We start from the raw sequence: 115,343 nt of genomic DNA on the forward strand, positions 1-115,343 counted from the left end.
GCGGCTTGCTCCTCGTCCGCGGTGGAAGCACAGCCGGCCAGCAACACACCCAGGCTGAGAACAGCTGCGGCAAGTGCGCCAGGATAAGCCATGCTTCCCCGCATCAGGAGCGGATCTCCACGATCTTGCCGAAATTGGCGCCGAATTTTTCCTGATACTCGGTCATTTTCTCCATGCGTTCCTGCACCCGCGTGCGATCTTTGACTTCGCCGGCCAGCTGGCCGCAGGCCGCATCGATATCGTCGCCGCGCGTCTTGCGCACGGTGGTGATGATGCCGCCATCCATCAGCACCTGGGCAAAGGCCTTGATGCGCGGGTTTTTCGAGCGGAACAGGCCCGACTCGGGGAAAGGATTGAACGGGATCAGGTTGAACTTGCAATTCACGCCGAACTCGCGGTCTTGCACCAGCGCCAGCAGTTCGTGCGCGTGCTCGTCGCTGTCGTTGACGCCATCGAGCATGCAGTATTCAAACGTGATGAAGTCGCGCGGGGCGAATTCCAGGTAGCGCTTGCAGGCCGCCATCAATTCCTTCAGCGGGTATTTCTTGTTCAGTGGAATCAAACCATCGCGCAAAGCGTCGTTCGAGGCGTGCAGCGAGACGGCCAGGGCCACCGGCACTTCCTGCGACAGCTTGTCCATCATCGGTACGACGCCCGAGGTCGACAGGGTCACGCGGCGGCGCGACAGGCCGTAGGCGTTGTCGTCGAGCATCAATTTCAGGGCCGTGACGGTCGGTTCAAAGTTCAGCAGGGGCTCGCCCATGCCCATCATCACCACGTTGGTGATCTGGCGCTCGCCTTTCGGGCCCGGTTCGATGCCCTTGGTGCGGCGCAATTCAAATTCCGCCATCCACAGCTGGCCGATGATTTCGCCAACGCTGAGGTTGCGGTTGAAGCCCTGCTTGCCCGTCGAGCAGAAGCGGCAGTTCACGGCGCAGCCGGCCTGGGTCGAGATACACAGGGTGCCGCGGTTTTCTTCCGGAATGAACACGGCTTCCACGGCATTGCCATTGCCCACGTCGACCAGCCACTTGCGCGTGCCGTCCGTCGACGTGTGGTCGCTGATGATGGCCGGGGCGCGCACTTCGGCGCGCGTGGCCAGCTTGTCGCGCAGCGACTTGGCCAGGTCCGTCATGGCGTCGAAATCGGAAGCGCCGAACTGGTGTATCCAACGTTGCAATTGTTTCGCACGAAACGGTTTCTCTCCCAACTCGGCGCAGTAGGCGATGAGTTGCGCGGGATCGAGGTCCAGCAAGTTGGTGAGGGTCGTCGTATTCATGATCTTGTCTATTCTAAAAATCCGTCCCCGCGCGCATCCGGAGCAAAAACTCCACAGCGCAGCGGGAACAGGGGGTGATAAGTTATTTCACAGATAACGCCAGGAAATAACGTTATCTAAGGCAATTAAGCCTTCAGTTCTGGGAAGAAGTAAGCGATTTCCACTTTAGCAGCTTCGACAGCGTCGGAACCGTGTACGGCGTTGGCGTCGATCGAATCGGCGAAATCGGCGCGGATCGTGCCTTTTTCTGCTTTCTTCGGATCGGTCGCGCCCATCAGGTCACGGTGGGCCAGAACGGCGTTTTCGCCTTCCAGGGCCTGGATCATGACGGGACCGGAAACCATGAAGTCGACCAGATCTTTGAAGAAGCCGCGTTCTTTGTGCGCTGCGTAGAAACCTTCAGCTTGTTCGCGCGACAGTTGGGTCATGCGTGCCGCAACGATTTTCAGGCCAGCGTTTTCAAAACGGGTGTAAATTTGACCGATGACGTTTTTTGCAACTGCGTCTGGTTTGATGATCGACAGGGTGCGTTCGATTGCCATGTGTGAAAACTCCAATAAAAAGTAAGGTTTAAAACGGTAAATTGATAACTCAATCAACCTTTGATTTTACCATACTCCACCCCATATCACCCAGACAGGCAGGTGGGCATCTTCCGCCCCCGCCTGAGTTTAATTAAATCTTAAGCTGGTTTTTTTGTAAAAACCGGGGTCCATGCTATCCTTGGGCAAAGTAGTAATTTGAATTGACAACACGGAGGCACTATGAATCAGAACATGCAACGCACCTTTGACCTGTCGGGGGGCATGCAGCAAGTCCGCCATCAGGTCTTGCGCAACACTTACTGGCTGCTGGCACTGTCCATGATACCGACCGTGCTGGGCGCCTTCATCGGCGTGCAAATGCACTTGCCGATGCTGACCGGCGGCATGGGTTTCATCATCTTCATGGCCGTCGCATTCGGCTTCATGTACGCGATTGAGAAAACCAAGAACTCGGGCCTCGGCGTTGCCGTCCTGCTGGGCTTCACCTTCTTCATGGGCCTGATGCTCACGCCTATCCTGACGCGCACGCTCGGCTACTCGAACGGCGGCATGCTGATCATGACGGCATTCGGCGGCACGGCCACCATCCTGGCCGTGATGGCGACGATCGCCACGGTATCGAAGCGCGACTTCTCGGCCATGGGCAAATGGCTGTTCGCCGGCGTGATCGTGCTGATCCTGGCATCGGTGGCGAACATCTTCCTGGGCCTGTCGGCACTGTCGATCGTGATCTCCATGGTCGCCATCGCCATCTTCTCGGCCTACATCCTGTATGACGTGCAGCAAATCATCAACGGCGGCGAGACCAACTACATCTCGGCCACCCTGCGCATCTACCTGGACGTGTACAACATCTTCACCAGCCTGCTCTCTTTGTTGGGCTTCGCTGGCGGCAGCCGCGACTAAGCGCTAGCGCAAAAACGCCCAAGGCGGCGTTGCAGTGCCTCGCCCTGAACGTTTTATGCACTGCGATGAAAAAGAGAAAAGCCGACCCTCGGGTCGGCTTTTTTACGTCTGCAGCATCTACTTGCTCTTCTCCGCCACCTCGCGCAGGCAGGCGCGGGCGCGGTCCAGGGTCGGGTTGTCGCGCTGGGCAGCATACACGGCGTAGGCGGAATGCGAGAATTCGGGCGCGTTGCGCACGCGGTACAAGAGGCCCGCATCGAGGTATGGTTGCGCGCTGCCGATGCGAAAGTAACTGGCGCCGCCCACTTCCAGCAGGTACACGAGGGCCAGCGGCCCCAGCGAAATCGACACGGGCGGGCTGCTCAACTCCGGGTACGTCGCCTGGTGGTTGGCCGCGAAGCTGGGTCCCCAGTCCACATACACATACGTATCGGCATGCATCTGCCCATCGGCGCGCGTGGTGACCATCACCAGTTTTTCCTCGGCCAGCAATTCGCTGGCCAGGCCCGGGCGCTGCGGCGGGTTGTACAGCACGGCCAGGTCGAGCGAGCCGTCGTGCACGGCGTCGAGCAGGCGCGCCGGGCTGTCGACTTCCGCGCGCAAGGCGATCTCGGGGCAGTCGCGGCTCATGCGTATCAGCCAGTCACCGAGCAGCGGCTGCCACAGGCTCAATTCGCAGCCGATGCTGACGGCGTCGTCGCGCCCCGGCGGCAAGGCCACCTGGTGGCGCGCCCGCTCCCACACCTGCACCATGGTGGCCGCATGGCGCATGAAGCGCTCGCCGGCCGACGTCAGACGCGCGCCCGCCTTGTTGCGCACGAATAGCTGGCGCCCCAGCTGCTGCTCCAGCGTGCGGATGCGGGCGCTGACGGCCGTTTGCGTCACATGCATGCGCTCGGCCGCCATGATGAAACTGCCGCAGGAAGCCACTTCGAGGAAGGTACGCGCTTGATTGATATCCATCAAGCCATGATATCAGCTGCCGCGCATCTCAACTGACACGCTCGTAGCCGCCCAGCACGCCCTGCTTCGACAAGACCCATTGCCACAGCTGCAAGTCGCGCGCGCGGAAGGCTCCGGCGCAAGACAGCAAGTAATACGACCACATGCGGTGGAAGCGCTCGCCCAGCTGGGCGGAAAAGCGCGGCCACGCCTGCTCGAAATTGGCGTGCCAGGCCATCAGGGTCTGGTCATAGTCGGCGCCGAAGTTGTGCAGGTCTTCGGCCACAAAAAGATCATCGATGGCGTCGCCGATTTGCCCGAGCGACGGCAAGTCGCCGTTCGGGAAGATGTATTTGTCGATCCACGGGTCGCACGCGGATTGGCGCTTGTTCTTGCCGATCGTGTGCAGCAGGAACAGGCCGTCGTCTTCCAGGCAGCGGTGCGCCACCTCCATGAAGGTGCGGTGGTTCTTGTGTCCCACGTGTTCGAACATGCCGATGCTGACGATGCGATCGAATTTTTCATCGGTATCGCGGTAATCCTGCAGGCGGAAATCCAGCTTGTCCCCGCCCGGCATGCCGCGCGCATACGCGACCTGCTCTTGCGAGATGGTCACGCCCACGCACTGCACCTGATATTTTTCCGCCGCATAACGCATGAAACTGCCCCAGCCGCAGCCGATGTCGAGCACGCGCATGCCCGGTTCCAGCCTGAGCTTGCGGCAGATCAGATCGAGCTTGGCTTCCTGCGCCTCGGCCAGATTGGCCGCATCCTTCCAGTAGCCGCAGGTATAGGTCATGCGCGCATCGAGCATGGCCGCATAGAAGGCATTGCCCAGGTCATAGTGTTCCTTGCCCACCATCCACGCGCGGCGCTCCGTCTGCAGGTTGAACAGGCGCGCAGTCAGCGCGTGGAAGACCAGGCGCATCGGGCGCACGTCGTCGGCCACCCTGGCGCGCAACAGATGACAAAAGAATTCGTCGAGCTGGCTCGCATCCCAGTCGCCATCCATGTACGCTTCGCCCAGGCCCAGGTTGCCGCTGGCGAAAGCCCGTTCCGGCACGCCCGGTTTGCGCAGCTGCATGTCCCAGGCGGCGCGCCCATTCAGGTGGATGCCGGCCCTGGCCAGCAATTCGGCCGCTTCGCGCGTCAGCCGCGTGTCGAGCTGGAGTCCGGCACTACCGGCCTGTGCTTGTTGCAACTGCATTGCTGCTTGTGTCGTTTGCTGCGTGTTCATGCCCTGCCGCCTCCAGATGGTTGTGGGTGCTGGTGCGCCGGCACGTCTACTCAGAGGTCCGGCGGCGCAGCAGCGATAAAATTATCTACCCCTCATCCGCATCTGGATAATGAAACATCATGATCATTCATATCAAAATAATTGCCGCAAAATGATTTGAATAAATTATTTTGTGGAAATATCTTATACAAGATACCTACCGTAGCATGAAAAAAGCTGCCTGTACGGCGGCTGTTCGCGGCAAGTTCGCACCATCCGCATCACGATCAAAAGTCGTGATTCGACGGATACTTGCTGTAAAAATCGTTATCCCATTTGAAGTTGGTAAACGCCACGGTGAGGGAAATATCGAGCGCTTCGACAAAATGCCAGCAGCCGACGGGCAAAAACAGGATTTCGCCCGGCGCCAGCACGCATTCGCGCACCTGCACGTCGGCCATCAGCGGGTAGCGCTGCAGGTCGATGACGCGCCCGTCGACGGGGGTAAAACAGTGGCGCTGGTTGTACACGCGCGCCACCTCGCAGGCGGCCATGATGCGCAGCCGCTTGCGCCCTTTTACCTGTGCCATGAAGTTGTTCGTCAGGTCGTGGTGGAACGGCGTCACGGTGCCAGCCGGGCCGAACCATAAAAAGCCCGTGGGACCGCCCTCCTGCTTCAGGTATTCGGGCAGCTGGCCGATATCGTCCCACAGCTCGCGCAGTGCCTGCCGGTTTTGCGAATTGTTGTTCGCCGTCATATAGAAATCGTTGGTCGTGCCGCTGCTCTCGACCAGGCTGGCGTATTCGCCAAAGGCCATCTTGCGCTTGTGCGCCACGCTGTTCATTTCGTACTGGGCGTCCGCTTCGCGGCCGAACTGCACTTCCACTTCGCGCCGTGCATAGTGTTCGCGAAAATAGGCCGGACTCCATTTTCGGAGCGCCGGCCAGTCATCGAGCATGCCGGTGATGATCACGGGCTGGTTGGCGGCGTAATACTCGTCGAGGAATTGCTGCGCGGACAGCTTGTCGCGGCGGGGTATCTCGGGCGAACGCAGCTGATTCAGCTTGCGCTGGATGTCGATCACCCAGTCGCGCTTGGCCAGCCGGTTCGACAGGCGCACGGCGCCGGCAAGATACGGGCTGTGCAACGCCAGTTCGATTTCGCGGCGCGCCTGGGGCTCCGCGATGCCGGCCTGTTGCAGCACCGGCATCAGCGCCGACGGATGACTGCCCAGCATGAGGTTTTCCGCGATCCAGCTGCGCCACTCGCGGCTCAGCTCCTGTTCCTGCTGCTTTGCTCCCAATGTCGATACGGCTGCCATTATCTGTCTCCTTTTTATATGCATCAGCGGCCGGACAGCATGCACCGTCCGGCCGCGCCCTACCCTAACGACGCATTACCGTACTTTCCACACCTCCGTCGCCAGCACGCCGTTGGCATCGCCATCAAGCTCCCACGAGAACGCGCCGCGCAAGCCCTGGTCCTTCACGTACTTGACCTTGGTGCCGATGACGGTCGGATCGTCATAGCTCCACCACTGGCCACCCGCGCCCGTGTACAGGTACAGCTGCTTGGTCACGGGATGGTAGTAGCGCGTGCCGGTCTTGGCGACGAGGATTTTATAGTCCTCAATGCCCGACTCGTAGGTGCCCGGCGCCGTGCCCGTGGCCGCCTGATACAGGCCATCGCCGTTCGGTCCCGGCGCCACGCCCGTCCAGCCGCGGCCATAGAACGGTATGCCCAGCAGCAGCTTGTCGCGCGGCACGCCGGCGGCAATCATGTATTGCACCGCCTTGTCGCCCACGTATTCGCGCGCCATGCCTGTCGACGGATCGGCAGGGTCGGCAAACAGCTGGGCATTGAAGTTGGTGCTCGTTTCCCAGCCGCCGTGGAAGTCGTAGGTCATCAGGTTGATCCAATCCATGTACTGCGAGTACAGGGCCGGTTCCGTGTTGTCGATCTTGTCCTTGCCGGCACCGACGGCCGCCGTCAACAGGTAGCGCTTGCCGTTGGCGGCACCGAGCGCATCGAGCTGGCTGCGAAATTCCGCCATCAGCAAGGTGAAGTTGCGCTTGTCGTTGGGGCTGACCGTGTTGTATGGCTGGCCGCCGCCGACCGGGTATTCCCAGTCGATGTCGATGCCGTCAAAAATATTCGCCGCCGCCCCCGCGCCACCGCGACCGCCCTGCACCGGCAAGTTGCCCTTGATGTAGATATCGATGCAGGAACGCACCATCTGCTTGCGCAGCGCATCGGTGGCCGAACCGACAGAGAAGTTCTTCGACCAGCTCCAGCCGCCCAGCGAGATGAACAATTTGAGGTTCGGGTGCGCCGCCTTGAGCTTTCTCAACTGCAGGAAGTTGCCCGACAGGGGAGCGTCCCACGGGATGGCCTGGCCATCGACGGTGCGCTTCGGCGTGCGGATGTAGTCGGCCTCGGCATCGCCGCCCGTGCCCGCGTCCGGCGAATTCGGGTTCGTCGCGCCCGGCTCCGTCTTGGTGATCATGGCGCATTCATAGCCGCCGTTTTTCGGATAAATGTTGCCGAAAGCGTAGTTGATGAAGGTCAGCTTGTCGGCCACGCCGCTGGAATGCACATTCGCCACTTCATAGTCGCGGCCATACACGCCCCACTGCGCGAAATAGGAGCCGACTTCGCGGCCGGTTGGCGTTGGCGTTGGCGTTGGCGTTGGTGTCGGGGTAGGAGTTGGCGTCGGAGTGGGCGTCGGAGTGGGCGTTGGCGTCGGAGTGGGCGTTGGCGTCGGTGTCGGCGTGGTGCTACAGATCTCCTGGCTGGTCCATGGCTTGCCCGTGCCGGCGGCGCCGCTGCTGGTCGACGGGTTGTCGCCCTGCGTCCAGTAGTTGGCGCGGTAATTCGTGCCCGCATGGCTGACGGTGGCGCCCGCGCTGTAGGCCGTCCCCGCCACCCATGCCAGCGCGCACGTGCCGCCAGTTGGCGTCGGGGTCGGGGTGGGTGTCGGGTTCGGCGTTGGCACCGGTGTCGGGGTGGGAGTAGGCGTTGGGGTGGGAGTCGGGGTGGGCGTTGGCGTGGTGCCGCCATCGCAGGTGCCGCCGGCGCTCCACAGGCTAGGCGTGGAAACGGGATTCCAACCGGAACCCACGTGATCGGTCTGCGTCACCAGGGCCGTGTAATTGGCGCCCAGGTAAGTGACCACCGTGCCGGCGTTATACGTGCCACCCTCTTGCCACGGCACGCAGGCGACTACCGTGCTGGCGGCCAGCAATTGCGAGCCGCCCGGTGCGCTGGCATCGCCGCCACCGCCGCATGCCGCCAGCACGCCACCGCTGGCCAGACATACCATCATGTTCCTGATTGTTTTTTTGAGGATTAAATTTTCCACGCTGTCTCCTGTTCAGGTTTGCGGAAATACCACTCTGCTTCGATGTAAAGCTACCCTGTGATCTTGTTTTTCTGCAGTTGCAAGAACAGCATGCTGCTGAAAAAATAGGCGGTCAAGTGGTTTTGAAGTGGCATCGAAGTGAGCAATACCACTCCGTGCAGAAAGCGCAGCGGCTTATGCGAACGGCGTGTTGTCCTACTGGACAATCAAAAAACGGCATAGGGAGGATGAAAAAAGACGCTGGACCGGGAAAAGACAGACCAGTTTTATAATACGCTGTAACTGGTATTGGGGGAGCTTGCTGTGCCATTGCATACAGCGGCGGCGGGTGCCTGCCTGGCCACCCGCCGTGTCAGGCAGACTTATTGAGGCAAATCAAATACCGCCATCGATTCGACATGCGAAGTGTGCGGGAACATGTTCACCACGCCCGCCTTGCTCAGCACATAGCCCGCTTCCAGCGCCAGGATGCCGGCGTCGCGCGCCAGGGTCGACGGGCTGCACGAGACGTACACGATGCGCTTCGGCAGCAGGTCGGGACGCACTTGCGACAGACCGACCAGCGCCTGACACAGGGCCATGGCGCCATCGCGCGGCGGGTCGACCAGGATGCGGTCAAACTTGCCCAGCGCGATCAGGTCGTCCGTCGTCACTTCGAACAGGTTGCGCGTCGAGAACGAGGTTTTTTCCGCCAGGCCATTGGCCAGCGCGTTTTCCAGCGCCCGCTCCGTCAGCGTGGTACTGCCTTCGATGCCCACCACTGCGCTGCCTTGCGTGGCCAGCGGCAAGGTGAAATTGCCCAGGCCGCAGAACAGGTCAGCCACGCGGTCGGTCGGCTGCACTTCCAGCAAACGCAGGGCTTTCGACACCAGCACGCGGTTGATGTGGTGGTTCACCTGCGTGAAATCGACTGGCTTGAACGGCATCTTGACGCCGAATTCCGGCAGCAGGTAGTGCAACTGCTTGTCCAGCGGATAGAACGGCACGGCTGTTTCCGGCCCTTTCACCTGCAGCCACCATTGCACGCCGTATTCGTCGGCAAAGGCCTTCAATTTCGTTTCGTCGTCCGCCGTCAATGGCGCCATGATGCGCAAGACCATGGCCGTGACGTCTTCGCCCACGGCCAGCTCGATCTGCGGCATCTGGTCGAAGATCGACAGCGAAGCAATCAGTCCACGCAGCGGCAGCAGCATGGCGGAGATGTGCGGTGGCAAGATTTCGCAGCTATCCATGTCGGCAACGAAAGCCGATTTCTTTTCATGGAAGCCCACCAGCACGGCATCCTTTTTCTTGACGTGGCGCACGGACAGGCGCGCGCGGTAACGGTAGCCCCACGTCGGGCCATACATGGGGCGCATGATACTTTGCGGACGCACCTTGCCGATATGCCACAAGTTATCTTCCAGCACGCGCTGCTTGATCGCCACCTGCGCCGACGGTTCCAGGTGCTGCATCGAGCAGCCGCCGCAGTTATCGAAATGCTTGCACTTGGGCGTCACGCGCATCGACGATTCGCGGTGCAGCACCGTCATGCGGGCCATTTCCCAATTTTTCTTCTTCTTGTACGTCACAAAGCTGACGCGCTCGCCCGGCAACGCGCCTTCGACAAACACGACCTTGCCCGGCGAGCCGTCTTCGTTCTCAATATGGCCAACGCCACGGGCGTCCATGTCGAGCGATTTGATTTCGATGATATTTTCTTGCATAGCGATCAATAGGTAAGAGTGGGCCAGGACGCAGGGCCGCGCTGGAACTTGAAAGAATGGGGGAAAGGTCTGGCGCCGCGAGCGGGGCGTATGATAGCAGATGCGGCCCCGGAAATACCGGGACCGGGTGTCCTAGAGCAGAGAGTCGCGCACCACGCCGCGTGCCGCCATGGCGCGTTTGAGTTTAATCAGCGCTTCCTGCTGGATCTGGCGCACGCGCTCGCGCGTCACGCCCATTTCATCGGCCAGGGTTTCCAGCGTGGCCGGATCGTCGTTGTCCAGACCGAAACGGCGCATGATGACCACGCGCTGCTTGTCGGGCAACTTGGTCAGCCAGTCGCGCACCAGCACCGTCATTTCATGCTGTTCCGCGCGCGCATCGGGACTGTCTTCGCTGGCGCCCGGCAGCATGTCCATCAGCGACGATTGCGGATCGTTGTCGAGCGGCGCATCGAGCGAGGTCGCGTGCTCGGACAAGGCCAGGATATCTTGCACCTCTTCCACGGGACGGCCCACCAGGTGGGCGATGTCTTCCGCAGTGGCATCCTTGCCATCGTGGTGCTGGGCTTCCAGGTGGTACTTGCCGCGCAAAATCTGGTTCAGTTCGCGCACCATGTGCACGGGCAGGCGCACCGTGCGCGCCTGGTTCATGATGGCGCGCTCGATGCTCTGGCGTATCCACCAGGTGGCATACGTGGAAAAACGGAACCCGCGTTCGGGTTCGAACTTGTCGATGGCGCGCATCAGGCCGATGTTGCCCTCCTCGATCATGTCGAGCAAGACCACGCCGCGATTGATGTAATGCTTGGCGATCGACACGACCAGGCGCAGGTTGTGCTCGATCATGGTTTGCCGGGCTTCGAAATTGCCCTGCTTGGCCAGCGTGGCGTAATGCACCTCTTGCGCCGCCGTCAGCAATGGCCGCGTGCCGATCTGGTTCAGGTAGTGCTGCGTGGTATCGGTCGACAGTTCGGCCGCCAGCACTTTTTTCAGTTCATCGACACTTTCGACCAGCACGCTGACGCTGGCCACCTCGCCGCCCTCGCCCGCGTCGACGACGTCAATGGCGTCGAGTTCGCCGGCATCGTCCGTCACGACTTCGTCTGCCCCGTCTTCCGGCAGTTCCGGCTCATCGTCCAGCTGATCGTGCGGCGCGTGTGTCATTGCTTTACCTAACGGTTAGGCAGGAATTTCGAAGGGTCGACAGGCTTGCCCTGCTGGCGAATTTCAAAGTGCAGCTTCACGCGGTCGGCATCGGAATCGCCCATTTCGGCGATGGCCTGGCCTTTGTTGACGTTCTGCCCTTCCTTCACCAGGATGCTGCGGTTATGCGCATATGCCGACAACAGACTATTACTGTGCTTCACGATGACAAGATTACCATAACCACGGATTCCGCTCCCGGCATACATGACTTTTCCCGCACCGGCCGCCACCACCTGCTGGCCCGCCTTGCCGGCGATATCGACGCCCTTGTTCTTGCCTTCGTCGAAAGTGCCGATGACCTTGCCTTCGGAAGGCCACATCCAGCTGATCTTCTCATCGCCAGGCGCCGCTGCTGCAGGCGCTGCCGCAGCGGCCGCCGGTGCGGCGGCGACAACTGCTGCCGGTGCTGGCGCAGGCTTGACGTCGGCACTGCCGCCATCGGCACGCAACTCGGCCAGGGTGGCGTCGGAATACGCGCGCTTTTCGCCGCGCGGCCCGGTTTTCTTCGGCACGACGGGCGCGGCCGGCTTGATTTCCGTCACCGGCGGCATGACGATGGCCGATGTTTGCGCGCCGCCCGTGTCGCCATTCGGCGGCAGCACGCGCAATACCTGGTCGACCTTGATGTCGTTCGGGTTGCTCAAGTCATTCCAGGCCACCAGGTCGCGGTAATTCTGGCCGTGCTCCAGGGCGATGCGCAACAGGGTGTCACCGCGCTTGACCGTGTAATAGGCCGGGTCGCGGTCGCGCGGATCGCTGGCGGCGGCGCTGCTGCTCGATGGATGGCGCTCCACGACGGGTGCCTGGACACCCGTGGTGCCGCAACCGCTCAACAGCGCGGCCAAGGTGATGCTACATAGAAGTATGTTACTTTTCTTAATCATTCGCATGTAATTGTATGTCCTGCTTGCTAGCTGATCCGGGGATCATATGGTGCCCGGGCGCAAAGGTACGAAATGGCAGTCTTCCAGGGTCTGGCTGGTCCATTCCATTTTCCCCACCCGGGTAATGAGTTGTAAGTGTTGCAATTTAGCCCCCACCGGCGCAACCAGACGCCCGCCGGGCGCCAGCTGCTCCAGCAGGGCTTGCGGGACTTCCAGGCCGGCTGCGGCAAGGATAATCCCGTCGAAGGGCGCCGCCTGCGGCAAGCCAAGCATACCATCTCCGTACTGCAAGCGCAGATTTGACACGCGCAGCGGACGCAGATTGGCCTTCGCCAGCTCGTGCAGGGGCCGGATGCGCTCGATCGAATACACCTCCTTCGCCACCAGCGACAGCACCGTCGCCTGGTAACCGCAGCCCGTGCCGATCTCCAGCACGCGCTGCAAGTTGCCGCCCTGGCGCATCACTTCGATCATGCGTGCCACGATATACGGCTGCGAAATGGTCTGATGATGGCCGATGGGCAAGGAAGCGTCGATATACGCCTGCGATGCCAGCGCCTCGTCCATGAACAGATGGCGCGGCACGGCTTGCATAGCGTCGAGCACCACCTGGTCCTTGACGCCCTGTTTCGCGATGCGCGCCACCATGGCCCGGCGTACTGCCTCCGACACCAGCGGATTTTGCCGTGGCGGCGACAGCACCGCCGGCTGCGCCCGCTCATTGGCGATGGCCTGGGCCCGCGACGGCGCGATGGGCAGCGTGGCAGCGTGGTACGGCGCGCCTCCCCTGGCCGCATTTTGCGCCGCATTTTGCGTCGCCGTCTGCGGCGTGGCAATGCGCGACTGCGCCAGCGACTGCCCCCCGCCCGGCCTGACGGGCTTGCCGGCCAGCGAATCGAGGGTAAGGGGGAAGGTACGCGGCTTGTCAGTCATAGTGAGCGGTCATGCCAGGCCTTGTGCCAGTGCATCGAGTTGGGTGGTATGGGTCAGGTCGATCTGCAGCGGCGTGATCGAGACTTGTCCATGTTCAACGGCGTAAAAATCCGTGCCCGGCCCGCCTTCCTTGGCGGCGCCAGCGGGGCCGATCCAGAAGATTTCACGGCCACGGGGATCGAGGGCGCGGATCACGGGCTCGGCCGAATGGCGCTTGCCCAGCCGCGTGGCCGCCAGGCCTTGCAGTTGTTCGTATGGAATGGCGGGGATGTTCACATTCAGCAAATACGGTTTCTGCAGGGCGTCAAACTGGCGCTCGACGATTTCCCGCGCCACGCGGGCGGCCGCGTCCAGGTTGGCCCAGCCAAACTGCGACTGGGAAAAGGCGATGGCGGGAATGCCGAACAGATAGCCTTCCGTGGCGGCTGCCACGGTGCCCGAATACAGGGTGTCGTCGCCCATGTTGGGACCGTTGTTGATGCCGGAGACCACCAGGTCGGGGCGCTCGATGAGCATGCCCGTCAGCGCCACGTGCACGCAGTCGGTGGGCGTGCCGTTGACAAAATAAAAGCCGTTGGCCGCCTTGTGCACGGACAGGGGCCGGTCCAGGGACAGCGAATTGGACGCGCCCGAACGATTGCTGTCGGGCGCCACCACGACGATTTCCGCAATGGGCGCGAGCGCGTCGGCCAGGGCCGCCAGGCCTGGCGCCAGGTAACCGTCGTCGTTACTGATAAGAATTCTCATAACGAGATTTTACCTGAAGCAATGCCAACACTGCGCGTGCCACGCACCGAATGGCAGCATTATTTATGCTGCCGCGCTGACTTGGCGCAAGGCGTCAGCGCGGCTCGATGCCCGCTTCCGATAACGCCCCTTCCAGCGCCTGCACTTCATCCTCCTGCAGGGCCAGCAAGGCATTCAGATCACCTTGCAATTTATACATTCTTTTCAGCTGCGCCATGCCGCGCCTGCGCAGCTTGCCCGGTACACCAGGGCGCAGCAGACAGGACTTCAAATGGTCGGCCAGTTCGCCCGCCTGCGCATACTGTTCGCGCTCTATCATGCCTTGCAACATCGAGATCATGCTGGCCAGGGTGTCCGGCTCGGCCACGTCCTGCCCGCTGGCGCGGCCGGCCAGGATGGTTTGCTGCAAATGCCGGGCGCCGTCCAGCACGCTGTCCGCATGCCCCGTGACGGGCGCATTCAGCAACCGGTCGCTGCCGCTGAGCACCGCGTCCTCCAGCAGGCGCGCCGCCTCGCTGTCGCCCTGCTGCTGCAGGGTCCCGGCCAATTGCTTCTTGCTTTGCAAGGTATCAAGGTGGTCTTCGCCCAGCAGGCGCGCATGCACTTCCAGCACCTGCTCCTGCACGCTGCGCGCCGCATCGAGCTCGCCACGCCGCAACAGCGCCTCGGCCAGCTTGCGCTGGCTCATCAGGGTTTCAGGATGGTCGAGCCCGTGCGTGCGCTCGCGCGCCGCCACCTGGTCTTCGTGCAGCTGGCGCGCGCCCGCCCAGTCGCCCTGCCCGGCCACGATATCGGCCAGCAAGTCGCGCGTGGCCAGGGTGGCCGCATGGTCGCTGCCCAGGCGCCGCTCCTGCACCTGCAGCACGGCGGCGAGCAGGCGCCGCGCGCCTTCCAGGTCGCCTGCGCGCCCCAGGGCCTGCGCCAGGGCCAGCTTGCTGCGCAAGGTGTCGCCATGCTCGGCGCCAAACAGGCGTTCGCGCGCCGCTACCACCGTGCCCAGCACTTGCTGCGCCTGCGCCAGCCGGCCCATGCGCAGCAAGGTGGCGGCGCGGCCATCCATCGCTTCCAGGGTCAGCGGATGCTCGCCGCCCAGCTGGCGCACATAGCTTGCGAGCACGGTATCCTGCAGCAGCAGCGCCGCCGCCAGTTCGCCCTGCAGCAACAGGGTTTGCGCCAGGCAGGCCCGGGCGGCCAGGGTGTCGGGATGCTCGCTGCCCAGCACGCGCTCGCGCACGTCGAGCACGTCCTCTTCCAGAAAGCGGGCTTCATCGAGCTTGCCCAACTGGCGCAGCAGGCGCGCCATGCCGCTCTTGCACGCCAGGCTGTCGGGATGTTCCTCACCCAGCAGGCGTACGCGGATCTCGACACTCTGGCGAAAGGCATCGAGCGCCTGCGCGCTGCGCTCCTCCTTGCGGTACAGCTCGCCCAAGCGGGCCAGGTCGCGCGCCAGCGGCAGGGCCACGGCGCGGCCCGGTTCGAGCAACAGGGCCTGGCGCGCTTCACTGATGGCGCCCAGCAAGGCGATTTCACGGCTCGATTGCCAGGGGAAGTAGCCGCCCGTCAGCCAGTGCAAAAAAGCTTCAAAGGTGCGCGTGAGGGAAAAGCGGTCGCCGCCCTGGTCGATGCGCACGGCCAGCTGCTCGCCATAGGCAAAGGTTTTCGTCTGCTGCAGCTGGACTTCGTCGAAATAGCTGTCGAGGGCAATCTGCGACAAGCCGTAGGAAGTGCGCAGCAGGCGCTCGAACAGGGGCTGGAAGCCGGCGATGCCCTTGTGCGCGTCGCCGCGGCGCCACTCGGCGCGCTGCGCCCCATCGCCCATTTCTATACGCGAGGGCAAGGGGTAGACCAGCAGCGGACGCTGTTCATCTTCATGGCTGCGGCGGTACTCGATGGCCCGCGTGACGAGCGCATCGACGCCTTCCAGGCTTTGCCGGTTCGGCGTGAAGACCACCACCAGCTTTTTCGGCAGCAAGGTGGTGCAGATGCCGGCGCTGTCCGTGCGGCCCGTGCGCGAATCGACCAGCACGTAGCGGAAATGCTGGGCCAGGGTATCGGCGAAGCAGCGGAACAGGGCCGGGCAGGTGTCGAACAGCTGATCCCAGCGCATCTGCGCCAGGCGTTCGCTGTAGCTGGCATCGAAACGGCCCGCGCGCATCAGGTACAGCGGGCTGCCCTGATCGACGCGCACCACGTATTGCTGCCAGTCGATGGCGTCGAGTACGCGTTGCGCCAGTGCCGCATCGTCGCGGCCGACATCTTCGCGCCCCCTGGCCTGCCCGCCGCCGCGCGCCCCCGCCGTTTCCAGGCTGATGCGCTCGAGCTGCTGGCGGCACGCCTCGAAGAACTCGAGCACGCCCGGCCGTTCCTCGTGCTGCTCGAAATAATGGTGCAGGCCCGGCGCTTCCATGTCCCAGTCCAGCATCAGCACGGGCACGCTGGCGTTTTCACGGCGCGCCAGCAGGACGGCGATGTTCGACAGGGCCATGGTGCGGCCGGTACCGCCCTTGTAGGAATAGAAGGTGACGACTTCGCCAGGGGCGCTCAAAGGCGGCAGGGAGAGGCGTTGGCATTCCATGACAGGACCTTTTACGTGATTAACGCGGAAAGTGGGGAGTCGGAATGGCGCGCCATTCCGGTGGAATAGCGGGCAACACGAAACGGCTGCAATCGTGGCCGGGCGGTGTCGACCGCTTGAGCAAGTGGTAATGCGTGGCGATGCGCTGCACGATGCGGTCGATGTCGGGCAGGTATTGCGGATTCGACTTCAGGTCGCCGCTGGCCAGCGTATAGCCGGAGAAATCGACGTACAGCCCCGACTCCGTGATTTGCGGCGGCAAGCCGTCCGGATGGCGCGTCATGATGATAGGGATGATCAGGTGGCTGGGCAGCGCATACCAGGCGCGCCGCTCCTGTTCGATTAGTTGCATGGCAGCAAATTCACGCCGGGTATAGCCGTGTGCTTCATATTTGGGCGTGTACAGCACGATCATGCAGACGCTCTGGCACATGGCGCGCGCCACGCGCAGGTCGATATCGTCGCCACCGCCCAGCTGCTCGCTGTCGATGAACAGCACTTCTTCACGGTCGAGGTGAGGTTCCAGATAGCAAGCCAGCGCCTCGATGAGATCATTCTTGAACTTGTTCATGAACGCATATTGGCCGTGTGCATAGCTCAAGAAACAGCCGTAGCGGATCTCCATGGCATCCCCCTGTTCCCCGTGCGGCCCTGCCAACGCCGCGCCTTCATCCTGCAAGGCATGAGCTCACTGTAGCCCCCCCGGCAACAGCTCAGTTTGCGCTGGCGCAAAGATGTGTCTGGCGTCCTGGACACAGCAGAAAAAGCCAGAAACTGGCATGATCACGCCCATTTCTGGCATGGCAGGCGCACAGGCAAGCGCCGCACAGGAAGCGCAAGGGCTTGATAACAAAAGGAAATATGCCGGCGCGCAACTGGCGCCGGCAATGAAGACTTAAGCGCCCTTGGCGGGCAGGTTGCGGAAGAACTCCACCACTTCGTTGGTGTCGCGCGTGCGCTTGAACGGTGGCAGGCTTTGCCAGATGCGCTTGCCGTACGGTTTGGAAATGAGGCGCGGATCGCAGATCATCAGCACGCCGCGGTCGCCCTCGTCACGGATCAGCCGGCCTGCACCCTGCTTCAGGTTGATGATGGCTTCCGGCAGCGAATGGTGCATGAAGCCGTTCTTGCCCTGTTTTTCCATCACTTCGATGCGCGCGGCCAGCACGGGATCGTCGGGCGGCGCGAACGGCAGCTTGTCGATGATCACCAGAGAGAGCGCATCGCCGCGCACGTCGACGCCTTCCCAGAAGCTCTGGCTGCCGATCAGCACGCCATTCCCGGCGGCGCGGAACTGGTCCAGCAATTCCGTGCGGCCCTTGTCGCCCTGCACGAACAGGGGGTAGTTCAGGCCCCGCTGCTTGAATTCGTCGGCCAGGCGCTCGGCCGCGCGCTTGACGGCGCGCAAGGTGGTGCACAGGAAGAAGGTGCGCCCGCCCGCCGCCTCGATGATGGGCAAGGCGCAGTCGATGACGGCATCCGTGTAGCCCAGCGAGTTCGGTTGCGGCAGGTTTTGCGGCACGAACAGCAAGCCCTGCTGGCCATAGTCGAAGGGGCTCGGCCAGGTGTGCGACGGTTCGCCCGTCAAGCCCATCTGTTCCGAAAAATGCTTAAAATCGTTCTTCACGGCCAGGGTGGCGGACGTGAAAATCCAGCTGCGCGGCGTGCCTTCGCGCTGGTTGTTGAAGATCGGGGCGATCGACAATGGTGTTTTATGCAACTGCAGGGAGCTGGAAAACGCCTCCACCCAGAACACGGCTTCTTCGCCGGCCGCGACCTTGGCCTTCGGATCGAACTTCCAGCCGCTCAGCTGCTGCGCCAGCTCGACGCCGCGCACTCTGCACTGCTCCAGCGTTTCCGCCCGTTCCGCCTGGGTTTCCAGCACGGCCACCATGCCGTCAAGCTCATCCTTGAGCGTGTCCAGCGCGGGGAAAAAGTCGCTCGACGGGGCGATTTGCGGCAGCGACAGGCGCACGATATCCTGCGGGAAGGTCAATCGCAGGTCGCGCGCCGCCTTTTCCACCACCGTCACCGTCTTGGCCCAGTCGATGCCGCGCGCGTGCGCCAGGCCCTCGGCCAGCACGTCGCGGCACAGTTCCAGGATTTGCGAGGTCGACACCGTGTTACCGAAGAACAAAGTGGCCGTATCGGGCAACTGGTGCGCCTCATCGAAGATGATGGTGTTGGCCGACGGCAGCAATTCCGCCACGCCCGTGTCCTTCAGGGCCACGTCGGCGAAGAACAAGTGATGGTTGACCACCACCACGTCGGCCTGCTGGGCTTCCTTGCGGGCCTTCATGACGAAGCAATCCTGGTAATACTGGCACTCGGCGCCCATGCAGGTGTCGCGCGTGGACGTCACCAGGTTCCAGATCATGGCGTTTTCCGGCACCTTGGCCAGTTCCGCCTTGTCGCCGGAACTGGTCATCTTGATGAAGCGCGAGATTTCGCGCAAATGCCCCACGTCGTCGCGCGAGGTCATGCGCCCGTTTTGCAGCGTGCGTTCCAGGTGATAGTGGCAGACGTAGTTCGAGCGGCCCTTCAGCAGTGCCACGGAGACAGGTGCCTGCAGCGCGGCGCGCACGGTGGGGATATCGCGCAGGAACAATTGGTCCTGCAAGTTCTTCGTGCCGGTAGACACGATGGTCTTGCCGCCCCACATCAGGGCCGGCACCAGGTAGGCGAAGGTTTTACCCGTGCCCGTGCCCGCCTCGGCGATCAGGGTGGTCTGGCTGTCGATGGCATGCGCGATGGCCTTGGCCATTTCCGTTTGCGAACGGCGCGGCTTGTAGCTGCCCACGGCGGGACCGAGCGGGCCGCCCGCGCCGAACAGGCGCTCGATGTCGGCATCGTGCTTGCCAGGGGCCGCCTGGGGTTCGGCTGGCAGACTGGCGTGCAAATCGGCAGGCTGGCCATCTGGGTTTACAGGCAATAAATTGTGGTCGGTCAAAATATACTTAAGTGAAGGCTGGACTGGACGCTACTGGCGCCCATCAGGCGGGAACGTCGGGCACCAACTGCATTTTCAGCAAGGTGATGTGATCCTTCAATTGCAATTTGCGCTTTTTCAGGCGGCGCAGCTGCAGCTCGTCATGGTGACCATCGAGTATCAGCAACTCGATGACGGCATCAAGGTCGCGGTGCTCCACGTTGAGTTCAATCAGGCGCCGCTCTATTTGCTGTGCATCGCTCATGTGTTGCGTTCCAGGCAGTGTTGGTAACAGGCGCGCGCAACGTACGCAGGCAGCCATTGACGCCGGCATCACCGGCAAGTGCGTAGTTTAACCTGCCGCGCGCCTTAGGGCACGCCATTTCCGGCATGCCCCGCGCACGGCAGTCTTAATTGACTGGCGGCACAGGCACAGCAGCCGCTGGCGTGCTGGCAGCAGATGCGGCCGCCTTGGCAGCCTTGGCCTGCGCCTCGGCCTGGCGCTCGGCCAGGCGTTGCGCCACGCGTTTCTGGCGCGCCACGGCGTCAGCCTGCTTGCGCGCATAGTCTGCCTCGCGGGCCGCACGGCGCGGCGCTTCGGCGGCTGCGGCAGCGGCTTGCTTCGCCAGCTTCGCCGCTTGCGCAGCCTCGCGCTCGGCAAGGCTCTTGCCTTCCGGCTTGGGCGGCGCCGGCTCGGGCGTGACCACTTTCACGGGTTTGGGCATGGCCGCAGTGCGCTGCTCGGCGTCCAGGCGCGCATCTTCCTGCGTCCTGGCCAGATCGATATCGCGCAGGCGCACGGATTCGGCCCGCTTGAAGTAATTGGCTTCCGCGTCGACGGCGCGCAGGCGCACGAGGATCAGGCGGCGCTTTTCCTTGGCCTGGTCCAGGCAGTTATTCACGAAAAACTTGTCGTAGCACTCCAGTTCGCGCGCGGCAAACTCATTTTCGGCCGCCTCGCGCTCGCTGGCTGACTGCTTCAGCTTGGCGTCCGCTTCTTCCACCGACAAGGTCGCGGGCACCTGCGGTGCCCCAACCTCATCCAATGCTGCGGCACCCTGGTGTGCGCAGGCGGACAATGCCAGAGCCAGGCCCAGCGCCGCACCCAGCTTGTATAGTGTATTTGCCATGATGTTCATTATCCCTGCCTCAAACGATCGCGTCGGCCGCGCCGCGCTGTTCTTTTTCCATGTATTCGCGCGATTGCATCTCGATGATACGCGAAACGGTACGGTGAAACTCGTTGGCCAGCATGCCGTTCGTGTACAGCTGCTCTGGCGCCACTTCGGCCGACATGATCAGCTTGACCTTTTGATCATAAAACACGTCGATCAGCCAGGTAAAGCGGCGCGCTTCGGACGACTGCGCCGCCGACATGGCCGGGATGCCGGACAATATCACCGTATGAAAGCGGCTGGCGATTTCCAGGTAATCATTTTGCGAGCGGGGTCCGCCGCACAGGGTGGCGAAATCGAACCAGATGATGCCGCCGGCGCGGCGCAGGCAATGGATTTCGCGGCTCTCGATGCGGATGTGCGCATCTTCATCGGCCGTCTCGGCGATGCGCGTGTAGGCATCGCGCAGGGCCTTGTCGGTGGCGGCGCCCAGCGGCGTGTAGTAACTTTCCACCTGTTCCAGCGCGCGGCCGCGGTAATCGACGCCCGCGTCGACGTTCATCACGTCGAGCTTGTCCTTCAGCAGCGCGATGGTCGGCAGCATGCGGTCGCGGTGCAGGCCGTCCGGATACAGCAGGTCGGGATCGTAATTCGAGGTCATGATGAAGGACACGCCATTGGCGAACAGGGCCGACAGCAAGTTGTACAGGATCATCGCGTCGGCGATGTCCGAGACGTGGAATTCATCGAAGCAGATCAGGCGGTATTTTTTGGCGATACGCTTGGCCACTTCGTCGAGCGGGTCGGCCACGCCTTTCAATTCGTCGAGCTGCTGGTGCACACCGCGCATGAATTCATGAAAGTGCAAGCGCGTCTTGCGCACCACGGGCACGACCGAGTAAAAACTGTCCATCAGGAACGATTTGCCGCGCCCCACGCCACCCCACATGTACACGCCTTTCGGCACGGCAGGACGGTTCAGCAGGCGCTTGAAGGTACTCGAGCGCTGGCCCTTGTAGGCCACCCACTCGTCATAGCACAGTTGCAGGCGGTCGACCGCGCGCCGCTGGGCGGCATCGGCCTTGAAATCGCGCTTCTGCAACGCGTGCTGGTAAAACTCTTCAACGTTCATGGGATTCGATTCAACAGGGATTCTTGACATAGCGCAAACGGGCCGGCAAGGCAGAAACTGCTTTGCCGGCCCGCTGCGAAGTACCGTAGCGCTTAGAAGTTCAGCGTACGCTTATCGACGGCCAGTGCCGCTTCCTTGGTCGCTTCCGACAAGGATGGATGCGCGTGGCAGATGCGCGCGATGTCTTCGGCCGAGGCCTTGAATTCCATCGCCACGACGGCTTCGGAAATCAGTTCGGAGGCCATCGGGCCGACGATGTGCACGCCGAGGATTTCATCGGTGGTCGCATCGGCCAGGAATTTCACCATGCCCGAGGTATCGCCCAGCGCGCGCGCACGGCCATTGGCCATGAACGGGAAGGTGCCGGCCTTGTAGGCGATGCCTTCGGCCTTCAGGGTTTGCTCGGTCTTGCCGACCCACGCGATTTCCGGCGAGGTGTAGATCACCCAGGGAATCGTGTTGAAGTTGGTGTGACCATGCTGGCCGGCGATACGCTCGGCCACGGCAACGCCTTCTTCTTCCGCCTTGTGCGCCAGCATCGGGCCGCGCACGACGTCGCCCACTGCCCAGACGTTCGGCAGGTTGGTCTTGCAGTCGCCGTCGACGGCGATGAAGCCGCGTTCGTCGAGCTGCAGGCCGACCTTGTCGGCACCCAGGCCATTCGTGTTCGGCGTACGGCCGATCGAGATGATCAGTTTGTCGAACACGGCTTTTTGCGCTTCGCCCTTGGCGTCCACGAATTCCACGGTGACGTCTTTCTTGCCTGGCGTGATCGCGCCGATCTTGCAACCGAGGTTGATCTTCAAGCCTTGCTTGATGAACAGCTTCGACGCTTCCTTGGCGATCTGCTCGTCGACAGCGCCCAGGAAGACCGGCAGGCCTTCGAGCACGGTGACGTCGGAACCCAGGCGGCGCCAGACGCTGCCCATTTCCAGACCGATCACGCCGGCACCGATGACGCCCAGCTTGGCTGGAACGGCGTCGATGGTCAGTGCGCCCGTGTTCGACAGGATCAGTTTCTCGTCGAATGGTGCGCCCGGCAATTCGCGTGCGTTCGAACCCGTGGCGATGACCACATGCTTGGCCGTCAGGGTTTCGTTGGCTGCGCCCGTCACGCTGATGTCATACGTGCCAGCGGCGGCGGCAGCGAAAGCGGCGCGGCCGTGGAAGAAGGCGATCTTGTTCTTCTTGAACAGGTACAGGATGCCGTCGTTGTTTTGCTTGACGACGGTGTCTTTGCGCTTGAGCATCTGGCCCAGGTTCAGCTTCAGGCCGGCAACGTCGATGCCGTGCTCGGCGAAGCTGTGGCCCGCGTGTTCAAAATGCTCGGACGATTGCAGCAGCGCTTTCGACGGGATGCAGCCGACGTTGGTGCAGGTACCGCCAGGTGCGGCGCCGCCCTTGGCGTTCGACCACTCGTCGACGCAAGCGACGGAAAAGCCCAGCTGCGCTGCGCGGATGGCGGCGATGTAGCCGCCAGGGCCCGCGCCGATGACCACTACGTCAAATTGTTTAGTACTCATGTTTTGTTATTCCAATCTCTTCGTCTGGTACGAAAATCCACAATAGAAGGTAAATCACCACGCCGAAGCCGAAGGTCAATGTAAACAGGACGAAAACCAGGCGCCAGATCCACGCTTCCATGCCGGAAGCGCGACCCAGGCCGCCACAGACGCCACCGAGCCAGCGGTCGTTGCGCGAACGGCGCAGGCGGTTGAATTCCTGCACCAGATCGTTCGACGGACCGGATTCGGAGGGACTGTCCGATTTGTCCAGGTTGATATTGCTCAGGAGCTTGGCTTTCGCTTGCGCGAATTCCGCGTCGCTCAGGGCACCTGCCAGGTGCAACTCGTGCAGACGCTTGATTTCTTCAGAGACGTTCATGGGAATCCTCTTTCATTGAGATCAGCCAGCTGCGTCTTCTGGCAAGGGGTATCAGCTACATTGCCCCGGCGGCGACGCCGGGGGACTACGGTGCTTACAGGTCCAGCAACAGGCGTGCAGGATCTTCCAGCGCTTCTTTCATCGCCACCAGGCCCAGGACGGCTTCGCGGCCGTCGATGATGCGGTGGTCGTAGGACATGGCCAGGTAGTTCATCGGACGCACCACGATCTGGCCGTTTTCGACCACGGCGCGGTCCTTGGTCGCATGCACGCCCAGGATGGCCGATTGTGGCGGGTTGATGATCGGGGTCGACAGCATGGAGCCGAAGGTGCCGCCGTTCGAGATCGAGAACGTGCCGCCCGTCAGGTCGTCCAGGGTCAGCTTGCCTTCCTTGGCTTTCGCACCGAATTCACCGATTTTTTTCTCGATGTCGGCGATCGACAGCTGGTCCGCATTGCGGATGATAGGCACGACCAGGCCGCGTGGCGAACCGACAGCGATGCCGATGTCGAAGTAGCCGTGGTACAGGATGTCGTTGCCGTCAACGGAAGCGTTGATGATCGGGTATTTTTTCAGCGCGGCGACGGCGGCCTTGACGAAGAAGGACATGAAGCCCAGCTTGACGCCGTGCTCTTTCTCGAACTTGTCCTTGTACTTGTTGCGCAGGTCGATGACCGGCTGCATGTTCACTTCATTGAACGTCGTCAGGATGGCGTTCGTCGATTGCGATTGCAGCAGGCGCTCGGCGATACGTGCGCGCAGGCGGCTCATCGGCACGCGCTCTTCCGGACGGTCGCCCAGGCTGGCGATGGTCGGCGTGGCGACTTGCTGCAGCGCTGGCTTGGCAGCGGCTGGCGCCAGTGGCGCGACAGCTGGCTTGGCGGAAGCGGCCAGGGCGTCGCCCTTGGTCACGCGGCCGTCTTTGCCGGAACCGGCGACGTCGCCAGCGGACAGGCCTTTTTCGGACAGGATCTTGGCAGCGGCAGGCATGGCGACATCGCCTTTGGTCGCAGCGGCTGGTGCCGACGCGTTAGCGGTGTCTTGCGCGGCGGCAGCCAGGGCTGGCGCAGGAACAGCGGATACTTCCATCGGGCTGACCTTGGCCGAGCCGTCGGTATCGATGATGGCGATGACTTCGCCGGCGACGACGGTGGCGCCGTCAGCCTTGATGATCTGCACGATCACGCCAGCGGCAGGCGCCGGCAGTTCCAGCACCACTTTATCGGTTTCGATATCGATCATGTTTTCGTCGCGCGCGACTGGCTCGCCGACTTTCTTGTGCCATGCCAGCAGGGTCGCTTCTGCAACCGACTCCGACAACTGGGGAACTTTGACTTCGATTTGTGCCATGTAAAACTCCGTTTATTTTGTTATTGCGGCGCTGCCCCTGCGTAGCAAGGGCGGCGCTCCGTCATGATGTATGCGAGCAGGCGCCATGCATACACATGGCGCCCCTTACCCTGCCACTTACTTGGTCAGGATAAAACCCTTCAGCTTCGAGAATGCCGTTTCCAGCAGATCTTTTTGCTGGGCGTAGTGCTTGTCATAGTAACCGACAGCAGGCGACGCCGAAGCAGGACGGCCGGCGTAAGCCAGACGCTGACCCGATTCCAGGCCTTCGAAGATGTTGTGCTGGATCTGGAACCAGGCGCCCTGGTTTTGCGGCTCGTCCTGGGCCCATACGACTTCGACCAGGTTCGGGAACTTCTTCAGTTCAGCAGCGAACGACTTGTGCGGGAACGGATACAGCTGTTCCAGGCGCACGATGGCCGTGTCGGTCTGGCCGCGTGTCTTGCGTGCGTTGACCAGGTCGTAGTAGACCTTGCCCGAGCAGGCGACGACGCGCTTGACTTTCTTGGCATCGATTTTGTCGTCGACTTCGCCGATGACGGTCTGGAAACCACCCTTGGACAGGTCGGTCAGCGGCGAACCGGCATCCTTGTTGCGCAACAGCGACTTCGGCGTCAGGATGACCAGCGGCTTGCGGAACTGGCGCACCATCTGGCGGCGCAGCAAATGGAAGATCTGCGCAGCCGTCGTCGGCTGCACCACTTGCATGTTGTTGTCTGCGCACAGCTGCAGGAAACGCTCCGGACGCGCGGACGAGTGCTCAGGACCCTGGCCTTCGTAACCATGCGGCAGCATCATGACCAGGCCCGAAGCGCGGCCCCACTTCACTTCGCCGGAGCTGATGAATTGGTCGATCACCACTTGCGCGCCGTTGGCGAAGTCGCCGAACTGGGCTTCCCAGATCGTCAGGGTGTTCGGTTCAGCGGTCGAGTAGCCGTATTCGAAGGCCAGTACGGCTTCTTCGGACAGCACCGAGTCGATGACGGTGAACGGCGCCTGGTTGTCCGACACGTTTTGCAGCGGAATGTAAGTACCTGCATCCCAACGCTCGCGGTTTTGATCATGCAAGACGGCGTGGCGGTGCACGAAGGTGCCGCGGCCGGCGTCCTGGCCCGTCAGGCGGATGGCGTAGCCGGACGATACCAGCGAAGCGTAGGCCAGGTGTTCGCCCATGCCCCAGTCCAGGTTCATTTCGCCACGGCCCATGGTGCCACGGTCGCCCAGTACTTTTTCAACCAGCGAGTGGACCTTGAAGTCTTCCGGCACGCTGGTGATGCGGCTGGCCAGGCGTTTCAGTTCCGTCATCGGCACGGCGGTGTCGGCCGAATCGGTCCATTTCTTGTTCAGGAACGGCAGCCAGTCGACGGCGTACTTGTTCTTGAAGTTCGAGATGACAGGATCGACGGTATGCTTGCCGGCGTCCATGGCGTCGCGGAAAGCGGCCACCATCTTGTCGCCGCCATCGGCAGGGATCACGCCTTGTGCTACCAGCTTGTCCGCGTACAGCTTGCGGGTGCCTGGATGCTGGCCGATCTTCTTGTACATCAGTGGCTGCGTCAGTGCCGGCGTATCTTGCTCGTTGTGGCCAAGCTTACGGTAGCAGATGATGTCGAGGACGATGTCCTTCTTGAATTCCATGCGGTAGTCGAGCGCGATTTGCGTCGCCAGCACCACGGCTTCAGGATCATCGGCATTGATGTGCAGGACCGGTGCTTCGATCATCTTGACGACGTCCGAGCAGTACAGGGTCGAGCGTGCATCGCGCGGGTCCGAGGTGGTGAAACCGATCTGGTTGTTGATCACGATATGCACCGTGCCGCCCGTATGGTAGCCACGGGTTTGCGCCAGATTCAGCGTTTCCATGACCACGCCCTGGCCGGCGAAAGCGGCATCGCCGTGCACCAGGATAGGCAGCACTTGCGCGCCCTGCGCATCGCCGCGGCGATCCATGCGGGCCTTGACGGAACCTTCGACCACAGGGTTGACGATTTCCAGGTGCGACGGGTTGAACGCCAGCGACAGGTGGACCGGGCCGCCTGCGGTGGAGATGTCCGACGAGAAGCCTTGATGGTACTTCACGTCGCCGGCAGGCAGGTCGTCGCCATGCTTGCCTTCGAATTCTTCGAACAGTTCCTGTGGCGCCTTGCCCAGAGTGTTCACCAGTACGTTCAGGCGGCCGCGGTGGGCCATGCCGATAACGATTTCCTGCACGCCTTTTTCGCCGGCGCGCTGGATGGTTTCATCCATCGAGGCGATGAAGGTTTCGCCGCCTTCCAGGGAGAAGCGCTTCTGGCCCACGTAACGGGTGTGCAGATAGCGTTCCAGGCCTTCAGCCGCGGTCAGGCGGTCGAGGATGTGGATTTTTTTCTCTGGGGTGAAATTCGGGGTGGAGCGGATCGATTCCAGCTTCTCTTGCAACCAGCGCTTTTCGGCCGGATCGGAGATGTACATGAATTCGGCACCGATCGAACGCGTGTAGGTGTCGCGCAGATAGTTGAGCAGATCGCGCAGGGTGGCGGTCTCGGGGCCAAAATAGGTATTGCTGATGTTGAACACGGTGTCCATGTCCGCGTCGGTGAAACCGTAGAAGCTCGGCTCGAGCTCAGGGATCATCGGGCGTTCCTGGCGTTGCAGTGGATCCAGATTGGCCCAGTGCGAACCGAGGTAGCGGTAAGCGGCGATCAGTTGCGTTGCAGCAACACGCTTGCGGCCCATTTCAGCATCGAAGGAAGCGGTCACTGTACGGATCGGACCTGCTTTTGCGCGCTCGGCGAACGAGGCGACGACGGAGGCATGCGCCACGTCAGGCTTGTTGCTGCCATCGACTGCAGGCACATGCTGCATGGCGTCGAAATAGGCGCGCCAGTTGTCCGGTACCGAACCTGGGTTATTGAGATACGCTTCGTACAGATCTTCCACGTACGGAGCATTCCCACCGAACAGGTAGGAGTTGGACGTAAATTGTTGCATCATATTGCTCACCTTTCTTCGCGCTTCGCGAGATTAGCGGGTTAATCTAACCTTCCGCGACACGGCCTGACCGGTTAGCGGATTGCACATCAAGTTGTGGGGAAGGGCTTTTTTCTTGCGCCAGCATTCTGCATACCGTCATTTAGAATAGCACGCGGTATTGTAACGCAACAACTGCAAGTTGAATTTATTTGGCAAGCAAATGTAAGCTTGGTGCTTGATTTTCCCGGGCTTGCCAGCCTGTTACTGTTGTGCTTCCGGCACTTTCACGCCCGCGCTGGCGTGCCGCTTGCGCCCGACTGGTCTGCCAGATGACGGCGCCGCCGCGATGGCCGCCAGCCAATCGGCATCGCCGGCAAACCAGTCCACCAGGAAGTCGAGCATGGTGCGCAGCAGCGGCGACATGTGCTGGCGCGAGGTATAGATGCCGTAGATGCCCATGTCCTGCGGCTGATAGGCGGGCAACAGTTCCACCAGTTGCCCGCTGGCGATCAGCGGCGCGGCCGAATAGCGCGGCTGCATGGCGATGCCGGCCCCCGCCACCGTCGCCACCAGCAGCACCAGCGATTCATTTGCCGACAGGCGGCCGCTGACGGGGACAGTGAGCGCTTCCCCGTCGTGCGTGAACTGCCATAAGCTCTTGCCGAAATACGTATAGGTCAGGCAGTTATGCAGGGCCAGATCCTCCGCCCGGCGCGGCGTGCCGTGCGCCGCCAGGTACGATGGTGCAGCGCACACCACCGAGGCGCAACTGGCCAGCTGGCGCGCGATCAGGTTCGGTTCGAGCGCGTTCGTGATGCGGATCGCCAGGTCGATGCGCTGCTCCACCAGGTTGACGGCGCGGTTCTCCATCTGCAGGTCGACAGCAGCGCGCGGGTAGCGCCGCAGGTAAGCGGTCACTGCCCCAGCGAGCGCCGTCTGCGCCAGCGATTGCGAGCAAGTAATGCGCAGCAAGCCGTGCGGCGTGTCGATTCCCCCGGGCGAGGCAACGGCCATGGCGCCGGCCACTTCCAGCATCTGGCGGCAGCGCGCCAGGGTCGCTTCGCCCGCATCCGTCAGGCTCAAACGACGCGTGGTGCGATGCAGCAGACGCGCCCCCGCCCACTGCTCCATCTCGGCCATGTAGCGCGTCACCATGGCACGCGACATAGCGAGCGCCTCGCTGGCAGCCACCATGCTGCCGCGTTCGGCAATGGCGACAAATACTTGTGCGGCGGTGATGCGGTCCATGCGGATACTCCCTTGATTCATCCGATCCATGCAACTAAGTATTGCAATCTACCCTATTTGTCGCATTTGGTCGAAAGGATAATATGCAGCAAGAGTATCGAATAGCGAAAGAATCCTATGCTGGCACGCGCCACCCTTCCTTACCGCACGCTGGAAACCTTCCAACTGGACGTGCTGGGCTGCGCACCCTCCACCTCAATACTGTTGAGCGGCGTGGCGGATGCCATCCTGATCAACGCCCAGTTCCTGCGCAACGATGCGACGCAGTTAGCGCACACCATCGCCGCCAGCGGCAAGCGCCTGACCACCATCTATATCAGTGCGGCCGAACCGCAAGCCTATTTCGGCCTGGGCGTATTGCAGCAAGCCTTTCCGCAAGCCCACATCCTCGCCAGCGGCGCCACGGTCGAGGCGATCCGCCGCCAAGCCGGTGCCAGGGTCGCCCACTGGGGCGGCATCCTCAAGCACAATGCGCCGCGCCGCATCGTCATGCCCCAGCCCTATGAGGGCGACAGCCTGCAACTGGAGGGCCGGCACATTGCCTTGCGCCAGCTGGAAGCGGCATTCAACTGACACCCCGCGTCTTACAAGGCAGCCAGGTAGCGTTCATACGCTTGCGCGCTGCGCGCCAGCCGCTCGGCATAGCCCACCTCCTTCGGCCCGTCTTCCGCGCCATAAAAGGCAAAGAAGCGGCGCTTGTCGGCGCCGATATACGCCAGGGTGACATCAAACGGCGCCAGCAGCTGCGCCAGGGTGACGCTCCACTTGCCTTGCGGCGTGAAGTCCTGCTGCCGGATGCCGGCCGTGACGGCCAGCGCCACCTTGCGGCCCTGGAAGGCATCGCCGCCCGTGCCGTAAGCCCAGCCATACGCCAGCACCTCATCGAGCCACTGCTTCATCATGGGCGGACAGTTAAACCAGTACACGGGGAACTGCAAGACCACATTGGCGTGCGCCTCCACCAGCGCCTGTTCGCACGCCACATCGATTTTTCCTTCCGGATAAGCCTGGTACACATCATGAATGGTGTAACGGTCAGGATACTGCGCCAGTTCCTGCAGCCAGCGCTTGTTGGCCACCGACGTGGCGATCGAGGGATGGAAGACGATTACGAGGGTTTTCATCATGCTGCTCTCCTGAAGTGAAATGGATGCACCGGCCCCACACTCTCAGGAAAGCAGGCAAGCCGGTACCCTGCCCCGTGGCGCGCAGCATGTGGCCGCGCGCCTGCAAAGACAGAAACAGCATAGCCATACCGGGTACTTTTCACAAGTACGCACATTGACTGCTCATACAGGAAGAAAGGTAAGTAATCTGGCGATGAACAGCCCCTCGGGCATGCACATGCGGGTCAGACTGGCTGGTGCCGCTCGCCCCACTCGCACAAGGTATGCAGCACGGGGATCAGCGAGGCGCCCTTGCTGGACAGCGAGTATTCAACCTTGGGCGGCACTTGCGGATACTCCTTGCGGACGATCAGCGCATCGGCCTCCAGCTCCTTCAGCACGACGCTGAGGGTCTTGAAGGCGATGCCGCCGAGATGGCGCTTGAGTTCGTTGTGCCGCAGCACCGTATTTTCCGCCAGCGCGTACAGGATCAGCATCTTGTATTTGCCACCGATCAGCGACAAGGTGTAGCCAAATGCCGTATCGCCGAGGGCCACGCCACCGGGGGCGCAGGTTTCTTCATTCATCGCGTTGTGCTTCCTGTTGATCCAGGGGCTGAGCATAACAGCCCGGCATAAAAAAACGGGCCGAAGCCCGTTTTTGTTTGCTCGATACCGCTCTGGATTAACGCTTGTCCAGTGGCAGTACTTCGCGCGTCGTCGAACCGACGAACAGCTGGCGCGGACGGCCGATTTTTTGCTCTGGGTCGGCGATCATTTCGTTCCACTGGGCGATCCAGCCGATCGTACGGGCCATAGCGAAGATACCGGTGAACAGCGACACCGGGATGCCCAGCGCCGATTGCACGATGCCCGAGTAGAAGTCGACGTTCGGATACAGTTTGCGCGATACGAAGTAGTCGTCGTTCAGTGCAATCTTTTCCAGTTCCATCGCCAGCTTGAACAGCGGATCGTCTTGCAGACCCAGTTCTTGCAGCACTTCGTAGCAGGTTTCACGCATCAGCTTGGCGCGTGGATCGAAGTTCTTGTACACGCGGTGGCCAAAGCCCATCAGCTTGACGCCGGAGTTCTTGTCCTTGACCTGCTCGATGAAGGCAGGGATGTTCTCGACGGTGCCGATTTCTTTCAGCATGTTGAGTGCCGCTTCGTTGGCGCCGCCGTGGGCAGGGCCCCACAGGCAGGCGATACCGGCAGCGATACAGGCGAACGGGTTGGCGCCCGACGAACCGGCCAGACGGACGGTCGAAGTCGATGCGTTTTGCTCGTGGTCCGCGTGCAGGATCAGGATGCGGTCCAGAGCGCGCACCAGCACGTCGTTAACCTTGTACTCTTCGCACGGATTGGCGAACATCATGTGCATGAAGTTGGCGCTGTACGACAGGTCGTTGCGTGGGTACACGAACGGCTGGCCGACCGAGTACTTGTAGGTCATGGCGACCAGGGTTGGCATCTTGGCGATCAGGCGGATGGCCGACACTTCGCGGTGATGCGGGTCGTTGATGTCCAGCGAATCGTGGTAGAACGATGCCAGCGCGCCGACGGTGCCCACCAGGACCGACATCGGATGCGCGTCGCGGCGGAAGCCACGGAAGAAGAATTGCATCTGTTCGTGCACCATCGTGTGCTTGGTGACGGTGTCGACGAACTTGGCTTTCTGTGCCGCGTTCGGCAGTTCGCCGTTCAGCAGCAGGTAGCACGATTCCATGAAGTCGGCGTTGACGGCCAACTGTTCGATCGGGTAACCACGGTACAGCAGCTCGCCCTTGTCGCCGTCGATGTAGGTGATCGACGAGTTGCAGGCGGCCGTCGACATAAAGCCTGGGTCGTAGGTGAACTTGCCGCTACCGGCGTACAGTTTGCGGATGTCGATGACGTCCGGGCCAACCGTGCCTTTGTAGATTGGAAATTCAAGCGATGGGCTGCCATCGGAGAACGACAGGGTAGCTTTTGTGTCAGAGATATTCATGGGCTCTTCCTTCTCGGGAGTGAGTCGAAATAAAAAATCAAAAATTCTGGCTGCAATTCGCACCGCACTCGGCAGTGCTACAGCGCGCCACTCGCACCGTTTGCAATATATCGCCCAGGCGTCTAGGCAATGCGCAGTCGTTGCAGCAGTGCGCGCACATGCGGCAGATCGACTTCGCCTTCCGGCTCTTTACGGGCCAGTACCAGATCCATTAACGCATTGTCCGATAAATCCAGCAAACGCGTCAGCGCGTCAACTTCTTCATCGGTCAATTCGGTTTCATACGCATCGAGAAAACGGGTCAGGATAATGTCGTTTTCCAGCAAGCCACGGCGTGAACGCCAGCGCAGGCGGGCGCGGTTGGCCGGGTCGGCCTGATGCGAGGACAAAATTGATTCTGTCATTTGGTTTACCACTTTACGTACTGCTTTGCAGGCGCCGCCTGCAGGCAAGAGAGGATACCCTCTTCCCGCAAACGGCGCCCGGCGGATGCGATCAGACGAATCAGATCGCGCGGCGGACCATCAATTCCTTGATCTTGCCGATCGCCTTGTTCGGGTTCAAGCCTTTCGGGCAAACGTCGACGCAGTTCATGATCGAATGGCAGCGGAACAGGCGGTACGGGTCTTCCAGGTTGTCCAGACGCGCGCCGGTGGCTTCGTCGCGCGAATCGGCGATGAAGCGGTAGGCTTGCAGCAGGCCGGCCGGGCCGACGAATTTGTCCGGATTCCACCAGAACGACGGGCACGACGTGGAGCAGCATGCACACAGGATGCACTCGTACAGGCCATCGAGTTCTTCGCGCTGTTCCGGCGACTGCAGGCGTTCTTTTTCAGGCGGGATCGAATCGTTGATCAGGAACGGCTTGATCGAATCGTACTGCTTGAAAAATTGCGTCATGTCGACGATCAGATCGCGGATGACCGGCAAACCTGGCAACGGACGCAGCACGATAGGCTCCGACAGTTCGTTCAGGTTGGTGGTGCATGCCAGGCCGTTCTTGCCGTTGATGTTCATCGCGTCCGAACCGCACACGCCTTCACGGCACGAGCGGCGCAGGGCCAGCGAGTCATCGACGTCCGCCTTGATGCGCTGCAGTGCGTCGAGCAGCATCTTGTCGGTGTCTTTCAGTTCGACCGTCAGGTCTTGCATGTACGGCTTGGCATCCTGGTCAGGATCGTAGCGGTAGATTTTGAATTTGAGAGTGCGTGCCATGGTATAGCCTTAGAAAGTACGTGGTTTCGGTTTGAAGGTATCAACCGTCAGCGGCTTGGTCACGACTGGCTTGTATGCCAGTCGGTTGCCTTCCGAATACCACAGAGTGTGCTTCATCCAGTTGTCGTCGTCACGCTGTGGATAGTCGTCCTGGGCGTGGGCGCCGCGCGATTCCTTGCGCGCCGCTGCCGAAACTATGGTCGCTTTCGCCGTTTCGATCAGATTGTCCAGTTCCAGCGCTTCCACGCGGGCCGTGTTGAAGACCATCGATTTATCCTTGAAGGAGACGTGCTTGCGGCGCTCGTCGAGCTTCATGATTTCTTCGACGCCCTTGTTCAGCATCTCGTCGGTACGGAATACGCCGCAGTACTTCTGCATCGTTGCGCGAATGTCGTTCGCCACGCCCTGCACGGTTTCCGTGCCGGTCGAGTTTTCCAGGCGCGCCAGGCGGCCCATGGCAAATTCGGCAGCGTCGGCTGGCAAAGGCTTGTTTTCCTTGGCTTTCAGGCCGCTATTGACGATGTGGTTGCCGGCCGCGCGGCCGAAGACCACCAGGTCGAGCAGCGAGTTCGTGCCCAGGCGGTTGGCGCCGTGCACCGACACGCAGGCGCATTCGCCGATCGCGTACAGGCCGTTGACGACTTTCGCCGAATTGTCCGGACCGGTCGGGGTGACGACCTGGCCGTGGATGTTCGTCGGGATACCGCCCATCTGGTAGTGAATCGTCGGCACGACAGGAATCGGTTCCTTGGTGGCGTCGACGTTGGCGAACTTGTGGCCGATTTCCAGGATCGACGGCAGGCGCTTGGCGATGGTGTCGGCGCCGATATGACGCAGATCCAGCATCACGTGGTCCTTGTTCGGACCGCAGCCGCGGCCTTCCTTGATTTCCTGGTCCATCGAACGCGAGACGAAATCGCGCGGTGCCAGATCCTTCAGGGTCGGCGCATAGCGCTCCATGAAGCGTTCGCCTTCGCTATTGATCAGGATGCCGCCTTCGCCGCGCACGCCTTCGGTGATCAAGACGCCCGCGCCGGCCACGCCGGTCGGGTGGAACTGCCAGAATTCCATGTCTTGCAGCGGCAGGCCGGCACGTGCCGCCATGCCCATGCCGTCGCCGGTGTTGATGAAGGCATTCGTCGAGGCGGCGAAGATACGGCCTGCGCCGCCCGTTGCCATGACCGTCGTCTTTGCTTCCAGGATCATGCATTCGCCGGTTTCCATTTCCAGCGCCACAACACCGATCACGTCGCCTTCGGCGTCACGGATCAGGTCGAGTGCCATCCATTCGACGAAGAAGTGCGTACGGGCGCGCACGTTGCGCTGGTACAGCGTGTGCAACAGGGCGTGACCGGTACGGTCGGCTGCCGCGCAAGCGCGCTGCACCGGCTTTTCGCCGAAGTGGGCCGTGTGGCCGCCGAATGGACGCTGATAGATGGTGCCGTCAGGGTTGCGGTCGAATGGCATGCCGAAGTGTTCCAGTTCGTACACGACTTTCGGTGCTTCGCGGCACATGAATTCGATGGCATCCTGGTCGCCCAGATAGTCGCCACCCTTGACGGTGTCGAACATGTGCCAGAACCAGTTATCTTCGGCCATGTTGCCGAGCGAGGCGCCGATACCGCCCTGCGCCGCCACGGTGTGCGAGCGGGTCGGGAAAACTTTCGACAGGACTGCGACGTTCAGACCGGCTTCAGCCAGTTGCAACGACGCGCGCATGCCGGAACCGCCGGCGCCAACGATGACCGCATCAAAGCGGCGGGTAGGAATTGCAGATTTATATGCTGCCACGATTACACACTCCAGAGTATCTGCACCGTCCAAGCGGCACAAGCGATCAACCACAGCATGGTGGCAATTTGCAGCGTCAGACGGAGGCCAGCGCTTTTCACGTAGTCCATCCAGATGTCGCGTACGCCAACCCATGCGTGGTAAAACAGGGCGACGAAAGTCACCAGGCTGAACAATTTAAACCACTGCTGCGCGAACAAACCGGCCCAGCCTTCATAGCTGAAGTTGCTGCCGGTGAGAAAGGAAATCAGCAGGATGGCCACATAAGCCACCATGACGATGGCGGTGACGCGTTGCGCCAGCCAGTCGCGCAAGCCGTAATGGGCACCGACGACGAGGCGTTTCGGTCCGATGTTATTGTCTGCCATTAAAATACTCCAAACAGTTTCAAAGCGACCAATGCCGTCAACACCACGCTCACGACCAGTACGGACGTGGCGGTCTTGCGTGCCGAATCTTTTTCGATAGCAACGTGCACATCCATGAACAGGTGGCGGATGCCGGCGCAGAAGTGGTGCAGGAAGGCCCAGACCAAAGCCAGGGTGATCAGCTTGACGAACCAGTGCGAGGCGATGCCCTGGAAGTAAGCGTAGGACATTTCGGAACGCAAGCTCAGTTCCAGCATGTACAGGATGCAGGGCAGCAGGGCGAACATGATGAAACCACTGATGCGATGCAGGATCGAGACGATGGCGCCGACGGCCATGCGGTAGTTCGACAATTCGGTAACATGAATGTTACGGAATTCCGGCCGTTCTTTTTTTGGTACTTCTCTTACGGCTTCAGACATAACAAAAACCTCCCCTTGATAACTAAATATTGAAGCGAAGCCGCGATTTTCGCCGATTTTCGCAACCCACACCAATATCTATTGTTGCATATAACCAAAATGGTTTTTTACTACAAAATATCGCGCTACTTTCCGTAGTTCACGTAATTTAATTACAGAATCGCCGGCAAAGCACGGCCCGCCGGAGCGGGCCATGCTTTAGCTGCGCTTTCTGTTGTCTCCGCTGCCCGCCTTGCGGCAGGCATCTTGCAAGCGATGCACTTCAGCCTTGCTGCTTGTCCGGGTACCCGCAGGCGCCCCGCCGCTTCAGCTGAGTTCATTCTGATAATGATGGCGACTGGTCAGATACAAGCCGCGGCGCAGTTCGACCGGCTTGTCACCATAGGTAAACGACACGCGCTCGGAACTGAGCAAGGGCGTGCCGAGGTCAATATTTAACAATTGCGCGGCGCCCGCGTCGGCACACACGGCGCGGATCTGCTCGGACGCACGGATCATGCGCGTGCCAAATTCCGTTTCGAACAGGCCGTACATGGGGCCTTTGTACTCCACCAGGCGCTCGGCCGTCAGACCCTTGAAGATCAGGCCGGGCAGCCACAGCTCCTCGACGATGGTCGGCACGCCGTCGAAATACTGCACGCGCTTGATGAAGATGACGGCATCGCCGGACTTCAGATCCATCAGGCGCGCCACGTCGGCCGGCGCGCGCACGCGCTTGACTTCGATAAATTTACTTTCGGGATAATGCGGCACGCCTTCGTCCGGCACCAGGCGCAGGAAGCGGAAATGCGCGCGCGCCTCATGGTGCGTGGAAACGAAGGTGCCCTTGCCCTGGCGGCGCATGACGAGGTTCTCGGCGGCCAGCTCATCGATGGCCTTGCGCACCGTGCCCTGGCTGACCTTGAAGCGCCCTGCCAGCTCGACTTCGCTGGGAATGAGCTCGCCCGGCTTCCACTCGCCCGATTGCAGGCTCTGCGTAATGAGCGCCTTGATCTGCTGATACAGGGGACTGAAGGTGGGTGAAGCGCTGGCGACGGGCATCGCCGTAGTGGTATTGCTGCTGGCCACCGCGCTGACGGGCGTGCTGGCGGCTGCGGCGACGGGCGTGGCCGCAGTGCCCGCGGTCGGACTGACCGCCCCGCTTGCAGCAGTGGCATTGTTGGTCAGATTGGACGAGGCGGGATTCATAGTCCGACATTTCAACACAAATCACTGCCCGCGTCCAGTAAAACACTCGCAGTTATCTGTCTTATATAAGACATAAGATATGATTGACAGATACAGATCGGAGGCCTAAACTGCCCTCGATAAAACTTCTGAGCCAGCGTTTTATGTTGTCGGCCAGCCACTCTGGCCTCGTGCAGCACGAGCGTGACGGCAGCGTACACCAGCAATTCGGTGGCGCGTGCCGGTTTTGGTATCATTATAGTTTTTCCGGATAAGCGTAAGTCCAGCTTCAAGCCCGTTTTCTTTCCCACTTTGGAGATTCATCATGGCTAAAACCCCAATGCGTGTTGCAGTGACCGGCGCCGCCGGCCAGATCGGCTACGCCCTGTTGTTCCGCATCGCCAATGGCGACATGCTCGGCAAAGACCAGCCTGTCATCTTGCAACTGCTTGAAATCCCGGACGAAAAAGCCCAGAAGGCGCTCAAGGGCGTGATGATGGAAATCGACGACTGCGCCTTCCCGCTGCTGACGGAAATGACCGCCCACTCCGATCCACTGACCGCATTCAAGGATGCCGACGTGGCCGTACTGGTTGGCGCGCGTCCACGCGGCCCAGGCATGGAACGCAAGGACCTGCTGGAAGCGAACGCGCAGATCTTCACGGTACAAGGCAAGGCGCTCGACGCCGTCGCTTCGCGCAATGTCAAAGTCCTGGTGGTCGGCAACCCTGCCAATACCAACGCTTACATCGCCATGAAATCGGCACCGTCGCTGCCAGCGAAAAACTTCACCGCCATGCTGCGCCTGGACCACAACCGCGCGCTGTCGCAAGTTGCTGCCAAGACCGGCACCGCCGTCAAGGATATCGAGAAGCTGACCGTCTGGGGCAACCACTCGCCAACCATGTACGCCGACTACCGTTTCGCCACCGTCAACGGCAAGGCCGTCAAGGACCTGATCAACGACCAGGAATGGAATGCCAACACCTTCCTGCCTACCGTCGGCAAGCGCGGCGCGGCCATCATCGAAGCGCGCGGCCTGTCGTCGGCAGCGTCGGCAGCGAACGCAGCCATCGACCACATCCACGACTGGATGCTGGGCACGGCTGGCAAATGGACCACCATGGGCGTACCTTCCGATGGCTCGTATGGCATCCCTGAAGGCACCGTGTTCGGCTTCCCGGTCACCACCGACAACGGTGAGTACACCATCGTTCAAGGTCTGGAAATCGATGCATTCTCGCAAGAGCGCATCAACCTGACCCTGAAAGAACTGACCGAAGAGCGCGAAGGCGTGAAACACCTGCTGGCATAAATCCAGTATTGGCGGCGCGGCCTGAGCGCCGCCCGCCAAGAAGGCCGCCCCGCGAGATTCGCGGCGCGGCTGTTTTATCAAGTAGTTTTTACCTGCAGAAATGCCTTAAGCATGCACCCTTCCGAGGTTTTATTCCAAGGCAAACGCCAGCCGCTGTTGCTCGCCGCTTGCGACCACTACGCCGGCTCTGAAAAGCTGATGCGTAAATCGATTGCTTTGCAACAAGAGCTTGGGCCCCTGTTCGACATCACGTTCGACTGCGAAGACGGCGCCAGCGCCGGCAATGAAGAGTCGCACGCCCACATGATCGCCGGCCTGCTGGCCAGCGACGAGAACCAGTTCAACCGCATCGGCGTGCGCGTACACGACGTCGACAGCCCGTTTTTCGCGCGCGACGTGGAAATCATCTGCACCGCCGCGGCCCGCCTGGCCTACATCGCCGTGCCCAAGGTGGGCGGCGTGCAAGATGCCATGCTGGCCATCGACCTGATCAACCTGCACGCGCGCCGCGCCGGCCGCGACAACCTGCCCGTGCATATACTGATCGAGACGCACGGCGCACTGCGTGACGCCTACGCCATCGCCGCCCTGCCCCAGGTCGAATGCCTGTCCTTCGGCATCATGGATTTCGTTTCAGCCCATTACGGCGCCATTCCCGCCGCCGCCATGCGCACGCCGGGCCAGTTTACGCACCCGCTGGTGGTGCGCGCCAAGCTCGAAGTGGCGGCCGCCTGCCACGCGCACGGCAAGGTGCCGTCGCATAACGTGACGACGGACGTGCGCGATTCGGCCGTGGTGGCGAATGACGCCCAGCGCGCAACGGCCGAGTTCGGCTACACGCGCATGTGGAGCATCCACCCGGACCAGATCAAGCCCATCATCAAGGCCTTTACGCCGCGCCTGTCCGAAGTCAACGAGGCCAGCAACATCCTCAATGAAGCGCTGCGCGCCAACTGGGGGCCGATTGCGCAAAATGGCCGCTTGCATGACCGCGCCAGCTACCGATATTATTGGACCGTTTTACAACGCGCCAAACTGGCGGGCCTGGGCCTGCCCGAGGCGGCCGCTGCATTACTCAACGCCCCCTCTTCCAGCACCACTGAAAACTGACAGGAATTACACGATGTCCCTCTCCAAATTAGCCATTGCCTGCAGCGTCGCGCTGGGCGCCATGACCCTCACGCTGGCGCCAGCCAGCTTCGCCGCCACGGCAGAGGCAAATCCGAAGGCAGTCAAGGCCAAGCCAAAGGCCAAGACCACCAAGGCAAAAGCTGCCGTCAAGGAAGCCCATCCGCTCGCCATGTCGGTCGCCGACAAGGAAGAAGCCGATGAACCGAACACCGCAGGCTCGGCCTCCACCGATTTCAATTGTGAACTTGGTAATAAAATTACCATCTACACCAATGCTACTGACGACAAACACATCGCCCTGCGCTGGAAGAAGCGCCTGCATCGCCTGAGCCGCGTTGGCACCACCACCGGCGCCAACCGCTTCGAAAACCGCTTGTACGGCCTGGTCTGGATCGGCATCCCGGCCAAAGGCATGCTGCTCGATTCCAAGCAGGGCCGCCAGCTGGCCAATGAATGCAAGGATGCGGAGCAAGCCAAGCCGGCGGCAGTGCTGGAAGCGGCGCCTTCGCTGGGCGTCTTGCCAGTCACTGGCGGCTGATGTGCGTAGCAAGGGCCTCTTCGGGGGCTCAGTCATGTTTTGTAATTTGAATCATCAATAAATAGACGATACCCAACAAGGAGAGGTCATGTCCCGCAACACTCTGAACACGCTCAAGGACTTTAATATTTCGGATAGCAAGAAGGGTAAGCTGTATTCCCTGCCGGCACTGGAAAAAAGCCTGGGCATCAATGTCTCCCGCCTGCCAGTGTCGATTCGCATCGTGCTCGAATCGGTATTGCGCAACTGCGACGGCAAAAAAGTCACCGAAGAACACGTCAAGCAATTGGCGAGCTGGGGCCCGACCGCCGAGCGCACCGACGAGATCCCGTTCGTAGTGGCCCGCGTCGTGCTGCAAGACTTCACCGGCGTTCCCCTGCTGGCCGACCTGGCAGCGATGCGCAACGTGGCCGCCAAGATGGGTATCAACGCCAAGAAGATCGAACCGCTGGTACCGGTCGACCTGGTGGTCGACCACTCGGTGACCATCGATCACTACCGCGAAAAGAAAGCGCTGGACCTGAACATGAAACTGGAATTCTCGCGTAACAACGAGCGTTACCAGTTCATGAAATGGGGCATGCAGGCATTCGACACCTTCGGCGTCGTGCCACCAGGCTTCGGCATCGTCCACCAGGTCAACCTGGAATACCTGGCACGCGGCGTGCACCACGCAGGCAAGAAAGCCGGCGACGTGTACTACCCTGACACCCTGGTCGGCACCGACTCGCACACCACCATGATCAACGGCATCGGCGTGGTCGGCTGGGGCGTGGGCGGCATCGAGGCGGAAGCGGGCATGCTGGGCCAACCGGTCTACTTCCTGACGCCTGACGTCATCGGCGTGAACCTGACCGGCGCGCTGCGCGAAGGCTGCACCGCCACCGATCTGGTACTGACCATCACCGAATTGCTGCGCAAAGAGAAAGTCGTCGGCAAGTTCGTCGAATTCTTCGGCGAAGGCACCGAATCGCTGACCCTGACGGACCGCGCGACGATCGCCAACATGGCACCGGAATACGGCGCGACCATGGGCTTCTTCCCGGTCGACGACGCGACCATCGATTACTTCAAGGGCACCGGCCGCAGCAAGGCTGAAATCGCCGCGTTCGAAAGCTACTTCAAGGCGCAAAACCTGTACGGCATTCCAAAAGCGGGCGACATCGACTACACCCGCGTGGTGGAACTGAACCTGGCCACGGTCGCACCGTCGCTGGCCGGCCCGAAACGCCCGCAAGACCGTATCGAAATCGGCAACGTCAAGGCGAACTTCGCCGAACTGTTCGCCAAGCCAACCACGGAAAACGGCTTCAACAAGAATCCGGCCGACCTGAACGCCGTGTACGAAACGACGAATGGCGTGAAAGTGTCGAACGGCGACGTGCTGATCGCCGCGATCACCTCGTGCACCAACACCTCGAACCCGAGCGTGATGCTGGCTGCCGGCCTGCTGGCCAAGAAAGCCGTCGAAGCCGGCCTGAAAGTCGCGCCACACATCAAGACTTCGCTGGCTCCCGGCTCGCGCGTCGTCACCGAGTACCTGACGGCTGCCGGCCTGCTGCCGTACCTGGAAAAACTGGGCTTCGGCGTGACCGCCTACGGCTGCACCACCTGTATCGGCAATGCCGGCGACCTGACGCCTGAGCTGAACGCCGCCATTGCCACGCACGACATCGTCGCGTCGGCCGTGCTGTCGGGCAACCGCAACTTCGAAGCGCGTATTCACCCGAACATCCGCTCGAACTTCCTGGCCTCGCCACCGCTGGTCGTCGCCTACGCCATCGCCGGCAACATGACGCGCGACCTGATGACCGAACCTGTCGGCAAGGGCAAGGGCGGCAAGGACGTCTACCTGGGCGACATCTGGCCGACCTCGGCTGAAGTGTCGGCCATGATGAAGTTCGCCATGAACGCCAAGGTGTTCAAGGACAACTACGCAGACGTCAAGGGCGCGCCAGGCAAGCTGTGGGAAAAAGTCACCACCGTCTCCGGCCAAGTCTACAACTGGCCGAAATCGACCTACATCGCGGAACCACCGTTCTTCGACAACTTCTCGATGACGCCAGCGGCAGTGGCCACCGGCATCGAAGGCGCGCGCGCACTGGGCGTGTTCGGCGATTCCATCACCACCGACCACATCTCGCCAGCCGGCTCGATCCAGGAAAACGGTCCTGCAGGCAAATGGCTGAAGGAAAACGGCGTCCTGAAAGCGGATTTCAACTCCTACGGCTCGCGTCGCGGTAACCATGAAATCATGATGCGCGGCACGTTCGCCAACGTGCGTATCAAAAACCGCATGATCCCTGCCAAGGCAGACGGTTCGGCGGTCGAAGGCGGCATCACGATCCACCAGCCTTCCGGCGAAGAAATGTCGATCTACGACGCAGCGATGAAATATGTTGCTGAAGGTACGCCAACCATGGTCTTCGGCGGCGAAGAGTACGGTACGGGCTCGTCGCGCGACTGGGCAGCCAAAGGTACGCAACTGCTGGGCGTGAAAGCCGTGATCACCCGTTCGTTCGAGCGTATTCACCGCTCGAACCTGGTGGGCATGGGCGTGCTGCCGCTGCAATTCATCGGCGACGACAGCGTGCAAACCCTGGGCATCACCGGCAATGAAACCTTCGACCTGAAAGGCCTCGAAGGCGAAATCAAGCCACAGCAACTGGCTACCCTGGTGATCCACCGCGCCGACGGCACCAGCGTCGACGTGAAAGTGCTGCTGCGCATCGATACGCCGATCGAAGTCGATTACTACAAGCATGGCGGTATCCTGCCATTCGTATTGCGTCAACTGCTGGCCGAGTAATCAGCCCAGCCGTGAGGCAAGATAAAGCGCCGGTTCCGACCGGCGCTTTTTTTTCGTCCTGCTGCCCCGTTTTTACTTGAATTTTCGACTATTGGCATGATCTAAGAACAGCTTACGTATTGCGTGCGGCCGAATCCTCTACAATACGGTTATAAGGGTTTATCATTGTTTGACTGATCCATTTTTTTCACTTTCCGAGACTCTTATCCCGCTATGCGTCGTCCTTCCAAAGATTCATCCCATAAACTGACTGCCGACAGCCAGCGCCTGGTCACCTTTGCCCAGGCGATCGTACAGGCAGCCAGCCGTCTCGAAGAGCGGTCCTGGGAACACAGCCTGGATACGCAGCTCCAGAAATTACTCAAAACCGGCCACCAGGACACCATCGACAACACCCTGGGCAGCCTGTTCAAGGAAGACTTGAACGCCTACGACGTGCTGATGGACTGCGTTGAAGCCGTCAGCGAATCGACCCTCATCACGCACGAAGACGTGCGCTACGACGCTCTGCTGGTGGCCGTACCCATCCTCGCGTGGACGCGCTTTTCCATCGCTTCCGGCCCGATGGCCGGCGATGCGCACGGCGTATTGTCCGCGCATTTCGCCGCCCACCTGCTGGCCGATGGCACGAAGATGGCCATGGCGCCGACCCTGTACTCGATCGACCAGCTGCCGCGCAGCCACGTCGAGACCTATGTCAAGACGCAGAAGCTGGCACTGGCCGCGCTGAAAGGCACGGCCGTCAAGCCCTCAAGCAAAGAGGCGGAAACGGCGCCCTTCCTGGCCGACACGCGCTACCTGCTGGTGGCCGTGGTGGCCCCAAGCGGCGCACCATTGTTCCGCTGGCAGACGCCGGCCAGCCAGCTCGACTTCATCGCCGAGCGCAGTGCCGCCCTGGAACAATGGCGCGAGCAGGCGACGCCGACCATCGCCCGCCTGCTGCCCGGCTGCGGCCTGGAACTGCTGCTGCCGGAAGCGTACTACGTGGCCTGCCGCGAAGCGGACAAGCTGATACGCCCCGTCTCCGTGCGCGCCGCCGTGCACTACCTGACGCACACGCTGGCCATCGAGCCGTCGGAACTGCGCGCCGTCATCGCCGGCTTCGGCGAAGAAGCTGCCGATAGCCAGGTGGACGAGTACCGCATCGCCTTCACCCTACGCCAGGCGCCGGACGTCATCTACGGCATCGTCTGGCCACTGTATGGCCAGGAAGACGAGGATGGCACGCCGATCGAAGGCCTGATCCAGGTCGGCATCGCCGCGCTGGACAAGCAAAAGACGCCCGTCGATGAAATCATCGAGCACCTGAACGCCGCCGGCGTGACGCAGATCAAGCGCCACGCGGAACGTTTTGTCGGCGAATACTGCGACGATTGCGGCGCGCCTTTGTTTGCCGACCCCGTCGGTGAGCTGGCGCATGCGGAAATGCCGGAAGATACGCCGCAGGGTACCGAGCATTTCCATTGATCTGATGACACACTCTTCAAACCTACTGCGCAGCCCGCTCTCGGGTCGGCGTTACTCGCTGTACCTTTAGTACAGCTGCGTTACTCAACCCGATATCGGGCTTGCTCGCTACGGTTTGAAGAGGTGTCGATGCAATAGGTGGGTTGAAAGGCAGGCCGTAGGTCGGATTAGCCGGAACGGCGTAATCCGACAACAGCGTTGGCGCACAAAAAAGGCGGAACCCCGGTTCCGCCTTTTTTGCATTTCACGCTACGCTTAACGCACTATCACCACTGCGAGAACGGGTGGCGGATCAGATTCGCGTTGTAGTAGCGCGCATCGCCCGACACTTCCACTCCGATCCACTCGGGTTTCTCGAAGGGCTGGTCTTCCGAGGCCAGTTCGATCTCGGCCACCACCAGGCCGGCATTGGCGCCGAGGAACTCGTCGACTTCCCACACCATGCCCGCATGCTCGATGCGGTGGCGGACTTTTTCGATCAGCGGCTGTTCGCACAGGCCGTCGAGCAATTCGGCGGCGTCGGCCAGCGGAATCGGATACTCCCACTCGCCGCGCGTCGCGCCCACGTTCGCGCCCTTGATGGTCAGCATCGCCTGTTCGCCTTCGATGCGCACGCGCACCACGCGCTCGCGCGCGGAAGACAGATAGCCCTGGCGCAGCAGCACCGCCTGGCCCAGGCCGCGCCAGGCATCGCCGGCAAGCAGGAATTTACGCTCGATTTCGACGCCCATGATCAACGCCGTTCAATCCAGCGACAGCAGGATAGGCTGCAGCATGGCTGCACCCAGGGCCGCGCTGCGCGCGCCGTTCCAGCCTACGCTAGGGTCCGGCAAATCGGCGTTTTCCTTGAATGGCATTTCCAGCGTCAGCGCCAGGCAGCCGAAGTGGTGGCCGATGTATTTCGACGCCAGGGTCAGCATGTCCGACTTGTACTTGCTGGCCGCGTAGCCGAACTTGTCCTGGAAGTCAGGGCTGGCCTGCTTGTAGCGCTCGATGAAGGCTTTCTGGTGCGCCGCTTGCGCCGGCGTGAAGTTTTCCAGCATTTCGTTGCCGGCCACGAAGTTGTACGGCAAGGCTTCATCGCCGTGGATGTCGAAGAACATGTCGACGCCCGTTTCGTGGATCTTGTTTTTCACGCACAGCACTTCCGGGCTGGACGCCAGCGATGGCGTCATCCATTCGCGGTTCAGGTTGGCGCCGGCCGCATTCGTGCGCAGGTTGCCGCGGATGGAACCGTCCGGATTCATGTTCGGCACGATGTGGAACACGGCGCGCTGCAACAGCTTGCGCGCGATCGGGTTGGCGTCGTCGAGCAGCGAGTCGATCAAGCCTTCGACAAACCATTCAGCCATCGATTCGCCCGGATGCTGGCGCGCGATGACCCAGATTTTCTTTTCCGCCTGCGGGTTGCCGATGGTGACCATATTCATGTCGCGGCCGTCGACCGTGCTGCCCAGGTCGGACACGCGCGCCAGCGGATGCTCGGCCACTTCACCCAGCAAGCGCAAATGGCGTTCCCACGAATACGGTTCGAAATAGGCGTAGTACACGCTGTCGAGCTCCGGCGTATGCGAAATCGTCATGACCTGGCCATCGAATGCGGTCGGCACGCGGAACCAGTTTTCGCTGTCGTAGCTGGCCACGGCCTGGTAGTCTTCATAGCCGGCCGGATACGTGGCCTGGCCCGCGTTCAGGATGCGCAGCGTACATGCCTGGTCCCGCGCGCCCTGCAGGCGGAAATGGAACCACTGATGGATGTCGGCGTGGCTATCCTTGCGCAAGTTCAGGTCGATGGCGCCGGCACTGGTGGCGCTTACCACCTCGATGGCGCCCGAGTCGAAGTTCTGGCTGATTTTAATGGTCATGTGATGATCCCGTCCAAATGTAAGAGTTCCGGCGTCGCCTCGTGGGCTGGCGCCGTCGCGCTAAAAACGCAGTGTAAGCTATCCCGCTATTTTCCGCCCTTTGGCGCCGTTCGCAAAGCCTGGGAGGGCGATTTATGCACCAATCCGGGGCATCCATGGCAAAGCGCCGGGCAAAAGGGCGAAAAATCGGTGCTCTGTCGCCTGGACCGGACAAAAAACTGAATTGTAACAATGCCAGACACATTGGCAGCCCGTCGCCATCCTATAATTCGTGCTTTCATTGAGTCGCCAGGAAAGAGTCGTGGACAAGAAGTTGACCAATATTCAGGAAAGAAAATTACGCGAAGCCCAGGCGCGGCGCGAGCACATCATCGACGTCGTGAAAGACCTCATCAAGAAGGGTGGCGCACGCGGCGTCTCCATCCGCAAGGTGGCCGAGGCGGCCGGTTTTTCCACCACCGTCGTGTACGCCCTGTTCCGCGACAAAGCCACCTTGATCGCCCAGGCCATGGACAAGGACTTGCTGGAACTGGTGCGCGCCATGCGTGCCGCCTGCGCCAACAGCATGGACCCCTGGGAACGCATCAGCCTGGTCGGCCGCGCCTACATCGATTACGGTTTCCAGCATCCCGACGAATATTCGCTGATCTTCATGGAATTGCGCCCGCATGCGGAAATCGACGCCGTCGAAGTGGAACATGGCAATATCGAGCAGGATCCTTACGCCTACGCACTGCACCTGTTCGGCGAACTGGCACAGGCGGGCCAGGTGCGCCAGGACGAGCCGGCGCTGCATACGATGACGCAAATCTTCTGGCAATCGCTGCACGGCCTCGTGTCGCTGCGCATCGTCATGGATGCGGGCGACCCATGGACACCGCACCCGGAAATGCATGCACATATCGACGACTTGCTGGCCGTCGTCACGCAAGGCATCCGCCTGCGCTTTGCGCCGGCTGCCTGACAACACCATTTGACACCGACGTAAAACAGGGCAGGCGCGGTACTGCACCGCCCTGCCCTGTCTTGAGGTCAATGAAGCTTACTGCGCTGCCAGCATGCTCTGCGTTTCCTGGTAGCGCGTATGCCACGACAGCGCCTGCTCCAAAAGGTGCGGCGTATGGCCGCCACGCTGGCAGGCCGCGTCAAAATACGCGCGCAATTGATCGCGGTAATCGGGATGCGTGCAGCGCTCGATGATCAACGGCGCCCGTTCGCGCGGCGCCAGGCCACGCAAGTCCGCATAGCCCCATTCCGTCACCAGCACGTCGACGTCATGTTCCGTATGGTCCACATGCGAGACCATCGGCACGACGCTGGAAATGCGTCCGCCCTTGGCCGCCGATTTCGACACGAACATCGATACTTGCCCGTTGCGCGCAAAGTCGCCCGAGCCGCCGATGCCGTTCATCATGTGCGTGCCGCACACGTGGGTGGAATTGACGTTGCCGTAGATATCGAACTCGAGTGCCGTGTTCAGGGCGATGATGCCGAGGCGGCGCACGATTTCCGGGTGGTTGCTGATCTCTTGCGGGCGCAGCACGATTTTTGAGCGGTAATGGTCGATATTGTCCATCAGCTTTTGATGCACGGCGGCCGACAGGGTGATCGACGAGGCCGAGGCAAACGCCAGCTGGCCCGAATCGAGCAGCTCGATGGCGCTGTCCTGCAGCACCTCCGAATACATCGTCATGTTCTGGAAGGGCGAGCCGATCAGGCCGTGCAGCACGGCATTGGCGATGGTGCCGATGCCCGCCTGCAGGGGCAGCAATTCCGGGCCCATGCGCCCGGCCGCCACTTCACCTTCGAGGAAGGCGATCACGTGGCCGGCAATCGCCTGCGTTTCCGCGTCGGGCGGCAAGGCGTTCGACGGGCTGTCGGGGCTGTCCGTGATGACGATGGCGGCGATGCGGGCCGGGTCGATGGCGATGGCCGTGCTGCCCAGGCGCTGGTCGACGCGCGTGAGGGGTATCGGTTCGCGCCCCGGCAAGGCCTGGGGCACATAGATGTCGTGCAAGCCTTCCAGCGCCAGCGGCGTGGACAGGTTGATTTCGATGATGACCTGCGTTGCCTGCTGGGCGAAGGCGGCGGAGTTGCCCACCGACATGGTCGGGATGATGGCGCCGGCGGCCGTGATGGCCGTCGCTTCGATGACGGCGATGTCGACGGCGGCCAGGTTACCCGAACGCAACTGCTCGGCTGTTTCCGACAGATGCTGGTCGATGAACATGACTTCACCGTTGTTGATCTTGCCGCGCAGCACAGGGTCGACCTGGAACGGCATGCGGCGCGCCAGCACGCCCGCTTCGGCCATCAGGCCGTCGCTGCCATTGCCCAGCGAAGCGCCCGTGATCAGGGTCAGGCTCAACGGGTCTTGCAGGGCGCGCTCGGCCAGCGCGCGCGGCAGGGCCTTCGCGTCGCCGGCACGGGTGAACCCGCTCATGCCGACACGCATGCCGTTGTGGAACAATTTGGCTGCCTCATCGGCGCTCATGATTTTGCTGAGCAAGCCTGGGTGGCGGATACGGTCCTCGTACATCGTGATGCTCCTGATATTCTTAATATTCTCAAACTGGATGGCTGTCATACACCAACCCCATAAGTGGATTCAGTATAAAATCCCGCTTACATGCATGGCATGAATTAATTTCGCCAAACCCAGTCGATATTTTCATGCTTCGCCGAGGCGAGCCCCATCTTGGATATCCGTTCCCTGCGCTATTTTGTCGAAACCGTGCGCCTGTCGAGCTTTACGCAGGCGGCAGAATCGCTGCACCTGACCCAGTCGACCATCAGCAAGATGGTGCGCCAGCTGGAAGAGGAAGTGGGCGCCCAGCTGCTGGTGCGCGACGGGCGCAAGCTGACGCTCACCGACACGGGCCGCATCGTCTACCAGCACGGCCAGGAAATGCTGGCGAACATGCGCCAGCTGACGCTGGAAGTGCGCGACACCCAGGCCTTGCAGCGCGGCAGCCTGACGGTCGGCATCCCGCCCATGATCAATGTGCTGTTCACGCCCGTCTTGAAGGCCTTTCGCGCGCGCCACCCGAACATCAGCCTGACCCTACAGGAAGACACGGGCCAGCAAATCGAGCGCAAGGTGACGGCCGGCGAGCTGGAAATCGGCATGACGGTGCTGCCGGCGGACCCGGAACTGGACCTCGTGGCCGTGGAAGTGGCCAGCTACCCGATCTGGGCCCTGGCCGAACCGGGCACGTTCCAGAAAAACCGCACGACCTTGCCCTTCAAGGCGCTGGCCGAGCTGCCGCTGGTGTTGTTAAAGGATGATTTCGCCCTCACGCGCAGCCTGCGCCAGCATTTCGCGCAGGCGGGCTTCACGCCGACCATCGCGGCGCAGAGCGGCCAGTGGGACTGGCTGGTGGCGATGGCCTCGGCCGGCCTGGGCGTGGCCCTGCTGCCCGAGCCGTTCATCCACCGCCTGGCCGGCGAACCTCTGGAGGCGGTGCGCCTCGTCGAACCGGAAGTGGCGTGGCAGGTGGCGCACGTCTGGAGCGGACGCTATCTGTCGCACGCGGCGCGCGCCTGGCTCGAGGTGTGCCAGGACGTGCTGGGCACGCAGTTCGCGCACTGACGTAAAAAAGGGTGGCCGAGGCCACCCTTTATATTCATAACGCTACCTTGCTTACTTGGCGTCGTCGTTGTACATGCTGGCGTATTTCCAGCCGAAGTACAGAATAAACGTGTAGCACAGGGCCGGCACGAGGAAGGACAGCTGCAGGTTGATGTGGTCGGCCAGGAAGCCCTGGATGAACGGCACGATGGCGCCGCCGACGATGGCCATGCACAGAATGCCCGAACCTTGTCCCGTTTGCGCACCCAGCTTGTTCAGGGCCATGCTGAAGATGGTCGGGAACATGATGGAGTTGAACAGGCCGACGGCGATCAATGCCCACATGGCCGTGTGACCACTGGAGAACACGGCGACGAGGATCAGCGCGATGACGATGGCGGCATTGAAGGCCAGGGTCTTGCCCGGGCTGACGTAGCGCATCACGGCAAAGCCGACGAAGCGGCCCAGCATGGCGCCACCCCAGTAATAGCTGACGAAATAGGCGGCATCGGCGTGGCTGAGGCCAGCGATATGGCTCTCGCCGAGGAAGTTGATCAGGAAGCTGCCGATGCTGACTTCACCGCCCACGTACAGGAAGATGGCCAGCGCGCCCAGCACCAGGTGGCGGTGCGACCAGATCGAGACCTTGTGGCCATCCTGCGCCAGGACGGCCGCATCGTCGGCATGCGAAATCTTCGGCAATTTTGCCAGCGCGAACAGCACGGCCAGGATCACCAGGGTAGCGGCCAGCACCAGGTACGGACCTTGCACGGAAGCGGCTTCCTTGGCGCGGTAGGCCAGTTGCTCGGCGGCCGGCAGCAAGTCGAACTGCTGCACCGTCAGCACGGTGCCGGACAAGATCAGCATGCCGCCCAAGGCTGGCGCCACGGTGGTGCCCAGCGCGTTGAAGGCCTGCGTCAGGGTCAGACGGCTCGACGCCGTCTGCGGGTCGCCCAGTTCCGTCACGTAGGGATTGGCCGCCACCTGCAGCACGGTGATGCCGGCCGCCAGGATGAAGAAGGACAGGAGGAACAGCGCATAGCTGCCGGTGGATGCCGGGTAGAACATGGCGCAGCCGGCGGCCGCGATCAGCAAGCCGGCGACGACGCCGCGCTGGTAGCCGATCTTCTTGATCAGCATGCCGGCCGGCAGCGAGACGATGGCGTAGGCGCCAAAGAAGCAGAACTGCACCAGCATCGCCTGGACATAGGTCAGGGTGTAGATCGAGCGCAGATGGGGAATCAGCACATCATTGAGCGAGGTCAGCAGTCCCCACATGAAAAACAGCACCGTGACAATGATCAGGGCGCCTGTATTGTTTTGCGTGCCGGCCTGTGCGCGCGATGCGCCCAGGCCCTGCTTTACGTGTTCCATACTTTCTCCATTGTTCTATCCAAGAATGTCGTGCCCTGCCCTGGCCCATCGCTTGCGTGGGCACCGCCAGACAGCGGCAGCGCTCGTGTTTGAAAGCAACATCTTCGCAAGGCCGAGCGCGTAGTAAAACTACCTTGCTGCGGCCGCATTATGCCCGAAAGGCCCCGGATTGCGCAGATTTCCCATCAGTTATTTGATAATTGAATAGCTGACATTCGAAATCAAAAGTAGCCTTATAACTTGAAACCGCTATACTTATATTGCAGTGCAGCACAACGCGGCACGCCACTCAAAGGAGTCTGCCATGTCTACCGCATTTACTTACCACACCACGCAAAACAGCAATATCATCGCCACCCTGGTGCACGCCGCCAAGCGTGTCGGTGCCTGGCTGAACCACAGCAGCGACCGCCGCGAACGTGCTTACGAAGAAGCCTACCTGGCCGAATCGACCGACCGTTACGACCTGGAATACCGCATGCGCGAACTGGCCCGCGCCAACCCGCAGCCTAGCTGGATGAGCGGCCTGAGCCGTTAAGAGTAGCGCCGTATCCGGCCACGCATCGCAGCCCATCATCGGCTGTTGCAATATCCATAGCGCCATCCTGCTCGCCTTGCGCTTGAGCACAGGATGGGCTATACAGGCGCAATGAAAACGCCCATTACCATCCTCGCCATCGCCGGCAGCCTGCGCGCCGCCTCGCTGAACACCGCCCTGCTGCACGCCATCGCCCGGCTTGCCCCAGCGGACTATGCCATCTGCATCTATCCGGGACTGGGAGAATTACCCCTCTTCAATCCCGACCTCGACGCCGACAGCCTGCCGGCCGTGACGGGCCTGCGCGACGCCATCCTGGCGGCCGACGTGCTGCTGCTGGCCAGCCCCGAATACGCGCATGGCGTGAGCGGCCCGATGAAGAACGCGCTGGACTGGATGGTGGGAAATGAATCATTCATCGACAAGCCGCTGGTGCTGCTGAACGCCTCGCCGCGCGCCACGCATGCGCAGGCGGCCCTGCGCGAAACGGCGCGCACCATGTCGGCGCGCCTGATCGACGAGGCCTGCATCAGCCTGCCTTTGCTGGGGTCGGGTCTCGATGCCGACGGCATCGCTGCGGACCCGGCATTGCGCCGGGCCATCTTGGATATGCTGCAGTGCATCAGGTCATTTTCATGACCTTCTGCACGTTTCGCTATCAGTTCATCTAGTTTTACTACGTACTTCTACGGAACGCTCAGTGCGGGATCATGCCGGTGAAAACGTAGGCCTGCAGCATGGTGATGATGCCGATGATCACGGCAAACAACAGGCTGTGCTTCAAGGTAAAGCGGAACAGGTCCGATTCCTTGCCCACCAGGCCCGTTGCGGCGCAGGCGACGGCGATCGATTGGGGCGAAATCATCTTCGCCGTCACGCCGCCCGTCGTATTGGCCGCCACCAGCAAGGTGTCGGACACGCCGATCTGGTGCGCCGTGGTGTTTTGCAAAGAGCAGAACAGGGCGTTCGAGGAGGTGTCGGAACCCGTCAGGAAGACGCCCAGCCAGCCGAGGAATGGCGAGAAGAACGGGAAGGCGGCGCCGCTGCCGGCCAGCAGCAGGGCCAGGGTGGACGACATGCCCGAGTAATTGGCGACGAAGGCAAACGCCAGCACCAGGCCGATCGACAGCACGGGACGGCGCAATTCCACCACGGTTTCCACGAAGGCCTTGATGCCATCGCGCGGCTTCATGCGCAGCATTAGCATCGACAGCACGGCCGTCAGCAAGATCGCCGTGCCCACGGCCGACAGCAGGTCCAGCTTGAACACGGCGTCATACGCCTTCGGCACGGTCACGATGGGCATGCTCTTGATCACCAGCTGGTCCAGGTACGGCACGTGGATCTTGATGACCAGGCTCGATAGTGCCCCGCCGGCGGCAAACAGCGCCTTGAAGCCGGGCAGGCTCCACACGGTGACGATGGCCGTCAACAGGCCGAATGGCGCCCAGGCGCGCATGGTCTGCGCCGTCGTATACGGCGAGGCGGCGCGGCTGCCGCTGCCACGCACATCCGCCTTGCCCGCGCCACCGCCAAAACCGGACAGCGCGGCCGTGCCGCCGCCGACCGCTTGGGCCACTTTCGCATTCTTCGGTTGCCACACTTTCAGGAACAGGGTCAGCGACACCAGGCTGACGAGGGCCGAGGTGATGTCCGGCAGTTCAGGGCCGATATGGTTGGACGTGAAGTACTGGGTGACGGCAAAGCTCAAACCCGTCACCAGCGCGGCCGGCCATACTTCACGCACGCCGCGGAAACCATCCATCATGAACACCAGCCAGAACGGCACCAGCAGCGACAGCAGCGGCAACTGGCGGCCCGCCATGGCGCCGATCAGGAACGGGTCGATGCCCGTCACCTGGCCCGCCACGATGATGGGGATGCCCATGGCGCCAAAGGCCACGGGCGCCGTGTTGGCGATCAGGCACAGGCCCGCCGCGTACAACGGGTTGAAGCCCAGGCCCACCAGCAGCGCCGAGGTGATGGCCACGGGCGCGCCGAAACCGGCCGCCCCTTCCAGGAAGGCGCCGAAGGCAAAGCCGATCAGCAGCACCTGCAGGCGCTGGTCGTCCGTGACCGACAGCACGGAGGCGCGGATGATGTCGATCTGCCCCGTCTTGACGACAATTTTATACAGGAAGACGGCCGTGACGATGATCCAGGCGATCGGCCACAAGCCGTAGGCGAAGCCATAGCCGGCTGCCGCCAGCGCCTGCGGCACGGGCATGCCGTAGGCGAAAATCGCCACGGCCAGCGCCAGCGCCAGGGTGACGGCGGCCGCCACGTGGCCCTTGATGCGCAGCGCCGCCAGGGCGATGAAGAAGAAGATGATGGGAACGGCTGCCGCCAGTGACGACAGCCACAAGCTGCCGAGCGGGGTGTAAAGTTGGGTCCAGGTTTGCATGTCGGGTCTCCTCCGGTGGATGCGGGTTAAGTGAAAAAACGGCTTTTGATGTAATTGTGTGTAGCGTGTTTTTTGCGGTGCTTCGGTGCTGCCGGGCCGGGCTATTCTTCCTGCCCGCGCGCATTGAGCAGGTCGGCCAGGCTGCGCGGCGCCGGCGTCAACGGCTTGCGGTGCTGCGTCCAGCCCAGTTGCGCGCGCGGCGTCAGCAGCCGCAGCCGCGTGGCGGCCCAGCGGAACAAACGGTAGCTGGCAGGGCGCGCAAAGGCGCCGCTCCAGAAACGCCAGATCAGACTTTCGCCGCGGCTGAACTTGGCGCCCTGGCCGCGCAACGGATGCGTCACTTCCTCATGCGGATTGCGGTTGGCCTCCGTGCGCAGGCGTACCAGCAGCTGCGGAATCGGGATGCGCACGGGGCACACCTCGCCGCAGGCGCCGCACAGGCTCGACGCCGTGGCCAGGTCGGCCGTCGCGTCCAGCCCCAGCAAGTGGGGCGAAATGATCTTGCCGATTGGCCCCGGATACGTGGTGCCGTAGGCGTGGCCGCCGATGCGCGTGTAGACGGGACAGTGGTTCATGCAGGCGCCGCAGCGTATGCATTGCAGGGTGGCGCGCAGCTGCTCGTCCGCGTAGGCCTGGCTGCGGCCGTTGTCGAGCAAGACCAGGTGCACTTCACGCGGCCCATCCTGTTCACCTTCGCGGCGCGGGCCGGAAATCAGGTTGAAATAGGTGGTGATGGCTTGCCCTGTGGCCGAGCGCGTCAGGAGGCTCGCCAGCGGCACGATGTGTTCGAGCTTGGCCACCACCTTTTCCATGCCCATGATGGCGATGTGGACCTCCGGCACGGACGTGGTCAGGCGGCCATTGCCCTCGTTTTCCACCAGCCACAGGGTGCCCGTGTCGGCCGCCGCGAAGTTCACGCCCGACAGGCCGATGTCGGCCTCGACGAAGGCCTGGCGCAGCGCGCGCCGCCCTGTCTGAATCAGGCTGTCGACATCTTCCGTGTAGGGCGCATCGGGAATATGCTCGGCGAACAGGCCGGCGATGTCCGCCTTGGTCTTGTGTATCGCCGGCATGACGATGTGCGACGGCTTCTCGCCGGCCAGCTGCACGATGTACTCGCCCATGTCCGACTCCAGGCAGGTCATGCCGCGCGCTTCCAGGTAGTGATTGAGCTCGATCTCCTCGCTGGCCATCGACTTGCCCTTGATGAAGCGCGTCGCCTGGTTGCGCTGCGCAATGGCGTGAATGATGGCGTTGGCCTGCTCGCCATCCTCGGCCCAGTGCACCTGCACGCCGGCCGCCGTCAGCTTGTCTTCCAGCTGCACCAGCAGGTCGGGCAGGCGCGCCAGCGCGTGCTGGCGCACGGCTTCGCCGATATCGCGCAGGCGTTCCAGCTCGTCGCCGTCGGGGAACTGGGCGCTGCGCTTGTCCTGTAAAAAATCCATGGCGCCGCGAAAGCTCTGGCGCAGCTTCGGATCGTCCAGCGCGGCGCGGGCGCGCGCGTGGAAGTCTGCCGGTTTGACGAATTGCAAGGGCTTGGCGTTCATGGCTGGCCTCCTTCATGGGCTGACAGATCATCGATGATCAGCACCCACAGCCAGCGCGGGCCGTGCGCGCCATAGGCGAGGGTCTGCTGGATATCGGAGGTTTTCGAGGGGCCCGACACCAGCACCAGGTTGGCCGGCATGCCGTCGGCCCAGCGCTCGGCGCGCGCCGCCGCATGCAAGTCCGCGTGCAGCGTGCTGGTATAAACAAGGCAAATGTGCAGCGGTGGCGCCAGCGACACCGTGCGCGGCGCGGCCGCGTCGGGCGCGATGACCAGGGTGCCCGTGGCGGCGATGCCGGAACGCGCGACGGTAAAACCCGCGTCGACGCTATCGAACAATTCGCCCTTCCACTGCGCCAGCGGACGGTCAAAAGACAGCGTTTCCACGCCAGCGGGCAAGGCGGCGCGCAAGGCCTGCCCTTCCACGCTGGCGCTATCGATCAGCAGTCGGCGCACGCCGTGTACACCGAGGCGCTGCGCCAGCAGGGCGGGCCAGGCGTCCACGCTGACGCAGTCGACCTGCGCGTGCGAAGCGCGCAGCGCTGCCTGCATGGCGTCGAGCTGCTGGCGCGGCGACTGCGGCGCTGCGGCACGGCGCGCCTGGTAATGGCTGTCGATGGCCGTATCGATGGTCTCCACCGCTGCGGGCGCTGAGGGTGCGGCGGCGCGCAACCGTCCTAGCATGCGTTCGCGGGCAGTCAATGCCGTACTCATGCCGCACCTCCCGTGCGGCGCCACAAGAAGCTGGCCAGGTGCTCGACGGGCAGCGGCGCACCCTGGTGCTGCGCTGCATGGCCGATATTGAGCAGGCAGCCGCAGTCGGCCGAGACGAGCCGGTCGCAGCCCGTGGCGCAGGCCGAGGCGATCTTGTCGCTGACCATGGCACCGGAAATGTCCGGGTGTTTCAATGAAAACGTGCCACCGAAGCCGCAGCATTCCGATTCGCGCTGGTGCTCGATGCGCGTCACGCCGGGCAAGGCGTCGACCAGCGCCACACCATGCAGGCGCGTGCCCATTTCGCGGCGCGCGCCGCACGAGGTATGCAGCACCACGTTTTCCTCCGCCTGCCCGGGGTCGGCCAGGCCGGCCAGGTCGAGTTTCAGTACGCAGACGAGAAATTCGCTCAGTTCATACACGCGTTCGGCCAGCTCCAGCGCCTTGGGACCGGCCACGGGGTCGTCCTGGAACAGCTGCGGCCAGTGGTGGCGCATCATGCCGGCACAGGAACCGGACGGCACGATCACGGGCCACGGTTGCGCAAACAGGTCGAGCTGGGCACGCGCCACGGCACGCGCCTGCTCCGGGTTGCCGCTGCTGTAGGCAGGCTGGCCGCAGCAGCTCTGGCCGCGCGGGTAATGCACCAGCAAGCCTTCCCGCTCCAGCAGACGCACCGCGTCGAGCCCGGCCTGCGGCACGAACAGGTCGACCAGGCAGGTGGCGAACAGGTACACCTGGAGCGGTGCGGGCGGATATTGGCGTGGTGCATGACGCGGTGCGTGACTTGGCTGGCGCGGGCCTGGCTGCGGGTCTGGCTGCATGACTATGTCTCCCCGGCGCTCTGTGTGTTGCTGCGGCGCCGCTGTGTGTTGTTAAGAATGACTGGTTCACGCATAATTCCAGCTTCTTCGAGCCACTTCAAATTGCTCGGACCACTTGAAAACAACAAACGAGACAACAGCGATGGCGACAGGCATGCAAACGCGGGGCAGGGTCGAAACGGTGATGCGCAGGCTGGAGACGGCCCTGCTGGACGGCAGCTTGCCGGCGGGCGCGCAATTGCCGGCCGAACGCCTGCTGGCGTTGCAATATGGGGTCTCGCGCAATACCGTGCGCGAAGCGGTGCAGCGGCTGGCGGCGCGCGGGCTGGTGCGCAGCCGGCGCGGTGCCGGTGTCTTTGTGACGGATCAATTACGCACCGGCATGGCTTCGCCGTGGAGCCAGCTGGTGGCCGACCACCCCGCCCTGCGCGACGACATCCTGGAATTTCGCCGCGTGCTGGAAGGGGCGACGGCCTATTTTGCGGCGCAACGGGCCAGCACGGACGAGCGCACGCAGATCATGGCGCTGCTGACCGAGCTGGAACAGGCGCGCGCCAGCGACGACAAGCACGGCGAAGCGCAGGCCGATGCACGGCTGCACGAAGTCATCGCACAAGCATCGCACAACACCATGTTTTTACACTTGCACACCAGCATCATCGGCATGCTGCGCGAACATATCACCCTCAATGGCACCGGCTTGCGCCAGCAGGACGAGGCCACCTCGCTGCAACTGCTGTCGCAGCACCGCACCCTGTGCGAGGCCATCTGCGCCAGCCAGCCCGAGGAAGCGCGCACGGCCATGCAAAGCCACATCGATTTCGTGCGCACGCGCGTCACCAGCGACGAATAGGGTTACTGGTAGGACCAATCTGCACGGCAGCACATCGGGAGATGTCTACGCGTCATGCCTTGTCGCAGGCCCGGGCCAAAATGAGCTCCCGATACGCCATCCGACAGGTTTCCATGCATTTGCACCATGCCACTGACGCTATCCGCGGGCCTGCGCCGCATTCCTTGCTGGCCCTGCATGCCGGCGCCAGCGCCGTCTTTGCCGTCGCCCTGTTGCCGCCGGCTGGCTGGCCGCTGGCCCTGGCCGGCTGCCTGCTCATCCTGTCCATGCTGGTGCGGACCCTGCGCGCACCCGCCACACAACTTGGCCGCACCGCCTCCGGCAGCGCGCTGCTGGCGCTGGACCTGGTCGTCTTCCTGCTCTGCTATGCGCTGCGCGAAAGCGATGCCGACTGGCACGCGACTGCCTTTTGCACCCTGCTCGCCGCGCCGTATGCCGGCATCACGCGGCGCATGTCGGGCGGCGCCGGCCTGGCCATCGTGGCCAGCCTGGCCTGGCTGGGCTTGCAGGATGATATCCAGGCCAGCAATGCGGCGACCTTGCTGGTTTTTAATCTGGCTGGCATCTGTGCCTGCCATAGCCAGCAGCGCCAGCGCCGCGCGCACGTCCGGCAACATGCAGTCCTCGCCGAGCAGGCCGTGCGCGACCACCTGACCGGCTGCTACAACCGCCGCTACCTCGATGAGCACTTGCTGGGTGCCGAACTTGCCCGCTCAAAACGCCATGGCCTGTGCCTGACGGCCATCCTGTGCGATCTCGACCATTTCAAGCGCATCAACGACGCCCACGGCCATGCCGCTGGCGATGACGTGCTGCGTACCTTTGCCACCCTGCTCGGCAACGCCACGCGCCATGGCATCGACAGCGTGGTGCGCCACGGCGGCGAGGAGTTCCTGCTGATCCTGCCGGAAACGGACCTGGCTGGCGGCGTGCGCCTGGCCGAACGCTTGCGCGCCGGCCTGCTGCAGCACATCGGGACGACGGCCAGTTTCGGCGTGGCCTGCATCGCGTTTGCGCCTGACGGCCAGACGTGCGGCCCTGCTGCCCTGGTCGCCGCTGCCGACAGCCTGCTGTACCAGGCCAAGCACGCGGGGCGCAATTGCGTCAGGGCAGCCATGCTGGACGCCCTGTAATTGCCATCGAATCAATGTTACCATTCGTTAACTTGTGTACTTATCAGTACACATCCTGCCACTGAAGAGAACGGAACCACCATGTCTGAACACGCGCCCCGCCCTTCCACCATCATGCGTCAATGGCAAATGTTGCGCCTGATACCGCAGGCGCCACGCACCATCACCGTCGCCGCATTACACGACAAGCTCAAGGCCATCGACTTTGCCATTGGCATCCGCACGATCCAGCGCGATTTGCTCGACCTGGCCGAAATTTTCCCACTGACCAATCCAGCCGACAGCAAGCCGTTTGGCTGGTGCTGGATGGAAAATGCGGCGCGCATGGACATGCCTGGGCTGTCGACGCCTGCCGCGCTGACCCTGGCGCTGATGGAACAGCACCTGCGCCATGCGCTGCCGCCATCCACCCTGGACAGCATGCAGCCGTATTTCAGTGCGGCCCGCCAGACCCTGAACGCGGCCAGCGAGCGTGCCAGCGCGTCCGCCTGGCTGGGCAAGATACGCGTGATCGCCCCCATGCAGCGGCTACTGGCGCCCGACATCGACGAAGCTTGCCAGCGCACCGTGTATGAAGCGCTGATGCAGAACCGCCAGCTCAAGCTGAGCTACAAGAAGCGCGACAACGACAAGCTCGTCAGCTATGACGCCGTCCATCCGCTGGCCATCGTGCAGCGCGGCCAGTTGCTCTACCTGGTATGCCTGTTCGCCGACTACAACGACGTGCGCACGCTGGTCCTGCACCGCGTGCAGCAGGCGGAAATGCTTTATCTGTCCGCGCGCGTGCAGCCAGACTTCGACATCGATGCATATATTGCTTCGGGCGCCATGGGCATCCGCGAGGGCGAACCGCTGGTGCTGGAAGCCGTGTTTGCCCGTCGCAGCGGCGAGCACCTGTACGAGACGCCACTGAGCGCGGACCAGCAATTGCAGGAACGCGCCGATGGCTCGCTGCACCTGACCGCCACCGTGCCCAGCACGCGCGAACTGCAATGGTGGTTGCTGGGCCTGGGCGATGGCGTGGAAGTGCTGGCACCTGCCGCCCTGCGCGAACAGATGAAAAGCACCATCGCCAGCATGGCCAGCCGCTACGCCGCCTGACGATGGACCCCGGCGGCGGCAAAAAACTGCTACCATCGCGCGCCGCCCCTTACTTCGCCCTCGCATGACCGTCCTCGCCCACACGCATCCGCTGGTACTCCAGCTGGAAAACGACTTGCTGCCCCTGTTCCGCGCCGCCCTGCCGCCACTCGCGGCCGCCGCGCCGCAGGTGCTCGCCTCCGTGTTCGCCTTTTCCAGCGGTACGGCCAGCGCCTTCGAGGATTATCATTTCGGCATTTCCTGCCTGCTCGCAGACGTGTCCGAAGTGCCCGAGGATGCCCCGGAAGAAGTCGCCCTGCTGGTCAGTGTCACGGGACTCGACGCCAGCGCCCGACTGAGCGCACAGGTCGTCTGGGGCCAGCCATCGGGTTTGCTGGAAGCGCACGCCGAGTTCCAGGCGGGCGACCTGCCTGCCCTGCATGCGGCCCTGCCCGGCCTGCTGGCCAGCCTGCAACAGGCAGCCAGCCGCGGCGCGCCCGCAATATGACAGGCGCATGAAAAAGTGACAGGAAACAACAACTTACGATTTCCGTAGCGCAACTTTGTTGACTTCCACTAGCCCTACCCCCTATCCTTTCAGTTACGTTTGGTGAGAATGTGTGCATGTTGCTGTGAACATGCAGACGGCGTCGCCTTGCTTGCGCAAAGTCCATTCCGCATTTATTTATCGCAACCATCAGGGCAACGTGCCTGGACGGCCGCTGCCAGCAAATACGGAGCCGACTGCCATGCCATCGAACCGCCTTTTTCCTGCAACATCCTTGCTGGGCTGTGTCTTCCTGCTCGCCGCCCTGCCCGTGCAGGCGCAGACCACGGACAGCACTGCCGCCACCTTCAGCGCCAATGCCAGCCTCACCTCACAATACATTTCGCGCGGCTTTCGCCAGACCTGGGGCAAACCCGCGCTGCAAGCGGGTGCCGACTACGCGCACCCGAGCGGCTGGTCGCTGGGGACCTGGGCGTCCACCGTCAGCGACCGCTATATCGAGGATGCAACCGTCGAATGGGACCTGTACGGCGGCTACAGCGGCACGCTGGGCGAGCTGGGCTACAGCGTCCTGGCGTATTACTACAAGTATCCGGGCGCTGTCTACCGCGCCACAGGCATCAAGTACGACTATGGCGAACTGTCGCTGGGCCTGAGCTACAAGATGCTGTACGCCAAGTACAACCATACCGTCACGCCGGACTTCTTTGGCATCACGAATGCGCGCGGCACGGGCTACCTGGACGTGGGCGCGAATGTCGACCTGGGCAATGCCTGGACCTTGAATCTGCACGCCGGCAATGGCCGGGTGGCGGGTAGCGGCAATGCGATATGGAACTGGCGCGACGCCAAGGTCGGCGTCACCAGGGCCTTCGATGGCGGCTGGAGCCTGAGTGGCGCCGTGACGCGCGCCTGGGGCGCCACCGATGCCTACGATCATTACACGCTGGGCATCCCGAATGCGGCGGGCCAGTTCGACACCTCGAACCCCGCCGCGACGACCTTCGTGCTGGCCATCAGCAAGACGTTCTAGGCGCGCTACCCGCGACGCCAGAGACACCGATTTCCTCTCTACCAAGGAACAGCCTCATGCAACTCTCACTGAACAGCAAAATCTGCGTCGCCGCCACCGCGCTCGCCATCCTCAGCCTCGGCGTCACGGCGGCGGTGATCGGCTACAAGAGCAGCGCCAGCGCCGAAGCGGCCGCACTGGAACTGGCGCGCACATCGGCACGCGAAGTATCGGGCGCCTTGCAGGCACGCATCGCCAGCAACCTGGCCAGCGTCAGCAGCCTGGCCGGCGCCATGCGCGGCACCAAAAGCGCCAGCCTGCCCCTGCAGCGCGAGCAGATCAATGAACTGACCAAGGCCACCCTGAACAGTTCGGAAGACTTGCTGGGCGCTGCCGTGACGTGGGAGCCGAACGCGCTCGACGGCAAGGATGCGGAATTTGCCAACCAGAAGCCGTACTACGACGCCAGCGGCCGCTTCATGCCCTACTGGACGCGGGGCGCCGGCGGCAAGCTGCAAGTCGAACCCATCGTCTTCGACCCGAAGCCGGGCGCCAACGACTGGTATGACGTACCCAAGCGCACCGGCAAGACCTACTTTACGGAACCGTATGTCTACCCCGTCGATGGCAAGGATGTGCTGATGGCTTCGCTGGTGGCGCCCATCATGATCGACGGCGGCTTCAAGGGCGCGGCCAGCGCCGACTTCATGCTCACGCGCCTGGCGAAAATCCTGGCCGGCCTGAAAGTGATCGAGGGCGGCAAACTGGCCCTGATCTCGAACGGTGGCCTGTACGCCAGCCATCCCACACCTGAACGGCTGGGCAAGAAGGCCGACGACGTGCCGGCTGCCGGCCTGGAAAAGGTACGCCAGGGCCAGCCGTATGAATACGAGGATGGCCAGGGCTACATCCATTTGCTGCAGCCGCTGCAGATCCACCCCGATATCGCGCCATGGAGCGTGGAACTGAACTTCCCGAAAAGCGTGGCCATCGCCTCGGCGCGCGACCTGATGCTCTACACCCTGATCGTCGCCCTGCTGTGCGCGGCCGCCACGGCCGGCATTTTGATCCTCGTCGTCAACCAGTTGACGCGACCGCTGCGCACCCTGGGCCGCACCATGACGGACCTGTCCAGTGGCGACGCCGACCTGCGCGTGAAGCTGGAAGTCAAGGGCACCGACGAGCTGGCCGTCATCGGCAAGGGCTTCAACGCCTTCGTGGAAAAGATCCACGCCGTGCTGCTGCAAGTGCAAGCGAGCGCCGACAACGTGGCCCGTGCCAGCGCGGAAATTGCGCAAGGCAATAACGACCTGTCGGCGCGCACGGAACAGCAAGCCAGTTCACTGGAAGAGACGGCCGCCTCGGTGGAAGAGCTGACGGGCACGGTGAAGGAAAACGCCGACCATGCACGCCAGGCCAATCAACTGGCCGCTTCCGCGTCGAGCGTGGCACAGAAGAGCGGCGAAGTGGTTGGCAAAGTCATCGCAACCATGACCTCGATCAATGACTCGTCGAACAAGATCGTCGACATCATCAGCGTTATCGATGGCATCGCCTTCCAGACGAATATCCTGGCGCTGAACGCAGCCGTGGAAGCGGCGCGCGCGGGCGAACAGGGACGCGGCTTCGCCGTCGTTGCCACGGAAGTGCGCAACCTGGCGCAACGCTCGGCGGCGGCGGCCAAGGAAATCAAGCTGCTGATCGACGATTCCGTGGGCAAGGTGGCCGCCGGCAGCAAACTCGTCGACGAAGCGGGCGCCACCATGGAGCAGGTGGTCGACAGCGTGCGCAAGGTCACCGCCATCATGGCCGACATCAGCGTCGCCACCACCGAGCAAAGCGACGGCATCGCCCAGGTAAACCAGGCGCTGGCGCAGATGGATGGCGTGACGCAACAGAACGCGGCCCTGGTCGAGGAAGCAGCAGCCGCTGCCGAAAGCCTGCAAGACCAGGCCAGCCATCTGGCCCAGGTAGTGAGCGTGTTCAAGCTGGGCGAGCAGGTGCGCCAGACGGCACCGGCAGCAAGCGTGGCCACCCCGCGCGCCGCGCCGCCAACAACACCGGCGCCCGCCAAGCGCCTGAGCGTCGCCAAGCCGCAGGCAACGCCGCGCGCGGCCGCCAAGGCACCGGCCGGCGATGACTGGGAAGAGTTTTAAGCCTGCCAGCCTGCCGGCCTGCCGGCAGCGAGTTGCTCTTGATTTAAATCAAGTCACCAATAGATTCGGTGAGAATTGAACCCCATTCGTCCTCCTATAATCATGCCGCGTTGACGGCACGCACCGCTGCCGGATGAAAAAGGAAGATGCATGAAAAAACTATTGCCAGTATTGGCCGGCTCGGCTGCGGCACTCCTGGCCGGCTGCGGTGGCGGTGGCGGTACGACACAGCAGCTTGCTGGCGATTCCGGCAGCGCCTCGCCACTGGCCGCGTATATCGGCACCTGGCAGTCGGCCTGCGACCATCACGACCGTCAATCGCTGGTCATCGCGTTCAAGAGCGATGGCAGCGGTTCGCTGGAACTGACACCAACCGGCGAAACCTACTTCAAGGCCGATTGCTCCGGCCCCGTGATCGCGACAGACAGCATCAGCGTGAAGATCACCGGCAAGCCGGACGGCACCGCCGACATGCTGATCAAGCTGGCGGAAAACGCCGCCGCAACGAGCTTGCGCGTCGACAAGATCACCTCGTCGGCCCCGGCCTATACCTTCCAGCGGACCGGTACCACCGTGAAATATGTACTGCGCGAAAACAAGCAGCAGTGGTGCGTCGACGTGGACAATGGCGAATCGTGCCTGTGGGACGAAGGCATGCAAGCTGCACAAAGCATCCCCGGCGGCCTGTCCTTGCGCGGCAACGACCTGTACACGGTGATGCTGGACACGGAAAAGGGCGTGTACGTGCTGGACATGCACTACGTGAAAAAATAAGCGCTGGATCTGCTGCGGGGCCGCCCGGCCCTGCAGCTTGCCGCAGCCGCGCCATAGACTTGAGGCCGTTAGCGAGTGTATGTGCAGAATCGAACATACATTGCGAAAACAGAAAGCTATGCTGTTGAAAAACAGGAGCTTGCCATGTCGTTTTCCGCCTTTCCCCTGCCGTCCAACACTGCGCTGGCCGCCCTGCTGCAGCCACAGGACAGCGCTTTCCACCCGATCGACGGCTTGCGGCGTTTGTGCGACGCGGGACTCGACCAATTACCCCTGCCCGGTCACGGCGCCACCCTGCAGCGCTGGCAAATGCTGGCCGCCATCGCCGCCATCGACCTTTCCCTGCTCAAGCTGTACGAGGGCCATACCGATGCACTGGCCATCCTGGCGGAAATCGACGGTACCGGCGTCCCGGCCGGCAGCAGCTGGGGCGTATGGTGCGCAGAAATGCCGGGCGCGCGGGTGCAGTTGCAGCAAGCGGCCGATGGGCGCCATGTACTCGAGGGCCGCAAGGCCTGGTGCTCCGGGGCAAATGGACTCAGCCATGCCTTGATCAGCTGCTGGAACGAGGACGGCCAGGCTTGCCTGGCCAGCGTGGCGCTGTCGCAGCCCGGTGTGCACGTCACGGATGAAGGCTGGCAGGCCGTCGGCATGCTCGCCTGCGCCAGCGTCGACGTGACCTTTTCCGGCGCGCGGGCCTTTCCCGTGGGCGCTCCGGGCGCCTACCTGGAGCGCCCCGGCTTCTGGCATGGCGGCGCTGGCATCGCGGCCGCCTGGTATGGCGCGGCCTGCGCCGTCGCCAGCCACCTGCATGCGCGCGCGCAGCATGCCGCGCCCGATCCCGTGCGCCTGGCGCAACTGGGGCAGATCGACTGCGCGCTGCGCGCCGCCGGCGCCCTGCTGCGTGAAGGCGCCGCCGACATCGACCGGCACCCGCAAAGCGATGCCATGGCCCTCGCGCTGCGCCTGCGCCTGACGGTGGAAGACGCCGCCACCCAAGTCCTGCACCTGGCCACGCGTGCGCTGGGCGCCGGCCCCCTGTGCCGCGATGCCCGCTTCGCGCGCCTGGCGGCCGACCTGCCCGTCTTCCTGCGCCAGAGCCATGCGGAACGCGACCAGGCCGTGCTGGGCGGCATCGTCGCCGGCGCCGAAGACCATCCGTGGGCGCTCTGACATGCTGGCCCAATCCGATAGGCAAGCACGCCGCATCGAAGGCAGCGGCACGCCGGACCAGGTGTGGCTATCCTGGCCGGGGCTGAACGACATCCCCGCCATCAGCGCGAACGCCCTGGTGCCGCCAGGCACGCGCGCCGTCATCGTCGCGCCGCATCCCGACGATGAAATCCTCGCCTGCGGCGGCTTGCTGCAACTGCTGGCGGCGCAGGGCAGCCAATTGCTGTTGATCGCCGTCACCGATGGCGACGCCAGCCACCCGGACTCGCCCCTCTGGCCGCAGGAACGCCTGCGCCAGGTGCGTCCGCAAGAATCCGCACAGGCGCTGGCCACGCTGGGACTGGCGTCGCCCGCATGGCTGCGCCTGCACCTGCCCGATGGCGGCGTGGCCGGCATGACGCCGCAACTGCGCGCCACACTCGCAGCGCAGCTGCGCCCCGGCGACAGGGTCTTCACCACCTGGCGCCTGGACGGCCATCCGGACCATGAAGCATGCGGCCGGGCCTGCGCTGCGGCCTGCGCTGCCAGCGGCGCCACCCTGGTGGAAATGCCCGTCTGGGGCTGGCACTGGGCCGCGCCGGGCGACACGCGCGTGCCGTGGCACCGCGCGCGCCGCCTGCCCTTGCCGGTCCCCATCCTGCAGCGCAAGCGCGCGGCCCTGCGCTGCTTCGCCAGCCAGATGCAAGACGACCCGTCGACGGGGCGCCCCGCCATCGTCGCCGGCGACGCCTTGCAGCGCCTGCTACATGCCTGGGAGGTGTATTTTCTATGAACCCATCATCCACACCGGACGACCGGCGCGGCAGCTATTTCGAACAGCTGTACCGCCAGGATAGCGATCCGTGGCGGGTGCGCCAGCGCTGGTACGAGGAGAGAAAGCGCGCCCTGCTGCTGGCCAGCCTGCCGCAGCGGCGCTACCGCCACGCCTATGAACCGGGCTGCGGCAATGGCGAGCTGACGGCCGAGCTGGCGCGGCGCTGCGAGCGTGTGCTGGCGGCCGACCTCTCGGCCGAAGCGCTGGGGCTGGCGCAGCAGCGCCTGCTCGACGCGGGGTGCGGCGGCAACGTCAGCCTCGCGCAGCACCGGCTGCCGCAGGACTGGCCACGCATCCTGCCCGGCGCCGACAAGTTCGACCTGATCGTACTGAGCGAGATCGCCTATTACCTGTCGGTGCAAGAGCTGGCGCGCGTGGTCGAACACAGCATCGCCAGCCTGGCGCCGGGCGGCAGCATCGTCCTGTGCCACTGGCGCGCGCCGTTCGCGCAGCGCATCGTCTCGACCGTGCGCATACATGCGGCCTTCCAGGACGCGCCCGGCCTGCACCGCGTGCTGCGGCACGAAGAAACCGACTTCCTGCTGGGGATCTGGTCGAACGATGCGCGCTCGGTGGCGCAGCGCGAGGGCTTCGCATGATCGGCGTGGTGGTGCCCGTGCATAACGAGGAAGCGTGCCTGGACGCCTGCCTGGAAGCGTTGCGCCTTGCCGCCACCTGTCCCTTGCTGCATGGCGAGGCGGTGTGCATCGTCGTCGTGCTCGATGCCTGCAGCGACCAGTCACAGCGCATCGTGCTGGCGCATGCCATGCAGGCGGACCTGCGCTGGCGTCTCGACTGCATCGCCATCAATGCGCAGAACGTGGGCACCGCGCGCGCCGCCGGCGCGCAGCAGCTGCTGCAGCGCGGTGCCCGCTGGCTGGCCTTTACGGATGCGGATACGCGCGTATCGCCCTCCTGGCTGAGCACCCAGCTGAGCCTGGAGGCCGATGCCGTCTGCGGCACGGTGGCGGTGGACGACTGGTCGCCGCACGGGCCCAGTGCCGCTGCGCTGCGCCAGCACTTCGCCCAGACCTACACCGATGCCGACGGCCACCGCCACATCCATGGCGCCAACTTCGGCGTGCGCGCCAGCGCCTACCTGCGCGCCGGCGGCTTTGCCCCATTGGCCTGCAGCGAGGACGTGGCCATGGTCGCCGCGCTGCAAGAATGCGGTGCGCACATCGCCTGGAGCGCCGCACCGCGCGTCACTACCAGCGCCCGCCGCCATGCCAGGGCACGGGGCGGCTTTGGCGATACCTTGCTGCAGGTGGTGGAGGCGATGGCGGGGCAGACGGCAACGTGCACTCTCGCCATGCTGCCAGAGCATCAAGGATAAGGGATCATGCGCTTGCCTGCTCCGCGCGGCCCGCCTCGTCCTCCAGCTTTTGCCGCCGCGCCTCCTGCTCCGCCTCATCCTTCTCCACGAGCTGTTCACGCAGACGTACCCTTACCTCTGCCCAGGCCACTCCAACCTTGGACGACACCGCTAAACTGGCAAATAGCAGGATCACCAACGGCAAGAGGCTAAAGGCATATGTCAGCAGCCCATCCTTCAAATCAATCACTTTCAGTTTGGAAACGCCCTCATCCAGCGCATTGGCCTTCGCACTTGCAGCGGGTAAATCGAGTAATTTTATCTGCACGATAATTCCATCGATATTTTTCGTGACTTCTTCCCCCGTATCCTGCATTACATTTTTATACAGCGCAGCTATTTCTTGAGTGATGGTGTCACAACTCTTTTTCAACTGCGGGCGTGACAAGCAATACTCAGGAGGAAGATGCTCCTTGAAAATAGCCGAGGCGGCGTTGAGATAATGGCTCCGCTCATTTCCTGCCAATTTATCCAGGCTCAAGCCGATCTGATAGTAGGGTCCGATGAATACGATGAGGGCAAACGCGGCCATGACCTCGGCGCGAAATTTCATTCTGGCGACAAACACATTGCGTTCCGTGCCCTGCTTGGCAAGCACCTCGTCACGCTTGCGAAATGAATGAATAATTGTCCCCGCGACCACTAGCAGGCACGCTACAACGTAAAAATACCTGAGCCAGATCGCTTTGGCAGCCAAGGGAAATAGAAGAAAAACCACGCCCGGAATGACCACCACGAGCCCTGCGACAATCAGAGCGCGGTTCCAATTAATTTGTTTGTACATTTTCACTTTACAAAGACAAGACCAAGATACGGGATACGCCGGAGTACCGGCGCAATTGATGAGAAATATTACCAAATAGAAATTATATTGAGGCAAATTTGATGTCAAGCGAAAATCGTTATTCACTAAAAATTGAGCAGCTGCAGCAAAAAATATCACCCGCACAGCATCGTCGAAGCAAGCAGCACTCGCTGTGCCGGCGGCACGCAGAACCGAACCGTGCGTCTGTCCATGCGCGCCGCCTTTGCTGCTTGACTAGCGCCTGTTACATCGCTTCCTTCAGCCCCGGCGCAAACTCGGCGCCGTGCTTGACCTGCGCGGTGGATGCCTTCAGGGTCGCGCCGATCGGCTCGGCGCGGCCAGCCAGGCATTGCCCCAGGAAGTTTTCCGTCACCGCATTGAAAGCGATGTTGTTCACGGGGCGGGCAAAGCCATGGCCCTCGTCGGGGAACAGCACATACGTGACGGGGATATTCTTCGCCGCCATGGCCGCCACGATCTGGTCCGATTCAGCCACGTTGACGCGCGGGTCGTTCGCCCCCTGGCCGATCAACAGCGGCCGCTGGATATTCTGCGCAAAATTCAGCGGCGAGCGCTCCTTCAGCAGCGCGCGGCCGTCTTCCGTGGTCGGGTCACCCATGCGTTTGTAGAACTGCTGCTTGCCCGCTTCCCAATACGGCGGAATCGTTTGCAGCAGGGTAAACAGGTTCGACGGGCCGACGATATCGACGCCGCAGGCGAACGTGGTCGGCGTGAATGCCATGCCGGCCAGCGTGGCGTAGCCACCATACGAGCCACCCATGATGGCCACCTTGTCGGCGCTGGTCACGCCACTCTTCACTGCCCATTGCACGGCGTCGAGCAAGTCGTCATGCATCTTGCGGCCCCACTGCAGGTCGCCGGCCGAGATGAATTGCTTGCCGAAGCCCGTCGAGCCACGGTAATTCACCGACAGCACCGCGTAGCCGCGGTTGGCCAGCCACTGATGGTAGCCGTTGTAGCCATAGGTATCGCGCGCCCATGGCCCGCCGTGCACCAGCAGCACCATCGGCACCACCTGCGATGGCACGCCGCCGGCGCTCGCCTTCGATGCGTGCGGCAAGGTCAGGTAAGAGACCAGGGTCAGGCCGTCGCGAGCCTTGATTTCCTGTGGGTACATGGGCACCAGCGGCGCGCCCTCCAGTTCAGGGCGCGTCACGTACAGCTGCGTCAGCTTCCTGGTCTTGCGCTCATACAGCCAGCTCGATGCCGGCGCCGTGACGGCGTCGACGCCCACCAGCCACTTGTCGTCGGCTTCCGTGCGCGACGTCACGTTGAACTGGCCCTTGACATGCTTCTTCAGGAAGGCCAGGTCGGCCTTCAGGTCGTCCGTCAGCGGCAGGTATTCCTGCTGCAGATAGTCGACGGAATAGGCTTGCACCTTGCCCGTGCGCGTGTCGTACAGGGCGTCAGAAATGTCGGCGCGCGGATCCTGCGCCACCAGCGAGGTCTTGCCGCTGGCGACATCCTGCGCCAGCAGCGCCGAGGTATTGCGGCCGCGCGAGTCGGTCCAGTACAAGGTCTTGCCATCGACCGTAAACGCCAGCGGCGCCGTGGTCTGCGAGTCTTCCAGGCCCACCTCGGTCAGCGGCGTGCTCTCGACCTTGCCATCCGTCATGCGGAAATACTGCATGCCGCCATCGGCGCGCGCCTTGCTGGCGATACGCAGCTTGAGCTGCTCATCGGCCAGGTAGCCGCCATAGCCATCGTTCTGCTGCACCAGGGTCAGCTTGCCGCTGGCCAGGTCCAGGCTGTACACGTCATGCCAGCGCGCATCGCGGTTATTGATGCCCACCAGGATACGGTCCTTGACCTTGCTGCTGATCTGGACGATCCGCACGCGGGTCTTCTCGAACGGCGTGTAACTGACCTGCTTGCCGCTCACGACATTCACGCCATACAGCAGGAAGTTTTCATCGCCGCCCTTGTCCTGGATGAACAGCAGGGTCTTGGAATCGGGCGACCAGAAGCTGCTGCGGATGGGACGCACCTTCTCTTGCGTCAGCGGACGCGCCTGCGCCAGGTCGCTGGCCGGCGCCACCCACACATTGAGCACGCCATCGCGCGGCGCGATCCACGACAGCCACTTGCCATCCGGGCTGATGCGCCCGCCGGACTTGCTGGGATTGCCAAAGATCTTCGCCCGCTCGATCAGCGGCGGGTGATCGACAGGGGCTTGGGCGTGCGCCGGCAGCGGGGCGGCAAACAACAGGGCAGGCAGGGCATAGCGAATCATGGACACCTCATGGTTGTTGGATGAAGGGAAACATCACACGTGCACGTGCCAGCAAATCATAGGCGAAAGCCGTGTTGCCAGGTTGATTACAGCGACAGGGGACGGAAATCGGGGGATAGAAGGCTGAAAACGAAGGATGGCAGGTCCGTCAAGTCACTGACACGAGCGCGGCCAGGGGGTTACTTAGAGCCTATTCCAGTAGATGAATACATCCCCTGCTGGGATAGGCTCTTAGCAAACGCCGCCAGCCTCGCTTGTCAGTGCCGGATGCCGCGTCGTTCGCGCGCCATCGCAGTGGGCTCTGCGGCGAGCACCTTGGCCTGCCAGCGGCGCGAGAAACCTCGCCGGGACTGGCTGATGCCCCCGAGCGCATTCTGCCCGGTTTCCTGGGCACAGTGGTCCAGGGCCTGGCGCAGCATCGTATCGACGCTGGTCAGGGAGACCTGATATTCGTCCGCGACTTCCTGGCGCGTCCTTTCGTCGATCCTCAGGGCAAGCAGAACAGAACGGTGCCGGTACGGCATGCGCTGCATCGCGCGCTCGACAGCGGCCAAATCGGAACGGGCCAAGGCAATCAGGTCCGGACCGGGGGCCGGGTCAGTCAGATGCTCGATTGCAGCGTCATCGTCGTACTGCGCAGAGCGCTTGCCGCGCAGCTGGTCCATCGCGACGTTGCATGCCACCCGGTAGACATAGGCGTTGGGGTTTTGCACAAACACGGGGGCGCTCATGCCCGCCAATCTTAGCCAGGCGTCGTGCAGACAGTCGCTGGCCAGGTCGGGACAACCGAGATTGCGCAACAATTGGCGGTGCAGGCGGGCGTAGTTCGCCGCCAGGAAATCGCCCAGCACAATGCCTTGGCCGTGCTCGCTGAATGGCTGTGCTGCGAACTCATCGGCAATATGGGACGCCTTCAGGCCATCCAGGGTACTCGGATTCATGACGGGTGTGCCTCGGTATTCGGCTGCAAGAATGGGGGAAAACGGGATCACAGGCACTGCGGGTGCATGGCCTTCCCCTGCCTGTTCCCTGCACGGGCAGGAAACAGGCGAGGAAACAGGTGGATAACATCGCTGCATGCCACCCACCTGCCTAGCGGTCCTGCTGCAACTCGCGCCGTTGCTCGGGACTCAGGCGTGCCAGCTGCCTGGCGTCAAAGTCGCGGCCGACACCAACGAACTGCACCGGACTGGCAGCGTCGTATGGAACGCCGCGCGACGACTGCAGCCCGGCCCGGGGTGGCGGCGCTGCTTCACCCTCGCCCTCCATCGGCTCGTTGCCAAAGCCGATCAAGCGCACCGTGAAAATCGACGGCAGGTTCTGACGCGCCGTGCTGCGCTCGCGCTGCAGGACGTCCTGCGCAGCGGCCGTTGCCTGCGACGCCGCCGCACTGGCATTGCTCAATGCGCCGACATTCACCGCCGCAACGCTCGGCATGCCCATAGCCGCCCCCTTGACGGCGATGTTGGCCGCGTTGACCACTTGCAGCGCCGCCAGGTTCACATTGCCCGACACGCGGATGCCCGCTTCGCCTGCGTCGATGGTGCCCAGCGGCGCGATCAGGTCGATGTCGCCGGCCGGCACTTCCGGAATCGGCGCCAGCGTGGCGATACCGGCGCCCGTGCTCGGCACGCTGGACGACAGCGTCACATTGCCCCACTGGTCGTAGACACGCTTGGGCGGCGTGTAGACCACCGTGGTCTTCGAGCCCCGGCCCGCGTTGATGTCGCCTGCGGCCGACCAGCCCAGGATGGCGCCGCCGAAGGTGGTCATGATGCGGCTCTGGCCCAGCAGGATGCTGCCCTGCGAGTAGATCGCGATGTCGCCCGCACCCTGGGTGATCACGCCGGCCGTGGACGGTGGCGCCGCACCTTCGATGCCGTAGGTCTGGGCGCCGCCCGGGGTGAGCATCTGGATGTCGCCACCGAAATCGGTATGCACGCCCGCGCCACCGAACATGCTGATGTCGCCCTTGTACGCGACGGGGGTGCCGGCCACATTCTTGTCCGGGAACAGCGCGGCGATGGCCGCGCGGCCACGCACATAACTGCCCTGGCGCACGCCGCCGTCCTGGTTGTACTCGCGGCCGGCTGCCTTGAGTTCGGCGAAGTACACGTCACGAGCGAATACTCGCTGCTGCTCTGCCGGCAGCGCCGCGTAGTAGGTGCGCGCCTGTTCACTGTTGCCGACGAAGCCGAAGCGTTCGGCCAGCCAGGTGAGCAGTTCGTTTTCATAGGTTCTTGCGACCTTGCCGCCCTGGAGAGACAGTGGTTCGCCCGCCTGCACCACCTTGGCTGGGTCGAGATAGCCCTCGACGAAGCGCCGGTAGTCCGTGCCGTTGGCACCCGCGCCCGCCTGCATCACGATGCTGGCGCCCGGGCGCTTGTCCCCGGAGGCCACGGCACCGAGGCTGGTGACGCCGACCTTGTCGTCCATGCGAATGTCGCGGACCGCCGTCAGTTCCAGTGTGCCGGGTCCTGCGACATTGAAGCCGCTGTAGATGATGTCGCGACCCGCGCTGACGACGGAGATCTCGGTGGGATTGTTGTGCACGAACAGGTTGCCGGCAATGTTGTACGTCGCGTCTCCGCTGCCGCCGCTGGCGCCGCTCAGCAGCGTGCCGCTGCTGACGATGTCGCGCCCGGCCAGCATCCAGACCGGGCCGGCGCCTTCATGGAAGGTCTTTCCGAAACGCGGGTCATACATGCTGTTGAAGGTGATCGAACGTCCACTGTTGACCCCCATCAGATCACCGCCCAGCGCATAGAAGCGCGCGGGTTCCAGCGCATCGCCCCAAGACAGGCTCGCGGTATTGGGCCCGAAGGCGAACAGCGGCGTGCCGCCCTGGCCGGCCATGCTGCCATCGCTGGTAACATTGCCGCTGCCCGCGATCGGCGTACCGCTGGCAAAAGCCTGGAAGGCAGGCTTCAAAATGCTCGCCAGCGACTCCGGCGCCGCACTGGAACGACTGACGGCCAGATCACCGCCGTAGATCGAGCCCCCGGCCAGCAATTCCAGTTGACCGGTGGCCGACGGCGCCAGCACCAGTGCGCCGTGCGTGGGCAAGGTGCTGGGGTCAGCGCCCGCAGCGCGGCCGTAGTACAGGTTGCCGCTGGCCGCGACCGCGCGCAGTGTCGCGGGATAGACCATCGCCAGGTCGGTTGCCGCAGCCTCATCGTTCAACGGCGTGAGGTTGCCCCCCAGTGACAACAGGTCCACCGCCGTGCGCCCGGTCCAAAGGCTGAACCAGCTTTGTCCCACACCGCTGACGCCATCGGCGCTCACATACAGCGAGCCATTCTTCTGCTCTGCGCGCCCGGGGTCGGCCACCTCCTGCACCACCAGATCCCCGCGGGTGATCAGGCTGAAGGTGGCGTCCCCGGCAAGCAGGCTCAGCCCTCCCTTCGCCCACGCCGTCGCGGCAGTGTATGGATCGACGGGGCGGACTTCGCCTGGATTCATCTCCGTGCTGCGGGTGCCGTAGCGCAAGGTCGGACTTCCCACGGTCCCGCCGCTCAACTGCACATGCCCGCGCACATTGGCCAGTACACCGTTGATCTGGAAGCGGCCGATCTCGCTGCCGGGGTTCACTGCGCCGCCAACCCGCAGGTTCAGATCGCCGCCACCGGTCAGTTGCAGGCTGCCATCAGCGGCGACCCGTCCACTGCCGCCGACCGCCAGCACCAGCCCCTGGCTGCGCGCGTTGGTCGCCGAGGCCGTGTGGCTCTCCGCCAGAGGCCGGATGATGCCAGCGTCGCCGCCGACATCCACATCCAGGTTGCCCCCGCCCAGGGTGCCGAAGCCGGTGAAGCCGACCAGTTGGTCGGCGCCGCCCGACAGGGCTGCGGCATAGGAACCAAAGTTGATCCACCAGGCGGTGGCTTGCGCATCACTGCCGCTCAGTCCGTTGCCCTGACGCCACAACCAGTTGCCGACGTTGGCCGAGTCGTGGCCGCGGTCGTTGCTGACGGGGCGTCCCGACGAGCCTCGCGAGACATTGACGATGTTGCCGGTCAAGTTGCCGCCGGCCTTCAGCAGCAGGTTCCCGCCCTGGTCCGGATACCAGGCACGGGCAAGGCTGCCTGAGGCTTGCAGTGCTTGCGGAAGGTTGTACGGATCGCCAGAGAAGGTGCCGGCGGAAGAACTGCCGGCGGTATAGACGCCAAACAGCGAGTCCATGCCCAGATCGCCTGCGGCCAGAAGGTCGAGGTCGGCCGCGCCGGTGCGGATCACGCTGAAGCGGGTGCTGCCACCCACCACCTTTTTGGGGCCGGACACTGCGGAGTGGCTGTCGGCCAGACGCAAGTCACCGGACTGCGGATCAGGCTGCAGCAGGCGGCTGTCGGCCGCCCCGGTATCGGCACCAGCCACCAGGCGCATGGCCCAGGACTGTGCGCCTTCGGCCAGCATGGGCGCCACGGCCCAGAGCTGCCCCTGGCGGCCCGCGTTCTCGACGCGCAACTTCACCGACGTCGCACCGCCCGCCAACTTGACGTTGGTGCCAGACGGCAGCAGCGCGCCACGGGGCAGCGCCTTGTTGCCATTGAGGATCACGGTGGCCGTGGTGCCCAGGTTGCCGGGTAATGGCACGCCCTTGGGCCAGACCATGGCCTTCACCCGCGTGAGACTGCCCAGCAGGGTGCCGGCGTCCAGGGTGCTGTTGGTCGGCAGGGTCACGCTCTGGCTCAGCAAGGTGCCCGCAGGAAACAGAACATTGCCCGAGGGGTCCCGTACTGCGGCCGCCAGCACCGTGCCAGCGGGTATTTCCAAGGCCTCGGTCAGAGTTGCCGCGACCGGCAGCCGCGTGCCGGCGATCAGGTTGCGGGCCTTGATCGGCAGGTCGAAGTTGAGTGTGGTGCCCGCCGGAAACGTGGTGCCGTCGGCCAGGGTCACGCCGCTGCCCGGCACCACCATGGTGCCGCCGGTGTGGTCAACGCCGGAGCGCAGCACCCAGCCATTGTCATCGGCAGTCGGTGGCGGCGGCGCAAAGCCGTCGTTGATGCTGCCGTGGATGGTCAGGTCGCCGCCGGCGCGCAGGGTCAGGCGACCGGCCTCCCCCGAACCGCGGACGTTGTCGATTTGCTCGTTGTGCGGGTTGACGCTGGCGTAGCGGTAGCCCGACAGATCCAGGTCGCCCGCTACCACGATATCACCACCCGGATTGGTCACGGCATTGCTCACGATCTCGACGCCGGGACGCAGATGAAAGGCATCGGCAAAGGCCGGATTGCGCAGGCCGGCCAGCTTGCCGGTCATGAGACTGGCGCGCTCTGTTGCTGCGTTGATGAAGTCATCACTGTCGTCGTGCTTGGCCTTGAACCAGGCCTGGGTGATCTCCTGGTAGGGCCGCCCGCTGGCAGTCGCCGTGCTGACCAGCGGCGCATCGTCGTAGCGTTGCATGCCGTTGACCGCGATGGAGCGTGCGCCGCGGATGTCGAGCACGCCGCGCGCGTCGATGGCGATGTCGCCGTAGACCGCCGCATCGCCGGCATCGTTCAAATCCGGCAGGCCGTTCGCGCCAAGGCGCGGCGCCGAGAGTTCGAGCGTGCCGCGCGCGCGGCCGTCGTTCAGCCCCGCTGCGCTGCCCACGGCCACACCGGTGCCGTGACGCAGGTCGATGCGCACGCCGTCAGCCAGCGCCAGTTGACCCGTGCCGGAACTCAGGTCGACGATGGCGCGGTTGGGTGCATCGATGATTTTGCCGTAGCTGTCCACGCGCAACTGGCTGCCATGGGCGTCCAGCACGGCGCTGCCGTCCAGCGTCAGGCCATGCTTGCCGGCCAGCGTGATGCTGCCGACCCGTGCGCCGCTGGCATCCACCAGACCCGTGACCCGCAGGCTGCCGTTATCCACCGACACGTTGATGCTGCTGGCCTTGAGTCCGTCAGCGATGCGCAGGTCGCCCTGCTTGAGCTGGAAGCTGCGGGCGCCGTAGACCTGGCCCTGGTTCAGTCGCTCGTTGAGGGCCGCGAACTGGTCGCTCAGGGCGCCACTGGCACCCAGGCGCTGGGCCTGGATCTCCACCGCACCGGCCAGGTAAGGCACCAGGGTGCCGCCGGCATCGTAGTCACCGCTGCTGCCGGCCAGGATCTTGCCGGACAGATCAACCGTGCCGGCAGCGCCGTCCACGGCCACCACCCACAGCTTGCCGGCCTGGTTGTGCTGCGCCGACAGGTCGATGCTCGAACCCGCCGCCTGCAATACGTTGCCCGCGCGGCTGTCCAGCCGCACCTCGCCACCCGCGCTGTACTTGCTAAGATCGTTGAAGGCGATGGCGCGGCCGGACACATCGACCGATGCCGCGTCGGTCAACACCACGTCGCCCCGCGCGCCGAGCGTGAGCTTGCCGCTGGGCAGCACCACGGCGCTGGCCAGGCGAATGCTGTCACCCTGCAGCGACAGCTCCGCGCCCAGGCCATCGGCCTTGCCGGCGGGGCCAGCCGAAGCGGCGACATCGATGGCACGGCCTGCGGTAATGCGGTTCACCGAGCCGGCCTCGCCCGTCATCAGCGGAGTCAGGATGCTCAGGTTGCCGCCGCTGTAGGCATAGCCCTTGAGGGCGTCGTACGCGCCCTGGCTCTGGTAGACCGAGAGGCTGCCCTTGTGGTTGGCGGTGATGCGTTCGCTCGCCGACAGCTTGACGTCGGCAAATCCCAAGGCCAGGCGGTCGAAGGTCTTGATGGTGCTGGGCTGGGAAAACTCTCCGTAGCCGAACTCGATGCGCTCGGCGTTGATGTTCAGCCGCCCGCCGCCAGTGCCGGCGCCACCCGCCACCACCGCGGAGGCCGGCGTCACGGCGCCCTGCCAGATCAGGTTGGCGGTGCGGATGGTCGCCACCTCACCGGCCCCGCCGTCACCATAGATCGCCGGGGTGGAAAGCATCAGCTTGCTCAGCAGGGACTTGCCGGTCACCGCGTCGTAAGTGTCCAGCGCGGCGGTGCCGTAGAAATTGAAGCTGTCCCGCGCCGAGAGTTGCAAGGTTTCCAGGGCCGGCGCGCCGAACTGCGTGTCGCCGCGCAGCAGGCGGTCCAGCACGGGCTGAGTGAGGGTCAGGCCGGTGGGCAGGCGCTTGCCGGCCGCTGCGGCGGCGAGCGCCTCCGCGCTGCCGACGTTGATGCTGGACAGGCCCAGGTTGAGGTGGCGGGTTCCATAGCGCACTTCATCGCCCATTGCCAGGGTCTTGTCGGTCATGGCAACGATGCTGCCCTCGGAATACAGGGCGGTCTGCCCACTGCACGGCTCGCTGCTGCACACGCCCAGGCGGATGCCGCCACTGGCTTGCACGTTCGTCGGGCTGGTCACGTTGAGCAAGCCGTTGGACACGGCCAGCATGTTGCCCACCTGGTAGACAAAGCCATCTCGTGCGTCATAGCTGGCCTTGCCACGGCCGATGGTGTTGATCGACGCCCCCTGTTCCACGATGACCGCGCCCGACGCGCCCTTGCTCATCATGAACACCTCCGGTGCCGCCAACTGTGCTCCTGCGCGCAAGATCATGGAGCCGTCGCTGGCGTTGACGCCCTGGGCCTGCGTGATGACGTTGCCGGTCTGTCCGTACTGGAGCGAGGTCATGCCGCCGATCATCAGCCGTGCGGCGCCGATGCCGTTGAGGCTGTCGGCATTCACGCTGACGCCGCTGAAACCATCAGTAGCTGACTTGCCTGCAGCCACCACTTCGATGCCGCCGTTATCCATGTTCAGCAGTGCGACGCTGCCAGCGTAGCCGCCGGCCGCAGCATCGAAGCGACCGATGCCCTCGAAGGAGAAGGCGCCCGCGCCGGCGCCCGGTCGCAGCGACAGTTGCAGGGTTCTGGCATCGATCGGCAGCATCGCCCGAGGCACGCCCAGTCTCGCCGCGTCCGCGATGGCGAACTGCGCATACCCGGTTTCGTTGTACTGGGAGTAACTGCGCAAGGTGTCGGCTGACGTCAGCGTCACCTGGCGCGCCGTGCTGTCGCTGATGCCGGTATGGGCAGTGGATAAACGCCCGGCGGTAGACCAGGAACCATTGCGCAGCGCCTGCGCCGGGCCGTTGCTTGCGGGTCCGGCCAGGCCGTTGATTTCAACCCGGAAAGCCCCCGGCATCAAGGCGAAAGTGGACGGCATCAGGGTATAAGTTCCCGCTGCCAGCCCTGGCACCCCGGCGCCGATGCTGATCTGCCGGCCAACCATCGGGTCTGCCGCGCCCCCCTCGGGCGCCACCGGCGCATAAGCGGCTTGCACGCCAGGCACCACGGCATAGACCGGGTTGGTGCCCAGTCCCGGCAAGACGAAGCCGCCGTTAACGCCGGTCTGAAGCAAAGGGTGGTAGCGGGCGTCGGTGGAGCCGCCACGCCCGGAAATGAATCCGGCTCCCAGTAACTCGCCCCCACCGGACAGATCCACCACGGCGCCCGGTTGCACCAGCAACGACCGACCGCCCAGGATCATGCCGGCTTCCAGTCGGCCGAAGGGCATCCCCCCCTGGCCGAGCCATGTCACTGTCTGGCCGTCGTAAGTGTAGACCTGACCATCGAGCGTGCCGCCGTAAGGTATCACCAGGCCCTTGCCGCTCACCGATGTCAGACTGCCGGGCAGCAGTTCGACGTCGCTGGTGCCGAGGGCGCCGATCTCGATCATTCCCAGTGGCGCGCGCACCCCCCCGCCCTGCGCGATGTTCGGGCCGGCCAGTTGCAGGCGGCCGAAGGCGGAGTAAGGCACTGCTGCGTCGCCATCGCCAGTGCGGCCGATGGTCAGCGTGCGCGTCCGGTCGTAGTTGTAGAAGTCGTCGGACACACCGTCCAGGTAGCCCGCCAGCACCCTGGCACCGACGGCCGTCGCCGGATACAGCTGCGCCGCCCGCAGGGTCAGGTCGCCCTTGGTCATCAACTGGGTGCTGATACCCGTGGCGACCGCGTTCGCGCTGGCCCCGGCGAGGAAGCGCAAGTCGCCCGCGCTGGTCAATTGCACGCCGTCGTAACCGCGACGCTCGACGCTCATAGAACTGCCATCGACCTGCGGCAAGTTGCCCTTGGTACCGAACAGCACATTGCCGCGCACATCGATCAGATTGCCGCTGGCCTCGAATACCGCCTCGGTCTCCCGTTGCGACATCGTTGGTACCTCCAGCACCGGACGCAGCCATGGGTCGCGGTTGGGTTCCGGCGCGGCAAGAATGCCCGCCAGCAGCAGATGCGGCGCGGAGAGACGGACCCGCGAATTGATGGCGGCTGTCTCGCTCAGGTTGAAGGCGCCGCTGTACAGGCGCAGGCTCTGGCCCATGTTCAGCGCCACATCGCCGTCAAAGCTCAGCAAGCCGTTACTCAGCAGGGCCAGGTTGTCGAAACCGCCTGCGCTGACCTGGTCCACCCCGAGCCGGCCGTGGCCGTATTCGAGGCTGGCGGCGGCGGCATCGGCCGTGTCCGCGAGCATGCTGCCCTGGCGCACCTGGCCGAGCTGCAGTTCGCGCACTTTGGTGACGCGGTCGGTAACCGACGTCCGGATGTAGTACGGGCTTTCCAGGGCCACGGACAGGTTGCCGCCGGCAGCACCGGCGCCCCCGGCCCGGGCCGTGAAGCTGCCGTCCAGGTACAAGCCATTGTTGGACGCCAGACTGATGCTGCCGCCATTGCTGGCCACCTGCACGCGGCCCTGGCCCGGAATGTCCAGCGCCGCGTGGGCGCCGGAAGCTTCGAGGCGTGCGCCCTCGCGCACCACCACGAACAGGTCGCCAGCGCTGGCAATGCCGCTCTCCGGATCGATCCCGCCGCCGATGATGATGGTGCCACCGTCGCGGACCTGGCCATAGCTGCGGCCCCGGTTGTCCAGCGCGCTCACGGCGCGAGACGCCACATCGATCAGCGCCTCGTCTCCGATCCAGATCGAGCGGCCGTGGCCGACCGCCTTGTCCGTCTCGGAACCGGCTGCCGCCAGGTTCCCCAGACTCACGCTGCCGCCCCACGCATGGAGCGCGCCGTCCATCGTGAGCTGGCCGACACTGCGCACATCGATGGACTGGCCAGGGTCGACACTGAGCACAGCACCTTTTCCGATCACGGCCTGCACCGCCTGCAGTTCATCGGCAGAGGTGCCTGCCGTACCGGCCTGCAGCGACAGGCTCGCACCCTTGCGTTGCGTGAGCAGGGCCTTGACAGCGTCTTCCTGGTACAGCGGCGGCGTCCACAGTTCCAGCGCGTCGGACGGTTGACTGCCGGTGGCGGCGTCCTGCGCATACGTGCCGAAGCGGGCCAGCGGCATCCTCACGTCGATCTGCGCGCCCTCGGCCACAGCAAGGCCATGGTTGCCGATGAGCGCATAGCGAGCGAAGCCTTTGTTGAAGAAATCCGCGCCGAGCATCAGCGTGTCGGCCAGCGCCGCACCCGAGGTATTGCCGATGGCGATGCGACCCGTCTGCAGCGTGAGCGTGCCGCCGCCGTCCACGCCATGGCCGAGCAGCACGGCGCCACCGAGCCGCACCTGGCCATCGCCGGTGTTGAAGCCGTCCGCTTCGAGGGTGATGCTGCCGCCTTTGCCTCCTTGCTGCTTCGCCTTGGCCAGCAGTGCCGCGCCGGAAGACACGTCGAGCGTACTGCCTTCGCCCAACACCACGTCGCCAGTACTGCGCAGCAATACCCTGCCGCCGTCACGGAACGCCAATCCACGCGTGTCGGCCAGATCCTTCAGCTGGTTGCTCCACAGGCCGCTGGTGTCCACCTTGATGCCTTCGGCCACGGTGACACCGGCGTTCACGCCAGTTGCAGCGTCCAGGCTCATGTCTTCGATACGCGCGTTGCCGCTGACTTGCTTGAGCACATTGCCCAGCCTGATGGTGCCGCTGTGCGCGGTCAGGTCGGCAGTCACATCCACGACCGGGGCGTACAGCACGATCTCGCCGCCCGACCCAACTTGCAGATCGCTGTTGACCGCGATCTTGCCCTTCGCCGCGATCTTGATGGCTCCCATCGCGTAGCCATTGAGCTGCGCCGTGTCGAGCACCAGCGTGCCCTGCCTCTGCGTCGGGAGGGCCGTTGTGAGGTCCAGTTCCGCCGCAATGCGTTCCTGCGTATCCTTGAGCTCAACCTCATGCATGACTGCACCCAAACTGTGGCTCAACAGACCAGTGCTCTTGTCGAACATCGGCAAGTGCTGCCCGATGATGAGCTGGCCGCGTCGCGCCACTGCGCCGTGCGACTGGTTGTAGCCGTCCAGCTCAGCTTGGGCAGCCTGCGTCTGGCGCACGCCCTGAAAGGCTATACTGGTGATGTCGCCTTCGAGTACTGCGGCGTTGGTGGCGATCACCAGCGTGCCGGCATCGCGCCCCACCGTGTAGCCGTTTTCCAACTTTCTTTGCGATGCGATCAGCGGGGTATAGAAATGCTCCGTGACCTGCCAGCGCTCGTGATCCGACTCGTAGCCCTTGTAGATGCCTTTGTAGAGCAGATCACCGGGCGCCTTGTTCACGTCATACAGCCGCCCATCGCTCCCCTTGAGCCACGTCTGATTGATGAAACCGCTCTGCACATTCAGCGTGCCGCCGGACAGATTGATGTTCGAGCCGGCCTGCGTGACCACATCGTTGCCGCCGAAGCTCAGCGTGCCGCCCTGCGCCATCCATTCGCCCACAGTGTGCCCCGCCGTACCCAGATACCCGCCGACTTCGAGCAGGCCGCCGGCGGTGTACCAGCGGTCGGTGGCGTAGCCGTTCGTGCCCTTGGGTACGAACACCAGGCTGCGGCGGTCGATCCACACGTCGTTGCTGTTGAGGGTCTTGCCATCCCGGTTGACCGGTGCATCGCGCTGTTCGTTACCCTGGATGTTGACCTTGACGTTGTTCGATTCCATGGCCAGGTTCACGCCCACGGCACCGGAGACGTCGATCCGGGCGCGCTCACGCACCAGGCTGCGCTGGGCTGCATGGATGTCGATCTGACCACCGGTGGCCAAGGTCAGGGAGTCGCTCTGGAAGTCGACTGTGCCGCCGCTGCCGATCTCGATGCGCGACTGGTCGCGGCGGTCGGTGATGGCCACGATGTTCTCGGCAGCCGTGGTGGCAGGTCCCCGCAGGCCATCGCGCTGGCTGTCCAGGGCAGTGGTCTTGCCGTCGTCTTCGATCACCACGGCGGTAGTGGCACCCTGGCCGAAGGCGACCTTGCCGTCCGCGCCGATGGCGTTCAGGTGCACGGTGCCGCGGGTGTTGACGCTGGTGCTGGCGAGTACGACACCGTTTTGCTGCACCTCACGCCCCAGCATGGTCACGTCGCCCTCGCGAGCCTGGATCAGGCCGGTGTTGCTGACCTTGCCCGACAGGCTATCGCTGCTGAACTGTGGGGTGATCTCGTTGCCGCGCGTGGTCGACGCCTGGTTGCCGTCGGTGCCGACGCCCTTCCTGATGACGAAGCTGTCGCCGGCCGCGAGCGCGGTCTGGCCTTTCTGCGTGGCGATGTCGCCCGCGTTGTGCACCTCCTTGCCGAGCAGCAGGACGTAACCGCCGCCTTCGGTGGAAGTCTTCGGGGCCAGCGTGGCGATCCGCGCGCCAGCCTGAATTTCTACCTTGCCCTCGGCGTTGGTGAAGCTGGGTTCGCTGGCATTGGCCGTGTAGATGCCGCTGGTCTTGAACTGGGCGTCGCCGATCCCGGCGGCGGCGGCGACGAGATTGCGCGTGTTGACCTGGCTGCTGCCATTGAAGACGATGCCGTTGCGGTTGACGATGAGCACCGTGCCATCGGCCTTGATCTGGCCCTGGATCTGCGAGGGCCGTGCGTTCGGGTCGTTGACGCGGTTGAGAACGGCCCAATCCTTCTGCTGCCTGAATTCGACCGTGGTATTGCGCCCGACATTGAAGGTCTCCCAGTTCAGGATGGCCTTGTCGCCGGTCTGCACAATGGCGACGTTGCTGCGACCGTCGACCTGGGCAAGCTCCGGGGCATTCGCGTTGTGCCAGCCCGCCGTCAGCGAATTGGTATCAACTTTCAGGCCGCCCGCGCTCATGCCATCGGGGACGGATGCAGCATTGGCGGCCGCCAGGCGGGCGGCGGCCTGGGCCGACTGCTGCGCCGCGATGCCGCGCGCGGCCAGGTTCAGGTTGTTGATCGAGCGCTGCAGTTGCTCGTTGGCCTTCTGCTGCTGTCCGAGCGGGTTCGCCAGGTTTGATGCGGGCTGGCCGCCGGGCAGCCGGCCCGCTTGCGACGCCGTATCCCGGAGCGCACCCTTGTCGGCAAACCATGCCGGACTGAACGTGCGCTGCGCATGGGCCGGCAGCGTTACCGCGCCTGCGACCAGTGTCAGCGCGATGGCCCGCGCCAGCGGTGCCAGCCTGAATACCCGATCCTGTTTGCGTATCGTTTGATTTTCCCTGCCACTGCGCCCGCGTGTGTTCATGTAAGTTTCCGCCTGGTCATTGAGTCGATGCCGTTCGGCTGACCGTCTCGCGCCGGCCAGCCACATTCATGAAGGCTTTCCGCAGCGCAGCCGCGTAGCGTCTGCAACAGAAAAAGCCCCTATGTATGGGTGACGAACAGCACCACGCAAATACCGCAAACTTTTTTGAAACTTTTTTCGCAGGCACCGACAGACCCTGCGCAAGCTCGCACGGAGCCGCCATGCCAAGCGATGAAGAAAGGCCCTCAGCTCAAGAGCAGCAAGCCCGCCAGCAGCGGCCGGGCGTGCAGCTGAAACGATTCCTGCAACTGCCACAGTGCCAGATCCAGCGAAGCCGTGGAAAAGCGCCCGCTGACCGGCTTGTTGCGCACGGCATCGTTCATCAGCACCACGCGACCGGAGCGGTAACGATTGATTTCGTCGAGCACCTCGGCCAGAGGGGCCTGGTTAAACACCAGCATCCCTTGACGCCAGGCCGAGACTGTTTTCGGGTCGATCCTGGCGATGTCGCCCAGCGAGCTGGCGCCGTAAATCATTTGCTGACGGGCATGGAGCTGACGCGCGCCTGCAGGATGTTGCACGCGGACACTGCCTTCGATACAGGTGACACAGACCTTGCCATTCAGATGACGCACTTCGACCCGGCCGGATTCGAGCAGGCTGCGGCCAACGCCGGCCACCACCGCAAAAGCCCTGCCGCCTGTCAAATCGATGGCGGCCTCGCCCGTGATCAGATCCAGGCCGACCAATTTGCCGCCATCGGTCTGGCGGCGAACACTGGTTCGCGTGTTCAGCATGACATCGACACCGGCGGACAGCGCCAGCGTGCGCCGCTCCCCGGTGGCGGTGCGGTCATCCGCATTCCACTCATCCGGCGCCGGCCACAAGCCCAGCGGCGGATGAAGCACGGCCACGCCAGCGACCGCCGCCGCACTGATGGCAGCACCGAGGAAGGCCCGCCGTCCACCCGGCGCCAGGCGAGGACGGCACGCGCCCGCCGTCGCGGCTTCCGGCTTGACGCGCAGCAGCTCGCGGGCCGGTGCCTCAATCGCATCCCAGCGGCGCTTCACGTCGTTGTATGCGGCTTGATGCAATGGACTCGCTTTGACCCAGCGCCTGAACTGCTGTGCATCGACTTCGCGCGCGTCGCCCGAGGTGAGCAGGCGCAACCAGTCCCACGCCTGGACTTCCAGCCCGGAGGGCGAAGTGGCGTGACTGCTGTTCTTGGGCGGCGGCGTCTTCATCGTGTCATATCCAGCGGCCAGACTCGGCCGTAAAGCAGGAAACCGGCAGGCTGCCGCGTGTTGCGTACATGTATTTTTTGCTCTCTCATACTGGATGACGAATGGCGTCCCGGAAAACCCGCATTATTTATTCTCCGCCGCCAGATACGCGTCAAGGCGTTCATGCACGCGCTTCAATTCGTACTCGACCGTCCGCAGCGACACGCCCAGCCGTTGTGCGGCCTCTTTTTGCGTCAAGCCTTCCGCATGCACGAGCAGCGCGATGGCCCGACGGCGCTCGGGCATCCGATCAAGCAGATGGAACAAGCCATCGAGGTCCGAGCGTATCTCGGCGGTCCGGGCCGGCCCGGGCGCCGGATCCACCATTTCCTCCAGCAATGCATCGATATTATCGCCTGACAGCAGGCGGCTGTGCCGGCGCTGAACATCCACCGCAATGTTGATCGCCATGCGCGACAGGTAGGCCCCCGGATTCTGGATCGGCCCGTGGGCCTCGCTGCCCTTCAGCCGCAGCCAGGTGTCGTGCAGCGCATCGCCGGCATCCTCCGCATTGCCCAGCTTTCGCGTCAGGCGCTGTTTGATGGATGTGTAGTGCTTGCCCAGGTAGTTCAGCAAGAAGAGCTGCGTGCCGTCGGACATGGCTAGCCCGCCCCCTGTTGCCGCTCGCACTGCGGCCCGACATCCTGGACATTCGGTGCAACCAGCATGGTCAAGCGCTGCCGCGCGATTGCCGCTGGCGGCAGGCGGCCGATGTGCACCGTGCGCAGCGTGTGCAGCAACGCGGCATCGCGGCGGGCATCGCCGCTGCTGCCGAGAAGACGGACGGCGCCGATGCGGCCATCCGGCTCCACGTAAAACTGCAGCAAGGAAGTATAGTTGCCCGGCCGGGTACGCGCATCCGAGCACAGCGCTTGCCAGATACGCATCTGGACCAGTCCGGCGTAGCCGTCCTCACGGAACAGCTCGGCCAAGCCATGGCGCGCCGATACGGATGCCGGCACAGCGGATGCCGCACCGGCCTCTTTCAGAATGAATGTCTGACCCAGACCAGAACTGCGCTTGTCCGCCATCAGCCCCGTACCTTGCAGCAGGATGCGCAATGCGCCTTCGGCCGAGTAAAGGCCGTGTACCGGCGTGGAGGTACGGGCATGCACGAGATCGCTGGGAAACAAGGCCGGTTGTCCGGTGGTGTCCGCATACTGGTTCAGTGCCGCATTCAGCGGCTGCGCCGGGATATTGAAAGCAAGCGCAGGCGTAGCCGCGTCAGTAACGGGATTGACAGGTGCAACGCCCGCAGGCGGCAGATCCGGAGAAGCGCCACGGGCGTCTGCCGCTGATCCGATAAGCCCACCCAGTACCCAGAAGAGCGCCATCGCGCTACAGCTCAACGCGCCGCTGTACATGCGCCCGCAACGGTGCTGCAAGGGCCATGGCAGGAGGACGGAGCGAATCGGCAAGGTAGGCACACCATTCTGAAAAGGTGCATGGTGGCATTCAAATGTGACGGTGTCGTTACAACAATGCCAATCAATCCCCGGGCTTGCAAAAGCATGTTGGGTTGACGGGGCAGATCACATTGACGAAGACGTGCGTCCGGAAATGTTTCATTTAGCCAACGCAGATCAGAGTTTATTGCCAGCAGCACATCATAGATTTTTCGTCGGAATCAAGCTGCTGGAACGCCGGCAGGATCGTCTGGTGGAAGCGCTCGGGCGCTCCGGCCTTGGTTCAATGCGGGAGGGCGCAAAGGAGCACATTGGCATGAAGGATGATGGGGTATTGCGCGATATCCGGGCCCTGGCGGCCACGGATGCGGCACGGCGCGGCGAGAACCGCAGCGACATTCAAATGCGCCTGGTGCATACGTCCGGCAAGACCACGGATATTTACATCAAGCAAGTAATTGCGGATGTTTCCGAAATTCCGATGGCCTTACCCTGGCTTGAGTGAAGCCCGACTTTTGCAAATAGCCGCCATCCTCTGTCAGCGCTGGATGGCTGCTTTCGCCTGCGGACATTCGCTTCAGGCCGTCGTTGACTACATTTCAGCCATCGCCTTAACGCGTTCGATAACGCCAAGAAGTTCCGTATCACACGGATCACCTGTGAACTCAGTCAGGCAAAGATGCCGCGTGGGTTGAATCCGCAGCCGATAGCGGACATCGGCATGCTGCAACGAAAATCATACGTTACGTAAACGGAAAAACCCAGCACCGATATTATACAAACGTATAATATACAGTACTGGGTTTCTATACAGCTTGCGCTGTAACTCCTTGAATCTTATGGTCGGGACGGGAAGATTCGAACTTCCGACCCCATGCACCCCATGCATGTACGCTACCAGGCTGCGCTACGCCCCGACGAGGTGAGAATTATAGCAGAGGCTTTTAGGTTTTTGCCATGCTTTGCGCAGGATTCATAGCGAACTGCGCAAAGTTTTTTTTCAGCCTGGGGGCACAGTGTTCTACTCGCCCAGCAGCAATGCTGTCAGGACGATGCGGAAACCGGCGATCAAGGGTTCGACCTTCATGTCCGGATTGTGCACCGCCCGCACGGGCAAGCCCTGGTACATGGCGATCATGGTATTGAGCCGCCCTTCCAGCATCTCTTCGTCAGCCGGCAGGCCGCGCTTGATGCGCGCATCCCGGATGATGGAGAGAAACAGCTTGCGCGAACGCACATCCGCGCAATGCAACATTTCAGCAATAACGGGATTGCGCGACGCTTCGGCAAAAATTTCCAGCGGCATCACCCAGGTTTTTGGGTCCAGGCTTTCCAGCACATGCTCGCCAGCATTATCGACCACGGCTTGCAGCGGGTCTTCGCGCTGCGCCAGGTCCTGCATCAGGTTGGTGACCCGCTCCATGTTCTTCATGACGAAGGCGGCGATGATCGCATCCTTGCTGTCAAAATAGTTATAGATGTGGCCCGCGCTCATGCCGGCCGCCTTGGAGATCTCGGCCATGCTGGCGCCGTGGAAGCCGCGGCGGCTGAAACAGCTTTCGGCCGCATCGAGCACCTGCTTGCGCCGCGTGTTGGCGCGCTCGGGATCCGGATGCTTCTTTTCAACTTGGTTCATGATTTTCCAGTAGCGCGCCGGCCCTGCCCCTGCGGACAAGGGCAAGGCCGGCGTCGGCGTCCCCGTGATTATTGGACGCTGCCAGCCGCCGCAACGGCTGTCTGCTCAGGTTGCCAACCGCCGCCCAGCACCTTGTACAAGGTCACCAGGTTGGTCGATTTGGCCAGGCGCGCCGTGATCAGGCTTTGCTGCGCCGTGTACAGCGCGCGCTGGGCCACCAGGGCGTTCAGGTAGGACTCGGCGCCCTGCTTGTAGCGCGCGTCGTGGATGGTGTAGCTCTTCGTCGACGCCTCGACCAGCGAGACCTGCGATTGCAGGCGCTCGTCGATGGTGCCGCGCTGGGCCAGCGCATCGGACACTTCACGGAAGGCGACCTGGATCGCCTTTTCGTATTGCGCCACGGAGATTTCACGCTGCACCTTGGCGATATCGAGGTTGGCGCGGTTCACGCCGCCATCGAAGATCGGCAAACTGATCTGCGGAATAAAACTCCACGTGCCGCTGCCCGCCTTGAACAGGCCGGACAGGTTGTCGCTCAGCGAACCGGCCGTGGCCGTCAGCGAAATGCGCGGGAAGAATGCCGCGCGCGCCGCGCCGATGTTGGCGTTGGCCGCGCGCAGGGTGCGCTCGGCCGCCAGCACGTCGGGACGGCGTTGCAGCACGTCCGACGGCACGCCGGACGGGATGTCCGTCAGCGCCGTCACGGTGCCGAACTCGGCTGGCGGCAGCAGATCGGCCGGCACGGGGCCGCCCACCAGCAGGACCAGCGCGTTTTGATCCAGCGCCACCTGGCTCGTGAAGACAGCCACGTCGGAACGGGCCGACTCGACGCTGGTCTGGGCATCGTACTTGTCCAGGCCGGAAGTAGCGCCGGCACTGAAGCGGCGCACGGCCAGGTCATACGACGACTGCTGGCTCTTTAAGGTGTCTTGCGCCACGCGCAGGCGCTGCTGGTCGGCCACCAGGTTCAGATAAGTGCTGGCCACTTCGGCCACCAGGCTGATCTGCTGTGCACGGCGTGCTTCTTCCGTGCCCAGGTATTGTTCCAGCGCGCTGTCGGACAGGCTGCGCACGCGGCCGAAGAAGTCCAGCTCGTAGGCCGAGACGCCCAGGTTCGCCGTGTACTGGCGATTGATGGACGCTTCGCCGTTGGCGCTGGCGTTCTTCGGCACGCGGCTGGCCGACTGACCGCCCGACGCCGACAGGGTCGGGATCAGCGCGGCGCGTTCGATGCCATACGTGGCGCGCGCCTTCTCGATGTTGAGGATCGAGACGCGCAGGTCGCGGTTGTTGGCCAGCGCCAGTTCCAGTACCTGGCGCAGGCGCGCATCGGCAAAGAACTCGCGCCAGGCGACGTCCGCCACCGGCTTGGCGTCGGCGGCGGCCGTGTCGGCCTTGTAGGAAGGACCGGTCGGCCACGCCGTGGGCGCCGGCGCTGCCGGACGCTCATACGTGGGAGCCAGGCTGCAACCGGCCAGCAAGGCCAGTGCCGCCATGGAGAGTAGCGTTTTTTTCATATTAATGCGCATCCTTAGAAAGCGTGACGGCTGGCGAGCCAGGCGTCGCCGGCGTGGCTGGCGCGTCCGGCTTCGAGAAGAAGCCGCGCACCAGCACGAAGAACACCGGCACGAAGAAGATACCGAGGAAGGTGGCCGTCAACATGCCGCCCAGCACGCCGATACCGATGGCGTTCTGGCTGCCGGAACCGGCGCCGCTGGAGATAGCCAGTGGCAACACGCCCAGGCCGAAGGCAATCGAGGTCATCAGAATCGGACGCAGACGCAGACGCACCGCATGCAAGGTCGCGTCCAGCAGCGACATGCCCGATTCCTGCATTTCCTTGGCAAACTCGACGATCAGAATCGCGTTCTTCGCCGACAGGCCCACCACCGTGAGCAAGCCCACCTGGAAGTACACGTCGTTCGACAGGCCGAACATCCACGTACCGAGCACGGCGCCGATCACGCCCAGCGGTACCACCAGCAGCACGGAGAATGGAATCGACCAGCTTTCATACAGCGCAGCCAGGCAGAGGAACACGATCAGCAGGGACAGCGCATACAGCTGCGGCGTCTGCGAACCGGATTCGCGCTCTTCCAGCGAGACGCCGGTCCAGCTGAAGCCTATGCCAGGCGGCAACTTGGCGACCATCTCTTCCATCGCATTCATGGCCGCGCCCGTGCTCTGGCCCGGTGCCGGCGTACCCAGGATCTCTACCGACGGCAAGCCGTTGTAGCGTTCCAGGCGTGGCGATGCATAAATCCACTTGCCGGTGGCAAAGGCCGAGAACGGCACCATCTGACCAGCCGTGTTGCGCACGAACCACTTGTTCAAGTCTTCCGGCAGCATGCGCGATTCGGCACTGCCTTGCATAAAGACTTTCTTCACGCGACCACGATCGAGGAAGTCGTTGACATACGAACTACCCCAGCCGACGCTCAGCACGCGGTTGATTTCCGAGAGCTGCAAGCCCAGCGCAGTGGCTTTCTGCTGGTCGATGTCGATCTTGTACTGCGGCGTATCTTCCTGGCCGTTCGGGCGCACGCCCACCATGGCCGGATTCTGCGACGCCATACCCAGCAACTGGTTACGCGCCGCCATCAGGGCGTCATGCCCGACACCGCCGATATCTTGCAGCTGCATGTCGAAACCGGTGGCGTTACCCAGTTCCAGCACGGCAGGCGGGGCGAACGTAAACACCATCGCATCCTTGATCTGCAACAACTTGCCCATGGCGCGACCGGCCACGGCCGGCGCTTTTTGCGCCACGTCCTTGCGCAGCGACCAGTCCTTCAGGCGCACGAAGGCGATACCCGTGTTCTGGCCGTTACCGCCGAAGCTGAAACCGGCGACGGCAAACACGGATGCGACGTTGTCTTTCTCGCTGTTCATGAAGTGGTCTTCGACCTGTTCGATCACTTTCAGGGTGCGCTCTTGCGTGGCGCCCGTCGGCAATTGAATCTGCGTAAACAGGATGCCCTGGTCTTCTTCCGGCAGGAAGGAGGTCGGCAGGCGCATGAAGACGAATACCAGGCCGGCCAGCAAGATGACATACAACAGCATCGAACGGCCGCGGTGACGGATCATGCTGCCAACCAGGCTCTGGTACTTGTTGCTGCTGCTGTCGAAGCTGCGGTTGAACCAGCCGAAGAAACCCTTGTTGCTGGCGTGATGGCCCTTCTCGACCGGCTTGAGCAGGGTGGCGCACAAGGCTGGCGTAAACACCAGCGCGACGACGACCGACAACACCATCGACGAGACAATCGTGATCGAGAACTGGCGGTAAATCACGCCCGTCGAGCCGCCAAAGAAGGCCATCGGCACGAACACGGCCGACAGCACCATGGCGATACCGACCAGCGCGCCCGTGATCTGCGTCATGGACTTGCGCGTCGCTTCCAGCGGCGACAAGCCCTCTTCGCTCATCACGCGCTCGACGTTTTCCACCACCACGATGGCATCATCAACCAGCAGACCGATGGCCAGCACCATGGCGAACATGGTCAAGGTGTTGATCGAATAGCCGAACGCGTTCAGGATACCGAAGGTACCGAGCAGCACGACCGGCACGGCCATGGTCGGGATCAGCGTGGCGCGGAAGTTTTGCAGGAACAGGTACATCACCAGGAAGACCAGGATGACCGCTTCGACCAGCGTCTTGACCACTTCTTCGATCGACAGTTTCACGAATGGAGTGGTATCGAACGCCACCTGGTAGCTCATGCCTTCAGGGAATTGCTTGCTCAGGTTGCCCAGCATGGCTTTCGCCGCATTGGCCGTATCGAGCGCATTCGCGCCCGTTGCCAGCTTGATCGCCACGCCGGTGGCCGCATGGCCGTTGTAGCGGGCCACGGTGTTGTAGTTCTCACGGCCCAGTTCCATGCTGGCCACGTCCTTCAGATACACCATGGCACCGTTGGTCGTGGTTTTCAGCAAGATGGCGCCGAACTGCTCCACCGTTTGCAAGCGGCTTTGCGCCGACACGGTCGCGTTCAGCTGCTGGCCCTTGACGGACGGCGTGCCGCCCAGTTCACCGGCCGACACTTCGGCATTTTGCGCCTGCACGGCCGTGATCACGTCCGCCGGGGTCAGGTTGAAGCTTTGCAGCTTGGCCGGGTCGAGCCAGATACGCATGGCGTACTGCGAACCGAACAGTGTCACATCGCCCACACCGGCAACACGGCTGAGCGGATCGACGACGTTGGCGGCCACATAGTCGCTCAAGTCGGTCTGGTCCATCTTGCCGTTTTCGGAAATGAAGCCGAACACCATCAGGAAGTTCTTCGTCGCTTTCGACACGACCAGGCCTTGCTGCGTGACAGCCGTCGGCAGCAGTGGCGTGGCCAGCTGCAGCTTGTTCTGTACCTGCACCTGGGCGATGTCGGGATTGGTGCCGCTGCTAAACGTCAGCGTGATGCTGATGCCGCCAGTGGCATCGCTCGACGAGGCCATGTAGCGCAAGCCGTCGATACCCTTCATCTTTTGTTCGATGACCTGGGTGACAGCATCTTCCACGGTCTTGGCGGAGGCGCCAGGGTAGGAGCCGCTGATCGAAATCGACGGCGGAGCGATGCTCGGGTACTGCGCGATCGGCAGGCTGAGGATCGAAATCACGCCGGCAAGCATGATGACGATCGCGACCACCCAGGCAAAAATCGGGCGGTCAATGAAAAAACGGGCCATTAATATTCTCCTGAATTAGTGGGCGCTGGAAGCCGATGCGGCGGCAGAAGCGGCGGCGGCAGGAGCAGCTTCGGCCTTGGCCGGCACGGCAACGGCTGGCGCGCCTGGCTTGACTTTTTGCAAGCCTTCCACGATCACGCGGTCGCCTGCGGCCAGGCCGGACGTCACCAGCCAGTTGGTGCCGACGGTGCCGCTGGTGGTCAGCACGCGCTGCTCGACCTTGTTTTCCTTGTTCAGGATCAAGGCGGTTGCCTGACCCTTCTGGTTGCGCGTCACGCCCACTTGCGGCACGGTAATGGCTTTTTCATCCACGCCCGTTTCCAGCTGCGCACGCACGTACATGCCTGGCAGCAATTCGCCTTTCGGGTTCGGGAACAGCGCGCGCAAGATCACGTTGCCGGTGGTCGGATCGACCGTCACGCCGGCGAACTGCAGCTTGCCCGGTTCGCTGTACTTGCTGCCGTCCGGCAGGATCAGGTCGACCTTGGCCTGGCCTTCGCCCACTTTTTTCAGCGAGCCGTCGGCCATCTGGCGTTTCAGGCGCAGCAGGTCGGTGCTCGACTGGGTCACGTCGACATACATCGGGTCGAGTTGCTGCACCGTGGTCAGGGCTTCGGCCTGGCCTGCCGTGACCAGCGCGCCGGCCGTCACGGACGAGCGGCTGGTGCGGCCGCTGATCGGTGCCGTCACGGTGCTGTAGCGCAGGTTGATGTTGGCCGATTCCAGCGCCGCGGTGGCGGACTCGACGTCTGCCTTGGCTTGCTCGAACGCAGCGATGGCATCATCGTATTCCTGGCGGCTCACGCCTTCGATGGCAACCAGTTCCTTGTAGCGCGAGGCTTTCGGACCGGCCGTCAGCAGGTTGGCCTTGGCTTTCGACAAGGCGGCCTTGGCCGAGTTGTACGCCGCCTGGTAGGTGGCGGAATCGATCTGGTACAGGGCCGTGCCGGCTTTCACATCGCTACCCTCGACAAACAGGCGCTTCTGGATCAAACCACCGACTTGCGGGCGCACATCGGCGACCTGGTAGGCATTCGTACGGCCGGGCAGTTCGGCGCTCATCGGCAACGCGGCCGGATTAACAGTAAACACGACCACCTGTGGCGCTTGCTGCGCGTGAGGTGCTTCCTGTTTTTTACTGCAGCCGGCCATGATTACAGTGGCGCACAGAACGGCAATAGCGCCGCTCGTACGCGGCGACGTCAATGAAAAGGTTGGTTGCATCTTGGACTTTCTGAAAAAGAAGCTGGCTAGTGTCGTTAGAAATGACTAAATTTATTAACGCAGATCAAAGAATGAACGATCATTCTAAAATCGTCAAGCATCGTTACAATTGAAACATAGCAACTATCAAACGGATTTAATTATCAATGAGGCAATAAAATGAGGACAGCAACAGCGGCGGCACACCAGCAAAGTCGAACAGGAATCTGGCGGGCGGTGGCCAAAACGGCACGGCGGAAAAGGTGGATTGAGTGAATACTGTAGCAGGGTAATCCGTTTTTTGCTGAAGCGTCGATCATGTGCGCAACACTTCCCTGCACGGCCACGCCACCGCCATGAATATTTACTAATGGTATCGAAAAGACATGCGGAGGCAGACGCGCTACTATCCTGTCCACGGCGTGGTGAAGCGGGGGCGCGATGATGACAGCACAGGCGCAAGGGCAGGTGCAAGGAGCGCAAGGAACGGTGCAACACGGGGGCGCGAGCGGCCTGGACGCGCCGCCGCTGCTGTCGACGGGTGTTCCCGGCCTCGACACCGTACTCACGGGCGGCTTGCTGGCCGAGCGCCTGTACCTGGTCGAAGGCGTGCCCGGCACAGGCAAGACCACCCTGGCGCTGCAATTTCTGGCCGAAGGGGCGCGCAATGGCTTACCCGTGCTGTATCTCGCCCTGGCCGAGTCCGAGATCGAGCTGCGCGGCGCGGCGCTGTCGCACGGCTGGGACCTGGCCGGCATCGCCATCGAAGAGGTGGCACCCAGCGACGACATGCTCGACCCCGAGCGCCAGTACACCATCTTCCATCCGTCCGAAATCGAGCTGGCCTCGACCAACCAGCGCATCCTGGCCGCCATCGACAAGCACCGGCCGGCGCGCCTGGTGCTCGATTCGCTGTCCGAACTGCAGCTACTGGCGGAAAACCCCCTGCGCTACCGGCGCCAGGTGCTGGCGTTGAAGCGCTACCTGGCCAGCCGGCACTGCACTACCCTGCTGATCGACGACCGTTCCGCGCTCGACGACGGCTTGCAGGTGCGTAGCGTGGCCCATTGCGTCATTTCGCTGGAGCTGCAAAATCAGGCGTATGGCAATGACCGGCGCCGCGTGCGGGTGGTGAAATACCGGGGTGTACCGTTTCGCAGCGGCACGCACGACTACAAGATCGCCCGTGCCGGCCTGGTCGTCTATCCGCGCCTGGTGGCGGCCGACACGCGGCGCGATGGCGACCATCGGCGCCTGTCGAGCGGCGTGCCCGAACTCGACGCCATGACAGGCGGCGGCCTGGAAGAAGGCATGAGCACCCTCATTTCCGGCCCCGCCGGCAGCGGCAAGTCCACCCTGGCGGCGCAATTCGTGCACGCGGCCACGGCCCGCGGCGAACCGTGCGCCATGTTCCTGTTCGAAGAAGCGCGCAGCAAGCTGCTGAACCGGGCCGACAACGTGGGCATGCACCTGCAGGCGGCGCTCGATACAGGCTTGCTGAGCGCACAGCAGATCGATCCGGCCGAGCTGACACCGGGAGAATTTGCCCAGGCCGTGGTCGACGCGGCGGAACAGGGCGCCCGCGTGATCGTCATCGATAGCCTGAACGGCTACATGCATGCGGTGCCCGACGAACGCTTCCAGAGCACCTACCTGCATGAACTGCTCAATTATCTGGGCCAGCGCGGCGTGTCCACCCTGCTGGTCGGCGTGCAGCAAAACATGCTGGGCACCGCGATGACCACATCGGCCGACGCCAGCTACCTGGCCGACGGCGTCATCATGCTGCGCTATTACGAAACGGAAGGCGAGGTGCGGCAAGCCATTTCCGTCTTCAAAAAACGCGGCAGCGCGCACGAACGCAGCATCCGCCGCTTCGAAATCAGCGCGCAGGGCATCCGCATCGGCCCGGCCCTGGCCGGCTTTCACGGCATCCTGTCGGGCTTGCCCACCATCGGCGGCACGCCCTTGCCCTAGGAATCGCCATGGAGCTGCGCATCCTGATCTACGCGCCTGCCGGCCAGGATGCCGCCCTGGCCGGCACCGTATTGGCGGGCAGCGCCATCGCCAGCCATGCCTGCCGCTCGCCCGGCGAACTGGCCGAGCAGCTGGCGCTGGGCGCCGGTGGCGTGCTGACGGTGGACGAAGCGCTGCATGCGGGCGTGTATTGCGTGCTCGACGCCTATGCCAGGCAGCAGCCGGACTGGTCCGACTTGCCCATCATCCTGCTGACGCACGCGGGGCTCGATTCCCTGCCCTTGCGGCAAGCCATTGCCACCCTGGGCAATCTGACCCTGCTGGAACGCCCCGTGCACGTACTGACCCTGATCACGTCGGCGCACGCCATGCTGCGCGCGCGCCAGCGCCAGTACCAGGTGCGCGAGACGCAGCGGCGCAAAGATGAATTCCTTGCCAGCCTAGGACATGAACTGCGCAACCCGCTGGCGCCCATCAAGTCCTCCGTGGCCCTGCTCAAGCACCTGTTCCCTGCATCCGAGCAGGTCGGCAAGGTGAGCGACGTGATCGAGCGCCAGGTGACGCACCTGACGCGGCTGGTGGATGACTTGCTCGACGTGGCGCGCATCACCCGCGGCAAGGTGTTGCTGCAGCGCAAGGATTTTGAGCTACAGCAAGTGCTCGACCATGTGAGCGAACTGTGCCAGCCTGCGGCCAGCCGCCGGCACATCCGCATCACCCGCGATCTGCCGCCGCATGCCGTGACCTTGCACGCCGACTACGCCAGGGTGGTGCAAATCTTTGCCAACATCGTGTCGAATGCCGTGAAGTTCACGCCGGATGGCGGCCACATCCACATCACGGCACGCCAGACGCAGGGCCAGTTGCAGGTGGTCATCGAAGACAATGGCATCGGTATCGAGCCGGATGCCATCGCGCGCATCTTTTCCATGTTCGAACAGGGACGCACGGTGGCGGGCGAAATGACCAGCGGCCTGGGCATTGGCCTGAGCCTGGCGCGCCAATTTGCCGAGCTGCACGGTGGCGGCATCGACGCCTGCAGCGACGGCCCTGGGCGCGGCAGCCGCTTCATCGTCACCTTGCCGGCCAGCGCAGGCGACACCCCGGCCGCCACCGGCAGCGACACGCCCGCCGACGCGCACCAGCCGCTGCAAGTGCTGGTGGTGGACGACAACCGCGACGCGGCCGATACCTTGCAAAGCCTGTTCCAGCTGGAGGGCTATGCCGCCAAGGTCGCGTATGGCGGCGCGCAGGCGCTGGCAGCGGTCGACATGGCCTGGCCGCAACTGGTCGTGATGGATCTGGGCATGCCGGACATGGATGGTTACGCAGCGGCGCGCCAGATCCGCCAGCGCGCGCAAGGGCGCGACGTGCTGCTGATCGCCCTGACGGGCTGGGGCCAGGACGAAGCGCGCGCACGGACGGAGCAGGCCGGCTTCGACCATCACCTGACGAAGCCGGTGGATTTCGCCGCCATCGCCGCCCTGCTGCATGCGCACCTGGCGCAGCGCGCGGGAGCCGCTACGCGAGAGGAATGACGTTTATTTCCACTTGCCGCGCAATTCCTGCACCTTTTGCTGCAGCAATTCCGGCGTGGCGGCCTCGGGCGCCACGGGCATGCCCACGGCCAGCGACAGACGCGAGCGCAAGCCTGCCTTGAAGGCACGCTCGAACAAATGGCCATTGCGGTGGCTCAACAGATGGCCCCACAAGCCGCGCAGCGCCAGCGGAATCACGGGCACCTTGCTGCGTTCGACGATCTTGGCGATGCCGCCCTTGAATTCGCTGATCTGGCCCGTGCGCGTCAGCTTGCCTTCAGGGAAGATGCACACCAGTTCCCCCTGGTGCAGCGCTTGCGCAATGTCGATGAAGGCCTTTTCCATCAGGAAAGGATCTTCCTTGGCCGGCGCGATGGGAATCGCCTTGGCCGTGCGGAAGATCCAGCCCATCAGCGGCATCTTGAAGATGCGGTGGTCCATGACGAAGCGGATCGGGCGCGGGCTGGCCGCCATGATGACGATGGCGTCCACATAGCTGACGTGATTGCACACCAGCACCGCCGCCCCTTCCGTGGGGATGCGCTCGCCATCGACGACTTTGACGCGGTGCACGGTCTGGATGAGCATCCACGCCAGGAAGCGCATGAGGAATTCCGGCACCAGCGAGAAGATGTAGGCCGCCACCAGCGCGTTCAGGATGGCCGTGATGAGGAACAGCTGCGGGATCGTAAACCCTTGGCCCAGCAGCACGATGGCCACGCCGGCCGCCGCCACCATGAACAGGGCATTCAAGATATTCATGCCCGCGATCGTGCGTGAAATGTGCTTCGGGTCGCAGCGCGTCTGGATCAGGGCGAACAGGGGCACGATGAAGAAGCCGCCAAACACGCCGATCATGACGATGTCGAGCAAAATGCGCGGCACGCCCGCCTGGCCCACGAAAGCCAGCGCGTCGACCACTTGCGTATTCGCATAGGCATTGCTGGCGAAATACAGGTCGATGCCGAACAGCGACAGGCCGATGGAGCCGAACGGCACCAGGCCGATCTCGATCTTGTGGCCAGACAAGCGTTCGCACAGCAAGGACCCGGTGCCGATGCCGACGGAAAACACCGTCAGCAGCAGCACGAAGACGCTGTGGTCGCCATGCAGGAAATCCTTCGAGTACACGGGGAACTGCGCCAGAATCAGGGCGCCGTAAAACCAGAACCAGGAGTTGCCCAGCATGGCCAGGAAGACGGGACGGTTCTTGCGTGAAAAATTCAGGTTGCGGAACGATTCGGCGACAAAGTTCAGGCTCACCTTCAAGTCCGGCTCGGGCGCGGGCGTGCGCGGCACGCGGTAGCTGGCGATCAGCCCGAACACAGCCACGGCAATCGTCGCGCCGGCCACCAGCTCCACACCCAGCGGCTTGTGCACGATCAAGACGGCGCCGAGGATTTCGCCCAATAAAATGCCGACAAAGGTGCCCATCTCGATCAGGCCATTGCCGCCGACCAATTCCTCGGGTTTCAGCTGCTGCGGCAGATACGCATACTTGACGGGGCCGAACAGGGTCGAATGCACGCCCATGCCCACCACGGCCGCCACCAGCAGCCACAGGGTGTGCGTCATCCAGCCAGCGGCTGCCACGGCCATGATGGCCAGCTCCATCCATTTGACGAAACGCGCCAGGCCCGCCTTTTCAAACTTGTCGGCCAGCTGGCCCGCCGTGGCCGAAAACACGACATACGGCAGGATGAACAGGCCGGGGATCAGGTTGGTGATGGTGGACGGGGCTAGCGTGGTCCAGCTCAGCGCGTCATAGGCGAGGATCACCATCAGCGCCGTCTTGAACAGATTGTCGTTGAAGGCGCCAAAGAACTGGGTCCAGAAGAAGGGCCCGAAACGGCGCTGCGACAATAAGGAAAACTGGCTGCTTTGACTCATGGCATGGGGAACTGGCAATTAAGGAATTGCTAAAATACAGCACTATCTTGCGCACGACAATCTGAATGTCGTCATCTTGCTTGGAGTCAATACGGAAAGCGCCGCACTGCGCCATGCTGGCCCCGCACTTTACTACTTTCCCCGGCACAACAAAAATCGCCTGTTTCTTGATAATAAGGTAATGTGCGCATACATCGGGCGCCTTCGCCCTGACCATCCACGAAAGCTGCCCCCATGTTTGGATTGATATCGCTGATCATATTTGGCTTGCTGATCACCGCCTTCGTACAGGTGCTGCAGTACCGCAGGAAAGTCGCCGATCTGGAGTTGCTGACGGCGCGCCTGCGCAAGGACGTCGACAGTGTGCAGGCGCGCCTGCGCGCGCTGGAAGGCCAGGCCGAAGCACCAGTTGCCGCACCCGCCGTGAAAAGTGCTGCACCGGTGCCGGTACCGGTGCCTGTTTCCGTGCCTGCACCGGCGCCGGTGCCGGTGTCGAAGGCGGCCCTGATCGAGCCGGTCGAGCTGGCAAAGGTCGCGCCGGCCGCGCCCCTGCCACCCAAGCCTGCCCCGCCCATCGCGTCGATTCCGGCCCAACCCGCCCCTGCCACCCCCAACACCCCCTCCTGGATCGCCCACCCGGATGGTCTCGTTGCCAAGGCGAAGAATTGGTTATTTACCGGCAACCTGGTTGCCAAGCTGGGCTTGCTGATCCTCTTCCTCGGCGTCAGCTTCCTGCTCAAGTATGTGTCGGCGCAGGTCACGCTGCCCATCGAGCTGCGCCTGGCCGGCATCGCGCTGGCCGACATCGCGCTGCTGGCCTGGGCCTGGCGCATCCGGCTCCAACGCCCTGGCATCAGCTTGCCGCTGCAGGGCACGGCGCTGGCGATATTGATGCTGGTGACGTTTGGCGCCTTCCGCCTGTATGAACTGATCCCGGCGGGCCTGGCGTTTGCCGTGCTGTTCGTGCTGACGGCGTTCACGTGCCTGCTGGCCGTGCTGCAAAACGCCGTCTGGCTGGCCGTCTTCGGCATCGTCGGCGGTTTTGCCGTGCCCTTGCTCGTGTCGACGGGCAGCGGCAACCATATCGGCCTGTTCAGCTATTACGCGCTGCTCAACGCGGGCGTCTTCGCCATCGCCCTGAAACGCGCCTGGCGCGTGCTGAATGTGCTGAGCTTTGGCTTCACCTTTGTCGTCGCCACCACCTGGGGCCTGCTGCGCTACACGCCCGAGCACTACCTGTCGACGCAGCTGTTTTTGATCCTCTTCGTGCTGTTCTATATCGGCATCGCGATCGCCTATTGCGCGCGCCAGGCGCCGCGCCTCAAGCATTACGTGGATGGCACCCTCGTGTTCGGCACGCCGCTGGCGGCCATGGGCCTGCAATACGGACTGGTGCGGCACTTTGAATTTGGCCTGGCGTTTTCCGCGCTGCTTGCCGGCTTGACCTACACGGGACTGGCCGTGGCGCTTTGGCGCCGCGTTGGTTTCCGCCTGCTGGCCGAAGCCTTCCTGGCGCTGGGCATCGTCTTCGGCACGCTGGCCATCCCGTTCGCCCTCGACGGCCGCTGGACGTCGGCCGCCTGGGCGCTGGAAGGCGCGGGCATCGTCTGGGTCGGCCTGCGCCAGCGCCAGACCCTGGCCTGGGCCTTCGGCCTGCTGGTGCAGGCGGCAGCCTGGATCGCCTTCCTCGTCGCCATGCAGGAACTCGATACGGCAGGGGCCCTGCACGCCAACATCTGGCTCGGCTGCGCCCTGCTGGCCGCCGCCGCGCTGGTGATGGCCTACAATTTCCGCCGCCATGGCAGCCACCTGTATCCGGAATTCATGAGCAGCCTGTCCGTGCTCTTCCTGACGGCCGCCACGGCCTGGCTGCTAGGCGGCCTGTGGAGCGAAATCCTGCTGCGCACGGATGCCACCACGCAACTGAACCTGCTCATCGTCAGCGCCCTGGGCGTGGCCGCCCTGCTGGCGGTGCTGGCGCGGCGCGAACAATGGCATGCGCCGCGCGCCCTGCTGCTGGCCGTACAGGTACTGGCCGGCATGGTCATGCTGAGCCGCGCCAGCTGGGCCTGGGACCAGCACCCGGCCAAGCTGTTCGACGGTTCCTTCCTCAGCGCCATGCTGCTGGGCGCCGCCGCCTTTGCCAGCGCCCGTTTCCTGGCGCTGCGCGCGCGCGACGGCGACGAACTGCTGGCCCTGGTCGCACGGCCCCTGCTGGTCTGGAGCGGCTTGCTGTGGTTTGCCGCCATCCTCGTGCCCTTCACCAGCTGGCTGCTGCGCCTGACCGACGGCGACCTCGCCATGCAGCCGCATGCGGGCGAGCACTGGCTGGCGCTGTACCTGATTGCCGTGTGCGTCACGACGCCCGTGTTCGCCATCCTGGCGCGGCGACTCGACTGGCCACAACTGCGCTGGTTCAGCGTGGCTGCCTGGCTGGGTCTGCTTGTGTGGAGCGCCAACATGCTGCTGGCGCTGTACCTGCGCGATTACCTGCCGACGGGCTTGAGCTGGCTGGCCCTGGCTGGCGCGCTGGCGGCCGGCGAATACCTGCTGCTGGCCTGGCCGCAAGCGGGCTGGCAACTCGACGTGCGGGCGCTGCGTTTCTTGCATACGCTGCGCACGGCTGCGCCCTGGCTGATGCTGTGGCCCGTGGGCGCCATGCATGTCAACGCCTGGCTAGCACAGCATGAAGAGCGCGTCAGCCCCGCCTGGGCCCGCTACTTGCCAGCCTGGGCCATGATGCTGGCACTGGCCTGGCTGATCCGCCGCTGCCGCGCGGGCGCCTGGCCGGTGGCGCCGATTACCGCGTGGTACCAGCGCACCCTGATACCGCTGGGCGCTCTGTGGTCGCTGCTGCTGATCGCCGTGTGGAATATTGTCGACGACGGCGCCATGGCACCGCTGCCCTATTTGCCACTGCTCAATCCGCTGGACCTGAGCACGGGCTTTGCCATCCTGCTGGCCATCGCCAGCTACCGTCTATTCCCGGCCGGCCAGATCCCGCTGGCCGCCCTGTGGCAAGCGCGCTTGCCGGCCGTGGCCGCCTGCTGCGTGTATGGCTGGTTCAACCTGATGCTGCTGCGCACGGTCTCGCACTATCTGGGTGTGCCGTACACCTTTGACGCCATGCTGGCCTCGCAGTTCGTGCAAGCCATGTTGTCGCTGGTGTGGAGCGTCACGGCTCTGCTGCTGATGCGCCACGCGGCCCGCCAGCAGCGGCGCCAGCAATGGAGCATGGGCGCCGTGCTGCTGGGGCTGGTCGTGCTGAAACTGTTCCTGATCGACCTGTCGAACGTGGGCGGCATCGAACGCATCGTGTCCTTTGTCGGTGTCGGCTTGCTGATGGTCTTGATCGGCTACCTGGCGCCCTTCCCCAAGGCTGCCGCGCCAGCGCCGGCCGAACCGCAACAAGGAGCCGCATGAAAGCCTCATTGATCTGCTGCAGCCTGCTGCTGGCAGGTGCCGCGCTGGCCGCGCCTGGCCAGGACCGGCCACAGGACTATGCCTGGAACATGCCCATCCAGTCGCCGGCCGGCGCCGGCATCGTGCAGCTAACATTGCCCAGGGAAGTCTACCTGCACGCCAGCTCGGCCAGCCTGGCCGACCTGCGCCTGTTCGACGCCGACGGCAAGCGCCTGGCCTATGCCATCGGCGCGCCGCCCGCGCAATCGGCCACGCAGCGCACGAACATTCCCGCCCGCATTTTCCCCGTGACGGGCGCGCCGGCAACTGGCGACGGCTTGCAAGGCATCGACATCCGCACGGCCGACGATGGCCGGCTGCTGTCGGTCAGCACGCGCGCTGGCACGGCAGCGGCCACGGCGGCGCTGCAAGCGCTGATCCTCGACCTGGGCAAGCAAACGGAAGGCCAGCGCATCGCCGCCCTGCGCTTCACGCCACCGGCACGCACAGACAATTACAGTGCGCAAGTGCTGCTGGAAATGAGCGATGACCTGAAGCAATGGGATGCCATCGGCACCACCACCCTGAATTGGCTCAGCAACAGCGACACGCAGACCCTGGCCAACGACAGCATCGCCTTTGCGCCGCGCGCTTTTCGCTACGCACGCCTGAGCTGGCAAGCGGGGGAAGCGCTGGCCTTTGCGGCGATTACGGCGCAAGCCGTCAGCGAAACGGACATCGCCGCGCCGCGCGCCACCGTCGTGCTGCAAGGCACGCCCGGCAAGCCGGCGAATGAATGGCGCTATGCCACCCCTCTCGCCATTCCCGCCGACAGCATCGCCCTGCAATTGACACAGACCAATACGGTACTGCCTGTGACCCTGGGCGTGTATCGCCAGAACAACTATGTTCCCCGGCACCGGCTGCACCTGCGCCAGCAGGCCCGTCCCGCGCAAGGCGCGTATTTCGATCCCCTGCTGAGCACCACGTTTTACCGCATCGGCCTCGATGGCAAAGAGAGGATCTCGGGCGACCTGGCCATGCCCGTGACGCAAACAAACGAATGGGTGCTGCAGACATCCACGGAACAGCCGCTCTCCGCCAACAATGCACCCGCCTTGCGCCTGGGCTGGACACCCGCCACCGTCGTCTTCCTGGCCAGCGGCAAGCCGCCCTACCAGCTGGCATTCGGCAACAGCAACGCCGCCGCCGTTGCGCAGCCGCTGGCGCAGGTGGCACCCGGCTTCAGGGCGGACGAGCTGCTGGCGCTCAAGACTGCCAGCGCCGGTCCGCTCAAACCCAACGGGGGCGTGGCGGCGCCAACCCCCGTCACAAAGGACGGGGCGCCATTGCGCCTGACCGCGCTGTGGGCCGCACTGCTGCTGGGCGTAGCCGTGCTGGGCTTTTTTGCCTGGCGCTTGCTGTCGCAGATGAAAGAGGAACAAGGCAGTACCGACAAACACGAGCATTAGCCTGGCCGCGACATCGCCACCGCTACTGCCGCAGCAGCGCCTTGAACGTCTGCGGCATCCACGGCCGTGCGGCCAGCATGAAGCTGATGGCCAGGCGCTCCTCACCAGGCAGGCGTGCGTCTTCCTGGTGCTGCTGCGAAAACTCCACCGCCACTTGCTTCAAACGCTCCAGCAAGGCCGCCGTGGATTTTTTCGACAGCATCACGTTCACCAGGCGCAGCAATTCTGTTTCACCGTCAAATTGCGAATTGAGATAATCGCCATACGCTTCCTTTTTGAAATAGGTATGAATCGGGCCATTCGGTATCCACGCAAACGTGCGCGCCACCAGCAGTTTGACCCGGTTATTCGGCAGCAGTTCCAGGAAACCGATCTTGTCGAGGCGCAGCAAATATTTGACGGCTTGCGCCTCGCTGATGTCATAGATGGCGACGATCTGCTCCAGTGGCAACAGGTTCAAGGCGGACACGGCCACCACGAACAGCCGGGTGTCATCGATGATTTCCTTTTCCTGGGCATACGTCAGCCCGGTGATCAGGGTGGGCGTAGCCTGCGCCGTCTGCACGGCCAGCGCCAGCTGCTGGAAATCGCTGCCGATGGCGACCAGGATCTGGTCCAGTCGCTGCAGGGTAAATTGCTTTTGCGAAAACATCCGCTTGACACTGGCTTCGGACACGCCGATGCGCTGGGCCAGCTCGGCATAGGTGACGGCGCGCGCTTTCAACAGGCGTTTCAAGGCCTCGATCAGGGCGTGGGTTTGCGGCATGCACTTCCTTTATAAAAATTGCATCGGTTCCAGCGGTAAAAAAGTAGCGCAATACGCTACCTGCGGTATGCCTGCCCGCTACGAGTAGCGTTTTCATTGACCAATTGCCCTCAGTCTACAATGATGGCGTTGCCACTTGGCACACTTGAAGGAGAAACACATGAAACGCCTGCTGCCCCTCTGCCTGTCCCTGTCGCTGTTGACCTTCTCCATGACCGCTCCCGGCCTGGTCCATGCCGCCGCCTCGGAGAATCTGTCGAAAGGCTCGCAAAACCTCAGCCAGGGCTCCGCCGTCGTCGTCGCAGGTTCCATGTCGATGCTGGTCGCTTCCGGCCAGGTGGTCGTCGCCAGCGTGGAAACGGTGGGCGAAGGCATCGTCATCGTGCTGAAAGGCGCGTCCGAAGCGGGCGGCGCTTCCATCCAGATGAGCACGCAAGCAGCCAAGGGCCTGTCGCTGGCGGCCGGCACGGTAGTCAACGTGGTGGCGCTGTCCACCGGCCATATGCTGGTTCTTTCCGGCAAGGCCATCGCCTTTATTCCGAACGAACTGGGCAAGGCCCTGCTGCACCACTCCAAAGTGTAAATCAGCCATGCAAAGCCACTATCCCACGCAACATCTGCTCGCCATCGCCGTGCTGTGCGCGGCCAGCCTGACGGCCCAGGCCGCCAACTCCGACACCACCAACGCCTCCGACAGCGCCAGCATGGCCTCGGCCATCGTGCTGGTCGGCTCCATGTCGGTGCTGGCCGCCGCCGGTGAAGTCGTCATCGACAAGGTGGAAGACGTGGCCGACGGCAGCGTCCTCGTGCTGAAAAGCGCAGCCAGGGGCGCGTCCTCCACCGCCACGGCCTCCGTCAAGCTGAGCCAGAAAGCCATGCAAGGCCTGCCGCTGGCAGCCGGCACGGTGGTCAAGGTGGTGGCTGTCTCGACGGGCCACATGCTGGTCCTGTCGGGCAAGGCCATCGCCTATGTGCCGAACTCGGCCGGCAATGCCATCCTCCACCATTCGAAAGCGTGAACCCATGAAACGCCTGACTGCCATGATCATCAGCCTGGCCCTGGCCGGCGCCGCCCATGCGGGGCGCTCGTGCGAGGAAAAACCAACGGATGCGAGCACCCTCGTCAAATCGATGGAGCTGGCGCAAAAGACCCTGCAGGCGCTCGATGCCTCGGGCGCGCAAGTGGCGCTGGTGGCGCGCGCCGGGCAAGACCTGTCGAAGTACAATTTGCGCTACTCGCACATGGCGCTGGCCTGGCGCGACCACCCGAAAGGGCGCTGGCTGGTGGTGCATGAACTCAATGAGTGCGGCACGGCGGAATCGTCGCTGTACAACGAAGGCTTGGGCAATTTCTTCATGGACGATGTGTTCATGTATGAAACCCTGATCCTGATTCCTGGCCAGGATACGCAGCAGCAACTGGCGCGCCTGCTGACCAGCAACACGCCCAAGCGTCTGCATGAGCCGCACTACAATATGCTGGCCTACCCGTTTTCCACCAAGTATCAGAACTCGAACCAATGGGTGCTGGAAACCCTGGCCGCGGCCAGCAACGAGCCTGGCAAGATCGAAACGCGCGCCGAAGCGCAAGGCTGGCTGCGCAGCGCCAGCTACGCGCCGCAAACGCTCAGCATCCCCGCCGCCACGCGCCTGGGCGCGCGCATGTTCCGTGCCAATATCGCTTTCGACGATCACCCGTTCGAGCGTCGCATGACGCGCCAGATCGACGTCGTCAGCGTCGACTCCATCGTGCGCTTCATGCGCCAGCGCGAACCGAAGGCGCAGGAAATCGTGGTGAGGGGAAATTAAGGACGTTGCAGCAGGCGAAATAGCGGACCGATCAGCAAGACCAGCACCACCATGCGCGCCACGTGAAAGGCTGTGACGATGGGCACGCCCAGATGCAAGGTCTTGGCCGTCAGCGACATCTCGGCGATACCACCGGGTGAGGCGGCCAGGATCGCCGTGCCGGGGTGGATGCCCATCCAGTGCGACAAGCCCAGACCGAAGGCGGCCGCCAGCAACAGCATGAGCATGGTGCTCACGGCCACGCCCACCAGGTAGCGGGGCGCCGCATGCAGGAAGGCTGGGCTGAAGCGCGTGCCCAAGGCAATGCCGATGAACAGCTGGCCCGCGCGTATTATCCATTCTGGCAGGCGCGACAGATGGATGCCGCACGCGGTCAGCAGCAGCGCGGCCAGCAGCGGGCCGATGACCCAGGCGTTGGGCAGCCTGGCCCGTTTGCATGCGAGGGCCGCCAGCACCGTGATACCGAGCAGCAGCGCCAACCCGCCATAGTCGACCAGCGCGGCGCCGGGAACGAAGCTTTCATGCCCCGCCGCCAGGCCATGGCTGCCCCAGTAGCGCACGCCGAACGGGATCGTCGCCACTACCAGCATCATGCGCAGGCTGTGCGCCGCGGCGACCTTGCCCACATCGGCGCCATGGCGCTCGCTCTGTACCGCCATCTCGGATGCGCCGCCCACCGCCATGGCAAAGAAGGCGGTGGCATGGTCGACACCGGAGAGGCGCCGTAGCCGCATGGCGCCAGAAGCTCCCAGCGCCAGCGCGAACAACACGGTGCCGGCGATCCACGGCGTGTAGACAGTGAGCACGGCCAGCACGGGTGCCGTGAAATACAGGCCCAGGGCCGTGCCGATGGCCCACTGCCCCGCTTCGCGCACGCGCACGGGGCAGGCCAGTTCGCGCCCCGCCAGGCGCAGCCCGGCCGTGGCGAACAGGGGGCCGATCATCCACGGCAGCGGCGTATGCAGCCACAGGCAGATGGCGGCACCAGCCAGGCCGGCGGCCAGGACGGCACCGACGGCGCGCCAGCGTGGCCACCTCGTCACCGTTAAAACACCCAGAGTTTATCGGCCGGCATGTGCAGCCAGTACTTGCCCGCTTCGAGCTTGTGGCGCGAATACGCGCGCAGGCTGATATTCTCGGCTCCGCCGCGTTCGAACAGGCATTCCCAGCGGTCGCCCAGGTACATGCAGGTCAGCAGCGGCAGTTCGATGGCGTTGTCGACCTGCGTGGCGCTGATCTTCACCTCCTCGACGCGGATCATGGTGGTCACGTCCGTGCCCACGTTGGCGCCGCGCGCCACGCCCTGCATGGAGGCGCCGTCGATCAGCAAGCGCACCTGATTGCCATCGCGCTGCACCACCTTGCCGGGCAGGCGGTTGTTACTGCCCATGAATTCGGCCGTAAACAGGGTGTCGGGCGTTTCATACATGCTTTGCGGCGTGCCCTGCTGCTCGATCTTGCCGTTATTCAGTAGCAGGATGCGGTCGGAAATGGCCATCGCCTCGCCCTGATCATGCGTCACCATCAGGGCCGACAGGCCCAGGCGCACGATCAGTTCGCGCAGGAAGGCGCGCGCTTCCTCGCGCAGCTTGGCGTCCAGGTTCGACAGCGGTTCGTCGAGCAGGATCACGGGCGGGTTGTACACCAGTGCGCGGGCGATCGCCACGCGCTGCTGCTGGCCGCCTGACAGCTGATGCGGATAGCGTTCGCCCAGGTGCCCCAGGCCCAGCTGCGTCAGCACTTCCTTGATGCGCGCGGCGATCTCCGTGCTGCCCATCTTGCGCAATTTGAGGCCATAGGCGACGTTGTCGAACACGGTCTTGTGCGGCCACAGCGCATACGACTGGAACACCAGTCCCAGGTTGCGATGCTCGGCTGGCATCTCGAAGTGTTTCGCGCCATCGTAGACATTGCGCTCGCCGATCTGGATGGTGCCCGCCTTCGGGCTTTCCAGACCGGCGACGGCGCGCAGCAAGGTGGTCTTGCCGCTGCCCGAAGGCCCCAGCAAGGCGACCACTTCGCCTTTTTTCAGGTGCATCGAAACACCCTTCAGTATCTGGTTGGCGGCAGCGCCGGTGCCGTAGTCCAGGTGCAATTCATTGACGGTCAGTTCATTCATGATGTGGTCTCAGTCTTTGTATTTAGTTATGCAACTTCACGCCGAAGCGCAGCGCGATGCCCAGGCCGATGGCCACCAGGGTGATATTGATGAAGGACAGTGCCGCCACCAGGTCGGTCGAGCCGCCGGCCCACAGCGATACCAGCATGGCGCCGATCACTTCCGTGCCCGGCGAGAGCAGGTACACGCCCGTCGAATATTCGCGCTCGAAGATCAGGAAGACCATCAGCCAGGCGCCCAGCAAACCGTATTTGATCAGCGGCAGGGTGACGTCGCGCGTCACCTGGCCGCGATTGGCGCCGACGGCGCGCGCCGCCTCTTCCAGTTCCGGCCCCACCTGCAGCAGCGCGGTGGAAATGAGGCGCATGCCGTAGGCCATCCACACCACCGAATACGCCAGCCACAGGGCGAAGATGGTCGAACGCACTTCGCGCAGCACGGGGATCACATGGCCGCTCAGCCACAGGGCCACGCCGTTGTCCATGCCTTTCAACATGCCGTCCAGCCAGGCCGGCACGAACAGGAACACCCACAGGAAGGACAGGCCGGCCAGCAGGCCCGGAACGGCGCGTGGCACCAGCACGCTGTAGTCGAGCAGGCGCGTGATGCCGTCCTGCTTGCGGTGCATGGCCAGCGCGATGAAGCTGTAGCAACCCACGGCCAGCGCGCCGCCGACGACGCCGATCAGGATGGTGTTGACGATGCCGCGCACCAGCGACGGCTGGTCGAAAATGTCGCGGAAATGCTGCAGGGTCAGCACGTCGGCCAGGTGCACGCCTTCGCCCCAGTACTGCACGAAGGAGCGCAGCACGATACCCGTCAACGGCAGGATGATGGTGAAGATCAGCCAGCCCGCCAGCAAGGCAAAGGCCAGCCACTTCCAGCGGCCCAGCGGCATGGCCTTGCTGCGCGCGCCCTTGCCCTTGATCGACACATACTTGTTGGCAGACTTGAGCAGCCAGCGCTGTATCATCACCAGCGGCATGGTCACCATCACCAGGCAGACGGCGACGGCAGCCATCAGGTGGTACGACGGCGTACCGAGCTTGTTGGTCAGCTTGTACAGATAGGTCGGCAGCACCAGATGGCCTTCCGGATCACCGAGCACCAGCACCAGGCCGAACACTTCGAAGCCGAGGAAAAACACCAGCACGCCCGCATACGCGAGCGCCGGCATGATCATCGGCAGCGATACATTGAGCATCACCTGGATCGGCGAGGCGCCCGCCACGCGGGCCGCTTCCTCGACATCGGAACCGAGGCTTTTCAGTGCCGACGAGGCATACAGGTAGACGTGCGGCACGTGCGTCAGGCCGGCGATGATGACGATGCTGGTGAACGAGTAAATATTCCAGGGCACGAAGCCGAGCAGCTCCTTGGCCCAGATCGAGTAAAAGCCCACGGGCCCCATCGAGACGACGTAGCCAAAGCCCATCACCATCGGCGAGACAAAGATCGGTACCAGCAGCATGGGCGCCACCCAGCCGCGTCCCGGCAAGTCGGTGCGCACCATCAGGAAGGCCAGCATGCCGCCCAGCGGCACGGCGATGACGGTCAGGCCGAAGGCCAGCATCAGGCCATTCTTGAAGGCCATGGCGAAATCGGGATCATCGAAGATGAAACGGTAAGAGTCAAAGCCGAATTCGCGTACCGGCATGAAAAACGGCGCGTTCAAAAAGCTCTGGTAAAAAATCAGGAACAGCGGCAGGAAAATGGCGATCAGCGTGATCGTCACGACCACGCCGCGCGACCAGTTCAGGCGCGACAAGGGAGAGCGCGACCGTGCAGGCAGCGGCAAGATGGCAGTTTGCATGATGAATCCAATGAATGAAGGGTGCTGCGTGTGCCCGCAAGCCAGGCTCGCGGGCGGCCAAGACGGCGTTGGCTATTCCTATTTCTTGCCGGCTGTTTCTTTCCACTGTTTCAGGAAGGCCATGCGCTTGGCCGGTCCCAGAAATTGCAGGATGATCGGGTGCACGGGAATCGGCTTGACGTTGGCCGCGCCGATTTGCTTGATCAGGTCAGCCGACGTGGTTTCGCCCGTGACGTCGGCGCGGATGGCGAACAGCTTGGCGCCGTTGGCGATGATGGTCTGGCCGCGGTGCGACAGGATGTAATCGAGCCACAGCTTGCTGGCGTTGACGTTCTTCGCGTTCTTGTTGATGAACTGCACGCGCGACAGGATCAGGGTGTAATCCTTGGGCAGCACCACGCCGATCGATGGGTCGGTCTTGGCGCGCACCAGGGCATAAGAGCCCAGTACGTTGTAACCGATCAGGTTTTCACCCGACGAGATACGCTCCATCATGGTGCCCGTCGACGACTGCACGCGCACCTTGGCGGTACCAAACGCATTTTCCAGCGCCAGGAATTGCGGATACTCCTTGGCATCCTGCGCCATGAACATGAAGCCCACGCCCGACTTTTCGATGTCGTAGGTGGTGACCTTGTCCTTGAATTTCGGCGTGGCGATCAGCTTGACGAAGTCATCGTGGTTCTTCGGCACTTCCTTGGGGTCGAGCAAACGCTTGTTGTAGACGATGGCGGCCGGCTCGAACGTGGTGCCATAAGCCTGGTCATCCCACATGGCCCAGCCTGGAATTTTCGCCGCTTCGACGGATTTGTACTTGAGCGCGTAGCCATCGGAGGCCAGGCGCATCTGCAGGTCCATCGCGGACGACCACATCACGTCGGCAGTGTTGCCGCCCGCCGCCACTTCGGAAATGAAGCGGTTGTACACTTCGGTGGAATTCATGTCGTTGTATTCGACCGAAATGCCCGGATACAGGGCGCTGAAGTCCTTGATCAGCGGCGCGGCGGCCTTGCTGTCGGTGGCGCTGTAGATCACCACCTTGCCTTCCTTCTTGGCCGCGTCGACGATCTTCTGGTAATCGGCCGGATAGCCGGGCGGCACTTGCGCAACAGCGGCGCCGGCCAGGCTGGCAAACGCGGTGGCAATGGCGGCTTGAAGCAGGGTCTTGGTTTGCATGGGGTTGTCTCCGTCTGTGAAATAGTTTTTTTAAATGGAATGCCGTTCAGCGCATCAGGCCAAGCTCATTCGCCTGCCTCGCATACTCGTCGACCGCCTTCCTGACATACGCGGTCAGCTTCGGCCCCGTCAGGGCGAACGGGTACAGGCCTGCCTGCGCGCGCCATTCGGCGAACTGCGGCGTGGCCATCGCACGCTCAAAGGTGGCCACCCAGCGCTGATAGTCCGCCTCGGGCACCTGCGGCCCCATCCACACGCCGCGGATGATGGGCCAGACCACGTCGACGCCCTGCTCGCGCGCCGTCGGCACACCGGCCAGCACGCCGGGCAGGCGTTTTTCCGACAGCACCGCCAGCACGCGCGCATGGTTGGCGCTGGCGTTCAGGGTGGCCTCCGACGTGTCGCCCGAGACCACCTGCACATAGTCGGCCTGCATCGCCGTAAACACTTCGCCGCCGCCTTCGAGGGCGACGAAGCGCAGCACTTTCGGGTCGATGCCGGCATGGCGCGCCACCAGCGCCATCTTCAGCCAGTCCTGGCTGCCGATGGTGCCGGAGACGCCGATCAGCACCTTGTCCGGATGCTGGCGCAGCGCGGCGATCAGGTCGGCCAGGCTCTTGTAGGGCGAATCGCTGCGCACGGCGATCATGCCGTAGTCGGCGCCCAGCGCCGCCACCCAGCGCACGTCGCCCGCCTTGGCATTGCCGAACTTGCCCTGCGCCAGATTGAGCAGCGAGCCGCCCGAAAAGGCCACCAGGGTGTTCGCTTCCGCGCGGCGGCGCTGCGAGCCCATCGAATGCCAGGCCACCGCGCCGATGCCGCCGGGCAGATAACTGATGCGCATTGGGCCCGCCACGCCGGCCACGCTCTCCTGCCCCAGGCCTTTTTTCGCCAGCTTGCACGTCAGGTCCATGGCGCCGCCCGGTTTGGACGGCACCACGCACTCGACCGGCGCTGGCGTAGCCACCTGTGCCCCGGCAAAAACGGGCAGCAGGCATGGCAGCAACAGAAGGGAGCGCAGCATGGTCATGGCTTAGAAGCGGTGCTGGATGCCGGCGATCAGGCCGCGCTGCGTATCGCCGAAACCGGCATCGTCACGCGACAGGCTGACCAGCTGGTTGTGCTTGGCCTTGGCGTAGGCGCCTGCCACGTACAGGTCGGTGCGCTTGGACAGCGCATAGCGCACGCGCGCCACGTACATGATCGGATCGGCATCGAGGTTGGCGGCCACGTTTTTCACGTCCTGATAGTAGATCACGCCCGTCAGGGTGATGACCGGCGTGGTCTTGTAGCTGACACCGCCCCAGTACAGGGTGCCGCGCACGTCGGCCTTGCCGGCTGCTGCCGGATCGAGCTTGTAGTCGCGCGCCGCCGCCTGCACTTTCCACGGGCCGTCGTCATACATGGCGCCCAGGTGGTACACGACGTTCTTGTCGCGCGCGCCGCCGGCGATGGCATTGCCGTTGACGCGCTCATACGTGGCCAGCAGGCTGACAGGGCCGGTCTTGTAGGTGACGGCCGTCGACAGCTTGGCGCTGTCCGAGTTACCCGTCGACTGTTCGCCGAAACCGTACGATGCCCCGTAGCTGAAGTCGCCCGTCTTGCCCGAGTACTTGACCATGTTGTCGAAGGCCGTCGTCATGCCGTATTTGCTCGGGCCGGTCGCGTTGGCCGAGGTGGCCCACGAGTAGAACGGCGCATAGGCCATCGGATCGAATGGCAGCACGAAGTCATACACGGTGGTAAACGAGCGTCCCAGCACGACGCGGCCAAAAGCGCCTTCCAGGCCCACATTGGCCTGGCGCTTGAACAGCGCGCCATCGGCCGCGCCCGTATCGACCAGAATCCCGCCTTCCAGATTGAACACGGCTTTCAGGCCACCACCGAGGTCTTCACTGCCCAGGATGCCCCAGCGCGAGGTGTTCATGCCACCCGAACTGACTTGCGTCATCGAGCTTTTGTTCGGACCGGCGTTGCTGGTATTGCTGATGCCGGCGTCCAGGCGGCCGTACAGGGTGACGTTCGACTGGGCGTGGGCACTGCCGGCAGCGGCGAGCAGCGCCATGGCGGCCAGCGAGAATGCAGTTTTTTTCATGTAAAGTGTCTCCCTTAGATATAGTTATTGGTGATATGCCTGATTCATTTCGTGAATCAGGATCACACTATATAAGCGCCATCCTTTCAATTGGCTTTCAGCATGACAGGTGTCGCCGGCCAGCCACAAGGGGCGCAAACATATTCATCGCCGCCCCTGCCGCCAGGCTTACACTGCATCATTTCAACGAATGGCGGAGACCATGCGCATATTATTAGTGGAAGACCATCTGGAGCTGTCGCACTGGCTTGCAAAGGCCCTGCGCGACGCGCACCTGACGGTGGAGACCGCCCACAACGGCGCCGATGCCGACGCCCTGCTGCACACACAGGAATACTCGCTGGTGCTGCTCGACCTGACCCTGCCGAAGATGGACGGCCTGGACGTGCTGCGCCGCCTGCGCGCGCGCGGCGGCACGCGCGGCAAGACTCCCGTCATGATACTCACGGCGCGCGGCGGCCTCGATGACAAGGTACAGGGCCTGAACCTGGGCGCCGACGACTACATGGCCAAGCCGTTCGAGCTGGCCGAACTGGAGGCGCGCGTAAAAGCCCTGCTGCGCCGCAGCCAGGGCAACGAGGCGCTGGTGCACACCTGCGGCGCGCTCAGTTTCGACACCGTCACGCGCATGTTCAGCTATGCCGGCGCCCCTTTCCCCCTGACGCCGCGCGAACACGCGGTGCTCGAGGCGCTGATCACGCGCTCTGGGCGCGCCGTAT

Annotated in this window: 90 protein-coding genes and 1 tRNA gene (2 of these 91 cut by a window edge); 31 read left to right on the forward strand and 60 right to left on the reverse strand. The window is 63.3% G+C overall.

The window, feature by feature from the left end; translation table 11 throughout:
* The 3 genes from pilW to ndk form a co-directional block, all read right to left on the reverse strand.
* Nucleotides 1–47, reverse strand: the beginning of a protein-coding gene (gene pilW / locus FJQ89_RS11055; RefSeq protein ID WP_243136516.1) for a type IV pilus biogenesis/stability protein PilW. Its footprint begins 685 nt before the window's first position; 47 of the gene's 732 nt are visible here — the first part of the coding sequence; its start codon is at nt 45–47; its stop codon lies beyond the left edge, outside the window.
* A 56-nt stretch (nt 48–103) separates the two neighbouring features.
* On the reverse strand, nt 104–1,279 hold the full coding sequence (rlmN, locus tag FJQ89_RS11060) for a dual-specificity RNA methyltransferase RlmN (protein ID WP_141170208.1): 1,176 nt from the start codon (nt 1,277–1,279) through the stop codon (nt 104–106).
* Nucleotides 1,280–1,404: 125 nt separating this feature from the next.
* Nucleotides 1,405–1,821, reverse strand: coding sequence for a nucleoside-diphosphate kinase (gene ndk / locus FJQ89_RS11065; RefSeq protein ID WP_070223377.1), 417 nt, complete (start codon nt 1,819–1,821; stop codon nt 1,405–1,407).
* A 222-nt stretch (nt 1,822–2,043) separates the two neighbouring features.
* On the opposite strand from ndk, the gene FJQ89_RS11070 reads away from it, so the two are divergent.
* Nucleotides 2,044–2,730: a Bax inhibitor-1/YccA family protein gene (locus FJQ89_RS11070; RefSeq protein WP_034752039.1), complete on the forward strand. Its 687-nt coding sequence runs from the start codon at nt 2,044–2,046 to the stop codon at nt 2,728–2,730.
* Between the two features lie 117 nt (nt 2,731–2,847).
* On the opposite strand, the gene FJQ89_RS11075 is transcribed toward FJQ89_RS11070, so the two are convergent.
* The 20 genes from FJQ89_RS11075 to FJQ89_RS11170 form a co-directional block, all read right to left on the reverse strand.
* Nucleotides 2,848–3,693, reverse strand: a complete 846-nt coding sequence (locus FJQ89_RS11075) for a LysR family transcriptional regulator (RefSeq protein WP_141170209.1) — start codon at nt 3,691–3,693, stop codon at nt 2,848–2,850.
* A 28-nt stretch (nt 3,694–3,721) separates the two neighbouring features.
* On the reverse strand, nt 3,722–4,879 hold the full coding sequence (gene cfa, locus FJQ89_RS11080) for a cyclopropane fatty acyl phospholipid synthase (RefSeq protein WP_205704638.1): 1,158 nt from the start codon (nt 4,877–4,879) through the stop codon (nt 3,722–3,724).
* 296 nt (nt 4,880–5,175) lie between these two features.
* The gene (locus tag FJQ89_RS11085) at nt 5,176–6,210 is read right to left on the reverse strand and encodes a cupin-like domain-containing protein (RefSeq protein WP_141170211.1); all 1,035 of its coding nucleotides are present in this window, start codon (nt 6,208–6,210) and stop codon (nt 5,176–5,178) included.
* 75 nt (nt 6,211–6,285) lie between these two features.
* Nucleotides 6,286–8,250, reverse strand: a complete 1,965-nt coding sequence (locus tag FJQ89_RS11090) for a glycosyl hydrolase family 18 protein (protein WP_279239647.1) — start codon at nt 8,248–8,250, stop codon at nt 6,286–6,288.
* Nucleotides 8,251–8,612: 362 nt separating this feature from the next.
* Complete coding sequence (gene rlmD / locus FJQ89_RS11095) at nt 8,613–9,956, reverse strand: 23S rRNA (uracil(1939)-C(5))-methyltransferase RlmD (protein WP_141170212.1); 1,344 nt, start codon at nt 9,954–9,956, stop codon at nt 8,613–8,615.
* A gap of 132 nt (nt 9,957–10,088) precedes the next feature.
* Nucleotides 10,089–11,120, reverse strand: a complete 1,032-nt coding sequence (gene rpoS / locus FJQ89_RS11100) for an RNA polymerase sigma factor RpoS (protein ID WP_141170213.1) — start codon at nt 11,118–11,120, stop codon at nt 10,089–10,091.
* 8 nt (nt 11,121–11,128) lie between these two features.
* Complete coding sequence (locus FJQ89_RS11105) at nt 11,129–12,046, reverse strand: peptidoglycan DD-metalloendopeptidase family protein (RefSeq protein ID WP_141172752.1); 918 nt, start codon at nt 12,044–12,046, stop codon at nt 11,129–11,131.
* Between the two features lie 42 nt (nt 12,047–12,088).
* Entirely contained in the window at nt 12,089–12,979 is an 891-nt protein-coding gene (locus tag FJQ89_RS11110; protein WP_141170214.1) for a protein-L-isoaspartate(D-aspartate) O-methyltransferase, read from the reverse strand.
* Nucleotides 12,980–12,988: 9 nt separating this feature from the next.
* Entirely contained in the window at nt 12,989–13,726 is a 738-nt protein-coding gene (surE, locus tag FJQ89_RS11115; protein WP_141170215.1) for a 5'/3'-nucleotidase SurE, read from the reverse strand.
* Between the two features lie 94 nt (nt 13,727–13,820).
* Nucleotides 13,821–16,301, reverse strand: coding sequence for a tetratricopeptide repeat protein (locus FJQ89_RS11120; protein WP_141170216.1), 2,481 nt, complete (start codon nt 16,299–16,301; stop codon nt 13,821–13,823).
* Nucleotides 16,302–16,320: 19 nt separating this feature from the next.
* Nucleotides 16,321–16,926 carry a toll/interleukin-1 receptor domain-containing protein gene (locus tag FJQ89_RS11125; RefSeq protein ID WP_141170217.1) on the reverse strand — a complete coding sequence of 202 codons (606 nt, stop codon included), beginning with the start codon at nt 16,924–16,926 and terminating at the stop codon, nt 16,321–16,323.
* A 270-nt stretch (nt 16,927–17,196) separates the two neighbouring features.
* Nucleotides 17,197–19,251: a DNA repair helicase YoaA gene (gene yoaA / locus FJQ89_RS11130; RefSeq protein ID WP_423245203.1), complete on the reverse strand. Its 2,055-nt coding sequence runs from the start codon at nt 19,249–19,251 to the stop codon at nt 17,197–17,199.
* Between the two features lie 43 nt (nt 19,252–19,294).
* Nucleotides 19,295–19,495 (reverse strand): YdcH family protein, encoded by a 201-nt coding sequence (locus FJQ89_RS11135; RefSeq protein ID WP_034752051.1) that lies wholly within the window; start codon nt 19,493–19,495, stop codon nt 19,295–19,297.
* A gap of 145 nt (nt 19,496–19,640) precedes the next feature.
* Nucleotides 19,641–20,360, reverse strand: coding sequence for a hypothetical protein (locus FJQ89_RS11140; protein WP_141170218.1), 720 nt, complete (start codon nt 20,358–20,360; stop codon nt 19,641–19,643).
* Nucleotides 20,361–20,379: 19 nt separating this feature from the next.
* Entirely contained in the window at nt 20,380–21,477 is a 1,098-nt protein-coding gene (gene zapE / locus FJQ89_RS11145; protein ID WP_141170219.1) for a cell division protein ZapE, read from the reverse strand.
* 92 nt (nt 21,478–21,569) lie between these two features.
* Nucleotides 21,570–23,000, reverse strand: coding sequence for a dihydrolipoyl dehydrogenase (gene lpdA, locus FJQ89_RS11150; RefSeq protein WP_099762949.1), 1,431 nt, complete (start codon nt 22,998–23,000; stop codon nt 21,570–21,572).
* Nucleotides 22,990–23,361 carry a PspC domain-containing protein gene (locus FJQ89_RS11155; protein WP_141170220.1) on the reverse strand — a complete coding sequence of 124 codons (372 nt, stop codon included), beginning with the start codon at nt 23,359–23,361 and terminating at the stop codon, nt 22,990–22,992. The genes lpdA and FJQ89_RS11155 overlap by 11 nt, the downstream gene beginning before the upstream one ends.
* Before the next feature lie 94 nt (nt 23,362–23,455).
* Nucleotides 23,456–24,712, reverse strand: a complete 1,257-nt coding sequence (odhB, locus tag FJQ89_RS11160; protein WP_141170221.1) for a 2-oxoglutarate dehydrogenase complex dihydrolipoyllysine-residue succinyltransferase — start codon at nt 24,710–24,712, stop codon at nt 23,456–23,458.
* Between the two features lie 117 nt (nt 24,713–24,829).
* Nucleotides 24,830–27,685 (reverse strand): 2-oxoglutarate dehydrogenase E1 component, encoded by a 2,856-nt coding sequence (locus FJQ89_RS11165; protein ID WP_141170222.1) that lies wholly within the window; start codon nt 27,683–27,685, stop codon nt 24,830–24,832.
* Nucleotides 27,686–27,925: 240 nt separating this feature from the next.
* Nucleotides 27,926–28,912 carry a LysR family transcriptional regulator gene (locus tag FJQ89_RS11170; RefSeq protein ID WP_141170223.1) on the reverse strand — a complete coding sequence of 329 codons (987 nt, stop codon included), beginning with the start codon at nt 28,910–28,912 and terminating at the stop codon, nt 27,926–27,928.
* A gap of 117 nt (nt 28,913–29,029) precedes the next feature.
* On the opposite strand from FJQ89_RS11170, the gene FJQ89_RS11175 reads away from it, so the two are divergent.
* Nucleotides 29,030–29,485, forward strand: a complete 456-nt coding sequence (locus tag FJQ89_RS11175; protein ID WP_141170224.1) for an MBL fold metallo-hydrolase — start codon at nt 29,030–29,032, stop codon at nt 29,483–29,485.
* Between the two features lie 11 nt (nt 29,486–29,496).
* Here FJQ89_RS11175 and FJQ89_RS11180 read toward each other — a convergent pair whose 3' ends face one another.
* The 9 genes from FJQ89_RS11180 to FJQ89_RS11220 form a co-directional block, all read right to left on the reverse strand.
* The gene (locus tag FJQ89_RS11180) at nt 29,497–30,039 is read right to left on the reverse strand and encodes an NAD(P)H-dependent oxidoreductase (RefSeq protein ID WP_141170225.1); all 543 of its coding nucleotides are present in this window, start codon (nt 30,037–30,039) and stop codon (nt 29,497–29,499) included.
* Nucleotides 30,040–30,263: 224 nt separating this feature from the next.
* Nucleotides 30,264–30,605 (reverse strand): winged helix-turn-helix transcriptional regulator, encoded by a 342-nt coding sequence (locus FJQ89_RS11185; protein ID WP_139089974.1) that lies wholly within the window; start codon nt 30,603–30,605, stop codon nt 30,264–30,266.
* 97 nt (nt 30,606–30,702) lie between these two features.
* A complete protein-coding gene (gene gltA, locus FJQ89_RS11190; protein WP_071076256.1) occupies nt 30,703–32,004 on the reverse strand; it encodes a citrate synthase in 1,302 nt (433 codons plus the stop codon).
* Nucleotides 32,005–32,126: 122 nt separating this feature from the next.
* A complete protein-coding gene (locus FJQ89_RS11195; protein ID WP_034752073.1) occupies nt 32,127–32,408 on the reverse strand; it encodes an FAD assembly factor SdhE in 282 nt (93 codons plus the stop codon).
* A gap of 100 nt (nt 32,409–32,508) precedes the next feature.
* A complete protein-coding gene (locus FJQ89_RS11200) occupies nt 32,509–33,219 on the reverse strand; it encodes a succinate dehydrogenase iron-sulfur subunit (RefSeq protein ID WP_034752075.1) in 711 nt (236 codons plus the stop codon).
* A 9-nt stretch (nt 33,220–33,228) separates the two neighbouring features.
* On the reverse strand, nt 33,229–35,010 hold the full coding sequence (gene sdhA, locus FJQ89_RS11205) for a succinate dehydrogenase flavoprotein subunit (RefSeq protein ID WP_141170226.1): 1,782 nt from the start codon (nt 35,008–35,010) through the stop codon (nt 33,229–33,231).
* A gap of 2 nt (nt 35,011–35,012) precedes the next feature.
* Entirely contained in the window at nt 35,013–35,378 is a 366-nt protein-coding gene (gene sdhD / locus FJQ89_RS11210; protein ID WP_071076254.1) for a succinate dehydrogenase, hydrophobic membrane anchor protein, read from the reverse strand.
* Nucleotides 35,378–35,800, reverse strand: a complete 423-nt coding sequence (gene sdhC / locus FJQ89_RS11215; RefSeq protein ID WP_096236932.1) for a succinate dehydrogenase, cytochrome b556 subunit — start codon at nt 35,798–35,800, stop codon at nt 35,378–35,380. The genes sdhD and sdhC overlap by 1 nt, the downstream gene beginning before the upstream one ends.
* 306 nt (nt 35,801–36,106) lie before the next feature.
* On the reverse strand, nt 36,107–36,988 hold the full coding sequence (locus FJQ89_RS11220) for a GntR family transcriptional regulator (RefSeq protein ID WP_141170227.1): 882 nt from the start codon (nt 36,986–36,988) through the stop codon (nt 36,107–36,109).
* 304 nt (nt 36,989–37,292) lie between these two features.
* Between FJQ89_RS11220 and FJQ89_RS11225 the strand changes: the two genes are divergently transcribed.
* The 5 genes from FJQ89_RS11225 (at nt 37,293) to FJQ89_RS11245 (ending at nt 44,227) form a co-directional block, all read left to right on the forward strand.
* Nucleotides 37,293–38,282, forward strand: coding sequence for a malate dehydrogenase (locus tag FJQ89_RS11225; RefSeq protein WP_099762941.1), 990 nt, complete (start codon nt 37,293–37,295; stop codon nt 38,280–38,282).
* Nucleotides 38,283–38,393: 111 nt separating this feature from the next.
* Complete coding sequence (locus tag FJQ89_RS11230) at nt 38,394–39,392, forward strand: HpcH/HpaI aldolase/citrate lyase family protein (RefSeq protein ID WP_141170228.1); 999 nt, start codon at nt 38,394–38,396, stop codon at nt 39,390–39,392.
* A 13-nt stretch (nt 39,393–39,405) separates the two neighbouring features.
* Nucleotides 39,406–39,951 (forward strand): hypothetical protein, encoded by a 546-nt coding sequence (locus tag FJQ89_RS11235; protein WP_141170229.1) that lies wholly within the window; start codon nt 39,406–39,408, stop codon nt 39,949–39,951.
* Between the two features lie 88 nt (nt 39,952–40,039).
* Nucleotides 40,040–42,760: an aconitate hydratase AcnA gene (gene acnA / locus FJQ89_RS11240; RefSeq protein ID WP_071076249.1), complete on the forward strand. Its 2,721-nt coding sequence runs from the start codon at nt 40,040–40,042 to the stop codon at nt 42,758–42,760.
* A 213-nt stretch (nt 42,761–42,973) separates the two neighbouring features.
* Entirely contained in the window at nt 42,974–44,227 is a 1,254-nt protein-coding gene (locus FJQ89_RS11245; protein ID WP_141170230.1) for a DUF2863 family protein, read from the forward strand.
* A gap of 266 nt (nt 44,228–44,493) precedes the next feature.
* On the opposite strand, the gene FJQ89_RS11250 is transcribed toward FJQ89_RS11245, so the two are convergent.
* Together FJQ89_RS11250 and FJQ89_RS11255 are read right to left on the reverse strand one after the other, a co-directional pair.
* Nucleotides 44,494–44,958 carry a CYTH domain-containing protein gene (locus tag FJQ89_RS11250; protein ID WP_141170231.1) on the reverse strand — a complete coding sequence of 155 codons (465 nt, stop codon included), beginning with the start codon at nt 44,956–44,958 and terminating at the stop codon, nt 44,494–44,496.
* 12 nt (nt 44,959–44,970) lie between these two features.
* Complete coding sequence (locus FJQ89_RS11255; protein WP_096236951.1) at nt 44,971–46,092, reverse strand: M14 family metallopeptidase; 1,122 nt, start codon at nt 46,090–46,092, stop codon at nt 44,971–44,973.
* 301 nt (nt 46,093–46,393) lie between these two features.
* Here FJQ89_RS11255 and FJQ89_RS11260 point away from each other — a divergent pair, with 301 nt between their 5' ends.
* The gene (locus FJQ89_RS11260; protein WP_141170232.1) at nt 46,394–47,056 is read left to right on the forward strand and encodes a TetR/AcrR family transcriptional regulator; all 663 of its coding nucleotides are present in this window, start codon (nt 46,394–46,396) and stop codon (nt 47,054–47,056) included.
* A 78-nt stretch (nt 47,057–47,134) separates the two neighbouring features.
* Here FJQ89_RS11260 and FJQ89_RS11265 read toward each other — a convergent pair whose 3' ends face one another.
* On the reverse strand, nt 47,135–48,631 hold the full coding sequence (locus FJQ89_RS11265) for an acetyl-CoA hydrolase/transferase family protein (protein ID WP_141170233.1): 1,497 nt from the start codon (nt 48,629–48,631) through the stop codon (nt 47,135–47,137).
* 159 nt (nt 48,632–48,790) lie between these two features.
* Between FJQ89_RS11265 and FJQ89_RS11270 the strand changes: the two genes are divergently transcribed.
* Entirely contained in the window at nt 48,791–49,684 is an 894-nt protein-coding gene (locus FJQ89_RS11270; RefSeq protein WP_141170234.1) for a LysR substrate-binding domain-containing protein, read from the forward strand.
* A 51-nt stretch (nt 49,685–49,735) separates the two neighbouring features.
* Here the strand turns inward: FJQ89_RS11270 and fucP are convergent, their stop codons facing one another.
* Entirely contained in the window at nt 49,736–51,037 is a 1,302-nt protein-coding gene (gene fucP / locus FJQ89_RS11275) for an L-fucose:H+ symporter permease (protein WP_141170235.1), read from the reverse strand.
* A gap of 304 nt (nt 51,038–51,341) precedes the next feature.
* On the opposite strand from fucP, the gene FJQ89_RS28725 reads away from it, so the two are divergent.
* A complete protein-coding gene (locus tag FJQ89_RS28725; protein WP_096236965.1) occupies nt 51,342–51,575 on the forward strand; it encodes a DUF3563 family protein in 234 nt (77 codons plus the stop codon).
* 111 nt (nt 51,576–51,686) lie between these two features.
* A complete protein-coding gene (locus FJQ89_RS11285) occupies nt 51,687–52,214 on the forward strand; it encodes an NADPH-dependent FMN reductase (protein ID WP_141170236.1) in 528 nt (175 codons plus the stop codon).
* 58 nt (nt 52,215–52,272) lie between these two features.
* On the opposite strand, the gene FJQ89_RS11290 is transcribed toward FJQ89_RS11285, so the two are convergent.
* The 4 genes from FJQ89_RS11290 to FJQ89_RS11305 all read right to left on the reverse strand — a co-directional run bounded on the left by FJQ89_RS11290 (nt 52,273) and on the right by FJQ89_RS11305 (nt 57,063).
* On the reverse strand, nt 52,273–53,979 hold the full coding sequence (locus tag FJQ89_RS11290) for a lactate permease LctP family transporter (RefSeq protein WP_141170237.1): 1,707 nt from the start codon (nt 53,977–53,979) through the stop codon (nt 52,273–52,275).
* Nucleotides 53,980–54,080: 101 nt separating this feature from the next.
* A complete protein-coding gene (locus tag FJQ89_RS11295) occupies nt 54,081–55,526 on the reverse strand; it encodes a LutB/LldF family L-lactate oxidation iron-sulfur protein (protein ID WP_141170238.1) in 1,446 nt (481 codons plus the stop codon).
* Entirely contained in the window at nt 55,523–56,239 is a 717-nt protein-coding gene (locus tag FJQ89_RS11300) for a LutC/YkgG family protein (RefSeq protein ID WP_141170239.1), read from the reverse strand. The genes FJQ89_RS11295 and FJQ89_RS11300 overlap by 4 nt, the downstream gene beginning before the upstream one ends.
* A complete protein-coding gene (locus FJQ89_RS11305; RefSeq protein ID WP_141170240.1) occupies nt 56,236–57,063 on the reverse strand; it encodes a (Fe-S)-binding protein in 828 nt (275 codons plus the stop codon). The genes FJQ89_RS11300 and FJQ89_RS11305 overlap by 4 nt, the downstream gene beginning before the upstream one ends.
* Nucleotides 57,064–57,217: 154 nt before the next feature.
* Here FJQ89_RS11305 and FJQ89_RS11310 point away from each other — a divergent pair, with 154 nt between their 5' ends.
* From FJQ89_RS11310 to FJQ89_RS11360, 11 genes are all read left to right on the forward strand, one after another.
* On the forward strand, nt 57,218–57,916 hold the full coding sequence (locus FJQ89_RS11310; protein WP_243136517.1) for a FadR/GntR family transcriptional regulator: 699 nt from the start codon (nt 57,218–57,220) through the stop codon (nt 57,914–57,916).
* Nucleotides 57,917–58,029: 113 nt separating this feature from the next.
* The gene (locus FJQ89_RS11315; RefSeq protein ID WP_168208439.1) at nt 58,030–59,049 is read left to right on the forward strand and encodes a GGDEF domain-containing protein; all 1,020 of its coding nucleotides are present in this window, start codon (nt 58,030–58,032) and stop codon (nt 59,047–59,049) included.
* Between the two features lie 81 nt (nt 59,050–59,130).
* Entirely contained in the window at nt 59,131–60,150 is a 1,020-nt protein-coding gene (locus FJQ89_RS11320) for a helix-turn-helix transcriptional regulator (protein WP_141170243.1), read from the forward strand.
* Between the two features lie 64 nt (nt 60,151–60,214).
* The gene (locus tag FJQ89_RS11325) at nt 60,215–60,637 is read left to right on the forward strand and encodes a hypothetical protein (RefSeq protein WP_141170244.1); all 423 of its coding nucleotides are present in this window, start codon (nt 60,215–60,217) and stop codon (nt 60,635–60,637) included.
* A 241-nt stretch (nt 60,638–60,878) separates the two neighbouring features.
* The gene (locus FJQ89_RS11330) at nt 60,879–61,670 is read left to right on the forward strand and encodes a TorF family putative porin (protein WP_243136518.1); all 792 of its coding nucleotides are present in this window, start codon (nt 60,879–60,881) and stop codon (nt 61,668–61,670) included.
* A 56-nt stretch (nt 61,671–61,726) separates the two neighbouring features.
* Nucleotides 61,727–63,805, forward strand: a complete 2,079-nt coding sequence (locus tag FJQ89_RS11335; protein ID WP_141170245.1) for a methyl-accepting chemotaxis protein — start codon at nt 61,727–61,729, stop codon at nt 63,803–63,805.
* Nucleotides 63,806–63,955: 150 nt separating this feature from the next.
* Complete coding sequence (locus FJQ89_RS11340) at nt 63,956–64,579, forward strand: hypothetical protein (RefSeq protein ID WP_141170246.1); 624 nt, start codon at nt 63,956–63,958, stop codon at nt 64,577–64,579.
* A 144-nt stretch (nt 64,580–64,723) separates the two neighbouring features.
* On the forward strand, nt 64,724–65,752 hold the full coding sequence (locus FJQ89_RS11345) for an acyl-CoA dehydrogenase family protein (RefSeq protein ID WP_141170247.1): 1,029 nt from the start codon (nt 64,724–64,726) through the stop codon (nt 65,750–65,752).
* Between the two features lies 1 nt (nt 65,753).
* Nucleotides 65,754–66,524 (forward strand): PIG-L deacetylase family protein, encoded by a 771-nt coding sequence (locus FJQ89_RS11350; RefSeq protein WP_141170248.1) that lies wholly within the window; start codon nt 65,754–65,756, stop codon nt 66,522–66,524.
* Nucleotides 66,521–67,165, forward strand: coding sequence for a class I SAM-dependent methyltransferase (locus tag FJQ89_RS11355; RefSeq protein ID WP_141170249.1), 645 nt, complete (start codon nt 66,521–66,523; stop codon nt 67,163–67,165). Before FJQ89_RS11350 ends, FJQ89_RS11355 begins: the two co-directional genes overlap by 4 nt.
* Nucleotides 67,162–67,902, forward strand: coding sequence for a glycosyltransferase family 2 protein (locus tag FJQ89_RS11360; protein ID WP_141170250.1), 741 nt, complete (start codon nt 67,162–67,164; stop codon nt 67,900–67,902). Before FJQ89_RS11355 ends, FJQ89_RS11360 begins: the two co-directional genes overlap by 4 nt.
* Before the next feature lie 4 nt (nt 67,903–67,906).
* Here the strand turns inward: FJQ89_RS11360 and FJQ89_RS11365 are convergent, their stop codons facing one another.
* From FJQ89_RS11365 to FJQ89_RS11395, 7 genes are all read right to left on the reverse strand, one after another.
* The gene (locus FJQ89_RS11365; protein ID WP_141170251.1) at nt 67,907–68,725 is read right to left on the reverse strand and encodes an SdpI family protein; all 819 of its coding nucleotides are present in this window, start codon (nt 68,723–68,725) and stop codon (nt 67,907–67,909) included.
* A gap of 265 nt (nt 68,726–68,990) precedes the next feature.
* Nucleotides 68,991–71,000 (reverse strand): S9 family peptidase, encoded by a 2,010-nt coding sequence (locus FJQ89_RS11370; protein ID WP_141170252.1) that lies wholly within the window; start codon nt 70,998–71,000, stop codon nt 68,991–68,993.
* A gap of 257 nt (nt 71,001–71,257) precedes the next feature.
* Nucleotides 71,258–71,941 carry an RNA polymerase sigma factor gene (locus tag FJQ89_RS11375; RefSeq protein WP_168208440.1) on the reverse strand — a complete coding sequence of 228 codons (684 nt, stop codon included), beginning with the start codon at nt 71,939–71,941 and terminating at the stop codon, nt 71,258–71,260.
* A gap of 151 nt (nt 71,942–72,092) precedes the next feature.
* On the reverse strand, nt 72,093–84,356 hold the full coding sequence (locus tag FJQ89_RS11380) for a filamentous haemagglutinin family protein (RefSeq protein ID WP_141170254.1): 12,264 nt from the start codon (nt 84,354–84,356) through the stop codon (nt 72,093–72,095).
* A 245-nt stretch (nt 84,357–84,601) separates the two neighbouring features.
* Nucleotides 84,602–85,600 carry a FecR family protein gene (locus FJQ89_RS11385; protein ID WP_141170255.1) on the reverse strand — a complete coding sequence of 333 codons (999 nt, stop codon included), beginning with the start codon at nt 85,598–85,600 and terminating at the stop codon, nt 84,602–84,604.
* Nucleotides 85,601–85,723: 123 nt separating this feature from the next.
* Nucleotides 85,724–86,239: an RNA polymerase sigma factor gene (locus FJQ89_RS11390; protein WP_141170256.1), complete on the reverse strand. Its 516-nt coding sequence runs from the start codon at nt 86,237–86,239 to the stop codon at nt 85,724–85,726.
* A 2-nt stretch (nt 86,240–86,241) separates the two neighbouring features.
* Nucleotides 86,242–86,973 carry a TonB C-terminal domain-containing protein gene (locus FJQ89_RS11395; RefSeq protein WP_168208441.1) on the reverse strand — a complete coding sequence of 244 codons (732 nt, stop codon included), beginning with the start codon at nt 86,971–86,973 and terminating at the stop codon, nt 86,242–86,244.
* 127 nt (nt 86,974–87,100) lie between these two features.
* Here FJQ89_RS11395 and FJQ89_RS11400 point away from each other — a divergent pair, with 127 nt between their 5' ends.
* Nucleotides 87,101–87,550: a site-specific integrase gene (locus FJQ89_RS11400; RefSeq protein WP_141170258.1), complete on the forward strand. Its 450-nt coding sequence runs from the start codon at nt 87,101–87,103 to the stop codon at nt 87,548–87,550.
* A 335-nt stretch (nt 87,551–87,885) separates the two neighbouring features.
* Here FJQ89_RS11400 and FJQ89_RS11405 read toward each other — a convergent pair.
* The 5 genes from FJQ89_RS11405 to FJQ89_RS11425 all read right to left on the reverse strand — a co-directional run bounded on the left by FJQ89_RS11405 (nt 87,886) and on the right by FJQ89_RS11425 (nt 94,588).
* Nucleotides 87,886–87,962, reverse strand: a tRNA-Pro gene (locus FJQ89_RS11405).
* Nucleotides 87,963–88,066: 104 nt separating this feature from the next.
* A complete protein-coding gene (locus FJQ89_RS11410; RefSeq protein WP_141170259.1) occupies nt 88,067–88,681 on the reverse strand; it encodes a TetR/AcrR family transcriptional regulator in 615 nt (204 codons plus the stop codon).
* A 68-nt stretch (nt 88,682–88,749) separates the two neighbouring features.
* On the reverse strand, nt 88,750–90,198 hold the full coding sequence (gene adeC / locus FJQ89_RS11415) for an AdeC/AdeK/OprM family multidrug efflux complex outer membrane factor (RefSeq protein WP_141170260.1): 1,449 nt from the start codon (nt 90,196–90,198) through the stop codon (nt 88,750–88,752).
* Nucleotide 90,199: 1 nt separating this feature from the next.
* On the reverse strand, nt 90,200–93,364 hold the full coding sequence (locus tag FJQ89_RS11420) for an efflux RND transporter permease subunit (RefSeq protein WP_141170261.1): 3,165 nt from the start codon (nt 93,362–93,364) through the stop codon (nt 90,200–90,202).
* A 15-nt stretch (nt 93,365–93,379) separates the two neighbouring features.
* Nucleotides 93,380–94,588 carry an efflux RND transporter periplasmic adaptor subunit gene (locus FJQ89_RS11425; RefSeq protein WP_141170262.1) on the reverse strand — a complete coding sequence of 403 codons (1,209 nt, stop codon included), beginning with the start codon at nt 94,586–94,588 and terminating at the stop codon, nt 93,380–93,382.
* 423 nt (nt 94,589–95,011) lie between these two features.
* Between FJQ89_RS11425 and FJQ89_RS11430 the strand changes: the two genes are divergently transcribed.
* Nucleotides 95,012–96,544 carry an ATPase domain-containing protein gene (locus FJQ89_RS11430; RefSeq protein ID WP_141172755.1) on the forward strand — a complete coding sequence of 511 codons (1,533 nt, stop codon included), beginning with the start codon at nt 95,012–95,014 and terminating at the stop codon, nt 96,542–96,544.
* 8 nt (nt 96,545–96,552) lie between these two features.
* On the forward strand, nt 96,553–98,082 hold the full coding sequence (locus FJQ89_RS11435) for a hybrid sensor histidine kinase/response regulator (protein ID WP_141170263.1): 1,530 nt from the start codon (nt 96,553–96,555) through the stop codon (nt 98,080–98,082).
* Between the two features lie 3 nt (nt 98,083–98,085).
* Here FJQ89_RS11435 and FJQ89_RS11440 read toward each other — a convergent pair whose 3' ends face one another.
* Nucleotides 98,086–99,972 carry an MFS transporter gene (locus FJQ89_RS11440; protein ID WP_141170264.1) on the reverse strand — a complete coding sequence of 629 codons (1,887 nt, stop codon included), beginning with the start codon at nt 99,970–99,972 and terminating at the stop codon, nt 98,086–98,088.
* Nucleotides 99,973–100,206: 234 nt separating this feature from the next.
* On the opposite strand from FJQ89_RS11440, the gene FJQ89_RS11445 reads away from it, so the two are divergent.
* Complete coding sequence (locus FJQ89_RS11445) at nt 100,207–103,395, forward strand: DUF2339 domain-containing protein (RefSeq protein ID WP_141170265.1); 3,189 nt, start codon at nt 100,207–100,209, stop codon at nt 103,393–103,395.
* A complete protein-coding gene (locus tag FJQ89_RS11450; protein ID WP_141170266.1) occupies nt 103,392–104,846 on the forward strand; it encodes a DUF3999 family protein in 1,455 nt (484 codons plus the stop codon). Before FJQ89_RS11445 ends, FJQ89_RS11450 begins: the two co-directional genes overlap by 4 nt.
* A gap of 22 nt (nt 104,847–104,868) precedes the next feature.
* On the opposite strand, the gene FJQ89_RS11455 is transcribed toward FJQ89_RS11450, so the two are convergent.
* A complete protein-coding gene (locus FJQ89_RS11455; protein WP_243136520.1) occupies nt 104,869–105,612 on the reverse strand; it encodes a helix-turn-helix domain-containing protein in 744 nt (247 codons plus the stop codon).
* Between the two features lie 160 nt (nt 105,613–105,772).
* Between FJQ89_RS11455 and FJQ89_RS11460 the strand changes: the two genes are divergently transcribed.
* The 3 genes from FJQ89_RS11460 to FJQ89_RS11470 are packed head-to-tail and all read left to right on the forward strand — an operon-like array spanning nt 105,773 to nt 107,421.
* Nucleotides 105,773–106,195 carry a hypothetical protein gene (locus tag FJQ89_RS11460; protein ID WP_141170267.1) on the forward strand — a complete coding sequence of 141 codons (423 nt, stop codon included), beginning with the start codon at nt 105,773–105,775 and terminating at the stop codon, nt 106,193–106,195.
* Between the two features lie 7 nt (nt 106,196–106,202).
* Nucleotides 106,203–106,631, forward strand: a complete 429-nt coding sequence (locus tag FJQ89_RS11465) for a hypothetical protein (protein WP_141170268.1) — start codon at nt 106,203–106,205, stop codon at nt 106,629–106,631.
* A gap of 4 nt (nt 106,632–106,635) precedes the next feature.
* Complete coding sequence (locus tag FJQ89_RS11470) at nt 106,636–107,421, forward strand: DUF2145 domain-containing protein (RefSeq protein WP_243136521.1); 786 nt, start codon at nt 106,636–106,638, stop codon at nt 107,419–107,421.
* Here FJQ89_RS11470 and FJQ89_RS11475 read toward each other — a convergent pair.
* The 6 genes from FJQ89_RS11475 to FJQ89_RS11500 form a co-directional block, all read right to left on the reverse strand.
* On the reverse strand, nt 107,418–108,464 hold the full coding sequence (locus FJQ89_RS11475) for an AbrB family transcriptional regulator (RefSeq protein ID WP_141170269.1): 1,047 nt from the start codon (nt 108,462–108,464) through the stop codon (nt 107,418–107,420). The genes FJQ89_RS11470 and FJQ89_RS11475 overlap by 4 nt on opposite strands.
* Before the next feature lie 2 nt (nt 108,465–108,466).
* The gene (locus FJQ89_RS11480) at nt 108,467–109,540 is read right to left on the reverse strand and encodes an ABC transporter ATP-binding protein (RefSeq protein ID WP_141170270.1); all 1,074 of its coding nucleotides are present in this window, start codon (nt 109,538–109,540) and stop codon (nt 108,467–108,469) included.
* Between the two features lie 22 nt (nt 109,541–109,562).
* A complete protein-coding gene (locus tag FJQ89_RS11485; RefSeq protein ID WP_096237142.1) occupies nt 109,563–111,353 on the reverse strand; it encodes an ABC transporter permease in 1,791 nt (596 codons plus the stop codon).
* A 78-nt stretch (nt 111,354–111,431) separates the two neighbouring features.
* A complete protein-coding gene (locus FJQ89_RS11490; protein ID WP_099762883.1) occupies nt 111,432–112,529 on the reverse strand; it encodes an ABC transporter substrate-binding protein in 1,098 nt (365 codons plus the stop codon).
* Nucleotides 112,530–112,575: 46 nt separating this feature from the next.
* Nucleotides 112,576–113,553 carry a Bug family tripartite tricarboxylate transporter substrate binding protein gene (locus tag FJQ89_RS11495; RefSeq protein ID WP_141170271.1) on the reverse strand — a complete coding sequence of 326 codons (978 nt, stop codon included), beginning with the start codon at nt 113,551–113,553 and terminating at the stop codon, nt 112,576–112,578.
* 9 nt (nt 113,554–113,562) lie between these two features.
* On the reverse strand, nt 113,563–114,624 hold the full coding sequence (locus tag FJQ89_RS11500; RefSeq protein WP_141170272.1) for a porin: 1,062 nt from the start codon (nt 114,622–114,624) through the stop codon (nt 113,563–113,565).
* Between the two features lie 202 nt (nt 114,625–114,826).
* Here FJQ89_RS11500 and FJQ89_RS11505 point away from each other — a divergent pair, with 202 nt between their 5' ends.
* A protein-coding gene (locus FJQ89_RS11505; protein ID WP_096238615.1) for a response regulator crosses the window boundary here: on the forward strand, nt 114,827–115,343 show its 5' portion. 206 nt of this gene lie beyond the right edge of the window; the window shows 517 of its 723 coding nt (coding positions 1–517); its start codon is at nt 114,827–114,829; its stop codon lies beyond the right edge, outside the window.

Source organism: Janthinobacterium tructae (genome assembly GCF_006517255.1).
GTDB lineage: Bacteria > Pseudomonadota > Gammaproteobacteria > Burkholderiales > Burkholderiaceae_D > Janthinobacterium > Janthinobacterium tructae.

Excerpts from the sequence above, each read along its gene's own strand:
- rlmN (WP_141170208.1), bottom strand. The coding sequence starts at position 1,279 with ATGAATACGACGACCCTCACCAACTTGCTGGACCTCGATCCCGCGCAA.
- ndk (WP_070223377.1), bottom strand. The coding sequence starts at position 1,821 with ATGGCAATCGAACGCACCCTGTCGATCATCAAACCAGACGCAGTTGCA.
- FJQ89_RS11070 (WP_034752039.1), top strand. The coding sequence starts at position 2,044 with ATGAATCAGAACATGCAACGCACCTTTGACCTGTCGGGGGGCATGCAG.
- FJQ89_RS11075 (WP_141170209.1), bottom strand. The coding sequence starts at position 3,693 with ATGGATATCAATCAAGCGCGTACCTTCCTCGAAGTGGCTTCCTGCGGC.
- cfa (WP_205704638.1), bottom strand. The coding sequence starts at position 4,879 with ATGCAGTTGCAACAAGCACAGGCCGGTAGTGCCGGACTCCAGCTCGAC.
- FJQ89_RS11085 (WP_141170211.1), bottom strand. The coding sequence starts at position 6,210 with ATGGCAGCCGTATCGACATTGGGAGCAAAGCAGCAGGAACAGGAGCTG.
- rlmD (WP_141170212.1), bottom strand. The coding sequence starts at position 9,956 with ATGCAAGAAAATATCATCGAAATCAAATCGCTCGACATGGACGCCCGT.
- rpoS (WP_141170213.1), bottom strand. The coding sequence starts at position 11,120 with ATGACACACGCGCCGCACGATCAGCTGGACGATGAGCCGGAACTGCCG.
- FJQ89_RS11105 (WP_141172752.1), bottom strand. The coding sequence starts at position 12,046 with ATGATTAAGAAAAGTAACATACTTCTATGTAGCATCACCTTGGCCGCG.
- FJQ89_RS11110 (WP_141170214.1), bottom strand. The coding sequence starts at position 12,979 with ATGACTGACAAGCCGCGTACCTTCCCCCTTACCCTCGATTCGCTGGCC.
- surE (WP_141170215.1), bottom strand. The coding sequence starts at position 13,726 with ATGAGAATTCTTATCAGTAACGACGACGGTTACCTGGCGCCAGGCCTG.
- FJQ89_RS11120 (WP_141170216.1), bottom strand. The coding sequence starts at position 16,301 with ATGGAATGCCAACGCCTCTCCCTGCCGCCTTTGAGCGCCCCTGGCGAA.
- FJQ89_RS11125 (WP_141170217.1), bottom strand. The coding sequence starts at position 16,926 with ATGGAGATCCGCTACGGCTGTTTCTTGAGCTATGCACACGGCCAATAT.
- FJQ89_RS11135 (WP_034752051.1), bottom strand. The coding sequence starts at position 19,495 with ATGAGCGATGCACAGCAAATAGAGCGGCGCCTGATTGAACTCAACGTG.
- FJQ89_RS11140 (WP_141170218.1), bottom strand. The coding sequence starts at position 20,360 with ATGGCAAATACACTATACAAGCTGGGTGCGGCGCTGGGCCTGGCTCTG.
- zapE (WP_141170219.1), bottom strand. The coding sequence starts at position 21,477 with ATGAACGTTGAAGAGTTTTACCAGCACGCGTTGCAGAAGCGCGATTTC.
- lpdA (WP_099762949.1), bottom strand. The coding sequence starts at position 23,000 with ATGAGTACTAAACAATTTGACGTAGTGGTCATCGGCGCGGGCCCTGGC.
- FJQ89_RS11155 (WP_141170220.1), bottom strand. The coding sequence starts at position 23,361 with ATGAACGTCTCTGAAGAAATCAAGCGTCTGCACGAGTTGCACCTGGCA.
- odhB (WP_141170221.1), bottom strand. The coding sequence starts at position 24,712 with ATGGCACAAATCGAAGTCAAAGTTCCCCAGTTGTCGGAGTCGGTTGCA.
- FJQ89_RS11165 (WP_141170222.1), bottom strand. The coding sequence starts at position 27,685 with ATGATGCAACAATTTACGTCCAACTCCTACCTGTTCGGTGGGAATGCT.
- FJQ89_RS11170 (WP_141170223.1), bottom strand. The coding sequence starts at position 28,912 with ATGGACCGCATCACCGCCGCACAAGTATTTGTCGCCATTGCCGAACGC.
- FJQ89_RS11175 (WP_141170224.1), top strand. The coding sequence starts at position 29,030 with ATGCTGGCACGCGCCACCCTTCCTTACCGCACGCTGGAAACCTTCCAA.
- FJQ89_RS11180 (WP_141170225.1), bottom strand. The coding sequence starts at position 30,039 with ATGATGAAAACCCTCGTAATCGTCTTCCATCCCTCGATCGCCACGTCG.
- FJQ89_RS11185 (WP_139089974.1), bottom strand. The coding sequence starts at position 30,605 with ATGAATGAAGAAACCTGCGCCCCCGGTGGCGTGGCCCTCGGCGATACG.
- gltA (WP_071076256.1), bottom strand. The coding sequence starts at position 32,004 with ATGAATATCTCTGACACAAAAGCTACCCTGTCGTTCTCCGATGGCAGC.
- FJQ89_RS11195 (WP_034752073.1), bottom strand. The coding sequence starts at position 32,408 with ATGACAGAATCAATTTTGTCCTCGCATCAGGCCGACCCGGCCAACCGC.
- FJQ89_RS11200 (WP_034752075.1), bottom strand. The coding sequence starts at position 33,219 with ATGGCACGCACTCTCAAATTCAAAATCTACCGCTACGATCCTGACCAG.
- sdhD (WP_071076254.1), bottom strand. The coding sequence starts at position 35,378 with ATGGCAGACAATAACATCGGACCGAAACGCCTCGTCGTCGGTGCCCAT.
- sdhC (WP_096236932.1), bottom strand. The coding sequence starts at position 35,800 with ATGTCTGAAGCCGTAAGAGAAGTACCAAAAAAAGAACGGCCGGAATTC.
- FJQ89_RS11220 (WP_141170227.1), bottom strand. The coding sequence starts at position 36,988 with ATGAATCCCGCCTCGTCCAATCTGACCAACAATGCCACTGCTGCAAGC.
- FJQ89_RS11225 (WP_099762941.1), top strand. The coding sequence starts at position 37,293 with ATGGCTAAAACCCCAATGCGTGTTGCAGTGACCGGCGCCGCCGGCCAG.
- FJQ89_RS11230 (WP_141170228.1), top strand. The coding sequence starts at position 38,394 with ATGCACCCTTCCGAGGTTTTATTCCAAGGCAAACGCCAGCCGCTGTTG.
- FJQ89_RS11235 (WP_141170229.1), top strand. The coding sequence starts at position 39,406 with ATGTCCCTCTCCAAATTAGCCATTGCCTGCAGCGTCGCGCTGGGCGCC.
- acnA (WP_071076249.1), top strand. The coding sequence starts at position 40,040 with ATGTCCCGCAACACTCTGAACACGCTCAAGGACTTTAATATTTCGGAT.
- FJQ89_RS11245 (WP_141170230.1), top strand. The coding sequence starts at position 42,974 with ATGCGTCGTCCTTCCAAAGATTCATCCCATAAACTGACTGCCGACAGC.
- FJQ89_RS11250 (WP_141170231.1), bottom strand. The coding sequence starts at position 44,958 with ATGGGCGTCGAAATCGAGCGTAAATTCCTGCTTGCCGGCGATGCCTGG.
- FJQ89_RS11255 (WP_096236951.1), bottom strand. The coding sequence starts at position 46,092 with ATGACCATTAAAATCAGCCAGAACTTCGACTCGGGCGCCATCGAGGTG.
- FJQ89_RS11265 (WP_141170233.1), bottom strand. The coding sequence starts at position 48,631 with ATGTACGAGGACCGTATCCGCCACCCAGGCTTGCTCAGCAAAATCATG.
- fucP (WP_141170235.1), bottom strand. The coding sequence starts at position 51,037 with ATGGAACACGTAAAGCAGGGCCTGGGCGCATCGCGCGCACAGGCCGGC.
- FJQ89_RS28725 (WP_096236965.1), top strand. The coding sequence starts at position 51,342 with ATGTCTACCGCATTTACTTACCACACCACGCAAAACAGCAATATCATC.
- FJQ89_RS11285 (WP_141170236.1), top strand. The coding sequence starts at position 51,687 with ATGAAAACGCCCATTACCATCCTCGCCATCGCCGGCAGCCTGCGCGCC.
- FJQ89_RS11290 (WP_141170237.1), bottom strand. The coding sequence starts at position 53,979 with ATGCAAACCTGGACCCAACTTTACACCCCGCTCGGCAGCTTGTGGCTG.
- FJQ89_RS11295 (WP_141170238.1), bottom strand. The coding sequence starts at position 55,526 with ATGAACGCCAAGCCCTTGCAATTCGTCAAACCGGCAGACTTCCACGCG.
- FJQ89_RS11300 (WP_141170239.1), bottom strand. The coding sequence starts at position 56,239 with ATGAGTACGGCATTGACTGCCCGCGAACGCATGCTAGGACGGTTGCGC.
- FJQ89_RS11305 (WP_141170240.1), bottom strand. The coding sequence starts at position 57,063 with ATGCAGCCAGACCCGCAGCCAGGCCCGCGCCAGCCAAGTCACGCACCG.
- FJQ89_RS11310 (WP_243136517.1), top strand. The coding sequence starts at position 57,218 with ATGCAAACGCGGGGCAGGGTCGAAACGGTGATGCGCAGGCTGGAGACG.
- FJQ89_RS11315 (WP_168208439.1), top strand. The coding sequence starts at position 58,030 with ATGCATTTGCACCATGCCACTGACGCTATCCGCGGGCCTGCGCCGCAT.
- FJQ89_RS11320 (WP_141170243.1), top strand. The coding sequence starts at position 59,131 with ATGTCTGAACACGCGCCCCGCCCTTCCACCATCATGCGTCAATGGCAA.
- FJQ89_RS11325 (WP_141170244.1), top strand. The coding sequence starts at position 60,215 with ATGACCGTCCTCGCCCACACGCATCCGCTGGTACTCCAGCTGGAAAAC.
- FJQ89_RS11330 (WP_243136518.1), top strand. The coding sequence starts at position 60,879 with ATGCCATCGAACCGCCTTTTTCCTGCAACATCCTTGCTGGGCTGTGTC.
- FJQ89_RS11335 (WP_141170245.1), top strand. The coding sequence starts at position 61,727 with ATGCAACTCTCACTGAACAGCAAAATCTGCGTCGCCGCCACCGCGCTC.
- FJQ89_RS11340 (WP_141170246.1), top strand. The coding sequence starts at position 63,956 with ATGAAAAAACTATTGCCAGTATTGGCCGGCTCGGCTGCGGCACTCCTG.
- FJQ89_RS11345 (WP_141170247.1), top strand. The coding sequence starts at position 64,724 with ATGTCGTTTTCCGCCTTTCCCCTGCCGTCCAACACTGCGCTGGCCGCC.
- FJQ89_RS11350 (WP_141170248.1), top strand. The coding sequence starts at position 65,754 with ATGCTGGCCCAATCCGATAGGCAAGCACGCCGCATCGAAGGCAGCGGC.
- FJQ89_RS11355 (WP_141170249.1), top strand. The coding sequence starts at position 66,521 with ATGAACCCATCATCCACACCGGACGACCGGCGCGGCAGCTATTTCGAA.
- FJQ89_RS11360 (WP_141170250.1), top strand. The coding sequence starts at position 67,162 with ATGATCGGCGTGGTGGTGCCCGTGCATAACGAGGAAGCGTGCCTGGAC.
- FJQ89_RS11365 (WP_141170251.1), bottom strand. The coding sequence starts at position 68,725 with ATGTACAAACAAATTAATTGGAACCGCGCTCTGATTGTCGCAGGGCTC.
- FJQ89_RS11370 (WP_141170252.1), bottom strand. The coding sequence starts at position 71,000 with ATGATTCGCTATGCCCTGCCTGCCCTGTTGTTTGCCGCCCCGCTGCCG.
- FJQ89_RS11375 (WP_168208440.1), bottom strand. The coding sequence starts at position 71,941 with ATGAATCCGAGTACCCTGGATGGCCTGAAGGCGTCCCATATTGCCGAT.
- FJQ89_RS11380 (WP_141170254.1), bottom strand. The coding sequence starts at position 84,356 with ATGAACACACGCGGGCGCAGTGGCAGGGAAAATCAAACGATACGCAAA.
- FJQ89_RS11385 (WP_141170255.1), bottom strand. The coding sequence starts at position 85,600 with ATGAAGACGCCGCCGCCCAAGAACAGCAGTCACGCCACTTCGCCCTCC.
- FJQ89_RS11390 (WP_141170256.1), bottom strand. The coding sequence starts at position 86,239 with ATGTCCGACGGCACGCAGCTCTTCTTGCTGAACTACCTGGGCAAGCAC.
- FJQ89_RS11395 (WP_168208441.1), bottom strand. The coding sequence starts at position 86,973 with ATGGCGCTCTTCTGGGTACTGGGTGGGCTTATCGGATCAGCGGCAGAC.
- FJQ89_RS11410 (WP_141170259.1), bottom strand. The coding sequence starts at position 88,681 with ATGAACCAAGTTGAAAAGAAGCATCCGGATCCCGAGCGCGCCAACACG.
- adeC (WP_141170260.1), bottom strand. The coding sequence starts at position 90,198 with ATGAAAAAAACGCTACTCTCCATGGCGGCACTGGCCTTGCTGGCCGGT.
- FJQ89_RS11420 (WP_141170261.1), bottom strand. The coding sequence starts at position 93,364 with ATGGCCCGTTTTTTCATTGACCGCCCGATTTTTGCCTGGGTGGTCGCG.
- FJQ89_RS11425 (WP_141170262.1), bottom strand. The coding sequence starts at position 94,588 with ATGCAACCAACCTTTTCATTGACGTCGCCGCGTACGAGCGGCGCTATT.
- FJQ89_RS11430 (WP_141172755.1), top strand. The coding sequence starts at position 95,012 with ATGACAGCACAGGCGCAAGGGCAGGTGCAAGGAGCGCAAGGAACGGTG.
- FJQ89_RS11435 (WP_141170263.1), top strand. The coding sequence starts at position 96,553 with ATGGAGCTGCGCATCCTGATCTACGCGCCTGCCGGCCAGGATGCCGCC.
- FJQ89_RS11440 (WP_141170264.1), bottom strand. The coding sequence starts at position 99,972 with ATGAGTCAAAGCAGCCAGTTTTCCTTATTGTCGCAGCGCCGTTTCGGG.
- FJQ89_RS11445 (WP_141170265.1), top strand. The coding sequence starts at position 100,207 with ATGTTTGGATTGATATCGCTGATCATATTTGGCTTGCTGATCACCGCC.
- FJQ89_RS11450 (WP_141170266.1), top strand. The coding sequence starts at position 103,392 with ATGAAAGCCTCATTGATCTGCTGCAGCCTGCTGCTGGCAGGTGCCGCG.
- FJQ89_RS11455 (WP_243136520.1), bottom strand. The coding sequence starts at position 105,612 with ATGCCGCAAACCCACGCCCTGATCGAGGCCTTGAAACGCCTGTTGAAA.
- FJQ89_RS11460 (WP_141170267.1), top strand. The coding sequence starts at position 105,773 with ATGAAACGCCTGCTGCCCCTCTGCCTGTCCCTGTCGCTGTTGACCTTC.
- FJQ89_RS11465 (WP_141170268.1), top strand. The coding sequence starts at position 106,203 with ATGCAAAGCCACTATCCCACGCAACATCTGCTCGCCATCGCCGTGCTG.
- FJQ89_RS11470 (WP_243136521.1), top strand. The coding sequence starts at position 106,636 with ATGAAACGCCTGACTGCCATGATCATCAGCCTGGCCCTGGCCGGCGCC.
- FJQ89_RS11480 (WP_141170270.1), bottom strand. The coding sequence starts at position 109,540 with ATGAATGAACTGACCGTCAATGAATTGCACCTGGACTACGGCACCGGC.
- FJQ89_RS11485 (WP_096237142.1), bottom strand. The coding sequence starts at position 111,353 with ATGCAAACTGCCATCTTGCCGCTGCCTGCACGGTCGCGCTCTCCCTTG.
- FJQ89_RS11490 (WP_099762883.1), bottom strand. The coding sequence starts at position 112,529 with ATGCAAACCAAGACCCTGCTTCAAGCCGCCATTGCCACCGCGTTTGCC.
- FJQ89_RS11495 (WP_141170271.1), bottom strand. The coding sequence starts at position 113,553 with ATGCTGCGCTCCCTTCTGTTGCTGCCATGCCTGCTGCCCGTTTTTGCC.
- FJQ89_RS11500 (WP_141170272.1), bottom strand. The coding sequence starts at position 114,624 with ATGAAAAAAACTGCATTCTCGCTGGCCGCCATGGCGCTGCTCGCCGCT.